At 63.8% G+C, this 115,343-nt stretch carries 93 protein-coding genes and 2 pseudogenes (2 of these 95 only partly in view); 69 read left to right on the forward strand and 26 right to left on the reverse strand.

Features of this window, described 5'->3' with window-relative positions; all coding sequences use genetic code 11:
• From aspS to KTR60_RS14150, 3 genes and pseudogenes are all read left to right on the forward strand, one after another.
• Positions 1–1,022: the 3' portion of an aspartate--tRNA ligase gene (aspS, locus tag KTR60_RS14140; RefSeq protein WP_058226758.1), read on the forward strand. Its footprint begins 787 nt before the window's first position; only the last 1,022 of its 1,809 coding nucleotides appear in the window; its start codon lies beyond the left edge, outside the window; the stop codon is at positions 1,020–1,022.
• Between the two features lie 18 nt (positions 1,023–1,040).
• Positions 1,041–2,007 (forward strand): annotated as a pseudogene (locus tag KTR60_RS14145) (DUF389 domain-containing protein).
• A gap of 191 nt (positions 2,008–2,198) precedes the next feature.
• The gene (locus tag KTR60_RS14150; protein WP_042448767.1) at positions 2,199–3,380 is read left to right on the forward strand and encodes a kinase; all 1,182 of its coding nucleotides are present in this window, start codon (positions 2,199–2,201) and stop codon (positions 3,378–3,380) included.
• 71 nt (positions 3,381–3,451) lie between these two features.
• On the opposite strand, the gene KTR60_RS14155 is transcribed toward KTR60_RS14150, so the two are convergent.
• Positions 3,452–3,832: a nuclear transport factor 2 family protein gene (locus KTR60_RS14155; RefSeq protein WP_228402244.1), complete on the reverse strand. Its 381-nt coding sequence runs from the start codon at positions 3,830–3,832 to the stop codon at positions 3,452–3,454.
• Between the two features lie 189 nt (positions 3,833–4,021).
• On the opposite strand from KTR60_RS14155, the gene KTR60_RS14160 reads away from it, so the two are divergent.
• From KTR60_RS14160 to aroQ, 11 genes are all read left to right on the forward strand, one after another.
• The gene (locus tag KTR60_RS14160; RefSeq protein WP_390890724.1) at positions 4,022–5,368 is read left to right on the forward strand and encodes a replication-associated recombination protein A; all 1,347 of its coding nucleotides are present in this window, start codon (positions 4,022–4,024) and stop codon (positions 5,366–5,368) included.
• A 77-nt stretch (positions 5,369–5,445) separates the two neighbouring features.
• The gene (gene alaS / locus KTR60_RS14165; protein ID WP_019748361.1) at positions 5,446–8,118 is read left to right on the forward strand and encodes an alanine--tRNA ligase; all 2,673 of its coding nucleotides are present in this window, start codon (positions 5,446–5,448) and stop codon (positions 8,116–8,118) included.
• 2 nt (positions 8,119–8,120) lie between these two features.
• Entirely contained in the window at positions 8,121–8,654 is a 534-nt protein-coding gene (gene ruvX / locus KTR60_RS14170; RefSeq protein ID WP_003944838.1) for a Holliday junction resolvase RuvX, read from the forward strand.
• Positions 8,651–9,961: an endolytic transglycosylase MltG gene (gene mltG / locus KTR60_RS14175; protein WP_003945033.1), complete on the forward strand. Its 1,311-nt coding sequence runs from the start codon at positions 8,651–8,653 to the stop codon at positions 9,959–9,961. Before ruvX ends, mltG begins: the two co-directional genes overlap by 4 nt.
• Positions 9,951–10,790: a shikimate dehydrogenase gene (locus KTR60_RS14180; protein WP_228402245.1), complete on the forward strand. Its 840-nt coding sequence runs from the start codon at positions 9,951–9,953 to the stop codon at positions 10,788–10,790. The genes mltG and KTR60_RS14180 overlap by 11 nt, the downstream gene beginning before the upstream one ends.
• An 80-nt stretch (positions 10,791–10,870) precedes the next feature.
• Entirely contained in the window at positions 10,871–11,494 is a 624-nt protein-coding gene (locus KTR60_RS14185) for a prepilin peptidase (RefSeq protein ID WP_081557840.1), read from the forward strand.
• Between the two features lie 225 nt (positions 11,495–11,719).
• A complete protein-coding gene (locus tag KTR60_RS14190; RefSeq protein WP_007728030.1) occupies positions 11,720–12,418 on the forward strand; it encodes a S1 family peptidase in 699 nt (232 codons plus the stop codon).
• 111 nt (positions 12,419–12,529) lie between these two features.
• Positions 12,530–13,717 carry a chorismate synthase gene (gene aroC / locus KTR60_RS14195; RefSeq protein ID WP_063316721.1) on the forward strand — a complete coding sequence of 396 codons (1,188 nt, stop codon included), beginning with the start codon at positions 12,530–12,532 and terminating at the stop codon, positions 13,715–13,717.
• Between the two features lie 13 nt (positions 13,718–13,730).
• Positions 13,731–14,240, forward strand: coding sequence for a shikimate kinase (locus tag KTR60_RS14200; RefSeq protein WP_030536425.1), 510 nt, complete (start codon positions 13,731–13,733; stop codon positions 14,238–14,240).
• Positions 14,241–14,265: 25 nt separating this feature from the next.
• Positions 14,266–15,375: a 3-dehydroquinate synthase gene (aroB, locus tag KTR60_RS14205; RefSeq protein ID WP_003944873.1), complete on the forward strand. Its 1,110-nt coding sequence runs from the start codon at positions 14,266–14,268 to the stop codon at positions 15,373–15,375.
• Positions 15,372–15,800: a type II 3-dehydroquinate dehydratase gene (gene aroQ, locus KTR60_RS14210; RefSeq protein ID WP_003944916.1), complete on the forward strand. Its 429-nt coding sequence runs from the start codon at positions 15,372–15,374 to the stop codon at positions 15,798–15,800. The genes aroB and aroQ overlap by 4 nt, the downstream gene beginning before the upstream one ends.
• 87 nt (positions 15,801–15,887) lie before the next feature.
• Here aroQ and KTR60_RS14215 read toward each other — a convergent pair whose 3' ends face one another.
• Positions 15,888–16,496 (reverse strand): B-4DMT family transporter, encoded by a 609-nt coding sequence (locus KTR60_RS14215; RefSeq protein ID WP_019748369.1) that lies wholly within the window; start codon positions 16,494–16,496, stop codon positions 15,888–15,890.
• Between the two features lie 111 nt (positions 16,497–16,607).
• Between KTR60_RS14215 and KTR60_RS14220 the strand changes: the two genes are divergently transcribed.
• The 19 genes from KTR60_RS14220 to KTR60_RS14310 all read left to right on the forward strand — a co-directional run bounded on the left by KTR60_RS14220 (position 16,608) and on the right by KTR60_RS14310 (position 37,485).
• Positions 16,608–17,702: a M24 family metallopeptidase gene (locus KTR60_RS14220; RefSeq protein ID WP_218749352.1), complete on the forward strand. Its 1,095-nt coding sequence runs from the start codon at positions 16,608–16,610 to the stop codon at positions 17,700–17,702.
• Between the two features lie 34 nt (positions 17,703–17,736).
• On the forward strand, positions 17,737–18,300 hold the full coding sequence (gene efp, locus KTR60_RS14225; protein WP_003944958.1) for an elongation factor P: 564 nt from the start codon (positions 17,737–17,739) through the stop codon (positions 18,298–18,300).
• Positions 18,301–18,798: a transcription antitermination factor NusB gene (nusB, locus tag KTR60_RS14230; RefSeq protein ID WP_007728014.1), complete on the forward strand. Its 498-nt coding sequence runs from the start codon at positions 18,301–18,303 to the stop codon at positions 18,796–18,798.
• A gap of 173 nt (positions 18,799–18,971) precedes the next feature.
• Complete coding sequence (gene pyrR, locus KTR60_RS14235; protein WP_003944977.1) at positions 18,972–19,613, forward strand: bifunctional pyr operon transcriptional regulator/uracil phosphoribosyltransferase PyrR; 642 nt, start codon at positions 18,972–18,974, stop codon at positions 19,611–19,613.
• Complete coding sequence (locus KTR60_RS14240; protein WP_003944883.1) at positions 19,610–20,554, forward strand: aspartate carbamoyltransferase catalytic subunit; 945 nt, start codon at positions 19,610–19,612, stop codon at positions 20,552–20,554. The genes pyrR and KTR60_RS14240 overlap by 4 nt, the downstream gene beginning before the upstream one ends.
• Before the next feature lie 26 nt (positions 20,555–20,580).
• Complete coding sequence (locus tag KTR60_RS14245) at positions 20,581–21,888, forward strand: dihydroorotase (protein WP_003944990.1); 1,308 nt, start codon at positions 20,581–20,583, stop codon at positions 21,886–21,888.
• 6 nt (positions 21,889–21,894) lie between these two features.
• Positions 21,895–22,461 carry a transporter gene (locus tag KTR60_RS14250; protein WP_003944773.1) on the forward strand — a complete coding sequence of 189 codons (567 nt, stop codon included), beginning with the start codon at positions 21,895–21,897 and terminating at the stop codon, positions 22,459–22,461.
• Positions 22,458–23,633 (forward strand): glutamine-hydrolyzing carbamoyl-phosphate synthase small subunit, encoded by a 1,176-nt coding sequence (carA, locus tag KTR60_RS14255; protein ID WP_007728009.1) that lies wholly within the window; start codon positions 22,458–22,460, stop codon positions 23,631–23,633. Before KTR60_RS14250 ends, carA begins: the two co-directional genes overlap by 4 nt.
• Positions 23,633–26,989, forward strand: coding sequence for a carbamoyl-phosphate synthase large subunit (gene carB, locus KTR60_RS14260; protein ID WP_003945010.1), 3,357 nt, complete (start codon positions 23,633–23,635; stop codon positions 26,987–26,989). Before carA ends, carB begins: the two co-directional genes overlap by 1 nt.
• Entirely contained in the window at positions 26,986–27,807 is an 822-nt protein-coding gene (pyrF, locus tag KTR60_RS14265) for an orotidine-5'-phosphate decarboxylase (RefSeq protein ID WP_054828348.1), read from the forward strand. Before carB ends, pyrF begins: the two co-directional genes overlap by 4 nt.
• 57 nt (positions 27,808–27,864) lie before the next feature.
• On the forward strand, positions 27,865–29,064 hold the full coding sequence (locus tag KTR60_RS14270) for a glycosyltransferase 87 family protein (protein ID WP_228402246.1): 1,200 nt from the start codon (positions 27,865–27,867) through the stop codon (positions 29,062–29,064).
• Between the two features lie 369 nt (positions 29,065–29,433).
• Positions 29,434–29,754 carry an integration host factor, actinobacterial type gene (gene mihF / locus KTR60_RS14275; protein ID WP_003944825.1) on the forward strand — a complete coding sequence of 107 codons (321 nt, stop codon included), beginning with the start codon at positions 29,434–29,436 and terminating at the stop codon, positions 29,752–29,754.
• Between the two features lie 36 nt (positions 29,755–29,790).
• Positions 29,791–30,390 (forward strand): guanylate kinase, encoded by a 600-nt coding sequence (gene gmk / locus KTR60_RS14280; protein WP_003944801.1) that lies wholly within the window; start codon positions 29,791–29,793, stop codon positions 30,388–30,390.
• Positions 30,391–30,488: 98 nt separating this feature from the next.
• Entirely contained in the window at positions 30,489–30,788 is a 300-nt protein-coding gene (gene rpoZ / locus KTR60_RS14285; protein ID WP_003944996.1) for a DNA-directed RNA polymerase subunit omega, read from the forward strand.
• Positions 30,785–32,083 (forward strand): bifunctional phosphopantothenoylcysteine decarboxylase/phosphopantothenate--cysteine ligase CoaBC, encoded by a 1,299-nt coding sequence (gene coaBC / locus KTR60_RS14290; protein WP_003944888.1) that lies wholly within the window; start codon positions 30,785–30,787, stop codon positions 32,081–32,083. Before rpoZ ends, coaBC begins: the two co-directional genes overlap by 4 nt.
• Positions 32,084–32,271: 188 nt before the next feature.
• On the forward strand, positions 32,272–33,486 hold the full coding sequence (gene metK / locus KTR60_RS14295; protein WP_003944827.1) for a methionine adenosyltransferase: 1,215 nt from the start codon (positions 32,272–32,274) through the stop codon (positions 33,484–33,486).
• 25 nt (positions 33,487–33,511) lie between these two features.
• Positions 33,512–35,530: a primosomal protein N' gene (locus KTR60_RS14300; RefSeq protein WP_080726519.1), complete on the forward strand. Its 2,019-nt coding sequence runs from the start codon at positions 33,512–33,514 to the stop codon at positions 35,528–35,530.
• A gap of 172 nt (positions 35,531–35,702) precedes the next feature.
• The gene (locus tag KTR60_RS14305; protein ID WP_416309276.1) at positions 35,703–36,371 is read left to right on the forward strand and encodes a PadR family transcriptional regulator; all 669 of its coding nucleotides are present in this window, start codon (positions 35,703–35,705) and stop codon (positions 36,369–36,371) included.
• A 94-nt stretch (positions 36,372–36,465) separates the two neighbouring features.
• Positions 36,466–37,485 (forward strand): esterase/lipase family protein, encoded by a 1,020-nt coding sequence (locus KTR60_RS14310; protein WP_030536419.1) that lies wholly within the window; start codon positions 36,466–36,468, stop codon positions 37,483–37,485.
• A gap of 57 nt (positions 37,486–37,542) precedes the next feature.
• On the opposite strand, the gene KTR60_RS14315 is transcribed toward KTR60_RS14310, so the two are convergent.
• On the reverse strand, positions 37,543–37,749 hold the full coding sequence (locus KTR60_RS14315) for a hypothetical protein (protein ID WP_003944900.1): 207 nt from the start codon (positions 37,747–37,749) through the stop codon (positions 37,543–37,545).
• 288 nt (positions 37,750–38,037) lie between these two features.
• Between KTR60_RS14315 and fmt the strand changes: the two genes are divergently transcribed.
• The 16 genes from fmt to tpiA all read left to right on the forward strand — a co-directional run bounded on the left by fmt (position 38,038) and on the right by tpiA (position 53,963).
• Positions 38,038–38,961, forward strand: a complete 924-nt coding sequence (gene fmt, locus KTR60_RS14320; protein ID WP_007727991.1) for a methionyl-tRNA formyltransferase — start codon at positions 38,038–38,040, stop codon at positions 38,959–38,961.
• On the forward strand, positions 38,958–40,406 hold the full coding sequence (locus KTR60_RS14325; RefSeq protein ID WP_228402247.1) for an RsmB/NOP family class I SAM-dependent RNA methyltransferase: 1,449 nt from the start codon (positions 38,958–38,960) through the stop codon (positions 40,404–40,406). The genes fmt and KTR60_RS14325 overlap by 4 nt, the downstream gene beginning before the upstream one ends.
• Before the next feature lie 40 nt (positions 40,407–40,446).
• Positions 40,447–40,794, forward strand: coding sequence for an MmcQ/YjbR family DNA-binding protein (locus tag KTR60_RS14330; protein WP_003944924.1), 348 nt, complete (start codon positions 40,447–40,449; stop codon positions 40,792–40,794).
• Positions 40,795–40,858: 64 nt separating this feature from the next.
• Positions 40,859–41,542 (forward strand): ribulose-phosphate 3-epimerase, encoded by a 684-nt coding sequence (rpe, locus tag KTR60_RS14335; RefSeq protein WP_030536417.1) that lies wholly within the window; start codon positions 40,859–40,861, stop codon positions 41,540–41,542.
• 8 nt (positions 41,543–41,550) lie between these two features.
• Positions 41,551–42,603, forward strand: a complete 1,053-nt coding sequence (ribD, locus tag KTR60_RS14340; protein WP_030536416.1) for a bifunctional diaminohydroxyphosphoribosylaminopyrimidine deaminase/5-amino-6-(5-phosphoribosylamino)uracil reductase RibD — start codon at positions 41,551–41,553, stop codon at positions 42,601–42,603.
• Positions 42,604–42,608: 5 nt separating this feature from the next.
• A complete protein-coding gene (locus tag KTR60_RS14345) occupies positions 42,609–43,217 on the forward strand; it encodes a riboflavin synthase (protein WP_003944892.1) in 609 nt (202 codons plus the stop codon).
• A gap of 110 nt (positions 43,218–43,327) precedes the next feature.
• Positions 43,328–44,602, forward strand: coding sequence for a bifunctional 3,4-dihydroxy-2-butanone-4-phosphate synthase/GTP cyclohydrolase II (locus KTR60_RS14350; RefSeq protein ID WP_003944833.1), 1,275 nt, complete (start codon positions 43,328–43,330; stop codon positions 44,600–44,602).
• On the forward strand, positions 44,599–45,096 hold the full coding sequence (gene ribH / locus KTR60_RS14355; RefSeq protein WP_003944999.1) for a 6,7-dimethyl-8-ribityllumazine synthase: 498 nt from the start codon (positions 44,599–44,601) through the stop codon (positions 45,094–45,096). The genes KTR60_RS14350 and ribH overlap by 4 nt, the downstream gene beginning before the upstream one ends.
• Positions 45,093–45,566, forward strand: a complete 474-nt coding sequence (locus tag KTR60_RS14360) for a PH domain-containing protein (RefSeq protein ID WP_003944987.1) — start codon at positions 45,093–45,095, stop codon at positions 45,564–45,566. The genes ribH and KTR60_RS14360 overlap by 4 nt, the downstream gene beginning before the upstream one ends.
• A 74-nt stretch (positions 45,567–45,640) precedes the next feature.
• Complete coding sequence (uvrC, locus tag KTR60_RS14365; RefSeq protein WP_003944805.1) at positions 45,641–47,833, forward strand: excinuclease ABC subunit UvrC; 2,193 nt, start codon at positions 45,641–45,643, stop codon at positions 47,831–47,833.
• Positions 47,830–48,729: an RNase adapter RapZ gene (gene rapZ / locus KTR60_RS14370; RefSeq protein WP_003944872.1), complete on the forward strand. Its 900-nt coding sequence runs from the start codon at positions 47,830–47,832 to the stop codon at positions 48,727–48,729. The genes uvrC and rapZ overlap by 4 nt, the downstream gene beginning before the upstream one ends.
• Complete coding sequence (locus KTR60_RS14375; protein ID WP_042445666.1) at positions 48,726–49,790, forward strand: gluconeogenesis factor YvcK family protein; 1,065 nt, start codon at positions 48,726–48,728, stop codon at positions 49,788–49,790. The genes rapZ and KTR60_RS14375 overlap by 4 nt, the downstream gene beginning before the upstream one ends.
• Positions 49,787–50,764: a DNA-binding protein WhiA gene (gene whiA / locus KTR60_RS14380; protein ID WP_021344225.1), complete on the forward strand. Its 978-nt coding sequence runs from the start codon at positions 49,787–49,789 to the stop codon at positions 50,762–50,764. The genes KTR60_RS14375 and whiA overlap by 4 nt, the downstream gene beginning before the upstream one ends.
• 158 nt (positions 50,765–50,922) lie before the next feature.
• On the forward strand, positions 50,923–51,942 hold the full coding sequence (gap, locus tag KTR60_RS14385; protein WP_003944851.1) for a type I glyceraldehyde-3-phosphate dehydrogenase: 1,020 nt from the start codon (positions 50,923–50,925) through the stop codon (positions 51,940–51,942).
• Between the two features lie 17 nt (positions 51,943–51,959).
• On the forward strand, positions 51,960–53,171 hold the full coding sequence (locus tag KTR60_RS14390; RefSeq protein WP_003944901.1) for a phosphoglycerate kinase: 1,212 nt from the start codon (positions 51,960–51,962) through the stop codon (positions 53,169–53,171).
• A gap of 6 nt (positions 53,172–53,177) precedes the next feature.
• Positions 53,178–53,963 (forward strand): triose-phosphate isomerase, encoded by a 786-nt coding sequence (gene tpiA, locus KTR60_RS14395; RefSeq protein ID WP_042445664.1) that lies wholly within the window; start codon positions 53,178–53,180, stop codon positions 53,961–53,963.
• Positions 53,964–54,052: 89 nt separating this feature from the next.
• Here tpiA and KTR60_RS14400 read toward each other — a convergent pair whose 3' ends face one another.
• Positions 54,053–54,823, reverse strand: coding sequence for a tyrosine-protein phosphatase (locus KTR60_RS14400; RefSeq protein ID WP_228402248.1), 771 nt, complete (start codon positions 54,821–54,823; stop codon positions 54,053–54,055).
• Between the two features lie 209 nt (positions 54,824–55,032).
• Here KTR60_RS14400 and secG point away from each other — a divergent pair, with 209 nt between their 5' ends.
• From secG to KTR60_RS14415, 3 genes are all read left to right on the forward strand, one after another.
• A complete protein-coding gene (gene secG / locus KTR60_RS14405) occupies positions 55,033–55,266 on the forward strand; it encodes a preprotein translocase subunit SecG (protein ID WP_003944946.1) in 234 nt (77 codons plus the stop codon).
• A gap of 103 nt (positions 55,267–55,369) precedes the next feature.
• A complete protein-coding gene (gene ppc / locus KTR60_RS14410; protein WP_228402249.1) occupies positions 55,370–58,144 on the forward strand; it encodes a phosphoenolpyruvate carboxylase in 2,775 nt (924 codons plus the stop codon).
• Between the two features lie 104 nt (positions 58,145–58,248).
• Positions 58,249–59,034 (forward strand): oxidoreductase, encoded by a 786-nt coding sequence (locus KTR60_RS14415; RefSeq protein ID WP_047270389.1) that lies wholly within the window; start codon positions 58,249–58,251, stop codon positions 59,032–59,034.
• Here KTR60_RS14415 and KTR60_RS14420 read toward each other — a convergent pair.
• From KTR60_RS14420 to tkt, 11 genes are all read right to left on the reverse strand, one after another.
• The gene (locus KTR60_RS14420) at positions 59,021–59,533 is read right to left on the reverse strand and encodes a hypothetical protein (protein ID WP_225320373.1); all 513 of its coding nucleotides are present in this window, start codon (positions 59,531–59,533) and stop codon (positions 59,021–59,023) included. The genes KTR60_RS14415 and KTR60_RS14420 overlap by 14 nt on opposite strands.
• Positions 59,534–59,705: 172 nt before the next feature.
• Positions 59,706–59,954, reverse strand: coding sequence for a hypothetical protein (locus KTR60_RS14425; RefSeq protein WP_207624530.1), 249 nt, complete (start codon positions 59,952–59,954; stop codon positions 59,706–59,708).
• A gap of 134 nt (positions 59,955–60,088) precedes the next feature.
• Positions 60,089–60,409 carry a TfoX/Sxy family protein gene (locus KTR60_RS14430; RefSeq protein WP_003944891.1) on the reverse strand — a complete coding sequence of 107 codons (321 nt, stop codon included), beginning with the start codon at positions 60,407–60,409 and terminating at the stop codon, positions 60,089–60,091.
• A 27-nt stretch (positions 60,410–60,436) separates the two neighbouring features.
• Positions 60,437–61,159 (reverse strand): AAA family ATPase, encoded by a 723-nt coding sequence (locus KTR60_RS14435; RefSeq protein ID WP_003944997.1) that lies wholly within the window; start codon positions 61,157–61,159, stop codon positions 60,437–60,439.
• Positions 61,160–61,191: 32 nt separating this feature from the next.
• Positions 61,192–61,536, reverse strand: coding sequence for an iron chaperone (locus KTR60_RS14440; protein WP_047270391.1), 345 nt, complete (start codon positions 61,534–61,536; stop codon positions 61,192–61,194).
• Positions 61,537–61,561: 25 nt separating this feature from the next.
• On the reverse strand, positions 61,562–62,482 hold the full coding sequence (locus KTR60_RS14445) for an SDR family oxidoreductase (RefSeq protein WP_047270392.1): 921 nt from the start codon (positions 62,480–62,482) through the stop codon (positions 61,562–61,564).
• Between the two features lie 325 nt (positions 62,483–62,807).
• Positions 62,808–63,548 (reverse strand): 6-phosphogluconolactonase, encoded by a 741-nt coding sequence (pgl, locus tag KTR60_RS14450; protein WP_003944853.1) that lies wholly within the window; start codon positions 63,546–63,548, stop codon positions 62,808–62,810.
• Positions 63,541–64,449, reverse strand: a complete 909-nt coding sequence (gene opcA, locus KTR60_RS14455; RefSeq protein WP_003944921.1) for a glucose-6-phosphate dehydrogenase assembly protein OpcA — start codon at positions 64,447–64,449, stop codon at positions 63,541–63,543. Before opcA ends, pgl begins: the two co-directional genes overlap by 8 nt.
• Complete coding sequence (gene zwf / locus KTR60_RS14460) at positions 64,449–65,993, reverse strand: glucose-6-phosphate dehydrogenase (protein WP_030536404.1); 1,545 nt, start codon at positions 65,991–65,993, stop codon at positions 64,449–64,451. Before zwf ends, opcA begins: the two co-directional genes overlap by 1 nt.
• Before the next feature lie 4 nt (positions 65,994–65,997).
• Entirely contained in the window at positions 65,998–67,122 is a 1,125-nt protein-coding gene (gene tal / locus KTR60_RS14465) for a transaldolase (protein WP_065352937.1), read from the reverse strand.
• Between the two features lie 5 nt (positions 67,123–67,127).
• Entirely contained in the window at positions 67,128–69,230 is a 2,103-nt protein-coding gene (gene tkt, locus KTR60_RS14470) for a transketolase (RefSeq protein ID WP_003944976.1), read from the reverse strand.
• 201 nt (positions 69,231–69,431) lie between these two features.
• On the opposite strand from tkt, the gene KTR60_RS14475 reads away from it, so the two are divergent.
• Positions 69,432–70,415 carry a heme o synthase gene (locus KTR60_RS14475; RefSeq protein WP_003944994.1) on the forward strand — a complete coding sequence of 328 codons (984 nt, stop codon included), beginning with the start codon at positions 69,432–69,434 and terminating at the stop codon, positions 70,413–70,415.
• A 56-nt stretch (positions 70,416–70,471) separates the two neighbouring features.
• Here KTR60_RS14475 and KTR60_RS14480 read toward each other — a convergent pair whose 3' ends face one another.
• A complete protein-coding gene (locus KTR60_RS14480) occupies positions 70,472–71,437 on the reverse strand; it encodes a quinone oxidoreductase family protein (protein WP_042445639.1) in 966 nt (321 codons plus the stop codon).
• A gap of 83 nt (positions 71,438–71,520) precedes the next feature.
• On the opposite strand from KTR60_RS14480, the gene KTR60_RS14485 reads away from it, so the two are divergent.
• On the forward strand, positions 71,521–71,883 hold the full coding sequence (locus tag KTR60_RS14485; protein ID WP_003945032.1) for a hypothetical protein: 363 nt from the start codon (positions 71,521–71,523) through the stop codon (positions 71,881–71,883).
• 63 nt (positions 71,884–71,946) lie between these two features.
• Here the strand turns inward: KTR60_RS14485 and KTR60_RS14490 are convergent, their stop codons facing one another.
• From KTR60_RS14490 to mptB, 5 genes are all read right to left on the reverse strand, one after another.
• Positions 71,947–72,921, reverse strand: coding sequence for a COX15/CtaA family protein (locus KTR60_RS14490; protein WP_021332987.1), 975 nt, complete (start codon positions 72,919–72,921; stop codon positions 71,947–71,949).
• Positions 72,922–73,102: 181 nt separating this feature from the next.
• On the reverse strand, positions 73,103–74,497 hold the full coding sequence (locus KTR60_RS14495) for a hypothetical protein (RefSeq protein ID WP_228402280.1): 1,395 nt from the start codon (positions 74,495–74,497) through the stop codon (positions 73,103–73,105).
• Positions 74,498–74,544: 47 nt separating this feature from the next.
• Entirely contained in the window at positions 74,545–75,381 is an 837-nt protein-coding gene (locus KTR60_RS14500) for an ABC transporter permease (RefSeq protein ID WP_370333988.1), read from the reverse strand.
• A 14-nt stretch (positions 75,382–75,395) separates the two neighbouring features.
• Positions 75,396–76,337 (reverse strand): ABC transporter ATP-binding protein, encoded by a 942-nt coding sequence (locus KTR60_RS14505; protein ID WP_007727917.1) that lies wholly within the window; start codon positions 76,335–76,337, stop codon positions 75,396–75,398.
• Positions 76,334–78,088, reverse strand: coding sequence for a polyprenol phosphomannose-dependent alpha 1,6 mannosyltransferase MptB (mptB, locus tag KTR60_RS14510; RefSeq protein ID WP_003944776.1), 1,755 nt, complete (start codon positions 78,086–78,088; stop codon positions 76,334–76,336). Before mptB ends, KTR60_RS14505 begins: the two co-directional genes overlap by 4 nt.
• 217 nt (positions 78,089–78,305) lie before the next feature.
• Here mptB and KTR60_RS14515 point away from each other — a divergent pair, with 217 nt between their 5' ends.
• The 7 genes and pseudogenes from KTR60_RS14515 to KTR60_RS14545 all read left to right on the forward strand — a co-directional run bounded on the left by KTR60_RS14515 (position 78,306) and on the right by KTR60_RS14545 (position 99,529).
• On the forward strand, positions 78,306–78,965 hold the full coding sequence (locus KTR60_RS14515; RefSeq protein ID WP_003944857.1) for a helix-turn-helix transcriptional regulator: 660 nt from the start codon (positions 78,306–78,308) through the stop codon (positions 78,963–78,965).
• Between the two features lie 155 nt (positions 78,966–79,120).
• Positions 79,121–80,581 (forward strand): Fe-S cluster assembly protein SufB, encoded by a 1,461-nt coding sequence (sufB, locus tag KTR60_RS14520; protein ID WP_003944799.1) that lies wholly within the window; start codon positions 79,121–79,123, stop codon positions 80,579–80,581.
• A complete protein-coding gene (gene sufD, locus KTR60_RS14525; RefSeq protein ID WP_003945011.1) occupies positions 80,581–81,801 on the forward strand; it encodes a Fe-S cluster assembly protein SufD in 1,221 nt (406 codons plus the stop codon). The genes sufB and sufD overlap by 1 nt, the downstream gene beginning before the upstream one ends.
• Positions 81,802–81,862: 61 nt before the next feature.
• Entirely contained in the window at positions 81,863–82,669 is an 807-nt protein-coding gene (gene sufC, locus KTR60_RS14530; RefSeq protein ID WP_003944795.1) for a Fe-S cluster assembly ATPase SufC, read from the forward strand.
• 5 nt (positions 82,670–82,674) lie between these two features.
• Positions 82,675–83,940 (forward strand): cysteine desulfurase, encoded by a 1,266-nt coding sequence (locus tag KTR60_RS14535; protein ID WP_003944865.1) that lies wholly within the window; start codon positions 82,675–82,677, stop codon positions 83,938–83,940.
• A gap of 3 nt (positions 83,941–83,943) precedes the next feature.
• Positions 83,944–84,321, forward strand: a pseudogene (gene sufU, locus KTR60_RS14540) (Fe-S cluster assembly sulfur transfer protein SufU); the annotation flags it as partial.
• A 922-nt stretch (positions 84,322–85,243) separates the two neighbouring features.
• Entirely contained in the window at positions 85,244–99,529 is a 14,286-nt protein-coding gene (locus KTR60_RS14545) for a non-ribosomal peptide synthetase (protein ID WP_228402250.1), read from the forward strand.
• Between the two features lies 1 nt (position 99,530).
• Here the strand turns inward: KTR60_RS14545 and KTR60_RS14550 are convergent, their stop codons facing one another.
• A complete protein-coding gene (locus KTR60_RS14550) occupies positions 99,531–100,379 on the reverse strand; it encodes a Ku protein (protein WP_228402251.1) in 849 nt (282 codons plus the stop codon).
• Between the two features lie 140 nt (positions 100,380–100,519).
• Here KTR60_RS14550 and KTR60_RS14555 point away from each other — a divergent pair, with 140 nt between their 5' ends.
• Entirely contained in the window at positions 100,520–101,491 is a 972-nt protein-coding gene (locus KTR60_RS14555; RefSeq protein ID WP_003944869.1) for an alpha/beta hydrolase, read from the forward strand.
• Positions 101,492–101,505: 14 nt separating this feature from the next.
• Here KTR60_RS14555 and KTR60_RS14560 read toward each other — a convergent pair whose 3' ends face one another.
• Positions 101,506–102,636 carry a lycopene cyclase family protein gene (locus KTR60_RS14560; protein WP_228402252.1) on the reverse strand — a complete coding sequence of 377 codons (1,131 nt, stop codon included), beginning with the start codon at positions 102,634–102,636 and terminating at the stop codon, positions 101,506–101,508.
• Positions 102,637–102,646: 10 nt separating this feature from the next.
• Positions 102,647–103,432, reverse strand: coding sequence for an SDR family oxidoreductase (locus KTR60_RS14565; protein WP_047270400.1), 786 nt, complete (start codon positions 103,430–103,432; stop codon positions 102,647–102,649).
• Positions 103,433–103,561: 129 nt separating this feature from the next.
• Between KTR60_RS14565 and KTR60_RS14570 the strand changes: the two genes are divergently transcribed.
• Positions 103,562–105,193: an ABC-F family ATP-binding cassette domain-containing protein gene (locus KTR60_RS14570; RefSeq protein WP_003944932.1), complete on the forward strand. Its 1,632-nt coding sequence runs from the start codon at positions 103,562–103,564 to the stop codon at positions 105,191–105,193.
• 60 nt (positions 105,194–105,253) lie between these two features.
• Here the strand turns inward: KTR60_RS14570 and KTR60_RS14575 are convergent, their stop codons facing one another.
• On the reverse strand, positions 105,254–105,820 hold the full coding sequence (locus KTR60_RS14575; RefSeq protein WP_003944970.1) for a TetR/AcrR family transcriptional regulator: 567 nt from the start codon (positions 105,818–105,820) through the stop codon (positions 105,254–105,256).
• A 180-nt stretch (positions 105,821–106,000) separates the two neighbouring features.
• Positions 106,001–108,802, reverse strand: coding sequence for an aconitate hydratase AcnA (acnA, locus tag KTR60_RS14580; RefSeq protein WP_007727883.1), 2,802 nt, complete (start codon positions 108,800–108,802; stop codon positions 106,001–106,003).
• Between the two features lie 456 nt (positions 108,803–109,258).
• Here acnA and KTR60_RS14585 point away from each other — a divergent pair, with 456 nt between their 5' ends.
• The 6 genes from KTR60_RS14585 to fabG1 all read left to right on the forward strand — a co-directional run.
• On the forward strand, positions 109,259–109,849 hold the full coding sequence (locus tag KTR60_RS14585) for a DUF6676 family protein (RefSeq protein WP_021332993.1): 591 nt from the start codon (positions 109,259–109,261) through the stop codon (positions 109,847–109,849).
• Positions 109,850–110,300: 451 nt separating this feature from the next.
• The gene (locus KTR60_RS14590) at positions 110,301–111,848 is read left to right on the forward strand and encodes an NlpC/P60 family protein (protein WP_003944866.1); all 1,548 of its coding nucleotides are present in this window, start codon (positions 110,301–110,303) and stop codon (positions 111,846–111,848) included.
• A 150-nt stretch (positions 111,849–111,998) separates the two neighbouring features.
• Positions 111,999–113,195: an AAA family ATPase gene (locus tag KTR60_RS14595; protein ID WP_003944917.1), complete on the forward strand. Its 1,197-nt coding sequence runs from the start codon at positions 111,999–112,001 to the stop codon at positions 113,193–113,195.
• Positions 113,192–114,184 carry a DUF58 domain-containing protein gene (locus tag KTR60_RS14600; protein ID WP_003944991.1) on the forward strand — a complete coding sequence of 331 codons (993 nt, stop codon included), beginning with the start codon at positions 113,192–113,194 and terminating at the stop codon, positions 114,182–114,184. The genes KTR60_RS14595 and KTR60_RS14600 overlap by 4 nt, the downstream gene beginning before the upstream one ends.
• Positions 114,181–115,161, forward strand: coding sequence for a VWA domain-containing protein (locus KTR60_RS14605; protein WP_003944878.1), 981 nt, complete (start codon positions 114,181–114,183; stop codon positions 115,159–115,161). Before KTR60_RS14600 ends, KTR60_RS14605 begins: the two co-directional genes overlap by 4 nt.
• A gap of 70 nt (positions 115,162–115,231) precedes the next feature.
• On the forward strand, positions 115,232–115,343 hold the 5' end (the start) of the coding sequence (fabG1, locus tag KTR60_RS14610) for a 3-oxoacyl-ACP reductase FabG1 (protein WP_007727875.1). Its footprint extends 638 nt past the window's final position; the window shows 112 of its 750 coding nt (coding positions 1–112); its start codon is at positions 115,232–115,234; its stop codon lies beyond the right edge, outside the window.

Consider the following 115,343-nt stretch of genomic DNA (forward strand, 5'->3'; position numbering starts at 1 on the left):
AGACGCCGATCGACCGCATGACCTACACCGAGGCAATGCGTCGTTACGGCAGCGACAAGCCGGACCTGCGTTTCGGTATCGAACTCGTTGAGTGCGCGGAGTTCTTCAAGGACACGACCTTCCGCGTCTTCCAAGCCGAATACGTTGGCGCCGTCGTGATGCCCGGTGGTGCAAGCCAGCCGCGCAAGCAGCTCGATGCCTGGCAGGAGTGGGCGAAGCAGCGCGGCTCCAAGGGCCTGGCGTACGTGTTGGTCGGTGAAGACGGCACTCTCGGTGGTCCCGTTGCCAAGAACCTGACCGACGCCGAGCGCGAGGGCCTGGCGGCTCACGTCGGAGCCCAGCCGGGTGACTGCATCTTCTTCGGAGCGGGCGCGACGAAGTCGACGCGCGCTCTCCTCGGCGCTGCCCGTGGTGAGATCGCCCGCAAGAAGGACCTCATCGATCCTGACGCGTGGGCGTTCGTGTGGATCGTCGACGCTCCGATGTTCGAGCCGACCGCCGACGCCACTGCGTCCGGTGACGTCGCTCTCGGCCACTCCGCGTGGACCGCCGTGCACCACGCGTTCACGTCGCCGAAGCCGGAGTTCTTCGACACGTTCGACACCGATCCGGATTCCGCTCTCGCCTACGCCTACGACATCGTCTGCAACGGCAACGAGATCGGCGGCGGCAGTATTCGTATCCACCGCAAGGACATTCAGGAACGAGTGTTCAAGGTGATGGGTATCTCCGAGGAAGAGGCGCAGGAGCAGTTCGGCTTCCTCCTCGACGCCTTCGCCTTCGGTGCGCCGCCGCACGGCGGAATCGCATTCGGCTGGGACCGCATCACCGCGCTCCTCGCCGGCATGGATTCCATCCGTGAGGTCATCGCGTTCCCGAAATCCGGCGGCGGCGTCGACCCGCTGACGGATGCTCCGGCACCGATCTCGGCTCAGCAGCGCAAGGAATCGGGTATCGACGCGAAGCCCGAGAAGAAGTCAGAGGACAAGAAGTCCGAAGGCGACACCGGCGAAGCCAAGTAGAGCCGACACCGGATCGCCATGCTGCATTTGCGGGTGATCTGCCCGACCGAGCGCACCGAGCAAGTTCTCGGTGCGCTCGCGTCGCAGCGGGGCGCGACACACATCGTCGTGATGCGCGATGTCGCGGTTCATCCTGCCGGCGACATGGTGGAGGCCGACGTCGCACGTGAGGCGGCAAACGACGTCGTCGATGCCTTGAACGAACTCGGCGTCGCCGAGGACGGCGGAATGACGCTCGTACCGGTCGAGACGGTGTTGTCGGCGGCGGCGCGCAAAGCCGAGCGTGACGTGCCTGGTGATCCCGCGGATTCCGTCGTGTGGGAGGAATTGCTGTCCCGCACTCGCGAAGAGTCGACTCTCAACGGATTGTTCGTCGCGTTCCTGACCATTGCGTGCCTGCTGGCCGCGATCGGCGTCGTCACCGACTCTCAGATCACGATCGTCGGCGCCATGGTCGTCGGTCCGGAGTTCGGTCCGCTGGCTGCTTTGGCAGTCGCACTCGTACGGCGAGATCGACGGTTGCGTCGACGTTCGATTCTCGCGCTTGCCGTCGGATTCCCCATCGCGATGGGCGTGACGCTTGCCGCAACATTCGTGGTGAAGTTCTTCGGATGGATGGACGTCGTCAGTCTCGAGTCACTCCACGAGGTCGATTTCGTATACAAGGTCGGGCCCATTTCGTTTGTCGTCGCGCTTCTTGCCGGTGCGGCTGGGATGCTGGCACTCGTCTCGTCGAAGTCCGCTGCCTTGGTCGGGGTGTTCATCTCTGTCACCACGGTTCCTGCCGCCGGTTTCGCGGTGGTTGCGGCAGCAAACGGAGAATGGCGGGATCGCCGGGTTGTCGTCTCTGCAACTGGCTGTCAACCTGCTTGGGATCGTCACTGCCTGCGTGCTTGTTCTCTGGCTCAGAACCCGGGCCGACGAGGAATTCGAAGCAGCGTTGAAAGGCATTTCTCGATTTGTCGACGAGGACAAGACTCCATGACGTCGCCGGTTCGGAGTTCTGCTCACCGACAGCAAAATTCTCGAGAGAACTGTGTGCCGGTGTGGCGATTGGGGACTTTTGTCATCACCGCAGGTAGTCGGCAATTTCTGTTGCTGTGAGGCCTTGAATTCTCCGCTGCGAGCGGACGAGCTGGGCATGATCGGAGTCACTAACGGGTAAGTTGGTCGGTGATGACCGCATTACTGGCAGACCCCGTTTCCGAAGTCGTCGCAGCTGCTGAGCAGTTGCTGACACGCCGCACAGGGGCACCCGTAACCCTGGTGGATCCCGTAGATCTCGGGGGGAGTGGCCGCACCGTCGTGCTGCGCGTTCGCGTCGCCGAGAACCCGTTCTCCCTGCCCCGAACTTTGGTGATCAAGCAGGTCCGCGACAACTTCCAGGGAGCTACCAAAACAGCGATTGCGCTCCCGGCCGCGTCCGAAGGTGACTTCGACGTCGAGACCGCATTCCTTCGTGAAGCGGTGTCGTATCAGTTCGCCAACGCGCTTGCCAAGGACGCACGCCCCGGCGCCGAACTGTTGGCGTCCGACCTCGATGCTCGCCTCCTGATCCTGAGTGATCTCGGCGACGCCACCGCAATCAGCGTCCGACTCGAAGACTCCGACCCGGACACCGTCACTTACACGTTGATGGCCATGGCTCAGGCAATGGGACGCATGCACGCCGCGACCGTCGGCCGGGAGGACGACTTCACCGCACTGCTGCGTCGAGCCGAGGTTGCCCATTGCTCCGATGAAGTTGCGGATCAGGTGGGACGTGCCGTGGCCGGTGTTCCCGCGATGCTGGTGGAAAGTCTCGGCATCGATGTGAGTTCGGACATTCTCGAGCAGGTTCAGCATGCGCAGACACTGTTCAGCGGTGGCCGGTTCCGTGCCTTCAGTCCGTCGGACCTGTGCCCCGACAACATCATTGTCAACGACGACGGCGTGCAGTTCCTCGACTACGAGTGGGGTGGCTACCGCGATGCCCTCCTCGACATCACCTACGCGTTGGTGTCTTTCCCCGGTTGCCTGTGCAACATCGACCTGACCGAAGAGCGGGCGTCGGCGATGGTCGATGCCTGGCGGGCCGAGGTAGTGGGGATGTGGCCCGCCCTGGCCGACGAGGCCGAATTGGGCCGCCGGATCGTCGAGGCCCAACTCATCTGGGTCTGGCTCAGTACCTATCTGTACCTGCCCGAGGATCATTCGCGTATCGCCGCCGTCCGCGAACATTATCTCTCGATTCCACGCGCCGACGCACTGGTCGGACGCTGGGCCAGGCTCGCACGCTCGGCTCAGCTCGCCGGCAACGACGCCGTCGAGGCACACGCCCGCGACGTCGTGGCGGCTCTGCGCACCGAGTTCAGTTGAGTTTCTGACTGACCATATGCAGAAGGGCGCCCGTGCACGAAGCACGAGCGCCCTTTCTCGGTCGAGTCCGCTCAGTTGTCGGAGACCAGATCGTTCTCGGACAGGTCCGTCGCCGCGAGCGCCGTCGCCAGATCGGGATGCCGGAACGTCGACGTCACCTGGTCGGCCACGACTCGGAAAGCAGAGGCCAGGGTCGCTGACTTGTCCGGTTCGGCCGCCCACGTTGCGGTCTGTTCGACGACGACCACGCCGCGGTGGACGTACATCTTTCCGGGGACGAGCGTGATGCCGGCGTTGGTGGCCCACTCGCGCAGGGCAGCGAGTCCCTGGCTCGCGCCCTTCGGGCCGCCTACCTCGATGTCGTCACTCGACAACTGCAGCAGAGTGTCGACGTCTTGGGAGTTGAGTGCATCGTGCCACGCGAGGACGGTGGCGATCTCGGAGGTGCTCATGGCGACAACGCTATCCAATGCGGATTCACGACTGGGTGAGGGCTGGCGGAACAGCGGATTGTGTCGGGCGTCGGTGGTCTCTAGTAGCGTCGATTCGTGAGCGATTGGCAAGCGGAAGACAGTGCGGGGGCGAAAGACGGCGTGGTGGCGGAAGACGGCCTGTTCGAGGCAACTCCGGAGGAATCCGCGATCGTCGACGAACCAGATGTCGTGTCTGTAGCCGAGCGCGCCCTGTCCTCGGTGCCGCCCGGAGCTCCTCTGGCTGTCCGCATGCGTCCGCTCACTCTTGGTGAAGTTGTCGGTCAACAGCACTTACTCGGGCCCGGCGCGCCACTCCGCAGAATGGTCGAGGGGTCCGGCGCCGCATCGGTACTTCTGTACGGACCTCCCGGCACCGGCAAGACCACGCTCGCATCGTTGATCTCGGGTGCTACCGGCCGCCGGTTCGAGGCTCTGTCGGCTCTGTCCGCCGGAGTCAAAGAAGTCCGCGGTGTCATCGAACTCGCGCGCCGCCGCCTGCTGAACGGCGAACAAACCGTCTTGTTCATCGACGAGGTTCATCGCTTCTCCAAGACCCAGCAGGATGCCTTGCTCGCCGCGGTCGAGAACCGCATCGTGCTCTTGGTCGGCGCGACCACCGAGAACCCGTCGTTCTCGGTCGTCTCCGCTCTGTTGTCGCGCTCGTTGGTCCTGCAACTGCAATCGCTCACCGCTGCGGATGTCCAGGAACTGCTCGAGCGCGCTGTCGCCGACGAACGCGGGTTCGGCGGAGCGATCACGATCGACGACGACGCGATGGAACACCTCGTTCGTCTGGCGGCCGGCGACGCCCGCCGAGCCCTGACGGCACTCGAGGCTGCCGCCGGGGCTGCACTGGACACCGCAGGTGACGCTCCGGGCCCGGTGGTGCTCGACCTCGCGACCGTCGAGGCCAGTGTCGACAAGGCCGCGGTTCGGTACGACCGTGCCGGAGATCAGCACTACGACGTCATCAGTGCATTCATCAAGAGCATTCGTGGATCAGACGTCGACGCCGCCCTGCACTACCTCGCACGGATGCTGACCGCGGGCGAGGACCCTCGCTTCATCGCACGGCGTCTGGTGGTTCACGCCAGCGAAGACATCGGCATGGCTGATCCGATGGCGCTGCAGACTGCCACTGCCGCGGCGCAGGCAGTGCAGCTGATCGGTATGCCGGAGGCTCGTCTGGCGCTGGCACAGGCCACCATTCATCTGGCGACGGCTCCCAAATCGGGTGCGGTCATCGCCGCACTCGGCGCGGCCATGGCCGACGTGGCCGCCGGAAAATCCGGACTGGTACCGCCGCACCTGCGTGACGGGCACTACAAGGGCGCCGAGCAATTGGGCAACGCAGTCGGATACAAGTACCCGCACGACACACGTGATGGTGTTCTGCGGCAACAGTATCCACCGGACGATCTGGTGGGTGTCGACTATTACCAGCCCACCGCGCACGGCAACGAGCGGGAGATCGCCGATCGGGTGAGCAAACTTCGCCGAATAGTTCGTGGCTGACGCCTGCCAGGTTCCACCGGCCGACGCGTTAGTCTGGACACCCATAGCTCGACGCTCTTGAAGGTAAGGACCGGTTAGTGCAAACCCACGAGATCCGCAGGCGATTCCTCGACCACTTCGTCAAGGCCGGCCACACCGAGGTGCCCAGCGCCTCGCTGATTCTCGACGACCCGAACCTTCTGTTCGTCAACGCGGGCATGGTTCCGTTCGTGCCGTTCTTCCTCGGGCAGCAGACGCCGTCCTACTCACGGGCGACGTCCGTGCAGAAGTGCGTCCGCACCCTGGACATCGAAGAGGTCGGCATCACCACCCGCCACAACACCTTCTTCCAGATGGCGGGCAACTTCTCCTTCGGTGACTACTTCAAGAAGGAAGCCATCTCCCACGCCTGGCAGTTGCTGACAGGTTCGGTCGAGGACGGCGGATACGGCATCGATCCCACGCGCCTGTGGGCCACCGTCTACCTCGACGACGACGAAGCGTTCTCGATCTGGCGCGACGAGGTAGGAGTGCCCGAAGAGCGCATCCAGCGCCGCGGCATGAAGGACAACTACTGGTCCATGGGCATTCCCGGGCCGTGCGGCCCCTGCTCGGAGATCTTCTACGACCGCGGCGCCGAATACGGCGTCGAGGGTGGCCCCGAAGCCGACGAGGATCGCTACATCGAGATCTGGAACCTCGTGTTCATGCAGAACGAGCGCGGCGAGGGCACCAACAAGGGCGACTACCCGATCCTCGGACCGTTGCCGAAGAAGAACATCGACACCGGCATGGGCGTCGAGCGCGTTGCGTTCCTCCTGCAGGGCGTCGAAAACGTCTACGAGACAGATCTTCTCCGCCCCGTCATCGACAAGGCCGCCGAACTGACCGGCAGTGTCTACGGGACCGACCACACTTCAGACGTCCGTTTCCGCGTCATCGCCGACCACGCACGCACCGCAGCGATGTTGATCGCCGACGGTGTAAATCCGGGCAACTACGGCCGCGGCTACGTCCTGCGCCGGTTGCTGCGTCGCATCGTGCGTTCGGCCAAACTGCTCGGCAGCGAGCAGCCCACCATGCGCGAGTTCATGATCGTCGTCCGCGACACGATGGCGCCGTCGTACCCGGTTCTGGAAACCGACTTCACGCGCATCGAGAACGTTGCCGTCGGCGAGGAGACCGCGTTCCTCAAGACGCTGGCTTCGGGTTCTGCTCTGTTCGAGAATGCTGCCGAGACGGTCAAGTCGTCCGGAAAGTCGGTCATCGCCGGCGATCAGGCGTTTGCACTGCACGACACCTACGGCTTCCCGATCGACCTCACGCTCGAGATGGCGTCCGAGGCCGGTCTCACCGTGGACGAGGACGGCTTCCGCACGCTCATGGCCGAGCAGCGCAAGCGCGCCAAGGACGACGCTCAGGCTCGTAAGCACGCCCACGCCGACCTCACGGTCTACAAGGAACTGCTCGACCGAGGCGCCACCGAGTTCACCGGTTTCGACGAGCTGGTCTCCGAGGCTCACGTCCTCGCACTGATCGTCGACGGCGTCCGTGTCCCGGTCGCGAAGGCCGGTCAGGACGTCGAGGTCATCCTCGACCGCAGCCCGCTCTACGCAGAGTCCGGTGGACAGATCGCCGACATCGGTTCGCTCACCGCGCCGGGCCTCGAAGCCAAGGTCAACGACGTACAGAAGATCGCCAAGAAGGTCTGGACGCACAAGGTGACGGTGCAGAAGGGCGAGATCACCGAGGGCGACGTCGTGCTCGCGCACGTCGACGCCGAGTGGCGCAAGGGTGCAACCCAGGGGCACTCCGGCACCCACATGGTGCACGCGGCGCTGCGTCAGGTGCTCGGCCCCAACGCGGTGCAGGCGGGCTCGCTCAACAAGCCGGGTTACCTCCGCTTCGACTTCTCGTGGCAGGGCGCGCTGTCCGACTCCCAGAAGCAGGACATCGAGGCACTCACCAACGAAGCCGTGGCGTCGAACTACGCGGTCAACACATTTGTCACGGATCTCGACAAGGCCAAGGCGATGGGTGCGATGGCACTCTTCGGTGAGAACTACGGCGACGAGGTTCGCGTCGTCGAAATCGGCGGCCCGTTCTCGATGGAACTGTGCGGTGGCACTCACGTCGGAAGCTCCGCACAGATCGGTCAGGTAACGCTGCTCGGTGAGCAGTCGGTCGGCTCCGGAATCCGACGCGTCGAGGCGTACGTCGGTTTGGACTCCTACCGCTACCTCGCCAAGGAACGCGCGCTCCTGGCCGGACTCTCCTCCTCGCTGAAGGTTCCTTCGGAAGAGGTGCCCGCCCGCGTCGAGGCGCTCGTCGAGCGACTCAAGGTGGCCGAGAAGGAACTCGAGCAGACAAAGGCCAAGGCTGTGCTGGCGTCGGCAGGCGAGTACGTCGCCAAGGCCAAGCGCATCGGCAGTGTCCTCGTCATCGCCGAGCCTGCTCCCGCCGGAGTCGGCGGAAACGACCTGCGCAGCCTCGTCACGGACATCAAGGGTCGCCTCGGCTCCGAACCTGCCGTCGTAGCTCTGCTCGGTGACGTCGACGGCAAGGTTCCGTTCGTGGTCGCCTCGAGCAAGGCAGCTCAAGGTCTCGGTGTGAAGGCCGGCGAGCTGGTCGCGTCGTTCGGTCCCAAGATCGGCGGCCGCGGCGGCGGAAAGCCCGACATGGCCCAGGGTTCGGGTTCGGACTCCGCAGGAATCCCGGCGGCGCTCGATGCGATCCGGGACAGAGTCGGAGAGCTGGCGGGCGGCAGCTGACGGTGGTGGCTACGCAACAGGGTCCCGATCGCCCCGGCATCGACGACCCTGGTCGCGGGCGGCGCATCGCCATCGACGTGGGCAGTGTTCGCATCGGCGTCGCGTCCAGCGACCCCGACGGCATCCTCGCGACACCGGTGGAAACGGTTCCACGCTCGAAGGAGCGTGGGCCCGACGCGCCGGATATCCGGCGCATTATCGCCATCGTGTCCGAATACGAGGCCGTTGAGGTTATCGTCGGACTGCCACAGACGCTGCGCGGTGAGCAAGGTAAAGCCGCCGGTATCGCGACTGCATTCGCCAAACGACTGCAGCGGGCCGTCGAACCGATCCCGGTGAGACTGTCCGACGAACGACTGACGACCGTCACGGCTGCGCGCAATCTCCGCGAAAGTGGAGTCAAGGCACGCGGCCAGCGACCGATGATCGATCAGGCTGCGGCGGTGGAAATCCTGCAAGGCTGGCTGGACGAGCGGAGTAGAGCTGTGAAACCAGGGGAGTCGTCGAAGGACGCTGCACTGGAGGGCGATCTGTGAACGCGCGGTGGGATGAGGGCGGCGGAAGCCGGCCCACCAGTTCGTTCGACTTCGACAACGACGAGACCATGGTCATGCGTGCACTGCCGCAGAACATCGATCCGCCGCACATGTCGCGAGCCGAGGCACGCAAGCAACGCGAAGCGCGCAACAAGCGCGCCAAGCGTGGCAAGAAGGTCGGCGTTCTCGCCCTGCTGGTGTTGGTGATCGCAGTCCTCGGTGTCGGTGCATACGGCGCTCTCTGGTACATGGATCGCAACAAGACCGCGGAGGATTTTGCCGGCCCCGGCGGCGCACCCGTGGTCATCCAGATCAACAGTGGAGAAACCGCATCGGAGATCGGTGCGACGCTCGAGGCGAAGAACGTCGTCGCGAGTTCCGCTGCTTTCTACAACGCGGCGATCGCCAATCCGTCTGAGATCCAGAAGGTGCAACCCGGCTTCTACCAGGTGCCGGTGCAGAGTAGCGCCGCGAGCGCACTCGACACCTTGGTTGCCCCGGACTCCCGAGTCGGCAGTGTTGTCATCGCCGAAGGGCGTCAGCTGCACGACAGTTCGGACGCGCAGACCGGCTCGCTCAAGAAGGGCATCTACAACCTCATTTCCGAGGCGAGTTGTGTCGGCCCGGTTTCCGCTCAGAAATGTGTCTCGACAGACGAATTGAACACTGCGGGAGCATCTTCCGATCTGGCTTCGCTCGGCGTGCCGGACTGGGCGATGTCGTCGGTCAAGAGCGTGCCGGACAAGGACCGTCAGCTCGAAGGCCTGATCGCCGCCAGCAGTTGGGATTTCGATCCCACTGCTACGCCCACCGAGATCCTGCGGTCGTTGGTCGAGGGTAGCGCCGCCAAGTACGAGGCCACGGGAATTCTGACAGCCGGCAGCGGGGTCGGAATGTCTCCGTACCAATTGTTGGTGGCAGCGTCGCTGGTCGAGCGTGAGGCGTTGCCCGCAGACATGGCCAAGGTCGCGCGGGTGATCGTCAACCGACTCGCAGTCGATCAGCCTCTGCAGTTCGACTCCACGGTCAACTACTCACTCGACACCACCGAGGTCGCAACCACGGATGCCGACCGTGAGCGCGTCACGCCGTGGAACACGTACGCAATGCCGGGTCTGCCTGCAACGCCCATCGCTTCGCCGAGCATCGACGCGCTGAAGGCCGTGGAATCGCCGGCGGCTGGTGACTGGTTGTACTTCGTCACGATCAACAAGGAAGGCCAGACGCTCTTCACCAAGAGCTACGAGGAGCATTTGGCCAACATCGAACTGGCACAGCAAAGTGGGATTCTCGACAGTGGACGGTAGTACCGCGACTTCGCTCGCGACGCCCCGTAAGGCGGCAGTTCTCGGAAGCCCGATCGCTCACTCGAAGTCCCCGTTGCTGCATCTTGCGGCGTACGCGGCTTTGGGGCTGAGCGATTGGACCTACGAGCGGATCGAATGCACCGGCGATCAGTTGCCTGCCCTCGTCGACTCACTCGGCCCCGAATGGATCGGCCTCTCGGTGACGATGCCGGGCAAGATCGCAGCACTCGAATATGCCACCGAACGCACACCGCGAGCGGTGACCATCGGCTCGGCCAACACCCTGGTTCGCATCGACGGCGGTTGGCGTGCCGACTGCACGGACGTCGACGGAGTCAGCGGTGCGTTGATCGCCGGCGGTGTCGGCGATCTCAGCGGCACTTCGGCGGTAGTTGTCGGCGCGGGCGGCACCGCGCGGCCGGCATTGGTCGCGTTGGCCGACATGGGAGTTCGGACGGTCACCGTGGTCGCGCGTGATCCGGGGCGCGCATCCGGTGCCATCGAATGCGGCGGCGCGGTCGGGTTGGACATTGATCTGGTCGCCTTCGACGACGCACGGCTAGGCGGGATCTGCGCCGAATCCTCGGTCTTGGTCAGTACCGTTCCCGCGGAAGCGGCAGCGCCCTTTGCCCAGCAATTGGGGAAGGCGCGATTTGTCCTCGACGCGATCTACAACCCCTGGCCGACGCCACTTGCTTCGGTTGTCGAGGCGGCCGATGGAACGGTGATCGGTGGCCTCGAGATGTTGCTCAATCAGGCCTTCGGGCAGGTAGAGCAGTTCACGGGCAAGCCCGCTCCGCGAGAGGCGATGGCAGCCGCTATCGCTTAGGTCTGTTCACAGTGTCGAGGTAGTCCACAAGACGATTCGTAGTCTGCCGCTGGCGAACGGCAGACGCCAAGCTCGAAACCATGTGGACGTTGATGGTCTTGGCAGGCTCGGGGGTAGTCGCTGGTTTCGGAGCTCGGGCGATCGTCGACAATTGGTTGCGGCGACACGGTTATCGACCAGTCGTGACTTTCTGTTGTGTGCCGCAGTGCGCCGTCGCAACAGGCTGGGTTGTCGTCGGTGCGCTGAATACCTCGGTGGTGCAGTTATTTTCCGGTCTCGCCGTGGTGTGGTGGTGCGTCGCGATCTCGACTGTCGACCTGGCTGTGCGTCGGCTGCCCAACAGTTTCACGCTGCCGGGCTACGCCGTCGTGATGGTCTACGCGACGGTGTCGGGAACGGTGTGGGTGGCGGTGGTGGGGTCGGCACTGCTCGCCGGAATCCACCTCCTGGCGCACGTGATGTCGCCTGGTTCCATGGGCGTCGGCGATGTGAAGCTCTCGCTTCCTCTGGGCGCCGTGACCGGATTGGTGGGAGCGGACGCCTGGCTGTGGTCGTTGGTGTCTGCCTCGGTGCTCACCGCAACGCTGGGCACCGCGCTGGAACTGCGAAGACGAGGGCTGGTAGCCCACAATTCGCCCATTGCGCACGGACCCTCGATGTGCCTGGCAGCCTGCGGTTCGATTGCGTTTGCCTGGCTGACGTGACGAGTGCAACATCCGCGAGAAGTCTGGCGTTATTGACCGTTCAACGACGGACGGTGAACTGCAGGAAAGACGTAACCGTCGGTTTCATAAATGCGGGTATTGCCAGCGCGCGGTCCCAGTATGCGGCGAGTCGGACTTGCCGAATGTCCACACCCTGACGTTCACTGAGGTTTCGGAAATGGGACAAAACGAATCTCGTTTCGCACTCGATTATCGGGGGAACCTATGCGCACAAGGCTTTTCGTCGCTGCGGCAGCCTGTTTGGCGGCTGTGGCTGCAGGAGCGGGCGTCGCCGGCGCCGCGCCTGCACCTTCATCGGTGGCACTGGGCGGGGGCTCAGGAATCCTGCTGCCGGACGTGGATCACTCCGATCCTGACCGAGTTGCAGCATGCACGTTGACCGCGGTCGGCTACGACAACGCCGGTTCTCTCGTGGCACTCACCGCCGGACACTGCGGAGTTGTCGGGGACCGGGTGTTCGCCGAGTACCTGCCCGAGGCCGGACCCATCGGTCGGTTCTCTTACTCGAGTCCGGTCTCGGACATCGCCGTGATCGATCTCGACGACGCCAAGGTAGCTCCGCTGCGTACCGTCGGCGGCACGACGATCAACGGAATCGGCGCCCCGCCGGCCCCGGGCACGATCGTGTGCAAGGAAGGCCGTTCGACCGGCAACACGTGCGGTATCACCTGGGGTTACGACTCCGTCTACGGTGAGATCGTCGAGCACACGTGCTCGATTCCCGGTGATTCCGGTGGACCGCTCGTCGTCGGTGACCGCCTGGTGGGCTTGATCAGCAACGGCTACCCGCCGTACTGCTTCGAGCCGCTTCCGCCGCCGTTCCACGCTCCCGACAACTCGGCGGACATCAACATCGGTTTGGCTGACATCAACGCAAACGGTGGAGGATTCCGCCTGTTCTAGACCCACAGGTACCTCTGAGATGGCCCACACGCCTCGTGCGTGTGGGCCATCTGTGTTCACCGGGAGGACCACTGTGACAACTGAGGTCTGCGACGTGGAAAGATGGTCGGCGTGCTGCGTTGGATAACTGCCGGAGAATCCCATGGTCCCGCCCTCGTCGCGATGCTCGAGGGCATGGTCGCGGGGGTCGAAGTGACCTCTGAGGCCATCTCGTCCGAACTTGCCCGTCGTCGACTCGGTTACGGCCGTGGCGCACGGATGAAGTTCGAGGCCGACAAGGTCACCATCATCGGCGGTGTCCGCCACGGATTTACGCTCGGTGGCCCCGTGGCCATCGAGATCGGCAACACCGAGTGGCCCAAGTGGGAAACCATCATGTCCGCCGACCCGGTCGACCCGGACCTGCTCGCCGATCAGGCTCGCAATGCCCCGTTGACGCGCCCGCGTCCCGGACACGCCGATTACAGCGGCATGCTCAAGTACGGCTTCAACGACGCGCGTCCCGTCCTCGAGCGCGCCAGCGCTCGCGAGACCGCAGCCCGCGTGGCCGCTGGAACCGTCGCACGGTCCTTCCTGCGTCAGGTATTCGGTGCCGAGGTCGTTTCACACGTTATTTCCATCGGTGCTTCCGAGCCGTACGTCGGACCCGTGCCGGCGGGCAAGGATCTCGACGCGATCGACGCGAGCCCGGTCCGCGCATTCGACAAGGCTGCAGAAGAGTCGATGATCGCCGAAATCGAATCGGCGAAGAAGGACGGCGACACCCTCGGTGGCGTGGTGGAGGTCGTCATCCACGGCCTGCCGGTCGGACTCGGCACTTTCGTCAGCGGCGCCGAGCGTCTCGATTCACGACTTGCTGCTGCTCTCATGGGAATTCAGGCCATCAAGGGCGTTGAGGTCGGTGACGGCTTCGAGACCGCGCGACGTCGTGGCAGCGAAGCTCACGACGAAATCCGCCCGGGCCCGGACGGCATCGTGCGCTCCACGAACCGCGCAGGCGGAATCGAAGGTGGCATGACCAATGGTGAGGCTCTTCGAGTTCGCGCCGCGATGAAGCCGATCTCGACGGTTCCGCGCGCTCTGGCGACGGTCGACATGGAGAGCGGCGAGGAAGCGGTTGCCATCCACCAGCGCAGCGACGTGTGCGCGGTTCCGGCCGCCGGCGTCGTCGCCGAGTCGATGGTCGCGCTTGTCGTGGCTCAGGCTGCACTCGAAAAGTTCGGTGGTGATTCCATTGCTGAAACCACTGCCAACTACCGTCGTTACGCCGAGGGCATCGCAGCCCGACCGCCTCGATAGGACTCACGTATCGATGAAGCCGAAGGCTGTACTCATCGGTCCGCCCGGTGCCGGCAAATCGACCATCGGTCGACGTCTCGCGCAGGCACTCGAACTCGAATTGGTCGATACCGACGCCGAGATCGAACGGACCACGGGTAGGACGATCCCGGAGATCTTCACCCATGACGGAGAGCCTCGGTTTCGTGAGATCGAGGAATCGGTGGTTCGCGAAGCGTTGCAGGCCACCGACGGAATCGTCTCGCTCGGCGGTGGTGCGATCCTCTCCGATCGCACGCGCGAACTGCTCCAGGGGCACACGGTCATCTACCTCGAGATCAGTGTCGCCGAAGGGCTTCGCCGCACTGGGGCGAACAATCATCGCCCGCTGCTGGCCGGCGGAGATCCCAAGGTCAAGTACCAGGAGTTGATGAGGCGTCGTCGTCCGCTGTACCGGCGTTCGGCCACGATTCGGATTCGGACCGACGGCCGAAGTCCGGCGCGTGTCGTCGGGCAACTGGTGTCGAAACTTCAAGACAAATGAACAACCGGAGCGGAGTAGTGGAGCAGTGACCGAACCCGTACGTGTAGAGGTGAAGACCGCAAGTCCTTACCCGGTCGTGATCGGCCGCGGCCTGCTCGGTGATCTCGTTGCCGAGTTCGACGGCGCGCGCACTGTCGCGATCTTCCATCAGCCGCCGCTGGCAGAGACCGCGGAGGCCGTACGGGCTGCGTTGGCGGAGAAGGGAATCGACGCCCACCGTATCGAGATCCCCGATGCCGAGGACGGCAAGGATCTTGCTGTCGCGGGCTTCTGCTGGGACGTGCTCGGCCGGATCGGCCTGACTCGCAGCGACGCGATCATGAGTTTGGGCGGGGGAGCGGCGACCGACCTCACCGGCTTCGTCGCGGCTACGTGGATGCGCGGTGTCAAGGTAGTTCACGTCCCCACCACCTTGCTCGCGATGGTCGACGCAGCAGTGGGCGGCAAGACCGGTATCAACACCGAAGCGGGCAAGAACCTCGTCGGTTCGTTCCACGAACCGGGAGCGGTGTTCATCGATCTCGCGACGCTCGAGACTGTGCCGCACAACGAGATCGTTGCAGGCATGGCCGAGGTCATCAAGACCGGATTCATCGCCGACCCGGTGATCCTGGATCTCATCGAAGCCGATCCCAAGGCAGCTCTCGATCCGTCGGGAACTGTTCTGCCCGAGTTGATTCGGCGCTCCGTAGAGGTCAAGGCCAAGGTCGTGGCCGCGGATCTGCGCGAGTCGGATCTGCGCGAAATCCTCAACTACGGCCACACCCTCGGCCACGCGATCGAACGTCGTGAGCGCTACAAGTGGCGCCACGGTGCCGCTGTCTCCGTCGGCCTGGTCTTCGCTGCCGAACTCGGACGGCTCGCGGGCCGACTCGACGACGCCACCGCGGATCGTCACAAGTCGATCCTCGATCTCGTCGGGCTGCCGACGTCGTACGACGGTGATGCGTTCGGCGATCTGATGAAGGGAATGCAGACCGACAAGAAGAACCGTGCCGGGCTGCTGCGTTTCGTGGTCCTCGACGGACTGGCCAAGCCGGGTCGCCTCGAGGGGCCGGATCCGAGTCTGCTGGTTGCGGCGTACTCCGCGATTGCCCGCGATGCGCGGCCGGCCGGCGGAACGGTCCTGTTGTGAGGATCAACGTCGTCAACGGACCCAATCTGGGGCGTCTGGGTAAGCGTCAGCCCGAGGTCTACGGCGCGACCACACACGACGATCTGATCGAATTGTGCGTCGCGGCAGGCAAGGAGCTCGGCGTCGAGGTGATCGTCCGTCAGAGCGATCACGAAGGCGATCTGCTCGGTTGGATCCACGACGCGGCGGACGCGGGGGAACCGGTGATCCTCAATGCCGGTGGCTTGACGCACACGTCGGTGGTCCTGCGAGATGCATGCGCCGAACTGACCGCAGGTCTCGTCGAGGTACACATCTCGAACGTTCATGCGCGAGAAGAGTTTCGGCACCACTCCTACCTGAGTCCGATTGCGACCGGAGTGATCGTCGGACTCGGCGTCGCCGCGTATCCGCTTGCGATCAGGTTCCTCGCCGAGCGAGGCTGAACGAGGGAAGTCGAAAAAACAGCCACACGAATGCGGCCCCGAGGAAAATATCCTCGGGGCCGCATTCGGTTGTGTGGACGGTGGGCGTTACTGCTCGCGCTTGCCCAGATCGATCGCCGGGAAGACCGCGGTATCGGCGTCGGATTCCTCGACGGACATCGCGGCTCCGCTGTATGCGTGCTGCTCGGTGGGGGAGTCGTAGCCCTCGCTGACGGGCACCGGTTCGTGGTGACGCTCGTGGGACGGGGTCTGCGGAGCTGTTCCGTTCTTGCGCTGTTCACGGCTGACGAAGAAGCGTCCGACGGTGATGGCGATCATGGCGGGGACGAAGATGAGAAGGATCGTGAACGCCGCACCGGAGGTCACCTCGAAGAACAAGCCCTGCTGGGTGAGTTCGAGGGAGGGGACCAGGCTGAGTGCCCAGCTGGCAGCGCCGGCGACGAACCCGCCGACCAATGCGGCCTTGAGCCACAGCATGGTCAGATCGGCGCCGTCCTCGGGTTCGGGGAAATTCCGGCGGTCACGAATGCCGTCGATACCACCCCAGATCGCGGCGAAGACGATGACGATCAACAGGGACAGCCAGCGCAGGGTGGACCCCTGAAGTGGCCACTGTGCGATCGCTGCACCGAGCAACGCACGAAACACAACATGTATCAGGGCCATGCCGAGGCCACGTACCAACCACGCATTCATGGGTACAGCCTAACTAGAACCCATTACACCTTGTGGCCTAACCCACACTTATTGCTGTAACCGCGAGTTTCGAGTTGATCGGCAGGTCTGCGCGGGCGGTAGGTTCGAGGGATGCCGGTCGACTTCAGAACACGCCGTGAATCCCTCAGACGCCTCCTCTCGGAGCGCAAACTCGACGCGATTCTCGTCACAGATCTCCTCAACATCAGATACCTCACCGGTTTCACCGGTTCCAATGCGGCGCTCGTCGTCAGTGCATCCGATTCAGCGTCCGACGAGCGTGAGACGGTGATCTGCACCGACGGCCGCTACGTGACGCAGGTGTCAGAGCAGGTGCCGGACCTTCGGGCCGAAATCGCCCGTTCGAGTGCTGCGCACTTGATCGAGAAGTCCACGGCGCCCGTTCTCGCGTTCGAGTCACATGTGGCGACGTTCGCCGAACATCGGGCTTGGACCGAAGCAGCGCCGAAGATCCGGTTCGAACCGGTGAGTGGACTCGTCGAACAATTGCGCATGGTCAAGGACGAGTACGAGGTGGAGTTGTTGCGAGCCGCGTGCACCGCAGCCGATGTCGCGTTGGCGCAGTTGATCGCTCGCGGCGGTCTGCGACCTGGCCGAACGGAACGAGAGGTCGGCCGCGAGCTGGAAAATCTGATGCTCGACAACGGGGCGGACGGTATTTCCTTCGAGACGATCGTGGCGGCCGGCGCCAACTCGGCGATTCCGCATCACCGACCGACCGATGCGATCCTGGCGTCGGGTGACTTCGTCAAACTCGACTTCGGCGCCCAGGTCGGTGGGTACCACTCGGACATGACACGGACCTACGTGCTCGAGTCCGTTTCCGATTGGCAACGGGAGATTTACGAGCTCGTCGCGCGTTCGCAAGCTGCCGGTTGCGACGCGCTTGCGCCGGGTGTCGAATGTGCGGCAGTCGACGCCGTCGCCCGTGCGGTGATCGACGATGCAGGCTACGGCGAGTTGTTCCTGCACGGCCTCGGCCACGGTGTGGGGCTCGAAATCCACGAAGCACCGGGGATCGGCAAGCTCGGCACCGGTACACTTCTTTCCGGCGCGGCGGTGACCGTCGAGCCGGGCGTGTACTTCTCCGGGCGCGGAGGTGTACGGATCGAGGACACGCTCGTTGTTCGTGAGCAGGGGCCAGAGCTGCTCACACTGACCGCAAAAGACCTTACCGTCGTCTGAGACGGTTTCCCGACCCCTAGGAGACGCGAAGCAAGTGGCTTCCACCAGTGATTTCAAGAATGGTCTGGTTCTGCAGATCGAAGGCCAGCTGTGGACGATCATCGAGTTCCAGCACGTCAAGCCCGGCAAGGGCCCTGCCTTCGTGCGCACCAAGCTCAAGAACGTGCTCTCGGGCAAGGTAGTGGACAAGACGTTCAACGCCGGTGTGAAGGTCGAGACCGCCACGGTCGACCGTCGTGACATGACGTACCTGTACCACGACGGCAGCGACTACATCTTCATGGACGGCGACACCTACGACCAGGTGTCGATCAGCGAGTCCACCGTCGGCGACCAGTCGCGTTTCCTGCTCGAGAACATGGCAGTCCAGGTCGCGACCCACGAAGACGTTCCCCTCTTCGTCGAGCTTCCGGTCACCGTCGAGCTCGTCGTCAAGCACACCGATCCGGGCCTGCAGGGCGACCGCTCCACCGGCGGCACCAAGCCTGCCACCCTCGAGACCGGTGCCGAGATCAACGTCCCGCTCTTCATCAACACCGGTGACAAGCTCAAGGTCGATTCCCGTGACGGCAACTACCTCGGGCGTGTGAATTCCTGAGTGTCCGGCACACATAAGAAACTCGGTGCACGCCACAAGGCGCGCAAGCGTGCCGTCGACTTCCTCTTCGAAGCCGAGGCACGTGACCTCGATCCGGTCGCACTGGCGTCGGAGCGTTCTGATCTGTCCGTCAAGGACGACGCGGTAGCACCCGTCGCGGCCTACACCGTCACGTTGGTGTCCGGCGTTGCGGAGAATCTGGACCGGATCGATCAGGTCATCTCCTCGCATCTGCAGGACTGGACGCTCGAGCGTCTGCCCGCCGTCGACCGTGCGATTCTGCGTATCGCCGTGTGGGAGCTCTTCCACGCGACGGACGTTCCGCCGGTTGTCGCCGTGGACGAGGCCGTCGAACTCGCGAAGCAGCTCTCGACGGACGACTCTCCGGGATTCGTCAACGGAATCCTCGGCCAGGTCGTTCTCGTTGCGCCGCAGGTTCGATCGGCTGCGGCCGCGACCTCCCAGCGCGCGCAGGAATCGGATTCGGGTACCGAGTAGCAAGTTTTGTTCCACCACCGCCGTGCGAGTGTCACCGTGCGCGTTGTGTGTCTGCACACAACCGGTCGGAGTCGCTGCTCGCACGGCGGGATCAGGTCTGTCGGCTGATAGGGTGGGGACCGTCAGACATCCTTTAACGATCCGTCCAGTGAGGCGGAGAAGGAGGTCGCTGCATGAGCGTGCCCGAAGGGTCTCGCCCATCCGATCTTGCAGGTCCAGGTAACTCGAAGGCGCCGGTCGGTGCCGAGGCAGGTAGCGAAACCCGCGAATTGTTGTCCGCCCAGGATGTGGGCCGGACCATCGCGCGGATCGCTCACGAGATCATCGAGAAGACCGCACTCGACGGACCCGAGGGAACTGCCCCTCGTGTGGTCCTGATCGGGATCCCGACGCGTGGAACCACCCTCGCCACGCGACTGCGCGCCAAGATCGAAGAATTCTCCGGTGTGCGACTTCCCATCGGATCTCTCGACATCACCCTCTACCGCGACGATCTCCGGAACAAGCCGCACCGCCCGCTCGAGCGCACGTCCGTCCCCGAAGGTGGCGTCGACAATGCGCTGGTCGTTCTCGTGGACGACGTCCTCTTCTCCGGTCGCACCGTGCGCTCGGCACTTGACGCGTTGCGCGATCTGGGCCGCCCCCGCGCGGTCCAACTCGCAGTGCTCGTGGATCGTGGTCACCGCGAACTCCCGCTGCGCGCCGACTACGTCGGCAAGAACGTCCCGACCGCGAGGTCCGAGGACGTCAAGGTTCTCCTCCAGGAGCACGACGGCAGGGAAGCGGTAGTCATCTCCGGGGGTAAGAGCGCGTGAAGCACCTACTTTCCATCGCGGACCTCGATCGTGAGTCCGCGGTAGAACTTCTCGACGAGGCAGAACGGTTCGAGCAGGCACTTCTGGGACGAGAGGTACGCAAGCTCCCGACGCTGCGCGGACGCACGGTCATGACGGTGTTCTTCGAGAACTCGACGCGCACCCGGGTGTCTTTCGAGGTGGCAGGCAAATGGATGAGTGCCGACGTCATCAATGTCAGCGCATCCAGTTCCTCGGTGTCCAAAGGTGAATCCCTGCGCGATACCGCGATGACCCTGCGCGCGGCCGGTGCCGACGCACTCATCGTGCGCCACCCGGCTTCGGGCGCCGCCCACCAGATCGCAAAGTGGACCGGAGCGGCCGACGACGGTGGCCCGGCAGTCATCAACGCAGGTGACGGCACGCACGAGCACCCCACTCAGGCGCTTCTCGACGCTTTGACCCTTCGCCAGCGTCTCGGCGACATCGAGGGCAAGCGGATCGCCATCGTCGGCGACATCCTGCACAGCCGTGTCGCCCGCTCCAACGCACTGCTGCTCTCGATGCTCGGTGCCGAGGTTGTTCTTGTTGCGCCGCCGACACTGCTGCCGGTCGGTGCGCACACGTGGCCGGTCACGGTCTCGCATTCGCTCGACGCGGAACTGCCCGGACTCGACGCGGTGCTGATGCTGCGTGTTCAGGCCGAACGCATGAACGGTGGCTTCTTCCCGTCGCAGCGCGAGTACTCGATCAACTACGGCCTGTCCGAGAAGCGGCTGGCGATGCTGGCCGATCACGCGGTGGTCCTGCACCCCGGCCCGATGCTGCGCGGCATGGAGATTGCATCCGCCGTTGCCGATTCCTCCAAAACTGCTGTACTGCAACAGGTTACCAACGGCGTACACATGCGCATGGCTGTCTTGTTCCGACTGCTGGTCGGGTCGGAGGACGGTGCGCTGTGACCAGAAACGAGAATGGAGAATCACCCGTGAGTGTCCTGCTCCGCGGAGTCCTGATCTACGGAGAAGGTGAGCCCACCGACGTACTCGTCGGCGACGGCACGATCCTCGAGATCGGCGTGGACCTCGATCCGGCCACGGCATCCGAGGTGATCGATGCCGGCGGGCAGATCCTGCTTCCCGGCTTCGTGGACCTGCACACACATCTGCGTGAGCCCGGCCGCGAAGACACCGAGACCATCGAAACCGGAAGCTCGGCAGCGGCTCTGGGTGGATACACCGCGGTCTTCGCGATGGCCAACACGAGTCCCGTCGCCGATTCGGTGGTCATCACCGATCACGTCTGGCGACGCGGGCAGGAAGTCGGCCTCGTCGACGTCCACCCCGTCGGCGCAGTCACAGCGGGCCTGGAAGGCAAGCAACTCGCCGAGATGGCGACCATGGCCGCAGGCGTCGGCAAGGTCAAGATGTTCTCCGACGACGGCCACTGCGTCTACGACCCACTGATCATGCGTCGCGCGCTCGAATACTCCAGTTCACTGGGCGTCCTGATCGCCCAGCACGCGGAAGAGCCGCGCTTGACCGTCGGTGCGGTCGCCCACGAGGGCCCCACGGCCGCGCGTCTCGGCCTGGCCGGATGGCCGCGCGCAGCCGAAGAATCGATCGTGGCCCGCGACGCACTGCTCGCGCGTGACGCCGGCGCCCGCGTTCACATCTGCCACGCCTCCACCGCCGGAACCGTCGAACTCGTGAAGTGGGCTCGCAGCCAAGGGATTTCGATCACCGCCGAGGTCACCCCGCATCACCTGCTCCTCGACGATTCACGGCTCGAGACGTACGACGCGATCAACAAGGTCAACCCGCCCTTGCGTGAGGCCAGTGATGTTGCCGCGCTGCGCAAGGGTCTGGCCGAGGGAATCATCGACTGCGTCGCGACCGACCATGCTCCGCACGCCGAGCAGGACAAGTGCTGCGAGTTCGCAGCCGCTCGCCCTGGAATGCTCGGCCTCGAGACCGCACTCTCGATCATCGTGCAGACGATGGTCCAGCCCGGCTTGTTGGACTGGCGCGGTGTTGCCCGGGTCATGAGCGAGCGCCCCGCGGCAATCGTCGGCCTCGACGATCAGGGCCGTCCCATCGAGGTGGGGGAGCCCGCGAACCTGACATTGGTCGATCCGTCGGCCGAGTGGACGGTCCACGGTCCCGACCTGGCGAGTGTCGCGCATAACACTCCGTACGAGTCGATGACATTGCCCGCTCGGGTCACGACCACACTGTTACGTGGCCGCATCACCGCACACGACGGGAATGTGCGGCTGCGGAGTAGCGAGGAGTAGCGCGTCATGGACAGAGCACTGTGGATCATCGGTCTGGCGATCTTCTGGGTCGCGATGATCGGCCTGATGTACGTCGGCTGGCGTGGACGCGCTCGACGCCAGAAAGACAAGATCGGCGAACTGCCGACGGTACCGGCAACCCTGGGTGAACTGCTCGTCCTGCCGACCACCGGCCTGTACGTCGGCAGCACCATCGCACCCAGTTGGCAGGACCGAATCGCCGTCGGCGACCTCGGTTTCCGCGCCACCTGCGAGATCAGCCGCTACAGCGGCGGAATTCTGGTCGAGCGTGACGGCGCGTCGGCCATCTGGATTCCGGAGAAGTCGATCCGCGCGATCCGCACGGAGAACGGTCTTGCCGGCAAGGTCATGAGCAAGGACGGCGTCCTGGTGATTCGCTGGGAATTGCCGAGCGGAACCGAGATCGACACGGGCGTGCGCGGTGACGACAAGACGGTTTATCCGGACTGGGTCAAGCCGGTGACTGCTTCGAACAAGACCGCTTCGAACAAGACGAATGACAACGAAGACGCAAGCTCTGGCGACATCGAGCAGAACGGAAAGAACGCATGAGCGGCTTTGACAACAGCCCCGCAGTACTGGTCCTCGAAGACGGACGGGTGTTCCGCGGAACCACCTTCGGTGCGGTTGGACAGACCCTGGGCGAAGCGGTGTTCAGCACCGGAATGACCGGCTACCAGGAAACGCTCACCGATCCCAGCTACCACCGCCAGATCGTCGTCTCCACCGCACCGCAGATCGGCAACACCGGCTGGAACGACGAAGACGACGAGTCGGTCGGACCGACCGGCGAGCGTGCCGGCGCCAAGATCTGGGTTGCCGGGTACGTCGTTCGTGACCCCTCGCGCGTCACCTCGAGCTGGCGTGCAACCGGTTCGCTCCAGGCCAAGCTCGAAGAGCAGGGCATCGTCGGAATCGCCGGGATCGACACCCGCGCCCTGGTTCGCCACCTGCGTACTCGCGGTTCGATGAAGGCCGGAATTTTTTCCGGTGAAGCCATCGCCGCCGATGACGAACTGGTCCGACGGGTTCAGGATCAGCCGACCATGCTCGGCGCCGATCTTGCCGGTGAGGTCAGCACCACCAGCGGCTACGTCGTCGAGCCGAAGGGCGGGGAGGCGCTGTACACGGTTGCCGCCATCGACCTCGGTATCAAGACCAACACCCCGCGCATGTTCGCCGAGCGCGGTATTCGCGTCCACGTGTTGCCGTCCAACGCGAGTCTCGAACAGATCCTCGACCTGAAGGCCGACGGAGTGTTCCTCTCCAACGGTCCCGGTGACCCAGCCACCGCCGACGGCGCAGTCCACCTCACGAAAGAGGTCATCGGACAGGGCTTGCCGCTGTTCGGTATCTGCTTCGGCAACCAGATCCTGGGCCGCGCCCTGGGCCTGAGCACCTACAAGATGAAGTTCGGCCACCGCGGAATCAACATCCCGGTGATCGAGCATCAGACCGGTCGCATCGCGATCACCGCTCAGAACCACGGCTTCGCGCTCGAAGGCGAAGCCGGTCAGGAATTCGACACCCCGTTCGGCCGCGCGGTGGTCAGCCACACCTGCGCCAACGACGGAGCCGTCGAAGGTGTTCGCCTGCTGGACGATTCGGCCTTCTCGGTGCAGTACCACCCCGAGGCGGCAGCCGGCCCGCACGACGCCGCGTACCTCTTCGACCGCTTCACCAGCCTGCTCTCCGCACGGAAAGAAACCGGAGTCAAGAACTAATGCCACGCCGTACAGATCTCAAGCACATCCTGGTAATCGGCTCCGGTCCGATCGTCATCGGTCAGGCCTGCGAGTTCGACTACTCGGGCACCCAGGCCTGCCGCGTCCTCCAGGAGGAGGGCCTGCGCGTCAGCCTGGTCAACTCCAACCCGGCCACCATCATGACGGACCCCGAGTTCGCCGACGCCACGTACGTCGAGCCGATCACGGCCGAGTTCCTCGAGAAGGTCATCGCCAAGGAAGCCTTGCAGGGCAACAAGATCGACGCCGTCCTCGCGACGCTCGGCGGTCAGACTGCGCTCAACGCCGCAGTGGCGCTGCACGAGCAGGGCATCCTCGAGAAGTACGACGTCGAACTGATCGGCGCCGACTTCGACGCCATCCAGCGCGGCGAGGATCGCCAGAAGTTCAAGGACATCGTCGCCAAGGTCGGTGGCGAATCCGCGAAGTCCGCAGTTTGCTACACGATGGACGAAGTACACGCCACGGTCGCCGAACTCGGTTACCCGGTTGTCGTGCGTCCGTCCTTCACCATGGGCGGCCTCGGTTCCGGCATGGCGTACGACGTCGACGATCTCAACCGCATCGCCGGTGGCGGTCTGGCCGCGTCGCCGACGGCGAACGTCCTGATCGAGGAATCCATCCTCGGTTGGAAGGAATACGAACTCGAGCTCATGCGTGACAGTCGCGACAACGTCGTGATCGTCTGCTCCATCGAGAACGTCGACCCGGTCGGTGTCCACACCGGAGACTCGGTCACCGTCGCCCCGGCGATGACGCTGACCGACCGCGAGTACCAGGCGATGCGCGACCTTTCCATCGACATTCTGCGTGAGGTGGGCGTCGACACCGGCGGCTGCAACATCCAGTTCGCGATGGACCCGAAGGACGGCCGCCTGGTCGTCATCGAGATGAACCCGCGTGTCTCCCGCTCGTCGGCTCTGGCGTCGAAGGCGACCGGTTACCCGATCGCGAAGATGGCGGCCAAGCTTGCCATCGGCTACACGCTCGACGAGATCGTCAACGACATCACCAAGGAAACCCCGGCTTGCTTCGAGCCGACGCTCGACTACGTCGTCGTCAAGGCTCCGCGGTTCGCTTTCGAGAAGTTCCCCGGTGCCGACGGAACTCTGACCACCACGATGAAGTCGGTGGGCGAGGCCATGAGCATCGGCCGCAACTTCACCGAGGCTTTCGGCAAGGTCATGCGTTCGCTCGAGACCAAGCGTGCGGGTTACTGGACCGGCGCCGACATCGAGACGGAGAGCCTGGATGCACTGCTCGCCGATCTGAGCGTTCCGCAGGACGGCCGCATGTACGGCATCGAGAAGGCATTCGCGCTCGGCGCAACTGTCGAGCAGCTCTTCGACGCCACCAAGATCGATCCGTGGTTCCTCGACCAGTTCCAGCAGATTCACGAGCTCGGTGAAAAGCTGCGCGCTGCAGAGTCTTTCGACGAGGCTTCCCTGCGTCAGGCCAAGTACCACGGCATCTCGGACCGCCAGATCGCGGCTCTGCGCCCCGAACTCGGTGGTGACACGCACGCAGGTGAGGACGCCGTTCGCGCTCTGCGTGATCAGCTGGGCGTGCGCCCTGTCTACAAGACCGTCGACACCTGCGCCGCAGAGTTCGAGGCCAAGACGCCGTACCACTACTCGACCTACGAGCTCGATCCCGAGGCCGAGTCCGAAGTTGCTCCGCAGACCGAGCGACCCAAGGTTCTGATCCTCGGATCCGGCCCCAACCGCATCGGTCAGGGCATCGAGTTCGACTACTCGTGTGTCCACGCGGCGCAGACGCTGTCCGAGGCCGGGTACGAGACCGTCATGGTCAACTGCAACCCCGAGACCGTCTCCACGGACTACGACACCGCTGATCGCCTGTACTTCGAGCCGCTGACGTTCGAGGACGTCTTCGAGGTCTACCGCGCGGAGGCGCAGTCGGGCACCGTTGCCGGCGTCATCGTCCAGCTCGGCGGCCAGACCCCGCTCGGACTGGCGAAGCGTCTCGAAGCTGCCGGCGTCCCCATCGTGGGAACCAGCCCCGCAGCCATCGACCTGGCGGAGGACCGCGGCGAATTCGGTCGCGTGCTCACCGAAGCCGGTCTGCCTGCACCGAAGTTCGGTACCGCCACCACGTTCGACGGCGCCCGCGAGATCGCGGCAGGTATCGGCTACCCGGTGCTGGTGCGTCCGTCGTACGTGCTCGGTGGTCGCGGCATGGAGATCGTCTACGACGAGGCTTCCCTCGCCGACTACATCTCGCGCGCCACGGAGATCTCCGACGATCGTCCGGTCCTGGTCGACCGCTTCCTCGAAGACGCGGTCGAGATCGACGTCGACGCTCTGTGCGACGGCACCGAGGTGTACCTCGGCGGCGTCATGGAGCACATCGAGGAAGCCGGCATTCACTCCGGTGACTCGGCGTGTGCGCTCCCGCCCATCACTCTGGGCCGGGCGGATCTCGAGAACGTCCGCCGCTCCACCGAGGCTCTCGCGAAGGGCATCGGCGTCAAGGGCCTGCTCAACGTCCAGTACGCCCTCAAGGACGACATCCTCTACGTGCTGGAAGCAAATCCCCGCGCCAGCCGCACGGTTCCGTTCGTGTCCAAGGCGACGGCCGTCCAGTTGGCCAAGGCATGCGCCCGCGTCATGCTCGGCGAATCCATCGCGGAACTGCGTGCGAGCGGCATTCTGCCGGCGAAGGGCGACGGCGGAAACACCCCGGCCGGTGCACCGATCGCGGTCAAGGAAGCTGTGTTGCCGTTCAACCGCTTCCGCCGCGCCGACGGTACCGGCGTGGATACCTTGCTCAGCCCGGAAATGAAGTCCACCGGTGAAGTCATGGGAATCGACTTCGACTTCGGTACGGCTTTTGCCAAGTCGCAGACTGCCGCCTACGGTTCGTTGCCCACCACGGGCGCGGTGTTCGTCTCGGTCGCCAACAAGGACAAGCGTTCGCTGATCTTCCCGGTCAAGCGCCTGGCAGACCTCGGATTCACCATTCTTGCCACCGAAGGAACCGCAGATGTTTTGCGGCGCAACGGTATCGAGTGCAAGCAGGTGTACAAGCAGTCGGGTGAAGATGTTCCGGCCGGTGCCGAGACCATCGTCGACCAGATCCGCAGCGGCGAGGTCGCCATGGTCATCAACACGCCGTACGGCAACAACGGCCCGCGTGTCGACGGCTACGAGATCCGAAGCGCAGCGGTTGCGTCGAACATCCCGTGCATCACGACGGTGCAGGGCGCCTCGGCTGCCGTGCAGGGCATCGAAGCAGCCATTCGCGGCGACATCGGAGTTCACTCCCTGCAGGAATTGCACGCAGGTCTTCGTCAGCCGGCACAGCAGTCGTGAGTCACAGTTGGGGGCAGCGTCTCCGGTCCGCGATCGCGGACCGGGGGCGGCTGTGCGTCGGTATCGACCCGCATCCCGCGCTTCTCGACGCGTGGGGACTGCCGCGTACGGCCGAAGGTCTCGAGACTTTCGCCGAGATCTGCGTCGAGGCCTTCACCGGTGAGGTCGGACTGGTCAAACCGCAGGTTGCGTTCTTCGAGGCTTACGGCAGCGCCGGCTTCGCCGTGTTGGAGCGGACCATCTCGGTTCTTCGCGATGCGGGAACGCTGGTCGTCGCGGATGCCAAGCGCGGTGACATCGGTTCGACGATGGACGCGTACGCGCAAGCCTGGTTGGGTGATTCGCCGTTGGCCTCCGACTCGGTCACCGTTTCGCCGTACCTGGGATTCGGGGCGCTGACTCCGACACTCGAACTGGCACGGCAGAACGCACGCGGGATCTTCGTCCTGGCACGAACCTCCAATCCGGAAGGCGGCGTACTTCAACAGTCGTCGGCTGACGGTGTGAGCGTGGCTCAGTCGATCGTCGACGCTGCGGTCGATGCGAACGTCGACGGCCGTGACACCGTCGGACTGGTGGTCGGTGCAACTCGGGACCACGGTCTGGACCTGTCGCAGTTCAACGGCCCGATTCTCGCTCCGGGACTCGGCGCGCAGGGTGCGACGGCAGCGGATCTCGCAGACATCTTCGCGGGATCGACCGAGCTCCTGCTGCCGAACACTTCCCGCGGGGTGCTCAAGCATGGTCCTTCGGTATCGGCACTTCGGGAGGCAGCAATGCGTGACCGAGACGAGATCGAAGCCGCATTGGCGAACTGATCCGTGAGTGACCTCGAGGCTCGTTCGAGCGGTGGAACCCGGTGGTACCGTCCGTCGGTGAATCGTTGGTGGCAGATCGGACTTCTCGTCGCGGCGTGCGCGCTGCTGGCCACCGGGTTCCAATCCGTCACCGGCGTACACGGCGACGATCTTGCCGTGTACCGGACAGCGGGTCAGGCCGTCCTCGACGGCTCGAACCTGTACGACGAGTCGTTCAACGCGAGATTGCCGTTCACGTATCCGCCCTTCGCTGCGCTCGTCGCCGTTCCCGTCGCATTGGGTTCCTGGGGTGCGGTCCAGTGGGGATGGAGTTTCGTCAGCCTCCTGATGCTGGCCGCGATCATCGTGCTCAGCTATCGCGAAGTCCCGTTCACACGTAAGCGGCCAGTCGTCGTCTACGTGGGTTTACTGGTCCTGTGGACGGCGGCATCGCCGATCTCCGATCACCTCGGGTACGGCCAGGTCGGGTTGTTTCTGACTCTCCTGTGCTTGATCGACGTGCTGGCTCGACCACGGTGGATTCCCGAGGGCGTGCTGGTGGGGATCGCCGGCGCGGTCAAACTGGTGCCACTCGTCTACATCGGTTACTACGTGATCACCGGGCGCTGGAAAGCAGTTGCGGGCGGCCTCGCCGGCTTCCTCGGCGCCACGGCTCTGGGCTTTGCGGTTCTCCCACGCCAGACGATCGACTACTTCGGCGACATCGCCTCACTCTCGGGGCGCGTCGCCGTCGGTGACCCGTCCGTGTTCGGTAACCAGTCCGTGCGTGGAATGGCCTTGCGGCTACTTCCCGAGGGCCTGGTGGGTCCGGCATGGCTCGTCGCCTGTGCGGTGTTGGGTGTCCTCGGAATTGTCGCGACGCGGCGCGCTCAGCGCCTGCGGGGCGATCTCGCCGGTTTCACGGTGGTGGCTCTGCTGGCGGCAATCGTGACTCCCATTGCCTGGACGCACCACTTCGTGTGGTTGGTGCCGGCGGTGGGTGTACTCCTCGTTCCGATCAAGTCGGGCGTGGGGGAGGGCACTCGATCGGTCCCTGTGTGGTCCTGGATCGCGATCGGTCTCACCGCTGTCGTAGTGCTGTTTCGGCTTCCTCGAGTCGGCGCGGATATGGATATCCCGGTAGTCGGCTTCGTGCTGGAGAATTCATTGCTCTGGGCGAGCCTCGCGGTAGTGCTCGCTCTGGCCGCCCCCGGCGTGAGTCGCATCGAACCCGAGACGGTCGACGCCGGCGATCCGAAATCGTCGCTGCAGACCTGAAAACGGGCCGCGACACGCGCATAGGCGCCGAAAATGCTCGAAAATTTTGGATGTGTCGGCGACCACGTTCATTCCCGCAGGTAACGATTTCGCACACTCGCACGGGGGTGTCGCACGCTATGGGTCGAAATACATTGTGTTACAGTCTATTTCGGTACTGTACGCACGTTCGTGTGGCGTCGAATTCGTCTCGATCCAGCCGAAAACGGTGACGATCCGTGACATCGATTCGACGCGCATAACCCACCGCGATCTGCATCGGACCGCGGGGGGTGGGTTAGCAATTCGCGCCAGGCGTGAGTACGGTCGCTATCGCTGCTGGTTATCAGCGGAATAGACAAAATTTGCACACGACGAGACGGAGGAACCGTGGCCCTTCCCCAGTTGACTGATGAGCAGCGCGCTGCTGCTTTGGAGAAGGCAGCTGCTGCCCGCAAGGCCAGGGCTGAGCTCAAGGAGCGCCTGAAGCGTGGCGGCACCGACCTCAAGCAGGTCCTCAAGGACGCCGAAGACAACGAAATCTTGGGCAAGATGAAGGTTTCGGCACTGCTCGAGGCGCTGCCCAAGGTGGGCAAGGTCAAGGCTCAGGAGATCATGACCGAGCTGGAGATTGCACCGACCCGTCGCCTTCGTGGCCTCGGTGATCGGCAGCGCAAGGCTCTGCTCACCAAGTTCGACTTCGAGGCCTGAGCCGACAAGTGATGATTGCTGACGCGGCAGTGTCTGATGATTGCTGACGCAACAGTGTCAGAGAGCAAGACCGCAGTGCGGAGGGGTCGGCTGGTTGTACTGGCCGGCCCTTCGGCTGTCGGTAAGTCCAGCGTCGTTCGCGAGCTGAGAACTCGGTTGCCTGAACTCGTTTTCAGTGTTTCGGCGACCACTCGCGATCCCCGTCCAGGTGAAGTGGACGGCAAGGACTACCGATTCACCTCCCGTGAAGAATTTCAACGGATGATCGACTCCGGTGAACTTCTCGAATGGGCGGAAATCCACGGCGGCCTGCAGCGCTCCGGCACCCCCGCAGCTCCGGTCGAAGAAGCGCTCGAAGCTGGAAAGCCCGTTCTCGTCGAGGTCGATCTCGCCGGAGCACGAGCTGTCCGCAAGGCGATGCCCGAGGCTCTGTTGGTGTTCATGGCTCCACCGAGCTGGGACGTTCTGGTGCAACGGCTGACCGGACGTGGAACCGAAACGGAAGACGTCGTGGCGCGCCGACTCGAGACGGCCCGAGTGGAATTGGCCGCACAGGACGAGTTCGACACGGTCATCGTGAACGAGGATGTAAGCCGTGCTTGCGATGAGTTGGTATCCTTGTTGGTTGGGAACTGATTCCGCACCCTTCGGGAACCGATTTCCACCCCGTTTCTCAGATATCCGGATCGATAAAACTAGTTCTTCAATGAAGATCTAATTCAGGAGACACAAGAGTGAGCAGCACTTCAGCCGCGTCCGCAGCAGGTCAGGGCGCTCTGCCTGCCTACGACACCCCGCTCGGCATCACCAACCCGCCGATCGACGAGTTGCTCGAACGCACCTCTTCCAAGTACGCCCTGGTCATCTACTCGGCCAAGCGCGCGCGCCAGATCAACGACTACTACAACCAGCTCGGTGACGGCATCCTCGAATACGTCGGACCTCTGGTCGAGCCCGGTCTGCAGGAAAAGCCGCTGTCCATCGCGTTGCGTGAAATCCACGCTGATCTCCTCGAGCACACCGAAGGCGAGTGAGCACCACATCTGCCGCACCCGAACCTCGTTCGGGTGTCGGGGGAGTGTCCGACGCGCCCACATCGATACGTAAGCGCATTGTCGTCGGTGTCGGTGGGGGTATCGCCGCCTACAAGGCGTGCTCGATCATCCGCAGCTTCACCGAGAGCGGTCATCACGTCCGCGTGATTCCGACTGAATCCGCTCTGGAGTTCGTCGGGCGCGCGACGTTCGAAGCACTCTCCGGCAACCCGGTTCACACCGGCGTCTTCAACGACGTCCCGCAGGTTCCGCATGTCCGTCTCGGACAGGAAGCCGATCTGGTCGTCATCGCGCCGGCAACCGCTGATCTGATGGCGCGAGCGGTCATGGGTCGCGCAGACGACCTGTTGACGGCCACTTTGTTGACCGCGCGCTGTCCGGTCGTCTTCGCCCCAGCAATGCACACCGAGATGTGGGAGCACCCCGCAACGGTCTCGAACGTGGCGACACTGCGTTCGCGCGGCGTCCACGTGATCGAACCTGCCTCCGGGCGTTTGACAGGGAAAGACACCGGAGCCGGTCGACTTCCCGAACCCGACGAGATCGTCGGGTTGGCATCGTTGCTCCTCGAGCGCTCGGACGCGTTGCCGCGCGACCTGGAGGGTCGCCGCATTCTGGTCACCGCCGGCGGTACTCGCGAGCCGCTCGATCCCGTGCGCTTTCTCGGTAATCGCAGCTCGGGCAAACAGGGCTACGCGCTCGCCCGTCTTGCCGCGCAACGCGGCGCGCACGTGACACTGATCGCCGGGTACACGGCTGATCTCGCCGACCCCGCCGCTGTCGACGTCGTGCACATCAAGACGGCCGAAGATCTCCGGTTGGCAGTGGAAAAGCACGCACCGGGACACGACGGAGTCGTCATGGCTGCGGCTGTCGCGGACTTCCGCCCCACCACCGTCGAAGGCAGCAAGATCAAGAAGGGCGCAAACGAACCCGACTCGATCAGCCTCACCAGAAATGCCGACATCCTCGCCGGTCTCGTCGAAGCGCGTCGTGACGGCGACTTGGATGCTCGAACGGTGATCGTCGGATTCGCCGCTGAGACCGGTGACGCCCATGGTGACGTTCTCACCTATGCCCGCTCCAAGCTTGCCCGCAAAGGTTGCGATCTCCTCGTGGTCAATGCGGTCGGCGAGGGCAAGGCGTTCGAGGTCGATCACAACGACGGTTGGTTGCTCGGTTCCGACGGCTCGGAGTCCGCTCTCGAACACGGATCCAAGGCTTTGATGGCCAGTCGAGTACTCGACGCCCTGGTCAAGCTCTTTCCCGAGTAGCGACACGCGCCCGGTGGTGAGAGTTACCCCACGATAATCGGGTGAGTACAAGGGTGTTGCGCAGGCGGTCCAACCGTTATCGTCGGCTCAGCCCCCAGCTAACAAAGCATGACAAAACGGTCACCGAACGGTGATTCGGATACTTCAATAAGCTGTAGTCAAGAACTCAGTCGTCGAGAGGGAGATCTGTGAGCAAGTCCGGCAGTCGGCTATTCACCAGCGAGTCCGTCACCGAGGGGCACCCGGACAAGATCTGTGACGCGATCAGCGACTCGATCCTCGACGCGCTGCTCACCCAGGACCCGCGCGCCCGCGTGGCCGTCGAGACACTGGTCACCACCGGCCAGGTTCACGTAGCCGGTGAGGTCACGACCACTGCGTACGCGGACATTCCGAAGATCGTGCGCGACACGGTCCTCGAAATCGGCTACGACAGCTCCGCAAAGGGCTTCGACGGAAATTCGTGCGGCGTCAACGTCGCGATCGGCGCCCAGTCGCCCGAGATCGCGCAGGGTGTCGATCACTCGCACGAGGCTCGCGTCGACGGAATCAGCGACGACGAGATCGACCGTCAGGGTGCGGGCGACCAGGGCCTGATGTTCGGCTACGCCACCACCGACACGCCGGAACTGATGCCGCTGCCCATCGCGCTGGCTCATCGTCTCTCTCGCCGGTTGACCGAGGTCCGTAAGTCCGGCGTGCTGCCGTACCTGCGCCCGGACGGCAAGACCCAGGTCACCATCGAGTACGACGGTGACAAGGCTGTCCGTCTCGACACCGTGGTCATCTCCACCCAGCATGCCGCTGACATCGACCTCGACAACCTGTTGACGCCCGATCTTCGCGAGAAGGTGCTTCACTCGGTGCTGACCGACGTCAACCTCACCGATCTCGATACCTCCGATGTTCGTCTGTTGGTGAACCCGACGGGCAAGTTCGTCCTCGGTGGCCCGATGGGTGACGCCGGTTTGACCGGCCGCAAGATCATCGTCGACACCTACGGCGGAATGGCTCGCCACGGTGGCGGCGCGTTCTCCGGCAAGGACCCGTCAAAGGTCGACCGCAGCGCTGCCTACGCCATGCGCTGGGTGGCCAAGAACGCTGTTGCCGCAGGTCTGGCCGACCGCATCGAGGTTCAGGTCGCCTACGCCATCGGCAAGGCAGCTCCGGTCGGACTCTTCGTCGAAACCTTCGGCACCGAGAAGACCGATCCGGCACGGATCCAGAAGGCGATCACCGAGATCTTCGACCTGCGTCCGGGAGCGATCATCCGCGACCTCGACCTGCTGCGCCCGATCTACGCGCAGACGGCGGCATACGGTCACTTCGGTCGCACCGATATCGACCTCCCGTGGGAGAGCACCGATCGCGCCGACAAGCTGCGTAGCGCAGCTGGTCTCTGATCACTGACGTACAGACGGGGCGCGGGTGGGCGCGGAAAGAGTAGCGGCAGAAGTCGATCCGGTCGCCCGGGTTCTGCCGATGCTCCCGCTCGCTCACCTCGACCGTGAATTCGACTACCTCGTTCCTCGTGAACTCGAAGCGGATGCGCAGCCCGGAGTCCGGGTGCGCATCCGCTTCGCTGGTCGTCTGGTGGACGGTTTCATCGTCTCGCGCGAGGCGACCAGTGACCATCAGGGGAAGTTCGGCTGGCTCGAACGCGTCATCTCGTCCGAGCGGGTCTTGACGGCCGAAATCGCGCAAGTCGTCGATCGTGTGGCGGAGCGTTATGCCGGAACCCGCGCCGATGTTCTCCGTTTGGCGGTACCGCCGCGGCACGCGAAGGTCGAGGCGGAACCGTGGGAGCCCGCCGAGTCACCGTCCGCTCCTGAACCGATCGAAAATGGTTGGCATCTCTACAGATTCGGTGACGCCTTCCTGTCCGCCATTCGCGAGTCGAAAAGCCCGCGTGCGGTCTGGCAGGCGTTGCCTGGTGAAAACTGGCCACTGCGCCTGGCCGAACTGGCCGGGGCCGTAGCGGCAAGTGGTAAATCCGCGATCCTGGTTGTGCCCGATCAACGCGACCTGGACCGCGTCGTCGCCGCTTGTACCGAACTCTCCGGAGCGGATGCGGTGGTAGGTCTGTCCGCGGGCCTGGGGCCGGCCATGCGATATCGGAGGTGGCTCGCTGCACTGCGCGGGACCGCCCGGATCGTCGTCGGCACACGGAGTGCTGTTTTTGCGCCGACGCCCGAGACCGGTCTTGTCGTCGTCTGGGACGACGGCGACGACAACTTGTCCGAGCCGCGGTCGCCGTATCCACATGCCCGCGAAGTTGCCGTCCTGCGTGGCTACGTCGCCGGGTGCGCCGTCGTGATCGGTGGGTTCTCCCGTACGGCGGAAGCGCAGGTACTCGTCGACTCGGGATGGGCGCACGATCTGGTCGCTACGCGGGACGTCGTTCGTGCCCACGCACCCAAGATCACCGCGCTTGCCGACAGCGATCAAGCCTTGGCCCGCGATCCGGGAGCCAGAGCGGCTCGTTTGCCCGCTATTGCATTCGCGGCCGCCCGGCGCGCTCTGGGTGAGGGCAACGGAGTCCTGGTACAGGTGCCTCGGCGGGGGTACGTACCGACCCTGGCCTGCGGAAAGTGCCGTGCCCCGGCACGGTGCCGTCGGTGCAACGGCCCACTGGCTCTTCCCGCTGCGGCAGGTCCCGACGGCGCCGGGACACCGGCGTGCCGCTGGTGCGGGGTTGCCGATGCCGCCTACCGATGTCACGCGTGCGGGGCGAAAGCGTTGCGCGCGGTGGTGGTCGGTGCCGGCCGGACCGCCGAAGAACTCGGGCGGGCGTTTCCCGGTGTGAAAGTTGTTCTGTCCGGGGGCAGTGATGTGGTCAAGGAACTGCCACACGGGCCCGCGTTGGTGGTCTCGACAGTGGGTGCGGAGCCGGTGATGACCGGCGGTTACGGCGCCGCGCTCTTGCTCGACGGTTGGGCACTGCTCGGCCGGCCCGATCTTCGCGCCGCCGAGGAAACACTCAGACGCTGGATGTCGGCTGCTGCCATGGTGATTCCGCTGTCCGAAGGCGGTGAAGTTGTGGTTGTCGCAGACTCGGGTATCCCGACGGTGCAGGCGTTGGTCCGATGGGATCCAGTGGGGCACGCACAGTCTCAATTCGAGGAACGGGACGAGGTCGGCTTTCCTCCGGCCGTTCACATGGCTGCGATCGACGGTGGATCCGCGGCAATTGCGGAGTTGGTGGATTCAGCTGATCTGCCGGCAAGTGCTGTACTGCTCGGACCAGTGGAATTGCCTGCGGGGGAGAGGCTTCCGTATTCCGGTGAGGACGAGAGCGGTGTCGCGCCGGAGCGAATGCTGGTCCGCGTTCCACGCAAGGACGGTCGCGGCCTTGCGGACGCTCTGGCACATGCGAGGGCCGCGCGCAGTGCGCGGAAGTCTTCGGGTCCGGTCCGCATTCAGATCGACCCACGCCGCATCGGCTGAGTTTCGAGTTGTCGGAGAAATCCTTGCGCTACCCGATATGACGATATATCGTCGAACTATCAACGATAGTGATGGAGGTTCGACGATGGATGCAAGTTTCCCGAACGAGGGGATGTTCGGCCGGCGCGGTTTCTTCGGCGGTTTCGGCCGTGAGCAACGGCCACCATTTGTGATGTGGGTGCCGACGGACGACGGCGCGTCGGGCGATGGTCCCGGCGATCGAGACGGTGGACGACGCGGTCGACCGCACGAGCGGCCGGGCTTCGGTGACATGCCACGCAGAGGCCATCGGCGGGGGCGTTTCGGTCCAGACGGCGGACCCGGCCCCGGCTTCGGTCCGGGCGCTCAGTTCGGTCGCGGGCGAGGACGTGGCGGACGAGGTCGTCGAGGAGATGTGCGCGCTGCGATTCTGCTGTTGATCGCGGAAGAGCCGATGCACGGCTACGAATTGATTCAGCAGATCGTCGAGCGCAGCGGCGGCGTCTGGAAGCCGAGTCCGGGCTCCATTTATCCCGCGCTGTCCCAACTCGAGGACGAAGGACTGGTGATCATCGAAAAGGTTGCCGGCCGCAAGACCGCCAAGCTGACAGAAGAAGGCGTCGCGTACGTCGAGGAACATCGCGCCGATCTCGGGGCGCCGTGGGATGACGTTCGTCTCAGCATAGGGGAGCCGGAGCAGGACCTTCGAGAACTGATCGGCCAGCTGATGGGCGCGGCCGGTCAAGTGGCTGCTGTAGGCACACCAGCGCAGGTCAAGGCCGCAGCCGACGTGCTTGTCGAGGCGCGCAAATCGCTCTACCGAGTGCTTGCCGGTGATGACGCCGATGAAGGCGGCAATTGAGACGTCGGATACCTACTGTTCGGTAGGGTATGCGCCTCGAAGTTTCTGGTGTTACGGTCAGCTCCCTCGTAGGATCAGAGCAGGAGCAGGAACAATGTCTGGCGTCAAACGGTCTGTGGGACTGACATTTTCGGTAGCAGTGGCGCTGCTGATCGGAGCACCGCCGGCTATATCGGGTGCCGCACCGACGCTTCCGTCTGCGAGTGCCGACGCGATGGATGTTCCTCTCGACGTCGGTCCGGGTCAGGCGACCCGTTCCGTTGCTACGGCATATGCGCATGCTCATCCAGCATCCGCACCTGCCGGATCGAACGATTTCGGCTGTGAGCCTTCCGCCACGCATCCCCGACCGGTTGTACTCGCCCACGGAACCGACACCGAGGCGTACGCGGATTGGGCGGCCCTGTCGCCGGCACTGGCAGCTGACGGCTACTGCGTCTTCGCCCTCAATTACGGCGGTGCGATCAAAGAAGTAGACGGGGACGTCGCACACGAGACCTACGGCGTCGGCGACATAGTCGGTAGTGCCACCGCGTTCGGTTCTTTCGTCGATCAGGTGCTGACCGCGACCGGAGCGGACAAGGTCGACGTGATCGGCTACTCTCAAGGCGCGACGGTGACGCGGTACTACGTCAACAAGATGGGCGGCGACGCCTACGTCGATCATTGGGTCGGTTTGGCTTCGCCGACCTACGGTGGGGTGATGTTCGGGTTGGTTCCCATTGTCCGTGCGATCCCCGGCGGAGAAGACTTTGTCGAAGACGTCTTTTCGCGAGCTGTCCGCGAGCAGATGCAAGGGTCGGATATGTTGAACGCCCTCAACGCCGGAGGCGACACCGTTCCCGGAGTGCGCTACACGACCATCGGGTCCACTGTCGACGAGATGATCCAGCCGTCCTCGAACATCGCGCTCCGCGATGCCGGTGCAGAAAACATCGTCCTCCAGGATCTGTGCCCGTCGAACCTGACCGGCCATTTCCGCATGCCGTACGACCCATACGTGATCGACGTCATCCGGACGGTCCTCGACCCCGATGCCGAGCGGCACGCTTCGTGCAGCGTGGTGCCGCTCGGCACGGATATTCCGCAAGTGGTCATCGACGCAAATTCGTGAGCTGCAACTTCGTGAGCTGCTAACTCGTGAGCACCGAGATCACGTGGGTCGGGATGTTTACTCGGCGAGCTTGGCAGTGGCCTGCGCCCACAGGAAGAACTTGTTCGTTCCGAGGTCGCGGACGGTCTTGATGTTGAACGCTGCCTTCAAATGTTCTGCGTCCGAATCGCTTACGCCGTTGAGTGCCGCGACCGGGGCGTCCGCCAATTCTTCGACGGACTTTCCTGCGTAGGCCTTGTCGAACTTACTGTCGATGCCTGCCATCTAAGTTCCTCCGTGTGATCGGTGTATCCCGTATCAGCCTCCGCCGAGTGGCGACGACAGAAACAGTCAATACCGAGGACCGGTGAATGTGCAGGGTTCTGATCAAAGAAATTGCTGAGAAAGTGGTTCGGTGCGGCGCGAGGTAGGTCGTAGCTCTCGCAGTCCTTAGACTGACAGTTCCACCCACCGACACATCCGGGAGCATTTTCGTGAGTTGCAGTCCACCGCGTTCGACAGGCCGATCGGCTGATCAGAGTCCGAAGAGCCCAACGAAACGGGAGAGCTGACATGCGCGTCGTGTTCGCCGGAACACCCGAACCCGCGGTTCCTTCACTGCGTCGGCTCATCGAATCCGCCAACCACGAAGTGGTAGCCGTCGTCACGCGTCCGGACGCTGTGGCGGGCCGCGGTCGAAAAGTCACCCGATCGCCGATCGGTCTGCTTGCCGACGAGCACGGCATCCCGGTGCTGACGCCGGCCAAGGCGTCCGATCCCGACTTCGCGGCCGAACTCGCCCGCCTCGAACCGGACTGTGCACCCGTCGTCGCCTACGGAAACCTGTTGCCACAGAACGTCCTCGACATTCCGAAATACGGTTGGGTCAATCTGCATTTCTCGTTGCTTCCCGCGTGGCGCGGCGCCGCGCCGGTGCAGGCCGCGATCAGTGCCGGTGACGAGGTGACGGGTGCGAGCGCGTTCCGTTTGGAAGCCGGGATGGATACCGGCCCCGTGTACGGAGTGATGACCGAGCGGATTCGCGACACCGATACGGCGGGCGACCTGCTCGGACGTCTCGCGGAAAACGGCGCTGCCCTCCTCGAATCGGTACTCGACGGACTCGAGGCCGGCGAGATCAACGCGGTTCCGCAGTCTGCCGACGGCGTCTCGTATGCCCCCAAGGTGACGGTGGACGCGGCCCGCGTGCGGTGGGAACTGCCCGCTCGCACAGTGGACCGGCATATCCGAGCCGTCACACCCGCACCCGGGGCATGGACGATGATCGGTGATCTTCGAGTCAAGGTCGGCCCGATCACCGTCACGGACGAGACCCTGGCAGTCGGTGAGATCTCGGTACGCAAGGATGGTCTGTACATCGGTACCGCGACCACCGCGGTGCGACTCGGGCAGATTCAGCCCCCGGGCAAGAAATTGATGTCGGCAGGGGACTGGGCACGCGGTGCCCGACTCGACGCGGAGGTACGAGCACAGTGACCGAATCACGACGGCCGGCACGGCGGACACAGGGTCCCGGAGCCAAGAACGGCGGCGGCGGCAAGAACACCAAGCCGAAGCAGGCCAAGCGGCCTGATCCGGCAACCGCCGGGCTCGATCAACCGCGTCTGGCGGCGCGTGACGTCCTGCGCGCGGTCCGTGAGCGTGACGCGTACGCGAACCTGGTTCTGCCAGGGCTCCTGCGTGACCGCAAACTCGACGCACGCGATGCGGCGCTGGCAACCGAACTGGCGTACGGTGCGGCACGTGCTCAGGGACTGCTGGATGCGGTGATCGCCCATGCAGCGGGTCGGCCGATCGAAGAGATCGACGGAACTCTGCTCGATGTTCTCCGACTCGGCTCGTACCAATTGCTGCGCACTCGTGTCGCACCGCACGCTGCCGTCGCAACCTCGGTCGATCTGGTTCGCGCCGAAAACGGCCAGGGCCGAGCAGGATTCGTCAATGCGGTCCTGCGCCGTGTTTCCGAACGCACCCAGGAGGAGTGGGTCGAGCTGCTGGCCCCGAAAGACCCGGTCGGCCGGCTCGCCTTCGAGCACGCTCACCCCCTGTGGATCGCGCAGGTATTTGCCGACTCGCTCGGCGCTGCTGCCGGTGAACTCGAAGACGTCCTGATCGCCGACGACGCCCGCCCTGCAGTACACCTCGTCGCCCGCCCCGGCGAGATCTCCGCCGAGGAGCTTGCACTGGTGACCGGCGGCGAGATCGGGCCGTACTCGCCGTACGCCGTGCATCTCGACGGCGGTGACCCCGGACAGCTCGAGGCGGTCCGCCAAGGCTTGGCGGGCGTGCAGGACGAGGGCAGTCAGCTGGTGGCCCGCGCCCTCAGCATTGCTCCTCTCGAAGGTGAAGACTCCGGACGCTGGCTCGATCTCTGCGCAGGTCCGGGCGGTAAGGCAGCGCTTCTCGGCGCTCTCGCCGGTATCGAAGGCGGGCGACTCGACGCCGTCGAGCCCGTCGAACATCGCGCCGAATTGATCCGCAAGACCACTCGCGAGCTTCCCGTGGACGTACACGTGGCGGACGGCCGCGAATCCGGGCTCGAACCCGGATACGACCGCATCCTCGTCGACGCTCCCTGCACCGGGTTGGGTGCGCTGCGTCGGCGCCCGGAGGCACGTTGGCGTCGGCAGCCGTCCGATGTGGCCCCGCTCGTGAAGTTGCAGCGTGAATTGCTTGCTGCCGCAATCGAACTGGTTCGCCCCGGCGGAGTGGTGCTGTACTCCACGTGCTCGCCGCACTTGTCGGAAACGCTGGCTGTGGTCGCCGATGCGGTGCGGCGTCATGGCGTCGTGGAACTCGACACCAAGGAATTGGTGCCAGGTGTCCCGGACGTCGGAGACGGATCGTCGGTTCAGTTGTGGCCGCATCGACACGGCACGGACGCTATGTTCATGGCCGCTTTGCGCAAGCCGCTGGCCTGATCGGATGACTTCTGGGCATCGGTAGTCGTATGGTGCCTACATGGTTACGTGGGAACAGGTTGTAGTACTGGGTTCGGCTCTTCCCTCCGTGGAAGAGTCGACCTCGTACAACACCCCGGCACTCAAGGTGGCAGGTAAAACTTTTGCGCGGCTCCGCACCGAAGCGGAGGGTGCTTTGGTCGTGATGTGCGGTCTGGACGAGAAGGAGGCGCTACTCGCCAGTGGCGAGGCGGCTTTCTTCACCACCGATCACTATCACGGGCACGGCTCGATCCTCGTGCACCTCGAACTGATCGACGAGGTGCAGTTGGGTGAGATGCTCGAAGACGCGTGGCGGATCAAGGCACCGGCCAAGGTGCGAAAGCTCCACACCGTCGTCAAGAACTGATCTGATTGCACCGGCTCCGATGTGCATGCACGGTCGGCAATGAGACACAGCTAAACTCGGCGTCGTGGCTTCCCCGATGATTGCACCGTCCATTCTGTCCGCAGATTTTGCTCGACTCGCTGATGAAGCGACTGCCGTTTCCGGCTCCGACTGGCTTCACGTCGACGTGATGGACGCGCATTTCGTTCCCAATCTCACGCTGGGTCTGCCGGTGGTCGAGAGTCTGCTGAAGGCGACGGATATTCCGCTCGACTGCCATCTCATGATCGAGAATCCGGAGCGCTGGGCGCCGCCGTACGCCGAGGCCGGTGCGTACAACGTCACGTTTCACGCCGAGGCCACCGACGATCCGCGTTCGGTTGCCCGCGATATTCGTGCAGCTGGTGCCAAGGCGGGGCTGAGCATCAAGCCTGGAACCCCGATCGACGACTACCTGGAAATCCTCGAGGACTTCGACACCCTCTTGATCATGAGCGTCGAACCTGGATTCGGTGGTCAGTCCTTCATGCCTCAGGTGCTCGACAAGGCACGCGCAGTTCGAAAGCTCGTCGACTCGGGTGAGCTGACGCTCCTTGTCGAAATCGACGGCGGCATCAACGCTTCCACGATCGAGCAGGCCGCTGAAGCAGGGATCGACTGCTTCGTCGCCGGTTCGGCGGTGTACGGAGCGAGTGATCCCGGTGAGGCGGTGCGCAAGCTGCGCGCGCAGGCCGCCTCGGCGTCGCCGCACCTGACGCTGTCGGTCTGAGCCGCTCGATGGCAAAGGGTGGACAGGCGTCGACGGCTGATCTCGACGCCGCGATGCAGATCGCGCTGGCCGCAGCTGATTCCGCGCGCGGATTCACCAGCCCCAACCCACCGGTCGGCGCGGTCATCCTCGCTGCCGACGGAACCATCGCGGGCGTCGGTATGACGCAACCGCCCGGTGGACCGCACGCGGAGGTCGTGGCTCTCGACGAGGCCGGCGATGCGGCACGTGGCGGTACGGCAGTGGTGACACTGGAACCGTGCAATCACCAGGGACGAACCGGCCCTTGCTCGCAGGCATTGATCGACGCCGGAGTCTCGGCGGTTGTCTACGCCGTCGGTGATCCCAATCCGGAGGCTTCCGGCGGCGCAGCGACCCTCATGCGCGCTGGAATCAGCGTCACGGCCGGACTGCGAGCACCCGAGGTGGAAGCTGGTCCACTGCGGGCCTGGCTGCACAAACAGCGCACCGGTCGCCCGCACATCACGTGGAAGTACGCGGCCAGTCTGGACGGACGCAGCGCCGCTGAGGACGGAACGAGTCAGTGGATCACCGGTCCGCAGGCGAGGGCGCGCGTGCATGCGCAGCGAGCGCAGATCGATGCGATCGTGGTCGGTACCGGCACCGTGTTCGCCGACGATCCGTGGCTGACCGCACGTCAGCCCACCGGTGAGCTCGCGGCGCACCAGCCCGTACGCGTCGTCGTCGGAAAGCGTGAAATACCCTCGACGGCAAGCATTCTCGACGACACCGCACCGACTCTGGTGCTCAACACCGACAACATCGACGAAGTAGTCGAGGCGTTGGGGGAGTACACGGACGTACTTCTCGAGGGTGGGCCCCGTCTGGCCGGAGCATTCCTTGCCGCCGGATATGTCGACGTCATAGAGGCATACATCGCTCCGATCCTGCTCGGCGCGGGCGCCTCCGCGCTCGTCGATGCCGGAGTGCACACCATCACCGACGCCCACCGATTCCGTTTGGAGTCCGCGGTAACGATCGGCCCCGATATTTTGTTGAGTCTGGTTCCGGAGAGTTCTGCTCCGGGGAACGAGGAGTAGGGCGCGTGTTCACAGGAATTGTGGAAGAACTCGGCGAAATTGTCGCCAAGGAAGAACTGGTCGATGCTGCACGTTTCACGGTGCGCGGGCCACTGGTCACCTCCGACGCCGGCCACGGTGATTCAATCGCGGTCAACGGAGTGTGCCTGACGGTGGTCGACGTGCTTGCCGACGGTTCGTTCACCGCAGATGTCATGCAGGAAACCCTGAACCGCTCGAGCCTGGCGAAATTGGATGTCGGCTCTCGCGTCAACCTCGAGCGTGCCGCGGCGCTGAACAGCCGACTCGGCGGCCACCTGGTTCAAGGGCATGTCGATGGAACAGGCCACGTCATTTCCCGCTCGCCGTCCGAGAACTGGGAGGTAGTGCGGATCGCACTGCCCGACTCCATTTCCCGTTACGTCGTGGAGAAGGGTTCGATCACCGTCGACGGAGTCTCGCTGACGGTCTCCGCGCTGGGCGGAGACCGCGGGTTCGAGTACTTCGAGATCTCGCTGATCCCGACAACGCTCGAGTTGACGACGCTCGGAACCGCTGTGGTCGGTACGCCGGTCAACCTCGAGGTGGACGTGATCGCGAAGTACGTCGAGCGGCTTCACTCTGCCGGTCGGTAGGACCAGGCTGATCGGACCCGTCCGATTGGTCGTAGGGTTGTCAGTGCATCCGTCGGATGCACTTGTTGTATTCGATGATGTGAAAAGTCAAGACTTTGGAGTGCGAGCACGTGACCAGGTTCGACAGTATCGAGCGCGCAGTAGCAGATATCGCTGCAGGTAAAGCTGTTGTCGTCGTGGACGACGAGGATCGCGAGAACGAGGGCGACCTCATCTTCGCCGCCGAGAAAGCCACCCCGGAACTGGTGGCGTTCATGGTCCGGTACACATCCGGCTACCTGTGCGTGCCGCTCGACGGTGACGATTGCGATCGGCTGGGCCTGCCCCCGATGTACGCCACCAACCAGGACAAGCACGGCACGGCGTACACCGTCACCGTCGACGCCCGTGAGGGAATCGGTACCGGCATCTCGGCGTCGGACCGCGCTGCGACGATGCGTCTGCTCGCCAACCCCGAATCCGGTGCCAACGATTTCACTCGCCCCGGTCACGTCGTTCCGCTCCGCGCGAAGGAAGGCGGAGTACTGCGTCGTCCTGGCCACACGGAAGCTGCAGTCGACCTCGCCCGCATGGCGGACCTGCGTCCTGCCGGCGTCATCTGCGAAATCGTCAGCCAGAAGGACGAAGGCGCGATGGCTCAGACCGACGAGTTGCGAGTCTTCGCCGACGAACACAACCTTGCTCTGATCTCGATCGCCGACCTCATCGCGTGGCGTCGCAAGCACGAGAAGCACGTGCTGCGTATCGCCGAGGCCCGCATCCCCACCCGCCACGGTGAGTTCACCGCTGTCGGCTACACGAGCATCTACGACGAGGTCGAGCACGTTGCGCTGGTGCGCGGCGACATCGCAGGCCCCGACGGCGACGGTAGCGACGTACTCGTCCGCGTTCACTCCGAGTGCCTCACCGGCGACGTCTTCGGTTCGCTGCGGTGCGATTGCGGCCCGCAGCTCGACGCCGCACTGGACATGGTCGCCCAGGAGGGCCGCGGCGTTGTTCTGTACATGCGCGGGCACGAGGGTCGTGGCATCGGTCTCATGCACAAGCTGCAGGCCTACCAGCTCCAGGACGCCGGTTCCGACACCGTCGACGCCAATCTCGAACTCGGCCTACCGGCGGACGCCCGTGACTACGGCATCGGTGCCCAGATCCTCGTCGATCTGGGGATCTCGTCGATGCGTCTGCTGACCAACAACCCGGCCAAGCGTGTGGGTCTGGACGGCTACGGCCTGCAGATCACCGATCGTGTTCCGATGCCGTTGCGCGCGAATGCGGAGAACCTCACCTACCTGCGCACCAAGCGCGATCGGATGGGGCACGATCTGATCGGACTGGACGAGTACGAGGCGAACCAGAACACCGCACAGCCGGGAACCGCATTGTGAGCGGGGAAGGTCAGCCGCAGCTCGCGATCGCCGAGGCCAAGGATCTGAAGCTGGCGATCGTTGCCGGGCAGTGGCACGCGACGATCTCCGAGGCTCTGATCGCCGGCGCGCAGCGCGTCGCGCAGGAGGCACAGATCAAGGACGTGACACTGGTCCGTGTCGCCGGCGCGATCGAACTGCCGGTCGTTGCGCAGGCATTGGCGCGCACGCACGACGCCGTCGTCGCTCTCGGTGTTGTCATCCGCGGCGGCACGCCGCACTTCGAGTACGTGTGCGACGCGGTCACCGCGGGCCTCACACGCGTCTCGCTCGACGAAAGCACCCCCGTGGGGAACGGTGTCCTGACCACCGACACCGAGCAGCAGGCTCTTGACCGTTCGGGTCTGCCGGGTAGCGTCGAGGACAAGGGCGCACAGGCCTGCGCCGCCGCACTGGACACCGCAGTGACCCTGCGCCATCTCCGAGCACCATGGACCGAGGATTCGTTTCGATGAGTACACCCGGCGACAACGAGAACTGGGAACTGATTGCGTCACCGCGTAAGTCGACGCGATACGCGATCGGAGTTGCCGTCCTCCTGGTGATCGTTCACGTCACACTGGCACTCCTGCTTCGCCAGGGGTCCACCGGCGTGTACTTCCGTGCCGCGGACCAGATCGCGATGGCAGGCATCGGCACCATTCTGGCTCTCGGTGTGCTGATGTTGACGCGGCCCCGGGTCAAGGTGGGCAAGCAGGGTATTGCCGTACGAAACATCCTGGGCGAGAAGATCGTCGACTGGGATCTGTTCGAGGGACTCTCGTTCCCCGACGGTGCCGCCTGGGCACGCATCGAATTGCCCGACGACGAGTACATGGCAGTGATGGCGATCCAGTCCAACGACCGCGAGTACGCCGTCGACACGGTCGGTAAGTTCCGCGAACTGGCCGACCGCTACGCACCGGTCGCTCACAAGAGCAACTGACGTCTTCCGACCGGTTCGGTGCCCGCATCCTGCGCGTTTCCGAGTCGGTCGGTGGCGGCGACTAACCTGAAACCGTGCCGGATCCCTCGACTTACCGCCCCGCTACCGGAACCATTCCGGCTGCGCCGGGCGTCTACAAATTTCGCGATCCGCATGGTCGGGTCATTTACGTCGGAAAGGCGAAAAGCCTCCGTTCACGTTTGAACTCCTACTTCGCGGACGTCACGACACTGCATCCCCGTACTCGGCAGATGGTGACCACCGCCGGCAGCGTCGAGTGGACCGTCGTCAGTACCGAAGTCGAAGCGCTTCAGCTCGAGTACAACTGGATCAAGGAATTCGATCCGCGGTTCAACGTTCGGTACCGCGACGACAAGACGTATCCGGTTCTCGCGGTGACGCTCAACGAAGAGTTCCCGCGCTTGTTCGTCTACCGCGGTCCGCGGCGCAAGGGTGTCCGGTACTTCGGTCCCTACTCCCATGCCTGGGCCATCCGCGAAACACTCGATCTGCTGCTACGAGTCTTTCCCGCACGAACGTGCTCGTCCGGAGTCTTCAAACGACACAACCAGATCGGCCGGCCGTGTCTGCTCGGCTACATCGACAAGTGCTCGGCGCCCTGCGTCGGGCGAGTCAGCGCCGAGGAGCATCGTCAGATCGTCGAAGATTTCTGCGACTTCCTCGCCGGCCGCACGGACAAGTTGGTCAAAGATCTCGAAAAGCGCATGCAGCAGGCTTCCGAGGACCTCGACTTCGAGACCGCAGCCCGTCTGCGTGACGATATCGGGGCTTTGCGCAAGGCGCTCGAGAAGCAGGCCGTCGTACTCGGTGACGGCACCGACGCCGATCTCGTCGCCTTTGCCACCGATGATCTCGAAGCCGCCGTTCAGGTGTTCCACGTGCGGGGCGGACGCGTGCGGGGTCAGCGTGGATGGGTCGTGGAGAAGGCAGGCGACGCCATCGACTGGGCCGCACTCGACGCCGAGTCCGACCTGCCGATCCTGGTCGAGCAGTTCCTCACCCAGTTCTACGGGGAGCAGGCGGCCCTCGACCCGGGAGCGGGTTCCGAGGCCGGGATCAGCGCAGTTCCCAAGGAAGTTCTGGTGCCGGTTCTGCCGGCAAACGCGACCGAGATCCAGGCGTGGCTGAGCAAGCTTCGGGGATCGCAAGTGCAACTGCGGGTTCCGCAACGTGGCGACAAGAAAGACCTCGCCGAAACAGTTCAGCGAAACGCGAAAGAGGCTCTGGCGCAGCACAAGCTCAAGCGTGCCGGCGATTTCACTTCGCGTTCTGCGGCGCTGCAGGGCATCCAGGAAGCACTGGACCTGGACTCGGCTCCGCTACGAATCGAATGCATCGACATCAGTCACGTCCAGGGAACCGACGTCGTGGCGTCACTGGTCGTGTTCGAGGACGGGCTCCCGCGTAAGTCGGACTACCGGCACTACGCGATCAAGGAAGCCGCCGGCGACGGTCATTCCGACGACGTCGCGAGTATCGCCGAGATCACGCGTCGGCGGTTCCTGCGCCACAACCGCGACCTGGGCGTCCTCGCGGCGTCGGCGTCGACCATGGACTCGGACGGTGGGGACCTGGCTCCCGAAGCGGCGATCGACCCGGCGACGGGCCGGCCTCGGCGGTTCGCCTATCCGCCCAATCTGTTCGTCGTGGACGGCGGCGCCCCTCAGGTCACGGCGGCAGCGGCGGTCCTCGACGAGCTGGGGGTCACTGACGTCGCGGTAGTCGGGTTGGCCAAAAGACTCGAAGAGGTATGGGTACCGGGGGAAGAAGATCCGGTCATCCTCCCTCGGACGAGCGAGTCGTTGTACCTACTGCAGCGCATCCGAGACGAAGCCCACCGCTTCGCGATCACGTTCCATCGCAGCAAACGCTCGAGGCGGATGACGGCTTCGGCTCTGGATTCGGTCAAGGGGCTCGGTGAAACTCGTCGAACCGCTCTGGTGGCTCACTTCGGTTCCGTGGCGAAGCTGAAAACGGCAACGGTCGAGGAGATCATGCAGGTCCCCGGTATCGGTGAGACCACCGCCACAGCAGTTCTGGCCGCACTCGGCACGGATTCGGCTGCAGCCGACGCGGGCGCTGAAGCTCGAGCGCTGCCAGCCGCGGTAGGGGATGATGAGCTGGACACGGAATCCGAATCGTCTGTTACGTCTGCTGACGCGCCCAGCGCCGAATCCGGTAGCGGTGACGAGGGCTCCGAGTCGCGAGAATTGTCCATGCCGACGACGGGGCCGAGTGCACAGTGACTACCGACAGCGCCAAAGACAGTCGAACGATGGATTTCCTGCTGGTGACGGGATTGTCCGGAGCAGGTTTGAGTACCGCTGCCAAGGTGCTCGAAGACCTCGGCTGGTATGTCGCGGACAATTTGCCACCTGAGCTCATTTCCCGAATGGTCGGTCTGAGCTTGACCTCCGATCCGCCGGTCGATCGTCTGGCCGTCGTGATCGACGTGCGGAGTCGACTCTTCACCGGCGATCTCGGGTGGGTGCTCACCGAGCTCGAGGCGGAACCGATCCACACTCGGGTGCTGTACCTCGAAGCGTCGGACGACGTGTTGATCCGACGGTTCGAACAGGTGCGCCGCAGTCATCCGTTGCAGAACGACGGCATCGACGGCACGTTGTCCGAAGGGATCGCAGCCGAGCGTCGGCAGTTGGCCGTGGTGAAGGCGGCCGCCGATCTGGTCATCGACACGTCGGCACTGAAGGCGCATCAGCTGCGTCAGAAGATCGAAACGGCGTTCGGAAACGATGCCAACCGAACGATGAAGGTGACGGTCCAGTCGTTCGGATTCAAGTACGGCCTGCCCATGGACGCCGATCTCGTCTGTGACGTTCGTTTCCTGCCCAATCCCCACTGGATCCCTGAACTTCGCCCGCACACCGGTCAGGACGCCGACGTTCGCGACTACGTGTTGTCGCGCGAGGGCGCGGAAGACTATCTCGACACCTACCGACATCTGGTGGATTTGACGATCGCCGGATATCGACGAGAAGGAAAGCGCTACATGACAATTGCGGTCGGATGCACCGGCGGTAAGCACCGAAGCGTAGCCATGTCCGAAGCTCTCGCGAGGCGTTTGGGTTCCGAGGACGACATCTCGGTCAGCATCGTGCACCGGGATCTGGGGCGCGAATGAGTGAACCGACACATCGCTCGCGGGAGACACCCGAGGGGCCGGCCATCGTCGCGCTCGGCGGCGGGCACGGATTGTTCGCCACGCTCCAGGCCGTCAGACGCTTGACGTTCGACGTCACCGCCGTGGTCACGGTCGCCGACGACGGTGGTTCGTCGGGCCGGCTGCGCGCCGAACTCGGCGTCATCCCGCCTGGAGACCTCCGGATGGCGCTGGCAGCTCTCGCGTCGGACGAACCCGAGATAGTCGACTGGACTCGGACCATTCAGCATCGCTTCGGCGGTGTCGGCGCACTTGCCGGGCACTCGGTGGGCAATCTCATCCTGGCCGGACTGACCGAGGTGCTCGGCGATCCGGTCGTCGCGCTCGACGAGATGGCGCGACTGCTGCGAATCCGTGGCCGTGTGCTGCCGATGTCGCCGATCGCGCTCGAGATCGAAGCCGACGTTCAGGGACTCGAAGAGGACCCCCGCGTCAGCCGCTGCATTCGTGGACAGGTTGCCGTCGCGACCACCCCGGGCAAGGTTCGGCGTGTGAGACTGCTCCCGTCCAATCCGCCCGCGTGCCCCGATGCCGTGACTGCGATCGATCGTGCCGATCTCGTGGTTCTCGGCCCGGGATCGTGGTTCTCGAGCGTGATCCCACACGTCCTGGTACCCGAACTCGTCGAATCACTGTCGTCGACGAAGGCTCGAAAGGTACTGGTGCTCAATCTCGCACCCGAGCCGGGGGAGACCGCCGGATTCTCCGCGGAGCGTCACCTGCACGTACTCTCCCAACACGTGCCCGATTTCCGGGTCGACTACGTGGTGGTCGACTCGGCGTCGGTACCGGCCGGGCGTGAACGTGAACATCTGCAGCGTGCGGCGGATCAATTTTCAGCCGAAGTCAGGTACGCGGATGTCGCGGACACCTCACCGGGCGCAGCGCATGTACACGATCCGGCAAAACTGGCCGATGTACTGGCTGAACTGTCGAGCAGTGCGGCAGTAGGGGATTCGACACAGTCTTCCCTGCAAGAACAGCAATCCGAAGAACAGAGGGAGAACGCTTCGTGGCAATGACAGCGGAGGTCAAGGACGAACTGAGCCGGTTAGTGGTGACTCAGGTCAGCTGCCGCAAGGCAGAGGTCTCCGCGTTGCTGCGCTTTGCCGGTGGGCTCCACATCGTCGGCGGCCGGGTGGTCGTCGAAGCAGAGGTGGATCTGGGCTCCACGGCGCGACGTCTGCGCCGGGAGATATTCGACCTGTTCACCTACAGTGCCGACGTGCACGTACTCAGTGCGGGCGGGCTTCGAAAGTCCGCTCGTTACATCGTGCGTGTGGCGAAGGAGGGTGAGGCCCTCGCGCGCCAGACGGGACTGCTCGATCTTCGCGGGCGCCCGGTTCGCGGCTTGCCTGCGCAGGTCGTCGGCGGAAGTGTCGGCGACGCCGAAGCAGCGTGGCGCGGTGCGTTCCTCGCGCACGGTTCCCTGACCGAACCCGGCCGTTCGTCGGCGCTCGAAGTGAGCTGCCCCGGCCCGGAAGCTGCACTTGCTCTGGTTGGAGCTGCGCGGCGTCTGGGGATCTCGGCGAAGGCACGTGAGGTTCGCGGAACGGATCGTGTGGTGATCCGCGACGGTGAGGCCATCGGCGATCTCCTGACCCGAATGGGAGCCCAGGACACACGCCTGGTGTGGGAGGAGAGGCGGATGCGACGCGAGGTCCGCGCCACCGCCAATCGTCTCGCCAATTTCGACGACGCAAACCTGCGACGCTCTGCTCGCGCTGCCGTTGCGGCTGCTGCGCGCGTCGAGCGTGCGTTGGAGATCCTCGGTGAGGACGTGCCCGATCACCTCGCGGCGGCGGGTGCACTGCGCGTCGAGCATCGGCAGGCGTCCCTCGAAGAACTCGGCCAGTTGGCCGACCCGCCGATGACCAAGGACGCCGTTGCCGGACGTATCCGTCGCCTGCTGTCCATGGCTGATCGCAAGGCCAAGGAAACGGGCATACCCGACACCGAATCCGCAGTGAATGTGGAGCTACTCGAAGAGGGGTGACCTGCCCTCCGTCAGGGTGGGCTGCGCACGTTCGGGCCACGCGCATTAGGGTATGAGTCACATCGACCGATGAACCCCACGTCCGCGTCGTGCACACACGGATTCGGAGTATGCGTGGGTCAAGTTGCACACCAGAATCATGGTCAAAGGAGCGAATTGTGACTGTCCGGGTTGGCGTAAACGGTTTCGGCCGTATCGGACGTAACTTCTTCAGGGCGGTGGATGCGCAGAAGGCGCTCGGAACCACCGATATCGAGATCGTGGCAGTCAACGACCTGACTGACAACGCGACGCTCGCTCACCTGCTGAAGTACGACTCCATCCTCGGCCGTTTGCCGTACGACGTGTCGCTCGACGGTGACGACACGATCGTCGTCGGCGATCAGCGCATCAAGGCCCTCGCACACCGTGGCCCGTTGAACGAACTTCCCTGGGGCGAGCTGGGCGTCGACGTCGTCGTCGAGTCCACCGGCATCTTCACCGACGCCGCAAAGGCCAAGGGACACCTCGAAGCCGGCGCCAAGAAGGTCATCATCTCGGCTCCGGCCAAGGGTGAAGACATCACCATCGTGATGGGCGTCAACGACGACAAGTACGACGGCAGCCAGAACATCATCTCCAACGCGTCGTGCACCACCAACTGCCTCGGCCCCATCGCCAAGGTTCTCGACGACGAGTTCGGCATCGTCAAGGGTCTGATGACCACGATCCACGCGTACACCCAGGATCAGAACCTGCAGGACGCTCCGCACGCAGACCTCCGTCGCGCCCGCGCAGCTGCCCTCAACATCGTTCCCACCGGTACCGGTGCAGCCAAGGCAATCGGCCTGGTTCTCCCGCAGCTGCTCGGCAAGCTCGACGGCTACGCACTGCGCGTGCCGATCCCCACGGGCTCGGTCACCGACCTCACCGCGAACCTGAAGAAGTCGGCCACCGCCGACGAGATCAACGCTGCGATGAAGGCTGCTGCCGAAGGACCCCTCAAGGGCATCCTGAAGTACACCGACGCACCGATCGTCTCCTCGGACATCGTCACCGACCCGCACTCGTCGATCTTCGACTCGGGTCTGACGAAGGTCATCGACGACCAGGTCAAGATCGTCTCCTGGTACGACAACGAGTGGGGCTACTCCAACCGCCTCGCCGACCTCATCGGCCTCGTCGCCAAGTCTCTCTGAGCGGAGTTTCGATAACAGTGGCAGTTCAGACGCTGAAGGATCTGCTGGACGCTGGGGTCGAAGGGCGCACCGTACTGGTGCGTTCCGATCTCAACGTCCCGTTGGATGGCGGAGAAATCACGGACCCGGGTCGCATCGTCGCGTCCGCTCCCACCCTGCGGGCACTTGCCGAGGGTGGAGCGAAGGTCATCGTGACCGCGCACCTCGGGCGCCCCGACGGTCAGCCCGATCCCAAGTTCTCCCTCGCACCGGTTGCCGCGAAGTTGGCCGAAATCCTCGGTCGCAACGTGCAACTCGCCGGTGACGTCGTGGGACAGGACGCGCTGGCTCGTTCCGAAGGACTCACCGATGGTGACGTCCTGATGCTCGAGAACATCCGTTTCGACCCTCGCGAGACCAGCAAGGACGAAGCCGAGCGGGTCAAGCTCGCCAAGGCTCTCGTCGAGCTGGTCGGTGACGACGGCGCATTCGTCTCCGACGGATTCGGTGTTGTTCACCGTAAGCAGGCGTCGGTCTTCGACGTCGCGAAGCTGCTCCCGCATTACGCCGGATACCTGGTCGGCGCCGAGGTCGAGGTGCTCGCCAAGCTCACGCAGGACGCAGCGCGTCCGTACGCGGTGGTGCTCGGTGGCTCCAAGGTCTCGGACAAGCTGGCCGTCATCGAGGCACTGGCGCCGAAGGTCGACACTCTGGTGATCGGCGGCGGAATGTTCTACACGTTCCTCGCGGCTCAGGGTGTGTCCGTGGGCAATTCGCTGTGTGAAGAGTCCATGATCGAGACCTGCAAGGATCTCCTCGACCGGTACGCCGACGTCATCCACATCCCTCAGGATGTTGTCGTCGCGGACTCCTTCTCGGCCGATGCCGAGTCGAAGATCGTTCCGTTCGACAAGATTCCCGACGGCTGGATGGGTCTGGACATCGGGCCGGAGTCGGTCAAGCGCTTTGCCGCGATCCTGACCGGCGCCAAGACGGTGTTCTGGAACGGCCCGATGGGCGTGTTCGAGTTCCCGAAGTTCGAGGCAGGCACCCGCGGTGTCGCCGAGGCAATCGTGGAGGCAACCGAGAAGGGCGCCTTCAGCGTCGTCGGCGGCGGCGACTCCGCAGCAGCCGTTCGTCAGCTCGGTATCCCGGACGAGGGCTTCTCGCACATTTCCACCGGTGGTGGCGCTTCCCTCGAGTACCTCGAGGGCAAAGAGCTGCCTGGCATCGCAGTACTGGAAGGCTGATCCGACATGGCACGTAAGCCGTTGATCGCCGGCAACTGGAAGATGAATCTGAACCACCTCGAGGCTATCGCCCTGGTGCAGAAGATCGCTTTCTCCTTGCCTGCGAAGTACTTCGACAAAGTGGACGTCACGGTCATCCCGCCGTTCACCGACATCCGAAGCGTCCAGACGCTGATCGAGGGCGACAAGCTCCTCCTCACGTACGGCGCGCAAGATGTCTCGGCTCATGACTCGGGTGCGTTCACGGGCGAGATCAGCGGCTCCATGCTGGCCAAGCTCGGTTGCACCTTCGTCGTGGTCGGTCACTCCGAGCGTCGCACCCTTCACGGTGAGACCAACGAGACCGTCCTCGCGAAGACGAAGGCTGCTCTCAAGAACGGCCTCACGCCGATCGTGTGCATCGGCGAAGGCCTCGAGATCCGCGAAGCGGGCGAGCATGTCGCCTACAACGTCGACCAGCTCAAGGGTTCGTTGGCGGGCCTGAGTGCGGAGGAGATCTCCAAGATCGTCATCGCGTACGAACCTGTCTGGGCCATCGGCACCGGCCGTGTCGCTTCTGCCGCCGATGCACAGGAAGTGTGTGCTGCGGTACGAGCAACAGTGGCCGAACTTGCCGACGCCGAGGTCGCGGCCGGCGTTCGCGTTCTGTACGGCGGTAGCGTCAGCTCCAAGAACGTCGGAGAGATCGTCGGCCAGACCGACGTCGACGGCGCTCTTGTCGGCGGCGCGTCACTCAAGGCTGACGAGTTCGCGACACTGTCTGCGATCGCTGCAGGCGGTCCACTCCCGTGATGATCGGGTAGTGAGCTGAAACTGCTCGAGACTAAGACTGCGGGTGTGTGACCGAGTAGGTCACACGCCCGCAGTTTTTTGTTCGCGAGTCAGCTCAGGAGTTTGGTTTTCAGAGCGCCGACGAGTTCGGGAGCAAGCTCCAACCCGGAGGTCAGATAGTTCTCGACGGTCCCGTAGTGGTGCTCGACCTGCTCGAAGGCAGCGCCCAGGTAACTCGCGTCGACGGAAAGCAGCAACCGGATCACCTCGCCCTTGTCTGCATCTGTGGCAGCGGCGATCTTCGCGACTGTTGCATCGATGTACTCGGCCGAGTACGTGTTCGTGAGCAGGTAGTCCGCCGTGATCGTTTCGCGCGGTACACCAGCGAGTGTCTGCAGTAGTGCTGCCGCCCAACCTGTTCGGTCCTTGCCCGCCGTGCAGTGGAAGAGTTGCGGCCCCTCAGTGGTCGCCAGGGCGGCGAACAACTGCGAAAATCCGTTCCGAGTGACGGGGTCTGCGACAAAGCTGCGATTGATGTTCTGCATGAAAGCTGTTGCAGCGTCCGCTGTTCGGAGAGCCATCGCTTCGGCGTGGATGTTTCCGGACAGGATGGGAATGTGGGCGTACATCGCCGGCGCCGGCACGATGTCGGGAGTTTCGTTCGCCTCGGTTTCGGAGCGCACGTCATAGACGGCGGTCAGCCCCAGCGATTCCACGATTGCAAGATCCTCGGGCGAGGGCGTCAGTACGTTTGCACGGTAGAAGACTCCGCGGCTCATCGCCTGTCCGCTGGTCGTGACGTACCCGGGGCCGGCCACGTCGCGGAAGTTGTGAATCGAAGCCAGACGTGGTGTGTCGGGCAGGGCAGTGTCGGAAAGCATGGAGCCGGCCTTTCGGAGGTAGAGTCGCGTCAACTGAAAAACTACTGAATCGGTATCTCGACAGTGTGATCGATGCCACTGACCAAGAGTCGTGCCTGGCCGGGTGCAAAGTTATGTGCGAGGCGGGTATGTGGTCAGGCTATCTGCGCGCGCCTGTATGGTGTTATCGGTTGTAGTTGTCCCTATTGGATTGGTGGACGTAGACAGACATGAAACTGTTCCTGGATATCCTGCTGGTCATCACCAGCTTGCTCCTCATCGCCTTGGTGCTCCTGCATCGCGGTAAGGGCGGCGGTTTGTCGAGTCTGTTCGGTGGCGGTGTCCAGTCCAGCCTGTCCGGATCGACTGTTGTCGAGAAGAACCTCGACCGGTTGACGGTCTTCACCGCGTTGATCTGGCTCATTTCGATCGTCGGCATCGGCCTGGAGATCAAGTTCGCCTGATTCTCGGCTCATGACTTACAGCCGGTAGTTTTTCACACACGAATTTCAGACACGGAACCCCGCCTATCGAGCGGGGTTCTTTGTTTCGGTCGATAATTGTGTGATGACTGAAACCGCGTCGCATCGAGAAACACCGCGAGAGGCCACCGAGCCGCTGCGCGAAGACATCCGGCTTCTCGGCGGAATACTCGGACAAATAGTGCGAGAGCAAGCCGGCGACAATGTGTTCGATCTGGTCGAGCGAGCCCGTGTCGAGTCGTTCCGAGTCCGTCGTTCGGAGATCGATCGCGCCGAACTGGTGTCGCTGTTCGCCGAAATCAGTACGGACGACGCCATTCCCGTCATCCGGGCGTTCAGTCACTTCGCACTGCTCGCCAACCTGGCCGAGGACATCCATCGCGAGCGTCGACGGGCCATCCACGTCAATGCGGGGGAACCGCCCCGCGACAGCACTCTCGCGGCCACGTACACCAAACTTGATGCAGCCGATATCGATTCGGCCACCGTCGAAGAAGCGCTGCGGGGCGCCCTGGTCTCACCCGTCATCACCGCTCACCCGACGGAGACTCGACGCCGTACGGTGTTCGAGACGCAGAGTCGGATCACCGAGTTGATGCGATACCGCGAGCGCACGGCGCTGAGCGTCGCAGAAACCGCTGATGTCGATCTGCAATTGCGCCGTCAGATCCTGACCCTGTGGCAGACGGCTCTGATCCGGCTCAGCCGCCTCCGCATCCAGGATGAAATCGAGGTAGGCCTGCGCTACTACGACGCAGCGTTGTTCGAGGTGATTCCGAAGATCAACGCCGAGGTTCGCAAAGCTCTGCGCACTCGTTGGCCGGACGCCGGGCTCCTGCCGGAACCGATCCTGAGGCCGGGTTCGTGGATCGGCGGTGACCGAGACGGCAATCCGTACGTGACCGGCGAAATCGTCCAGCGCGCCACGTCGCGCGCTGCGGCGACTGCTCTCGAGCATCACCTCGAGGAACTCGAACATCTCGAGCGTGAACTGTCGATGTCGGCGCGGCTGGTTTCCGTCACGCCCGAACTCGATCTGCTGGCGTCTACCTCCGGCGACGACTCTGCCTTCAGGGCCGACGAGCCGTACCGTCGCGCGATTCGCGGTATCCGCGGGCGCTTGAGCGCCACAGCACTGACGGTACTGGGGGAGTTGCCCGCCCACGGGTCCGACGACGGACTCGAGGCGTACACCGACCCGGCACAGTTGCAGCGGGATCTCGGAATCATCGACACCTCGTTGCGTCGTTTCGGTGACGAGACCATCGCCGACGATCGACTCGATCGGCTCCGAGAAGCGGTGGAGGTGTTCGGCTTTCACCTGTCCGGTCTGGACATGCGGCAGAACTCCGAGGTACACGAAAGCGTCGTCGCAGAACTTCTGGCGTGGGCCGGAGTTCACCCGGACTACGCGTCCTTGCCGGAAGCCGATCGAGTCGAATTGCTGTCGGCCGAGTTGATGACGCGGCGACCACTGACTTCGCCGGACGCCGAGTTCAGCGAATTGACCACCAAGGAACTGGCCATCATGGCGGCCGGTGCCAAGGCAGTGCGGGTTCTCGGAGCGGGTGCGGTACCCAACTACATCATCAGCATGTGTACCTCGGTCAGTGACATGCTCGAGGCTGCAGTGCTGCTCAAAGAGGTCGGGGTGCTCGATCCGGGCGTCGGTAGCGAGCCCTCGTGCCCGATCGGCATCGTGCCGTTGTTCGAGACGATCGAGGATCTGCAGGGCGGCGCCGACACATTGCTGGCGACGCTCGACATCCCGATCTATCGTGCGATCGTCCGTTCCCGTGGTGACAGTCAAGAAGTGATGCTCGGGTACTCCGACTCGAACAAGGACGGCGGGTACCTGGCAGCCAACTGGGCGCTGTACCGTGCCGAACTCGACCTCGTCGATGCCGCGCGTAAGAGCGGAATCAGGTTGAGGCTCTTCCACGGCCGCGGCGGAACCGTCGGACGTGGCGGCGGACCGAGTTACGAAGCGATTCTGGCTCAGCCTCCCGGTGCAGTCGCTGGTTCTCTGCGAATCACCGAGCAGGGTGAGGTGATTGCGGCCAAGTACGCCGAACCGCGTCTGGCACATCGCAACCTCGAAACACTCATCGCCGCGACTATCGAGTCGACGTTGCTCGACGTCGAAGGACTCGGCAGCGATGCCGACGCTGCCTACGCGGTACTGGACGAGCTCGCGGCCCTCGCCCGCACCGCGTACAGCGAATTAGTGCACGACACACCAGGATTCGTGCAGTACTTCGAAGCGTCGACACCGGTCGCCGAGATCGGGGCACTCAACATCGGCTCTCGTCCGGCCTCGCGCAAGCAGACCAAGGCGATCTCCGACCTGCGAGCGATTCCCTGGGTGCTCTCGTGGAGTCAGTCTCGCGTGATGCTTCCGGGTTGGTACGGAACCGGCGCCGCGTTCGAACGATGGATCGACGGAGACGACACTCGGCTTGCCACGTTGACGGCCCTGTACGAGAAGTGGCCGTTCTTCCGAACCGTGCTCTCGAACATGGCCATGGTGATGTCGAAGTCGGATCTCGGTTTGGCGGCCCGGTACGCGGACCTCGTGCCCGACGCCGAACTGCGCGATCGAGTCTTCGGAATGATCACCGACGAGCACGAACGCACAATTCGCATGTACAAGGCAATCACGGGCAACGAGAACCTCTTCGCCGACAACTCGGGCCTCGAGCGTTCGGTCCACAACCGGTTCCCGTACCTCGAACCTCTCAACCATCTACAGGTCGAGCTGATCCGTCGGTACCGTTCCGGCGACGAGAGCGATCAGGTGCGTCGGGGTATCCAGCTGACGATGAACGGCCTGGCCACTGCGCTTCGTAACAGTGGCTAGGTAACAGCGGCTGGTTCTGCAGGTTTACCAGGGTGTGCGTGCGGCGACTCTAGAGCTGTCGCACGCACACCCAACGCTGCGCACCGGACCGAACGGGGACCGCAGTGGATCTGCAATTGGACGGACGAACTGCCGTCGTTACCGGCGCGGGAAAAGGTATCGGGTTGGCGATCACTCGGGCCTTGGTGGCCGAGGGAGTCCACGTCGTCGCGGGCTCGCGGACGCTCTCGCCGGAACTCGAATCGCTGCAGTCCGGCGGCGCCGTCACCTTTGTCGGCGTCGACCTCGCGAGTGTCGAAGGATCAACCCGACTGCTCGAGGTTGCAGCAGTGAGGGGCGGCGTCGACATCCTGGTCAACAACGTCGGGGCCGTCACCCCGAGAACGAGCGGTTTCGCGGCCATCACAGACCAAGAGTGGGCGGCGTCGTTCAATCTGACGTTCTTGTCGGCTGTACGCACTGTTCGCGCTGCGCTGCCGGAGTTGATCCGCCGAGGTGGCGGGAGCATCGTGACGATCAGTTCGGTCAACGCATTCTTACCTGACCCCACGGTGATCGACTACAGCGCCGCCAAAGCGGCGTTGACCAACTTCTCGAAGTCGTTGTCGAAAGAACTGGGCGGGCAGGGGATCCGCGTCAATACCGTCAGCCCTGGCCCGGTGCAAACGGAGTTGTGGCTCGGCAAGCACGGAGTGGCCTCGACGCTGGCGAAGGCGAGTGGATCAGCCGCCGGCGACATCGTCGAAAGCGCCGCGGCCGGAGCCGAGACTGGGCGGTTCACCTTCCCCGAAGAGGTTGCCGACCTGGTGTTGTTCCTCGCCAGCGATCGTGCGGGGAACGTGACAGGCGCGGATTTCGTGATCGACGGCGGTCTGATCAAGACCTTGTGATCATTGCTGCCTGAAACCTGATCATGTGCGCGACGGTCGACGACGTGATGCACAGGATCACTGCGGCCGCGATGACCACCCACAGTCCCCACCCGATGGACGGTCCGGCAGTGTGCCCTGCGAACTCGGTACTACGTCGCACGATGGACGCGGCGTTTCCGACGGCAACGATCAAGACCGCGATTCCGACCAAAGGGCCGGTGCAGTGATTCTTGATCTCGGGCGTGACGTCTCGAACCATGAGGGTGATCAGCGCGGTCACCGCGCAGAGAGCGAGGACGAGAGTGATCACTCCGCATTCGTCGATACCACTGTGGTCCAGTGCGGAGGATGACGTCCACGGGCCGAGGCTTCCGGCGACGATCCCGGCGCACGCCCAGAGCGATCCGATGAGGCTAGGTCCGAAACGGTCGGGCATGAGGGAGGGAATTGCGCGGGTCGACGGCGTCTGAAACCCGAAGGCGCGTTGGTGATCCGGCTGATTGGGTGTGAACGTCACGCGACGGACCACCTTTCCTCCGCGGCGTCGAGCCGCCCAATCCAATGCTTTTCCGGAGTCTAAGGGCCGCCCAGTTCACTTTTGCCGAATCGAGCGAAATTGATCGAACCGGCGCTAGGGCTCGAGCAACTCGGCGTGAGAATATTCGTTGCGGCCCGCACCGACGAGGCGCTTACTGATCAAACGGCGTCGTGAACGACACTGGTTTGCCGGCGGCGCGCGCGTACGCGATCTCTCGGCGCGTGGACTCACCGATGTATCCGCGAGGGTTGACGACCAGAACCCGATCGGCGAGGTCGATCTTGCGCAGATGGAGCGCGTCGAGCAGGTTCTTCTGCTCGACAGAGACCGCCTCGTCTGCTTCAACCGGCGCGACGACGATCACGCCCGCGAACGTCAGGTCGCGGTTCGCCTCCCGCATCTCTTCAGCGAATCGCGCAGAGCCGCAGATACAGACAATCTCAGGTCGATCGGGCACGGTTCAGTCTCTCATCGACGCGAGAGCCCGCGGCCACACCAGTCTCGTCAGATATCTTCGGCAACGCACCCCAGCTGTCAGTGAACGAAGTCCAGAGCTTCCTTGATCCACGCGTTGAATTCGACGTTCGAACTCGTCCCGGTTCGGTCGACGACGATCCATCCCTTGCTCATCGGCTTACCCCGCATCTCGGGCCAGCTTGCACCCTTGTGCGTCAGAAGCTCGTCGACTCGATCGGGGTCACACCGAACCATGATGTTGCCGTGTGAGTTCGCACTGGCGGCCAGCTTCCCGTTCACCATGAAGCTCAGCCCACCGAACATCTTTACTTCCTCGACGTCGTCCTCGCCCGAGAGCGCATCGCGGATACGCTCAGCCAGCGCTTTGTCGTATGCCATGGAGGCCTCCTGGGGTGGAGTTCCAGGTTAGATCAGATGGCGCAGGTACGTGTGCGGGTCGTGAAGGAACCGCTGCCAGTTCGAGACCAGATCGAGGTCCTCCCAGCTCGAGGCTCGGATTCCCCATTCGCCGATCTCGAGCAGGTTGGCGTTCGGCAGCGCCGCGATGATCGGCGAGTGCGTCGCGATCACCGCCTGCGCGCCGGATTCCACCAGCTCGCCGAGCAGCGCGGCCAGTGTCAGGGTCCCCTGGAAGGAGAGTGCGGCATCGGGTTCGTCGATGAGATAGAAGCCGCCGTCGGAGGTCCTCGACGACAGGATCTCGAGCAGCGCCTCACCGTGGGAGAGGTGATGGTAAAGCGGTTCAGGTCGCTTGGGATTGGGGTTGTCCTCCAAGTACGTGTACAAACCGTGCAGGGTTTCGTCTCGGAGGTAGTACGCCCACTTCGATGCTCCGGGACTCCGTTCGAGCACAAGGTCGAGGCCGCCCGGTTCACTCGATCGAGTCTGATGCCGCGTATTGGTCGACCCGCCTTCGGCGTTGAGACCGAGAACGGCGGCAATAATTTCGATGACGGTCGACTTTCCCGCTCCGTTTTCGCCGACCAGAATGGTGACACCCGGTGGTAGCTCGAGACCGTGCTGAACGATCTGCGCGACTGCAGGCACCGTCATCGGCCAGCTGCCTACGTCGGCGCCCGACGATGGCCCGGCCTTGATGCGGCGGATGGGTTGTCTCTGCACGGCCATACGTTCTCACAAGGCTCCGACGAGAACGGACGTTAGTGGCGCTGCGCGAGCAATTCGACGATCTGAGCCACGAGATCGAGAGGGATCGGTTTGTTCAGCGGGAACTTCACCGTTGATTTCGCAGCCCGGTAAGGGTCGACGGACTTCTCGAACTCGGCGTCACCCGCCGGGAGCGGGTACATCGAGATGTGGTTCTTCCAGCCTGCGAAGTGAATCAGGTTCTTTCCGTGCACCGTCATGGTCGGCATCTGATAGCTGATGGTCTCATCGAGGCCTGGAACCGTGTTGTGAATCGTCTCGCGAATACTCTCGAGGGCTGGTTGCACGTCGGTGGGAAACGAAGCGATGTATTCGTCGATCGTCGCGAATTCGGCCATGCGCGGATCATAATCGCAGCCGGATTCATTTGGTCCGCCAGAAATCGGGGCGGCTGCCGTCCGCGTCGGTGAACCCGTATTCCGTTCCGAGTTCGCCTGAACTGACCGATCGCTGATTCCATCGCTGTCGATTCGGATCGGCAGCGATGGCCGCGATCGCACGTCCGATGAATCTTGGTGACTCGGAGCGTGCGAAATCCGCGGGCGCAGTCGGACCATCCCGCTCCGACAACAGAGCGTCACGCCAATTCGATTCGCCGACACCGAAATTGTCGAGCATCATCTCCGATCGCAGGAACCCGGGAGTGATGGCGACGGCAGTACATCCGAACGGGGCAAGTTCGTGGCCTTGCGAAAATGCGAGCCTGTTCACGGACACCTTGGCCAAGTCGTAGAACACCGAGATGCGATAGTTCGATGCGTTGTATTCGGTAGTGCCATCGGTTATTTCGGCGACCAGTCCGCCCGGCCGATCAGTCATGAGCGGCAGGAGGTGGTGCGACGTGGTGATGTGGGTGTCGATTGCCAGACGCAAGATGTGAAACCCCTTGTCCAGATCGTGTTCCCATACCGGCGTGTTCCACTCCGCGGGCCCACCCTTGAGTAATTCCGCGCCCCAGATGTCGTTGACCAAGATGTCGATATGGTGATAGTCGATTCGCAAGCGTTCGGCGAGATCAGCCACTTGTTTGCTCTTGAGATGATCGACGGCAATCGGCACGCCGACGCCACCCAGCTCCGTGACCAGCTCTGCCGTCTCTTCGATGGTCTCTCCGCGCGGATAGTCCGACTGAAGAATTCCGGCAGATGTGCTCCGGCCAGTGCAGATGACGGTTGCACCGGCCTCGCCCAAGGCCGCGGCGATTCCGCGTCCGGCGCCCCTCGTCGCCCCGGCAACTACAGCCACTCGCCCGCGAAGTGCGTCCGGATTCGGTGTCCACGACATTGTTCGATTGTTCTCGCCTGGATTGCTTCGTTCAAGAGTGAACGCGATCTGCGGAACCGAACCTTACTTCGCGGCGTCCAAGGTAGTAATCATTCGGATGAAGGAGGCAGGGGGAGAGATGAATCGTTGTGTGGGGCGCAGTGCTGGTTGGAGAAACGGAATCTCGGGATTGAGTTCCGTTCCGTCAAAAGGAAATTCGCATCGGATCCGGACTCGGCGGGTAGTCGAAAGTCGCCACGGTGAGAAAGTCGTCGACGTACCACCAAGCCGGGAATCGCCGGAAGACGATTCCCGACCGGTGTGAAATCAGATCTGTGAAATCAGATCAGGGAAGCTGCGAGGCAGCGTCCGTATCGAGGAACCAACGTGTCGCAACCAAACCGGTGGCGCCGGCGGACGGCCAGTCGTCGGCCGAAGCACCTCCGACGGCTTTGGCAACGGCCTCGGCCTTTGCAGCACCCGAGACGAGCAGCCAGACCTCTTTGGCTCGCCGAACAGCAGGCAACGTGAGGGTGATCCGCACCGGTGGTGGCTTGGGGGAGTCCGTCACCGCGACTACGAAACGCGCTTCTTCGCGAACGGCGTCGGTGTGCGGGAACAACGAGTTGACGTGTCCTTCGCCGCCCATACCGAGCAGGTGCACGTCGAACGTCGGAACCTGATTCCCGTGTGCCTGAGCGCCCAGCAGTTGTTCGTACGCCGTCGCCGCCCCGTGTGGATCACCGTCGTAGATACCGTCGGATGCGGCCATCGCATGTACCCTGTCGGGATCGACCGGCACATGATCGAGAAGCGCCTCACGTGCTTGCACTTCGTTCCGCTCGGGATCGCCGGACGGCAGGAACCGTTCGTCGCCCCAGTACAGATCGATCTGCGACCAGTCGATGTCGCCGGGAGCTTCACGCAACTTCTCGAGAAGTGCGATGCCGGTTCCACCGCCAGTCAGCACGATGGACGCAAACCCGCGAGCCTTCTGGGCATCGACGATGGTCGTGACCAGGCGTGCGGCGGCAGCGTCGACAAGTTGGCCGGCGTCGGAAAACTTCTCCACGACAACATCACTCATAGGTCACCTTCTCCAATCCGGCCAGAGCTTCTTCGTAGATCTCGTCCGGATCGAGCCGACGCAATTCCTCGGCGAGGCAATCGCGTGTCTCTCGACGACCCAGAGAAACCAGCGCGTCAGGCTGACCGGTGCGGATCAACGTAGCGGTCGTGCCCTCCTGCGGACGACTGATGGAGATACTGCGGGTCTCGAGCTTCAACTCGACCGTCAGCTCACCCGTACGCCGAATGACCGGACCGTCGATCTTGGCCGCCAACCAACCGGCGAGAATATCCAGTGCCGGTTCGGTTTTGAGACCGGAGACCACCGCTGAGGTGATCTTCTCGTGCGGCGGCTGATCGAGAGCCGATGCGAGGAGCGCGCGCCAGTAGGTGACGCGACTCCAGGCGAGATCGGTATCGCCGGCTGTGTACGACGCGAGTCGCCCCTTGATGGTGGCGGTCGGATCGGGGGCGCCGGTGGCATCGGTGATGCGCCGTATCGCGAGCTTCCCGACGGGATCCTTGGCCGGAATCTCGGGTGCCTCGAGGGGCCACCACGCGACTACCGGTGTATCGGGGAGCAGGAACGGGATGACGACGCTGCTCTCGTGATCCGCAAGCGGACCGTAGAGACGCAGCACGACAACCTCCGAGGCGCCGGCGTCCCCGCCGACACGGATCTGAGCATCGAGCCTGGGCTCACTCTGCTCGTCGCCACGCAGGAGCACGATGACGCGGCAAGGGTGCTCGCGGCTGGCTTCGTTGGCGGCCTCGATGGCTTCCTCGGCATTCCCGGTGTCCCTGGTGCAGACGACGAGCGTCAGCACTCGCCCCAAGGTGACAGCGCCGCCGGTCTTACGCACCTCGACCAGTTTCTTGCTGACCTGGACCGTGGTGGTGGAGGGCAAATCGAGAATCACTAGGGTCGCCTCCATTCGCGTCCGGTGCGTTGCATCATTTCGTCCGCAGACGGTGGTCCCCACGTTCCAGCCTCGTAGGGTTCCGGCTTGCCGCCGGCTGCCCAGTGTTCGAGGACGGGATCGAGGATTTCCCAAGACAATTCGACTTCGGCGTTGACCGGGAAGAGGGACGGCTCACCGAGCAACACGTCGAGAATGAGTCGCTCGTACGCCTCCGGTGACGACTCGGTGAAAGCCTGGCCGTACGAGAAGTCCATGTTGACGTCACGGACTTCCATGCTCGATCCGGGAACCTTCGAACCGAACCGCATGGTGACACCCTCGTCGGGCTGCACGCGGATGACCAGAGCGTTCTGGCCGAGGTCTTCGGTCATCGTCTTGTCGAACGGTAGGTGCGGTGCACGTTTGAACACCACCGCGATCTCGGTGACACGGCGTCCGAGTCGTTTGCCCGTGCGCAGGTAGAACGGCACACCCGCCCAGCGGCGGGTGTCGACCTCGAGGGTGATGGCGGCAAAGGTCTCCGTGATGGAGTCCGCTGCGAAGCCGTCTTCTTCGAGGAGCCCGACCACCGGCAGCCCACCCTGCCAGCCGCCCGCGTACTGGCCGCGTGCGGTGGTCTCGTCGAGGGGCTCGGCAAGGCGAGTGGCCGAGAGGACCTTGATCTTCTCCGCCTGCAGATTGAGCGGCTCGAAGCTGATGGGTTCTTCCATCGCCGTGAACGCGAGCAACTGCAGCAGGTGGTTCTGGATCACGTCACGGGCCGCGCCGATGCCGTCGTAGTACCCGGCGCGTCCACCGAGGCCGATGTCCTCGGCCATCGTGATCTGAACGTGGTCGACGTAGTGCGCGTTCCAGATCGGATCGAACAACTGGTTCGCGAAGCGCAGAGCCAGAATGTTCTGGACGGTTTCCTTACCGAGGTAGTGGTCGATACGGAAGACCGTGTCCTCGGGGAACACCTTGTTGACGACGGCGTTCAGTTCGCGAGCGCTCTCGAGGTCGTGGCCGAACGGCTTCTCGATGACGACTCGTCGCCACTGACCGTCCTCGGCCTGCGCGAGGCCCGACGCCGACAGTTGCTCGAGCACCTGAGGAAACGCGTTGGGCGGAATCGCAAGGTAGAAACCGTGATTGCCGCCGATACCACGTTCGTTGTCGAGCGTGGCCAACGTGTCGGACAGGTTCTGGAAGGCCTCGGCCTCGTCGAAACTGCCCTCCACGAACCGGATACCTTCGGCGAGCCTCTCCCAGACGTCCTGACGGAACTTGGTGCGAGCGCCGTCCTTGACTGCTTCGAGGACGACGTTCGTGAAGTCCTCGTCCGTCCAGTCACGCCGGGCGAACCCGACCAGAGCGAATCCGGGCGGCAACAGTCCACGGTTGGCGAGGTCGTAGATGGCGGGCATGAGCTTGCGCCTGGCAAGGTCGCCGGTAACACCGAAAATCACCAGGGCGCAGGGCCCCGCAATGTGCGGAAGCCGTTTGTCGGTGCTGTCCCGAAGGGGATTCACCCAATCTGATGCCGCCGCGGAATCGCTCACAGGCTCAGCTCTTCTGGGTTGCTGCGCGGAGCTGCTCGGCGGTTGCGTCGAGCAACTCGTTCCAGGACACCTCGAACTTGTCGACGCCCTCTGTCTCGAGGACCTTGAACACGTCCGCAAGATCGATGCCGACTGCAGCGAGCTGATCGAAGACCGCCTGCGACTCCTGAGCGGTGCCCGAGATCGTGTCGCCGGTGATCTCGCCATGGTCGGCGAGGGCGTCGAGCGTCTTCTCCGGCATAGTGTTGACCGTGTTCGGCGCGATCAACTCGGTGACGTAGAGAGTGTCGGGGTAATCCGGGTTCTTCACGCCGGTCGACGCCCACAGCGGACGCTGAGCCTTGGCGCCGTCGGCCAGAAGAGCCTGGAAGCGCGGCTGCACCTCGAAGATCTGCTGGTACGCGTTGTACGCCAGACGCGCGTTTGCGAGTGCAGCCTTGCCACGAAGCTCGAGGGCTTCCGGCGTGCCGATTGCCGTGAGGCGGTTGTCGATCTCGGAATCCACGCGGGAGACGAAGAACGAGGCGACCGACTCGATGGACGAGATGTCGCGGCCGGCAGCCTTGGCGGTGTCCAGACCTTCCAGGTATGCGCCCATGACTGCCTCGTAGCGCTCGACCGAGAAGATCAAGGTGACGTTGACGCTGATGCCCTCACCGATCACCTTGGCGATGGCGGGAATGCCTGCCAGCGTCGCGGGGATCTTGATCAGGACGTTCGGGCGATCGACGATCTTGTGCAGCTCGATCGCCTGCGCGACGGTGGCGTCGGTGTCGTGTGCCAGGCGAGGGTCGACTTCGATGGACACGCGGCCGTCGACGCCGTTCGACGCCTCGAACTGCGGAGCCAGGATGTCGCACGCTGCACGCACGTCGTCGGTGGTCACCGCGGTGATGGTGGCGTCGACATCGGCGCCGCCCTGTGCGAGCTCACGGACCTGAGCGTCGTACGCCGATCCCTTGGACAGTGCCGCCTGGAAGATCGACGGGTTGGTCGTGACACCCACGATCGACTTCGTGTCGATGAGGTTCTGCAGGTTGCCGGACTGGATGCGATCCCGCGAGAGGTCGTCGAGCCAGATGGAAACGCCTGCAGCGGAGAGCTTTTCGGTATTCACGTTCTGTGTCATCGAGATCATCCCTTCACAGCTGCGAGGGAGCGCTGCGCGGCTTCGACAGTCGCGTCGGCAGTGATGCCGAACTCCCGGAACAAGGTCTTGTAATCGGCGGAAGCGCCGTAGTGCTCGAGCGAGACGGCCTGACCGGCGTCGCCGAGGATGCGCCACCACGGCATCGCGATGCCGGCTTCGACGGACACACGCGCGCGCACGGCGGGCGGAATGACCTCGTCGCGGTACGCCTGATCCTGCTCGAGGAACCAATCGAGGCACGGCACGGAAACGACGCGGGTTGCGACGCCCTGAGCTTCGAGGGTTTCGCGAGCCTCGGTGGCCAGATGCAGTTCGGAACCGGTCGCCAGCAAGATGACCTCGGGCGAACCGTTGGCTGCGTCGACGAGGACGTAAGCGCCGCGCTTGACACCCTCGGCAGCCTTCTCCTTGGTGCCTTCGAGAACCGGGATGTCCTGGCGCGTGAGTGCCAGAGCCGTCGGGCCCGTCTTGTTCTCGAGTGCTGCCTGCCATGCGAAAGAGGTCTCGTTGGCGTCACCCGGGCGGACGACGGCGAGGTTCGGGATCGCACGAAGAGCAGCGAGGTGCTCGACCGGCTGGTGGGTCGGGCCGTCTTCGCCGAGACCGATGGAGTCGTGGGTCCAGACGTAGGTGACGGCAGTCTTCATCAGTGCGGCCAGGCGAACCGCCGGACGCATGTAGTCGGAGAAGACCATGAAGGTTCCGCCGTACGGGCGGGTGGGTCCGTGAAGCGCGATGCCGTTGAGGATCGAGCCCATCGCGTGCTCGCGGATGCCGAAGTGGAGCGTGCGGCCGTAAGGCTGCGCATTCCAGTCGTTTGTGGAGATGGAGAACGGGCCGAACGAATCTGCGCCCTTGATGGTGGTGTTGTTGCTGCCGGCGAGGTCGGCGGAGCCGCCCCACAGCTCGGGCAGGATCGGTCCGAGCGCGTTGAGCGCCGAACCGGAGGCCTTGCGAGTCGCAACGCCCTTGGCGTCGGCCTCGTAGGTCGGGAGAGCGTCGGCCCAGCCGGCAGGGAACTCACCGGCGAACAGGCGGTCGAAGAGTTCCTTGCGCTCGGTCTCACGTGCAGCCCACGCGTCGAACTCGACCTGCCATGCCTTGCGTGCGTCGGCGCCGCGGGAGACGACCTCACGGGCGTGAGCCAGGGCGTCGGCGTCGACGTCGAAGGACTTGGCCGGATCGAAGCCGAGGGCTTCCTTGACCGCTGCAACTTCGTCGGCACCGAGAGCGGAGCCGTGGACGTCGCCGGTGTTCATCTTCTTCGGAGCCGGGAAACCGATGATGGTGCGGAGCAAGATGATGGAGGGACGATCGACGACGGCCTTGGCCGCGGCAACCGCGTCGAGGATGCCGGAGACGTTCTCGCCACCTTCGACGTGCTGAACGTGCCAGCCGTATGCCTCGTATCGCTTTCCGACGTCTTCGCCGAGAGCGATGGTGGTGTCGTGCTCGATGGAGATCTTGTTGTCGTCGTAGAAGACGATGAGGTTGCCCAGTTCCTGGACACCGGCGAGAGACGAGGCCTCGGACGTAACGCCTTCTTCGATGTCACCGTCGGACGCGATCACGTAGATGTGATGGTCGAAGGGGGAGGAGCCGACCGGGGTCTCCGGATCGAACAACCCACGCTCACGACGCGCAGCCATCGCCATACCGACTGCGGACGCAAGGCCCTGGCCCAGCGGACCGGTGGTCATCTCGACGCCGACGGTGTGGCCGACCTCGGGGTGGCCGGGGGTCAGTGCGCCCCACGTGCGGAGAGCTTCGAGGTCAGCGAGCTCGAGACCGTAGCCCGACAGGTAGAGCTGGGTGTACAGCGTCAAGGATGAATGGCCACAGGAGAGAACGAAGCGGTCACGGCCGACCCATTCTGCATCCGAAGGATCGTGGCGCATGACGCGCTGGAAGAGGGTGTATGCCAACGGCGCCAAGCTCATTGCAGTTCCGGGATGGCCGTTGCCGACCTTCTGAACCGCGTCGGCGGCGAGCACGCGGGCGGTATCGACAGCCTTGGTGTCCAGGTCGGTCCAGTCCGAGGGGTGGACGGGTTGCGTGAGGACGTGGATCTCGTCTGTGATCGACACTGGCAGATGTCTCCTGACATGGTGTACGTGGATTGCGAGGGTGGGGTGTCCCTCCACTGCGTAACCCAGCCTAATGGTCCTGGCTGTCCGGGTCGATTCGGTTCCTCAATGGCTGCGGTCTACCATCGTTCGTAGTAGAGAACAGTGTCAGCAGTGTGTCGTGAAGAGTTAGTGCGGTAACGCGTGGTGCAAGGAGAGAACGTGCGGACAGGGCAACAGCCGAGCGGACATGGCTTCGGCAGCCCAGGTGCCGCCCCGCGGGCGACCAATACCGATACGGTGTGGGGTCGCGCAACGGGCAAGGTTCTGGCTTATATCGCGCTCACGAAGCCGCGAGTGATCGAATTGCTGTTGGTGGCAACCATTCCGGCAATGCTGTTGGCCGATCGCGGAACAGTCGACATCGTTCTGATCCTCAGCACCCTCTTCGGTGGCTGGATGGGCGCGGCGAGTGCGAACTCGCTCAACTGCGTCGTCGACGCCGACATCGACAAGGTCATGAAGCGCACGGCGAAGCGTCCGCTGGCCCGCGAGGCGGTGCCGACGCGCAACGCGCTCGTCTTCGGGCTCCTTCTCGGACTCGCGTCGTTCCTGTGGCTGTGGTGGCGAGCCAACCTCTTGGCCGGCATCCTCGTCGTGATCACGATCGCGTTCTACGTCCTCATCTACACGATGGTTCTCAAGCGTCGTACCTGGCAGAACGTCATCTGGGGTGGCGCAGCCGGATGTATGCCCGTCCTCGTGGGCTGGGCCGCTGTCACCGGGTCGCTGAGCTGGCAGCCCGTCGTGCTGTTCCTGATCATCTTCTTCTGGACGCCGCCGCACACCTGGGCGCTGGCGATGCGATACAAAGAGGACTACAAAGCTGCCGGTGTTCCCATGCTTCCGGTGATCGCCACCGAAGAGCACGTCACCAAGCAGATTCTGTTCTACAGCTGGGCAATGGTCGTCACGACGCTTGTCCTCGTCCCCGCGTCGGGCGTCATCTACGCCGCAATCACCATCGTCGCCGGTGCGTGGTTCCTGCTCATGGCACATCAGCTGTACCGCAGCGTTCGCGGTGGTGCTCAGGTCAAACCGCTCCGCCTGTTCCTGCAGTCCAACAACTATCTTGCGATCGTGTTCGTCGGCCTCGCTGTCGACTCGGTTCTCGGACTGCAGACGATCAGCGACATGCTCAGCTGATTCTGCTGTGCGCCTTTATTAACCGCGGGCGGTTAATAAAGGCGCACAGCACTTCGCTAGGGGATCAGAACGATCGACCCGGTCGTTGCTCTACCTTCCAGATCCCGATGGGCTGTTGCCGCGTCGGCGAGGGGATACTCGGCGCCGACGCGAATATCGAGTTTCCCGGCCGCAATGGCGTCGAAGACATCGCCGGCACGCCAGGTCAGTTCCTCTCGAGTGCGAATGTGATGCGCGAGCGTCGGACGCGTCAGGAACAGCGAACCCGACGAATTGAGCCGCTGCGGATCGACAGGCGGAACCGGTCCACTGGCCGCACCGAACAAAGCGACCGTGCCGCGGATGCGCACGGAAGCCAAGCTCGAATCAAAAGTTGTCGCACCGACGCCGTCGTATGCCGCCGCTACTCCTTCGCCGCCGGTCAACTCCCGGACTCGCGCTGCGATGTCCTCGTCGTACCGCAGGACCTCCGCGGCGCCCGCGCCACGCGAGAGTTCTTCCTTTGCATCCGATGACACAGTCGTGATGACCTTCGCCCCGAGGCTGACGGCCATCTGCGTCAGGATCAACCCGACGCCGCCCGCGCCTGCGTGCACGAGCACGGTGTCGCCGCTCTGGATCGGATACGTCGACTTCGCGAGGTAGTGCGCCGTCATCCCCTGCAGGAGCGCCGACGCTGCGGCCGATGCCGGGACACCGTCAGGCACTTTCACTGCGACTGCGGCGGGAACAGCCACCTTCTCGGCATAGCTGCCAGTGGCAGCGGCCCACGCGACCCGGTCGCCCACGGAGAATTCGGAGACGTCGGAGCCGACAGCTTCGACGACACCGCTGCCCTCGTCGCCGGGAATGTAGGGGAGCGGACGCTTGTACTGGCCCATTCGGAAGTACGTGTCGATGAAATTGATGCCGATCGCTTCGGTCTTGACGAGTAGATCGCCTGGGCCGGGTGTCGGTTCGGGTTGTTCGGTCAGAGTCAGAACGTCTGGTCCGCCGGTCTCGGTCACGTAGATGGCTCGCATGGTTTCTGTTCTACACCCGAGGCGGCCGACGCTCAGTCCATGCCTGGTGTCGCTTCCGGGCTACCGACCAGTATTGTCGAGTCATGAGCACCGATACCGAGAAGTCGGACGCCACCCCGTCCGCGCCGGAACTGCCGAAGTCCACGGTGAACGCCATCACCAAGTTCGTCGCCGAGCACGGCGGCTCCGCCAGCGCCGTCATCCAGCCGGTCGGCCTGGCCGGCGTTCGCATCACCCTCGTAGGTGCCGACGGCATCCTCGGTGATCAGGTCGTCGAGGACCTCGCCACGGCAAACGCGGTCGTCGCGTCCTTCGACAACGTCACCGTCGCCGAGTGGGAGCGCGAACTGACGAGCATCGTCACCCCGCAGGAAGGCCATTTCAAGAAGATGGCCGGTTGGGTCGCCAACCAGACTCGGTTCCCGAAAGCTCGCAACGAATCCTGAAATGACGTGTGGGGCGTAGGAACACCTTTTGGTGTTCCTACGCCCCACACGTGTCTTGAAGCGTCAGACAGCTGGTATCGGCGAATTGGTCGGCGTGTACTGGCGGGTCTTACCCGCAGCCCAAACTGCTGCGGTCGCAGCCGTGCACAGTCCTGCACCGGCGACGTGCATGATCACCAGAACTTCCGGCACATCGGTGAAGTACTGCACGACACCGATGAGCGACTGCGCGAGGATCAGTCCCAGCAGGACCTTCAGACGGATCTTCACGGCTGCGGATGTCCCGACCGCATACAGGCCGAAGGTCAGACCCACGACCAGCGCGAGATATCCGACCAGAAGCTGTGAGTGCAGATGGACGAGCGTCACGATCTCGATCTCCAGGCGAGGCACCGTCCGGTCCAGTCCCTTGTCGCCGGCGTGCGGGCCTGCGCCCGTTACGAGAGTTCCAGCGACCAAAACGCCAGCGAGCGCGACACCTGACAGCGCGGTAAGCCAGCGCAACGGCTTCGGCATCACGACCAGAGTTGTTGCTTCGTCGGGTTCCGCGATCTTCGCGTACATCACCGTGGCAACCCAGACCATCAGCATCGACGCAACCAGGTGAATGGCGACCGTCCACCACAGCAAGCCTGTGAGGACGGTGATACCGCCGATCACTGCCTGAACGACAGTGCCGAGCGGCATCATCCAGGCGTAGACAAGCACCTCTTTGCGTCGGCGAGCGCGAGTCACCGCAAGCACGATCGCAGCGGCGACGATGACGACAAGGAAGGTCAACAGGCGGTTGCCGAACTCGACGGCTTGGTGAATCACCGCGACCTGTCCGTGGCCGACCGGGACGAAGCTACCGGGGAAGCACTGCGGCCACGTCGGGCAACCGAGTCCCGAGTCCGTCACGCGCACCACCGCGCCGGTGACAGCGATGCCGCCCTGCGTCAGGATCACGATGAACGCGATGATTTTCTGCGTTTTCAGCGAGGGGAGAGGTAGTCGATCCACCAAGCGTAAAAATCCGGCATACACACGATTCACCACGCCAACGATCGTAGTTCCCCATCAACTACACAGTGTCGTTGGGGCCAGCTCGCTCCGCGCCTGCCCCGCGTAGTTGGGGCCAGCTCGCTCCGCGCCTGCCCCGCGTCGTTGGGGCCAGCTCGCTCCGCGCCTGCCCCGACTCGACGAGACCAGAACTGCGCAGCCGTGGGGCCAGCTCGCGTCAGTTCGCGCGAACTCGCACGATTCCCGAGATCGTTCCCTGGAAGTACTCGCCCGACTCGGTGATGAGTGCCGACATCTGAAGGGTGTCGTTGAGGATGGTCGACGGCAGGGGAGTCGAACCGATCTGCGACCCGTCCTTCGAGTCGATCACCGCGAAGGAGTAACCGTCCAGCGGAGAGGTGTTCGGAGCACCGTCTCGTGTCACGGTGTAGATCGAGCCGTCAGCCGTCGAGAGGTGGGGTACCGCGGAGCTACGAATCGTGTTGTCCCACACGACATGGCAACCGACCGGATCGATGTCGACGCGGGTCATTCCGCCTTTGAAGGGTGCCGTGGCGGGGACCGCTGGACCGGCACCTTCAGGAGTCGTGGGGTACGGGTATCCGTAAGTGCCGGCGACGTAGACGGAATGACCGATGCCGACGGGGGAGTTCTCGCTGCCGCTCGGTGAGCCGTCCTGGCTGGCAGCGGACAACACCGGCTGCGTGCACACCTCGGCGCCCGTGTCAGCGCGATAGACATGCAAGCTCACTGTCGGGTGGGCGTTGTCGACGATGGTCAAGAAATCGCTGCCCGTCGACGGGCCGAAGTATGTCGGCGTCGATCCGGTTCCCCAGCTGAGCTGACCCGGATTACGGGCCGGCCCGCGGTCGTACGGCTGACGCCAGTCAATGACGACCTCGTCGCCATTTCGCTTCAGTTGGTAGAGCGCGTGGGTAGTTGCGACGGCAGTGCCCGTCGGGGAGGTGGAGATGCTGTTCTGCACCTGTTCACCTTCGGGGAGCGCAATGCTGTGCGCGATTCGATCCGCGCCGACATACCCGACGGTGCCGTGCCCGGTGGCGAACCAGACATTGCCGTCCCAGTCCGGAGCGAGGCCGGTGACGTTGTCGTCGGCGGCAACCGCACCACTGAGATCGATGACCTCCGCGAGTTCCAGCCGCCAACTGCCGTCCGGATTCTGCGCATGGGAAATGCGGACCAGTTGACGGTTTCCGTCGACGGCTACGAGACGGTTCTCGTTGTCGAGGTAGGCGTAGACGCCGCCGAGCAGGCTGCCCTTCGCGAGCGGCAGTTGCGCGACCGACCGTCCCAAGGGTGTGGCGTCGGCCTTCGGATCGATCAAATGGATGGTCGGGATCTGGCCGATCATCGTCGTGCAGAGCGAGACGATCATGCCGTCGGAACCCTGGAGGACCGTCGGGCAGGCGGCCATCATCGGGAAAGCTGTCACCTCGTGTGGGCCGGTTCCTGGACCAGGCAGCGGCGTGACGTCGGACGAGCCCGCGTCACCGTGCATGGTGGAAGTACCGACGGGACCGAGGTGCGGATTTGCAGGTGCGAGTGGACCGGACACCGAAGGGGTCGCCGTTGCGGGTCCGGCACACAACATCACTGTTGCGGCCACACAGCCGACGATCTGAGCTGTCCGTCGTGTACTCACGTGAACTTGAACCACCTTGCTGCGCAGACTCCGGCCACTGCGGCCCAGACGAGAAGTACGAGAATCGAGAACCAGTCCATCGAGGTGTCGAGGGCCGCTTCGAGTGCGTGTGCCAGGGCGCCGGACGGAACAATGCGCACCAGCGTGTGAACAGCGGTCGGGAGTTCACCGCTGGCGAAGACCACACTGCCGATGCCCACCATGATGAACCACAGGACGTTGGCGAGCGCGAGAACGATTTCTGCTCGCAATGTACCGCCGAGCAGCAGGCCAAGCGCTGCAAATGTGACAGTACCGATGGCAATGACCACTGCGCCGAGTACAAGTTCGACGAACGACGGACGCCACCCCAACGCCAAACCGATAGCGCCGAGCAACAGCGACTGCAGCGCCACGACGATGATGACGGCAGCGCTCTTGCCTGCGATGATTCCCCACCGCGGTAGAGGCGTTGCACCGAGTCGTTTGAGCGCGCCGTATCGGCGATCGAATCCGACGGCGATGGCCTGTCCGGTGAACGCCGTCGACATCACGGCAACCATCATGACACCAGGGAGCACGGTATCCACCCGAGAATCGCCCAAATCGCCGATCGGAAGCAGACACAGTCCGATGAGCAGGGTGATCGGGATGAACATGGTGAGCAGCAATTGCTCACCGTTGCGGAGCAGAAGAGTCAGCTCCAGTTTGGTCTGCGCCGCCAGCATCTTGGCCGCCGAATTGGGGCGGGGATCCGGCGAGAAGGTGCCTGGCTCGAAGCGGTTCTCGGCGAGCCGTCGGTCTCTGGCAACGCTGATGGGACTGCTCTGGCCGTTCGACGCTGTTTCGTTCATGACCTTGATCTCCGTCATCCCCTCAGTTCCCGGCCCGTCAATTCGAGGAAGACGTCTTCCAGACTCCGTTGATCGACGCGAATGTCGTTGATCAGCACGTCCTGATCGGCACACCACGTCGCAACTGTTGCCACGGTTGCCGGATCGATTGCACCTTCGACGACGTAGGTGCCGGGGTTGGATTCCTCGATGCGGAACCCGGCGAGTGAACCGGCCAGCGAATCGAGGCTCAAACCGGGAACCGTCGTCAGACGGAGTTGTCCTTCGGCGCCCTTGCTGGTGACCTCCGCCGGCGTTCCCGACGCGACGATCTTGCCGTGGTCGATGATGACCAGTTCGTCGGCGAGCGCTTCGGCCTCGTCCATGAGGTGTGTGGTGAGCAGGACGCTCACGCCGTCGCGTCGCAGAGCGTCGATGAGTTCCCACACGAGCAGGCGCGCCTGAGCGTCGAGGCCGGCGGTGGGTTCGTCCAGAAATACCAACTCGGGACGCCCGACCAGCGCGCACGCCAGGGACAGTCGTTGCTGCTGGCCTCCGGAGAGGCGGCGGTACGGGGTCTTGCGCGCATCGGTGAGGCCGAGTTTGGAAAGGAGCCAGGCGGGATCGAGCGGGTCGGCCGAGTATGCGGCCACGAGGTCGAGCATTTCCCCGGCCTTGGACCCGGGGTACGCGCCGCCGCCCTGCAGCATGACGCCGATTCGCGAGCGGACTTCACCGGAGTCGGCGATGGGGTCGAGACCGAGCACTCGAACCGTGCCGGCATCGGGGGTGACAAACCCTTCGCACATCTCGACGGTGGTTGTCTTGCCGGCTCCGTTGGGGCCGAGCAGGGCAACGACCTGGGCCGTCTCGACAGTGAGATCGATACCGTCGACGGCTCGAACACCGTCGAAGGACTTGACGACACCCTGGATCTGTACCGCCGGCGTCGACGATCTGGAGGCTCTCGAGGTCACGGGGAATCAGCGTAAGCCCCCGCCGAGTTGTCTTCGTCTACCGGTCCGCCTTTCGTGATCTCCGCTACTGGCTTGTCGCTACGCCAGGGGAGTGAATTGCGGGTGAAGACGATGAGCGTTCCGGCGGTGAGGATGGTCGCGATGACGGCCTGCACGATCATGAACGGAAGGTATTCGGCGCCGTTGGACATCAACATGACGCTGACGATCGAGGTGAAGACGACGGCAGGGATGCGGAAAATCGGCGCGGTGGCCCACGCCGCCAACGGAAGGATCGCCCATAGCAGGTACCACGGCTGAACGACGGGGAACAGGAGAACGATCGCGCCGAGCGCGATGCCGAGTCCGCCGACCGGATGGATGCGGCCCATGTAGACCGAGATCATCATCCGTGCGGTGACGAGCATGGCGACGAGAGTAGCGATGGGCCGCGTGATCGTGAGGATCGCCGTCGTGTGATCGCCGAGTCCGAGCAGTACGCCTGCCAATCCCGTGCCGACGCCCAGGAGCGTCGGGATGGACATCCAACTCCGGACTGCCGTGGCGGTGTCGAGGGTGTTGATCCAACCCATACCGAGCCCACTGGCCACGCTGATGACAAACGTGACGACAGCGGCAACGATGCCCAGGAGAATCGCGGCTCCCGCCAGGGCTTTCCAGGTTCCACCCCAACGCCGAGCCAAGGCCATGCCGACAAATCCCAGCGCAAGCAAGGACGGAATTTTGACGGTCGACGACAACGCGATCAAACCTGATCCCGCAACGAGATAGAACAGCGCTCGCCCACGGATGGGCCCGGACCCTTCGACTGCGCGGAGGGCGATCTCGATTCCGGCGAGCATCAACCCGAGCATGAGCGCTTCGTTGTGGATGCCGGCCACCAAGTGGAAGAGCAACAGCGGGTTCGCGGCACCGAGCCAGAGCGAACTGACGGCAGAGACACCGCATCGCTTGGCCAGTCGCGGTATCGCCCACACGATGAGCGCGACGCCGGCCAATGCGAGCAAGCGGTGCAAGAAGATTCCGGCCACGATGTTGTCGCCGGTCAGTGAGCTGATCCCGCGTCCCAGCCACAGGAAGAACGGACCGTACGGAGCCGGGGTGTCGCGCCAGATCGTCGGAACCGTGCGGGTGAGAACGTGGTCGACGCCCAGTGCCGCCTTGGGGCCGATGGCGTACGGATCGAGTCCACGGGCCGCGATTTCGCTTTGAGCCAGATACGAGTAGACGTCGCGGCTGAACATCGGCGGTGCGACCGAGAGCGGCAGGATCCACAGCAGGAGTGTGCGGTCCAACTGGGAACGGGTCATGCGCCGCGGTGCGCCGGAACGGCTGCGTATGTCCCCGACTGCAAATCGGCCCATCATCAGCCAGGCCAGAACGACGAGCACGGTTCCGGTCATCGTCATGGTGAGTGAGACCGTCGGCATACGTCCGGGAAGGCTGAGGACTCGAAGTCCTGCGGTCGGATTCTGCAGGACGGGTTGTGCGCCGGCGCCGAGCGCTCCGACTGCCATCAAGACCGCGCCAGTTGCGCCGAATCGGCGAATCCCTCGCAGTTGTGCGGTTTCCTTCGCGTTCAGGCCCGGGCGCTCGTCCTCGTCGCCGTGCAGCACGGCGGCCATACTCTGCCGGGGAGCGGAACCGAAAGGCCGAACGCCGATCGTGGAAAGCGCGAGTGCCTTGGGTTTTTCCAGCAGGATCGCGCGCGCCGATCGCGCGGTCGTCGTCTTCTCGGGGGTCTGCGGCACACCAGGCAGCGTAGCGGCTCGATCCAGCCGGACAGACAAGCACAAACAACGTGCGTTGTCCGGATATTCCCGAATGTAATGCAGGTTGCCCTTAGTAGACCTGTGAAAAGAATTCCGTCACACTTGTGTTGTGAAAAGAAATGCGTCAGACCCTCGAAGCAAGGAAGTTGCAGGTCAGCCCACTGTAGCGACCTCGCCTAGTGCTGCCGCAAATCCGGTGACGGTGAGCGTCGAAGGCCAGACCCGGGCCGCAGTGGTCAAGCTGCTACTCGAAGAAGGCCCCATTACCGCCTCCGAAATCGGCACGCGCCTCGGTTTGAGTGCCGCAGGTGTCCGACGTCACTTGGACGCTTTGATCGAGTCCGGGGAAGCCCGAACCGCTTCGGCGGCGTCGCTGCGTCAGCGTGGACGAGGTCGTCCCGCCAAGCAGTTCCAGATCACCGCGACCGGCCGAGGCCGCCTCGGCCACACCTACGACGATCTGGCGGGAGCCGCGATGCGGCAACTCCGTGAAATCGGCGGAGACGCGGCAATCGAGGAGTTCGCCAAGCGTCGGGTTCAGGCGATCGTCGGAGACGTCGAACCGGCTGATCCGACAGATGTCGACAACGTCGAGGCGACAGCGGACGCAATCGCCGAAGCCTTCAACGCGGTGGGGTTCGCGGCGTCGACCCGGCCGGTCGGCAACGGCGTGCAGATCTGCCAACACCATTGCCCGGTTTCCCATGTGGCAGAAGAGTTTCCGGAACTGTGCGAGGCAGAGCAGCAAGCATTCCGGCAATTGCTCGGGACTCATGTTCAGCGTCTGGCGACCATCGCCAACGGTGACTGCGCCTGCACGACGCACGTGCCCCTCGTGTCCACCGGGAGTAGATGACCGGACCAGAGTGTTCTACAGAGCGTTGCCACCGTGCAGCGTTCGAATAGAGATTTTTCAGCTAGTTCTTCAAAGTCAGAACTGCTCGACCACAGCGACCAGCCCTCGCTGAGCCCGAGCAGCCGTCAAGAAACAAGACTCCGGAAGGAGCTCGCATGACCGTCACATCAGACCAGGCGACTACCACTGCGGCAGCAGGCACCGAGCCGCTCACGCAGGAAGAGACCATCGCGTCCCTCGGTCATTACGGCTACGGCTGGTCCGATTCCGACGAAGCCGGAGCCAGCGCGCAGCGCGGGTTGTCCGAGGCTGTCGTGCGGGACATCTCCGCCAAGAAGAGCGAGCCCGAGTGGATGCTCGACATCCGCCTCAAGGCGCTGCGCACCTTCGACAAGAAGCCGATGCCGAACTGGGGCAGCGACCTCGAAGGTATTCACTTCGACAACATCAAGTACTTCGTCCGGTCCAGCGAGAAGCAGGCCGAGTCGTGGGAAGACCTGCCCGAGGACATCAAGAACACGTACGACAAGCTCGGCATCCCCGAGGCGGAGAAGCAGCGCCTCGTTGCCGGCGTCGCAGCTCAGTACGAGTCCGAGGTCGTCTACCACTCGATCCGTGAGGACCTCGAGGAGCAGGGCGTCATCTTCCTCGACACGGACACCGGTCTCAAGCAGCACCCGGAGCTGTTCAAGGAGTACTTCGGATCGGTCATCCCGGCCGGCGACAACAAGTTCTCCGCGCTGAACACCGCCGTGTGGTCCGGTGGCTCGTTCATCTACGTTCCGCCGGGAGTCCACGTGGACATCCCGTTGCAGGCGTACTTCCGCATCAACACCGAGAACATGGGTCAGTTCGAGCGCACCCTGATCATCGTCGACGAAGATGCCTCCGTGCACTATGTCGAGGGTTGCACCGCGCCGATCTACAAGTCCGATTCACTGCACTCGGCCGTCGTCGAGATCATCGTGAAGAAGGGCGGCCACTGCCGCTACACGACCATCCAGAACTGGTCCAACAACGTCTACAACCTGGTGACCAAGCGCACCAAGGTCGAGGCCGGCGGATCCATGGAGTGGGTCGACGGCAACATCGGCTCCAAGGTCACCATGAAGTACCCGGCCGTGTGGCTGATGGGCGAGTACGCCCGCGGTGAGGTTCTCTCCGTTGCGTTCTCCGGCGAGGGCCAGCACCAGGACACCGGCGCCAAGATGCTCCACCTCGCGCCGCACACGTCCTCGACCATCATCAGCAAGTCTGTCGCCCGTGGTGGTGGACGTGCGTCGTACCGCGGTCTGGTGCAGGTCAACAAGGGTGCCCACGGCTCCAAGTCGACCGTCAAGTGTGACGCTCTGCTGGTCGACCAGATCAGCCGAAGCGACACCTACCCGTACGTCGACATCCGCGAGGACGACGTCACCATGGGTCACGAGGCCACCGTTTCGAAGGTCAGTGACGATCAGCTCTTCTACCTGATGAGCCGCGGACTGACCGAGGACGAGGCGATGGCCACCATCGTGCGTGGATTCGTCGAGCCCATCGCGAAGGAACTCCCGATGGAGTACGCGCTCGAGCTCAACCGCCTTATCGAACTTCAGATGGAAGGGGCTGTGGGTTAGTGACCACGCCAGAGACCGGAGTCATCGGAGCTGTTGCCGGGGAGAACCCGACCGCTCCTGTAAAGGGTGCAGCCACAGGCTCACCCATCACGAACAAGGGTGAGCAGTTCTCCTCGTTCGACGTCAATGCTTTCGAGGTTCCCGGCGGACGTGACGAGATCTGGCGGTTCACCCCGCTGCGTCGCCTCCGGGGATTGCACGACGGCAGCGCCGTCGCCAACGGACAGGTCACCGTCGAGGTCGACGGCGGAAGCGACATCACCGTCGAGACCGTCGGCCGTGACGACGCACGTCTGGGCAAAGCCGGCGTTCCCGCTGATCGCATTGCAGCGCAGGCGTATTCGAGCTTCGAGACGGCAACGGTCATCTCGGTTGGTGCCGAGGTCGAGGTCGAGAAGCCCGTTGTGGTCACCATGACCGGCCCCGGAGTCGACAACGTCGCCTACGGACACACCCAGATTCGTCTGGCGCAGTTCGCCAAGGCGACGTTCGTGATCGACCAGCGCGGCAGCGGAACCTTCGCGGAGAACATCGAATTCGTTCTCGGTGACAGTTCGCAGCTGACCGTGGTGGCCATCCAGGACTGGGCGGACGACGCAGTTCACGTGACGTCACACCACGCTCGCCTGAACCGCGACGCAGTGCTTCGATACACCTCGATCAGCCTGGGCGGCGACCTGGTTCGCCTGTCCGCCACCGTCAAGTACGACGGACCGGGCGGCGACGCCGAACTGCTCGGCCTGTACTTCGCCGACGCCGGCCAGCATCTGGAACAGCGTCTGCTGGTGGATCATTCGCAGCCCAACTGCAAGTCCAACGTGGTCTACAAGGGTGCGCTTCAGGGCGATCCCGGATCCGGCAAGCCCGACGCGCACACCGTGTGGATCGGCGACGTTCTCATCCGCGCCGCAGCGGAGGGCACCGACACGTTCGAGCTCAACCGCAACCTGGTGCTGACCGACGGCGCCCGCGCCGACTCGGTTCCGAACCTCGAAATCGAAACCGGTGAGATCGTCGGGGCCGGCCACGCAAGTGCAACGGGACGTTTCGACGACGAGCAGCTGTTCTACCTGCGTGCTCGTGGTATCCCGGAGGATCAGGCTCGTCGTCTGGTCGTACGTGGGTTCTTCCACGAAATCATCAACAAGATCGCTGTTCCCGAGGTGCGCGATCGCCTCGAAGCCGCAGTCGAAGCCGAACTCGCAGCCGTCGGCTCCTGACCGCCCCGCCGGCGACACCACCCCGTCGCTACGCTCGCCCGCCTCATCTTGAAGGAATTTCATGTCTACCAGTGACAACACCACCACTTCGGTCCTCGAGGTTCGTGACCTGCACGTCGAGGTCGCCAACTCCGATGCCAACGCCGAGCCCATCCAGATCCTCAAGGGCGTCGACCTGACGGTCCGCTCGGGGGAGACCCACGCGATCATGGGCCCCAACGGCTCCGGCAAGTCGACTCTGTCGTACGCCATCGCCGGTCACCCCAAGTACCAGGTCACGTCCGGCTCCATCACCCTCAACGGTGAAGACGTCCTCGCAATGAGCGTCGACGAGCGTGCGCGTGCCGGGCTCTTCCTGGCCATGCAGTACCCCGTCGAGGTTCCCGGCGTTTCCATGTCCAACTTCCTGCGCACCGCCGCTACGGCCGTGCGAGGCGAGGCTCCCAAGCTGCGCCACTGGGTCAAGGAAGTCAAGGAAGCCCTCAGCGAGCTCGAGATCGATCCCTCGTTCATCGAGCGCTCGGTCAACGAAGGTTTCTCCGGTGGCGAGAAGAAGCGCCACGAGATCCTGCAGTTGGGCATGCTCAAGCCGAAGATCGCGATCCTCGACGAGACCGACTCCGGCCTCGACGTCGACGCTCTGCGCACCGTCTCCGAAGGCGTCAACCGCTACAAGGAGCGCGAGAACGGCGGCGTTCTGCTGATCACGCACTACACGCGCATTCTGCGCTACATCAACCCCGACTTCGTTCACGTGTTCGTCGGTGGCCGCATCGTCGAGTCCGGTGGACCGGAGCTGGCCGACGAGCTCGAGACCAACGGCTACGTTCGTTTCACCGCGGACACCGCAGCTACCCAGGGAGCGTAATCACGATGACCACCTCGGTGCGCGAGCTCGACGTCACAGCGGTTCGGGCCGACTTCCCGATCCTGGCGCGAACCGTGCGCGACGGAAAACCTTTGGTGTACTTGGATTCCGGCGCTACCTCGCAGCGTCCGGTCCAGGTTCTCGATGCCGAACGGGACTTCCTGACCACGTGTAACGCGGCAGTACACCGGGGTGCTCATCAGCTCGCAGAAGAGGCGACGGACGCGTACGAGAATGCTCGCGCCACCATCGCTTCTTTCGTGGGCGCGGATTCGGACGAGTTGGTGTTCACCAAGAACGCCACCGAGGCTCTCAATCTGGTGACCTACGTTCTCGGTGACGATCGCTTCGACCGCCATGTCGGTCCTGGCGACGAAATCGTCATCACCGAACTCGAACACCACGCCAACCTCGTTCCCTGGCAGGAACTTGCGCGCCGAACCGGTGCGACGCTCAAGTGGTACGGAGTCACCGACGACGGCCGGATCGATCTCGATTCGCTGGAGCTGACAGACGCGGTGAAGGTCGTTTCGTTCACCCACCAGTCCAACGTGACCGGCGCGATCGCGCCCGTCGAGGAATTGGTGCGACGAGCACGCGCCGTCGGTGCACTCGTCGTGCTCGACGCGTGCCAGTCGGTGCCTCACATGGCCGTCGACTTCCACGAACTGGGAGTGGACTACGCGGCGTTCTCGGGCCACAAGATGCTCGGCCCTTCGGGGGTCGGAGTTCTCTACGGCCGTCGTGAACTGCTGGCAGCGATGCCTCCGTTCATCACCGGCGGGTCGATGATCGAGACGGTCACCATGGAGGTCAGCACCTACGCGCCGCCGCCTCAGCGTTTCGAAGCCGGCGTACCGATGACCTCACAGGTGGTCGGACTGGGCGCTGCCGTGGATTACCTGAACACCTTCGGGATGGACGCCGTCGCTGCGCACGAGCACGTGTTGGTGGAGGCTGCTCTCGAAAAGTTGTCGGCGATCGAAGGTCTGCGCATCATCGGACCACAGACGTCCGAGAACCGCGGCGGAGCGATTTCCTTTGTCGTGGACGGTATTCACGCCCACGACCTCGGACAGATCCTCGACGACGAGGGCGTCGCGATTCGCGTCGGACACCATTGTGCGTGGCCGCTGCATCGTAAGTTCGGTGTCGCTGCGACGGCCCGTGCGTCGTTTGCGCTCTACAACACCACCGCGGAAATCGATGTTCTCGTTGCAGCGATCAAGCGTGCGCAGGAATTTTTCGGTGTCGCAGGGGAGTTGAACTGAATCATGCGCATGGAGCAGATGTATCAGGAAGTGATCCTCGATCACTACAAACATCCGCACGGCCGCGGACTCCGTGAGCCGTTCGGCGCCGAGGTGCACCACGTCAACCCGACGTGTGGCGACGAGGTGACGTTGCGCGTCCAGATATCCGAGGACGGAACGGTCTCCGACGTCTCGTACGACGGTCAGGGTTGTTCGATCAGCCAGGCGTCGACGTCGGTGCTCAACGACCTCGTCATCGGGATGCAGGTCACCGACGCACTGAAGACGGTGACGGCGTTCAACGAGATGGTGAGCAGTCGGGGCACCGTCGAGGGGGACGAGGACGTTCTCGGCGACGGTATCGCGTTCGTCGGAGTCTCGAAGTATCCGGCACGCGTTCATTTCTTCTCAATCCATTCATTATTCAACCTTCATATACTACTCATTATCTTCTATATATCTTTTACCCCCCTCTCTAATCCAATTACCCCTCCTCATCTTTCCTTTAACATCTCTTCCCCCCTATCCTTCTTCTTTACTTTACCCTTATTCCACCCCTCCACTCCAACCCATCCCTGCCAATTTTATTTCCCTTTTATTCATATATATCTTCCACTCCTCCATCTCTCTCATTCTCTAGTCCCCTAACCTCACATTTTCCACCATACGTCCCCTCACCACTTCATTTTCTCCTTCACCAAATCCTACCGACGTTTTATACCCGAACTCACCTTCCTATATCTTCTTCCCCTGGGTATCCTAATCCCTCCTTGAACCCTCTTACCTGTCCACGCCTGCTACTTTGATCCTTCTCTAATTATTCCCGACAATACTACTACAACTGTGTTTTTGTTGCTGTTTTTACCTGACCAAGCATCCTCAGTACTTCACGCTAGCAACTGGCTCACTCTTTTCCGTTATAAAACAACACACACCCCCGTCCTAAACAACTGTGAATACTCCCAACAACCCCCTTCTTACCCCCCCTTATCCCTAACCCTTTACTTCCTCCTAATCTTACTTTTTTAACTTTCTTTATCTCCCATAACAACTTCCCATCTACCCCCCCATTAATAAGATCATCAACTATATATTCCTCATCATAACCCCCCCTTACCCAATCCCCTTTAAATACCCCCTCTTATCACTCCGTCTTGCCCCCTAATTGCCCATTTCCCCTTAACCCCCCCCCCCCCCACAGACATATTATACACCCCCCAAATTACTCACCAGATCCCCGCTCCCCCCCCAGTTCTGAATTTACCCCCAGGTACGATACTACCTGTTTGCATCATGATCAAGTTGTAAGAGGGAGATTCGTGTGGATGGCAGTCCCGACCGAGGAATCGTTTCCGCAGCTCGTCCGGACGACGAACTCACCTTCCCTCTTTCTGCCGCGCAACTTTCCCTGCTTGTCGCACAACAGCTTCGACCCGAGATTCCCGTCAGCATCGCTCAGTACGTGGACGTGGACGGCCCACTCGACATCGAGCTGCTGACCGCTGCCAGCAAACAGACCGGTCGTGAGATCGGCTCCGGATATCTGCGCCTGGTCGAGGTGGACGGGGTTGCGCGTCAGTGGCTCGATCTCGACATGGACGACTCCCTCGACGTGGTCGATCTTCGCGCCGAATCGGATCCGGAATCTGCAGCGCAGGAATGGATGCGCAGAGAGCACACCACCGCCATCGATCCGTTCACCGATCGTCTGGTCAGGCTGGCAGTCCTGGTGCTTCGCGACGACCATTACTACTGGTACAGCCGTATTCATCATGTGGCGCTCGACGGTTTCGGCGCGATGTCGATGATGAACCGCACAGCCGAGATCTACACCGCCGCGGTGCGGGATCTGCCAGTTCCCCCAGCGGTAACTGCCCCCCTCCAATCGTTGGTGAAGGCAGAGGCCGACTATCTGGGCTCAACCCGGTGGGAACGCGATCGCGACTACTGGAACACCAAGATGGCCGACAAGCCGGGCGGAACCTCGCTCGCGTCCTCGACTGCTCCGTCGCAGGCATGGTCACGCCTACGGTCGGCCACGGTACCTACGGAACTGCGGAGCTCCCTCGAACGGCTGGCCGCCGCCCACGACGTGACGACGTCGTCAGTGGTGATCGGTGCACTGGCGGCTTACCTCGCCCGGGCCACCGGGACCCGCGACGTGGTCCTCAGCCTGCCGGTCTCGGGGCGGACGACAAAAGCTGCTCGCAGGTCCGGCGGAATGATGTCGAACGTCGTCCCGATACGTGCGAGCGTCGATCCGCATTTCGCGGTCGGGGACCTGCTGCACGAGGTGAAGATCGAACTCACCGGCGCACTGCGTCATCAGAAGTACCGCCACGAGGACCTACGACGCGACCTCAACGCCGGTGATCACAGCATCGCCGACGGACGAGGCTTCCACGGGCCGTTGATCAACCTCATGCTGTTCCATTCCGGAATCACTCTCGGGGACGCGCACGGCGAACTGAACGTGATCTCGACCGGGCCGATCGAAGACCTCTCCGTCAACGTCTATCAGACTTCCGCAGCCGAAGAGATCCAGATCGACTTCGCCGCGAACCCAGACCTGTACACCAACGAGGACATCTCGCGTCACCACCGGCGTTTCCTCGAATTCCTCGAATTATTCTGCGCCGCAGAATCGGGAACTCGATTGATGGACATCGACCCCGACGCCGCGGGGAAATGGATCGCCGAAGTCCAACACGCCCGCAACGTCGAGTACTGGTCTGCGACCTTGTCGAACCCCGCCGAGGAACTGGGTTTGCCGGTCGTCGCCGGAACCGGTCGAACGTCCACGCCCCTCGAGATCGAGGCAGGCCTCTGCCGGAGCCTCGAGACGATGGCGACGACGATGAACACGAGTCTGTTCGTGCTGTTCCAGTCTGCGATGGCCGGACTGCTGCGCCGCGTCGGTTCGGCCGATGAGGTGTCGATCGGCGTCTCGGTCCGAGGGTACGGCGCCTCCAATCCGGACGATTTCGTCTCGATGTTCGCCAACCAGTTGGTGCTTCGCTCGACGGTGTCGAACACCATGACGCTCACCGACCTGGTCGGTGCGGTGGACACCGTCGCAATCGAAGCTCTCGAACACGCAGACATTCTTCTGTCTTCGGTGACCGCCGCACTCGGTGACGGCCGCTGGGTCGAGACGGGCCCGTTGTTCCGGGCGATGGTCTGTTTCGAGGAGCCGCTGGATGCTCACCCGAGATTTCCGGGGCTCATGGTCGGTGCGCCTATCGGATCGGATCTGGCCACCGTGCCGGAACTGTTTGTCTCCCTGGCGATTCCGACTGGTGAGCATGCCGATTTCGATCAGCCGATCTCCGGTGTTCTGGATTGGCTCGGCACGAAAGAGCAAGCCGAGGACCTCGCCGACCGTTATCTACGAATCTTGACCGCGATGGTCGGTACTCCGCACTCGGCGCTCGGCTCAGTGGATCTACTGCGCCCGGAGGCGCGCCAGGCGCTGGTGCCGCCCGTTCTGCCGATTACCCCGGTCCGAACGCTCTCCGAGATCCTTTCCGACCGCATTCGGGCGACCCCGGAAGCGATCGCCGTGGTCGCGGGCAGCGAGCGCGTGTCGTACCGCGAACTCGATCGACGATCGAATCAGTTGGCGCGCAAGCTCGTCGATCATGGCGTGCAATCCGAGTCGTTGGTCGGAATCATGCTGCCGAAATCCGTGGACATGATCGTTGCCGCTGTCGCGGTAGTGAAGGCCGGCGGCGGATACCTCCCACTCGATCGTGCACACCCCGCCGAGCGTTTGGCATACGTGGTCGAGGATGCGCAACCGGTGTGCGTCATCTCCGATTCCACTTTCCCGAACTCCGCCTTCCCGAACTCTGACGTGGTGGTCGTCGGCGTCGAATCCGACGAATACTCCGGTGAGAGTCTGGAAACCGATGAGCGCCCGCGCGGACACGGAGCCGACAATCTGGCGTACGTGATCTACACCTCGGGGTCGACGGGCCGACCCAAAGGTGTCTCCGTCACCCACGCCACCGTGGTGCGATTGTTCGAGAACACGCACGTCGAATTCGGATTCGACGGCAACGACGTGTGGACGATGTTCCACTCGTTCGCCTTCGACTTCTCGGTCTGGGAACTGTGGGGCGCGCTGCTCCACGGCGGAACGCTGGTCCTGGTCGATCACGAGGTATCACGCGACCCTGACGCCTTCCGGGCGCTGGTCGCCGCAGAAGGCGTCACCGTGCTCAATCAGACGCCCTCGGCCTTCTACCAGTACATCGAAGCCGACCTTCGGGCCGATTCGGAGACCCGGCTCCGGTACGTGATCTTCGGTGGCGAAGCCTTGGACCTGCGTCGACTCGGGCGCTGGTACGACAATCACCCGGGGTACGAAAGTCACACGGAATCCGCGCCTGCACTCGTCAACATGTACGGCATCACCGAGACGACGGTGCACGTCACCCATCTCGAACTCGACCGGGCGAGCGCGAGTGCGCTGACCGGCAGCCGGATCGGTGACGCGATCGACGGACTTCGTGTGTACCTGCTCGACGAGCATCTCTCCCCGGTCCCGGTGGGGATCGCGGGGGAGATCTATGTCGCGGGCGGTCAACTCGCCCGTGGCTATCTGGGCCGTCCAGACCTCACCGCGGGCCGGTTCGTCGCCGATCCGTTCAATGCCGGCGGACGACGGTTGTACCGGTCCGGCGACCGCGCACGATGGATTGCGCCCGGACAACTCGAGTACCTCGGACGCGGCGACGCGCAGGTCAAGATCCGCGGATTCCGGATCGAACTCGGCGAAATCGACTCCGTCATCCTCAGCGCGCCGGGAATCGACGATGCCGTGACCGTCGTGGCTCCGACGCCGGCGGGCGGCGCTCTCGTGACCTATGTGACCGCTTCCGACGTCGTGGACGCCGAAGCCCTCCGAGCTCACGCCGCCGAAGCCCTCCCGACCTACATGGTTCCCGATGCCTTCATGGTCCTCGATTCGATTCCGTTGACCACCAACGGAAAACTGGACCGGCGTGCGCTGCCTTCGCCTATCCTGGCCTCCACCAAGGTCTTCCGACCCCCGACGACCCCGACCGAGGGCAAGGTTGCGGCGGTTCTGGCTGACATCCTGAGTAGTGGACCGCTCGGACTCGACGATAATTTCTTCCATCTGGGCGGAAACTCGCTGGTAGCGACGACGGCGGTAGCGCGCTTGACCGAAGCCACCGGGGTTAAAATGCCGCTGCGTGCACTCTTCGACCATCCCACGGTGTCCGGGATCGCGGCGACGATCGAGCGTGCGGCACAGACCCCGGACGCCGACGGTATTCAGGTCGTGGCCCGGCCGGCGGTACTGCCTCTCGCTCCCGCGCAGCAGCGACTGTGGTTCCTGAACCGCGTGGCACCGGAATCAGGTGCGTACAACATTCCACTGGCGGTGTCGTTGCGCGGCGCCGTCGATCCCGACGCACTCAGTGCCGCGATCGTGGACGTCGTGACACGTCACGAGTCACTACGCACCGTGTTTCCTCAGATCGGGGACAACGCGACGCAGAAGGTTCTGGGCCTGGGCGAGGGGATCGCAGGGCTCGAGTCGATCGACGTGGAACGCGGAAGCCTCGAGAGAGTGATCTTCGAATTCTCTTCGGCCGGTTTCGATCTGGTCCGCGAACGTCCGGTGCGCTACCTGCTGATCACTGTCGCCGCCGAGAAGGAAGGCGATGACGAGGAAGCTGTCCTCGTAGTGGTTCTGCACCACATGGTGGCCGACGGTTGGTCGCTCGCGCCGTTGGCTGCTGATCTCACCGGCGCCTACGCCGCCCGCGTCGGCGGCAACAGCCCGCAGTGGGCACCCCTTCCGGTGCAGTACGCCGACTACACGCTCTGGCACCGAGAACACCTCGGCGACGCGTCATCCACCGATTCACTTGCCCACTCACAGATCGCGTTCTGGAAGCAGCAGCTGGCGGGAGCGCCCGAGCAGCTCCACCTGCCGACGGACCGTCCGCGCGCACTCGACCCGACCATGCGCGGAGCCGGAGTCGACATCAGAATCGGCGCTTCCACGCATCAGAAGCTCGTTGTACTTGCCGCCGATCACGACGCCACGCCGTTCATCGCCCTGCACGCGTGCTTCGCCCTGCTTCTGGCCAGGTACAGCGGCACGGACGACATCGTCATCGGAACACCGGTGGCCGGACGAGGGGACAGATCTCTCGATCTGCTCGTCGGCATGTTCGTCAACACTCTTGCCCTGCGGACCTTCGTCGATCGGGACGCAACGTTCGCCGCACACCTGTCGCAGGTCAGGGCCGTCGACGTGGATGCCTTCGACAATGCGGACGTGCCTTTCGACGTCGTCGTGGACGCGCTCGAACTGGACCGCTCGCCTGCGCACCATCCGGTCTTTCAAGCTGCCATCACCTCGCGGATAACCACCGCTCACACAGCCGAACTGGCCGGGGTGTCGATGACGGCGCGGGCAGTCGAGACGGGGCTGACCAAGTTCGACCTCGAGCTCACCGTTACCGAACGTCACGAGTCCGGGGCCGCAGCAGGAATCGATGCCACGTTCACCTATTCCACCGACCTGTTCGACAACGCGACCGTCGAAGCCTTGGCGCGAAACTTCGTAACCCTCGTGGAATCGGCAGTGTCGGAACCGACTGCACCGGTTGGTGACCTTCGTGTACTCGGATCGCGGGAGAGTGCCGCGATATTGCCGCGACGCGGTGTGGCTTCGGTGGGCGAATCGACGCTGGCGCAGATCCTCGGGGACACCGCGAGGACGTATCCCGACGCGATCGCCCTCGAAGACTCCGAGCGCTCACTCTCGTACGGGGAGCTGGAGCGTCGATCGAATCGGATCGCTCGATACCTCATGGACCTGGGAGTCGGCCCCGAGACACCGGTCGCACTGGCCGTCGCCCGATCGGTCGACTCCGTGCTCGCAGTCTGGTCGGTCACCAAAGCCGGTGGCGTTTTCGTCCCGGTCGATCCCCGTTATCCCGCAGATCGAGTTGCGCACATGCTCGAGGATTCGGGTGTGCGGATCGGAATTCGGTCCGCCGAGGTTGCGGCTGGTCCGGCAGCCGGTGGGAACGTCGCAGTCTGGATCGACCTCGGCGACGCGGACACGGTTGCAGAATGTGCCGCCTACTCCGACGCTGCCATCGACGACGCTGACAGAACAGCGTCGATCACTGCGGCGTCGGCTGCGTACGTCATCTACACGTCCGGCTCGACCGGAGTGCCGAAGGGCACCGTCGTCACCCACGCGGGTTTGGCCAATCTTGCTCGCGAACAACAGGATCGGTACCGGATCACCGCCGGGTCGCGAACTCTGCATTTTGCGTCACCGAGCTTCGACGGCGCCGTACTCGAGCTACTGCTCGCCGGTTCGACCGGCGCGACGATGGTGATCGCCCCTCCCGACATCTACGGAGGGGAGGCGTTGAGCGAGTTCCTCCGAAGCCGCGAGGTCACTCATGCCTTCATCACTCCGGCTGCGCTGGCGACCGTCGATCCGGCGGGCGTGACGTCACTGGAATGCGTAGTCGTCGGCGGCGACGTGTGCACGCCGGAATTGGTCTCGAGCTGGGGCAACGGGCGCAGACTGCACAACGGATACGGTCCGACCGAAACCACTGTCATGGTTGCCATCAGTGACCCACTCTCACCGGGGGAGCCGATCACCATCGGCGGTCCCATCCGCGGAATCGACGCCGTGGTGCTCGACTCTCGGCTGCAACCGGTCCCGATCGGCGGCGTCGGCGAGCTGTACATCGGTGGGCCGGGCCTTGCACGTGGTTACCACCTTCGTCCCGCGCTGACGTCGGATCGGTTTGTCGCGCATCCGTACTCGACGCCCGGTGCCCGGATGTACCGAACCGGTGACCTGGTCCGCTGGACCAAGGACCTGACCCTTCGCTACGTGGGCCGCAGCGATCATCAGCTCAAGATCCGCGGGTTCCGCATCGAACTCGGCGAGATCGACGCTGCTCTGATGGATTCCCCTCTCGTCCAGTTCGCCACGACGATTCCCGTCGAATCCGCCGCGGGTACCACTCTGGCGTCGTACGTGTTGCTCAGCGGCGACGCTGATATCGAGTCGCTGTTCGTGGGACTCGCCGACACGCTGCCGCGGTACATGATTCCGTCGTCGATCACCCCGATCGACGCCATTCCGTTGACTCCGGTCGGCAAACTCGATCGCAGAGCGTTGCCGACGCCGATACCGCGCGAAATCCTCGGAACGGGCCGTGAACCCGAGGCCGGACTCGAACGAACCGTTGCCGACGTGTTCGCTTCACTGCTCGACGTGCCCGAGGTCCGGGCCGGAGACAGCTTCTTCGATCTCGGGGGCAACTCGCTCGTCGCGACGCAGGTGTCCGCGCGGTTGAGCGCAGCGACGGGACTCACGGTGGACGTTCGCTCGATCTTCGAAGCGCCGACCGTCGAAGCGCTCGCTGCACGTCTGGCGGCGAGCGCCGAAGAATCAGACGATCGACCTGCCCTGAGCGCCGGTGCTCGCCCGGACCGCCTACCGCTCTCCGCTGCGCAACAGCGGCTGTGGTTCGTCAATCGCTTCGACCCGCAGTCCGCGGTCTACAACATTCCGTTCGCGATCCGCATCACCGGAGACATCCACGGCGATGCACTCGAGGAGGCGCTTGCGGACGTCATTGCACGCCATGAGGTGCTTCGAACGATCTACGTCGACAGCGCCGACGGCCCGAGTCAGGTCATCCGAGCAATTTCCGACGTGCAGTTCTCCGTCGAGCGCTACCGCGGATCCGAAGGTATCGAATCCGCGACGACGGAGTTCGCGGCGCGTGGGTTCGATCTCGGTTCGGATCTGCCGATTCGGGCCATGCTGGTGCGCGAGGACACTTTCGCTCACGTACTGGTCGTCGTCATCCATCACATCGCCTTCGACGGCTGGTCCCTGACTCCCTTTGCGGCAGATTTCGTCGCGGCGTACTCCGCACGCGTCGTCGGAGACGCCCCGGTTTTCACACCGCTCGACGTGCAGTACGCCGACTACGCGGTGTGGCAGCAAGACTCGCTCGGACAGGTCGGCGACCAGGAGTCTCTGGTTGCCCGCGAACTGACCTTCTGGACCACTGCCATGGCTGGTGCCCCGGACGAGGTACTGCTACCGGTCGATCGCCCACGCGGATCTGTCTCCACGACCGCCGTCGGATCGGTGCCGATCGTCATCGACGCGGCGACCGGGGAGCGTCTCGCCGCCTTGGCGAGGCGCAGTGGCTCGACGCAGTTCATGGTCGTACACGCGATCCTGGCGGTTGTTCTCGCGCGTCTCGGTGCAACCGACGACGTGGTGGTCGGCACCCCGGTGGCAGGCCGCGGGCGACCCGAGCTGGATTCCCTGATCGGGATGTTCGTCAATTCGGTACCGCTTCGCACGCCGGTCGATCACCGAGCGCCGTTCACCTCCCTGCTCGAGGTCGTCCGTGAACGCGACCTTGCCGCCTTCGCGCACCCCGAGCTGCCCTTCGAGGTGCTGGTCGACGCCCTCGATCTCGACCGGTCCACTACGCGACACCCCCTGTTTCAGGTCATGCTGTCGTACCACCAGAATGTGGTCTCGCCGCAGGTCACGGTCCACGACGCGCATCTCGAAGCGCAAGCACTCGAACCGTCCGTCGCGAAGTTCGACCTCGAGTTCACCCTGCTGGCAGGCGATTCCGAGAAGACCGAGATCACCGGGTCGCTCAGGTTCGCCGAGGCGCTCTTCGACATTGCCACCGCGGAAACGATCGCCGCGCGTGTGCAGTCGGTGGCCCGCGCCGTCGCCGCAGATCCGGACGCCGCGATCGACGACCTAGATTTCCTCAGCACCCTCGAGCGGGCGTCGCTGATGCCGGTACGAGGTCCGGCGTGGACCAGTTCGCGCACCTTGGCCGAAATATTGACGCGGACCGCCACCCGTTCAGGCGATTCGGTGGCCCTTCGATCCGGTGACACCACCGTGCTCTACCGAGATCTCTTCGCCCGTGCATCGGCGCTTGCCCGCCGTCTGACCACGGAAGGGATCGGTGCCGAAGACATTGTGGCGATCGCGATTCCGCGCTCGATCGACTCGATCGTCGCCTTGTGGGGCGTTTCCTTGACCGGCGCCGCGTTTGTTCCGGTCGATCCGCGATACCCCGCCGATCGCATTCTGCACATGCTCACCGACTCCGGAGCCACTCGCGGAGTGACGACGGAAGCGGTAATCGAATCACTGCCCCGCCCGGTTCCGTGGATGACAATGGACGACATCCACGGCGACGGTGTCGGGCAGCCGGTTCCGGCCGCGCCGATCCGAATCGACAACCTCGCCTACATCATCTACACCTCCGGATCGACGGGAAAGCCCAAGGGCGTCAGCGTCACTCATCGTGGCCTGAGCGCGTTGGCGGCCGAGCAGACGGCGCGTTACGGCATCTCGGCGCAGTCGCGGACGCTGCACTTCTCCTCACCGAGCTTCGACGCATCCATCCTCGAACTGCTGCTCGCAGTCGGTGAAGGCGCGACGATGGTGATCGCCTCTCCCGACGTCTACGGCGGCCAGGACCTAGCCGAATTGGTCACCGATCACCAGGTGACCCACGCGTTCATCACACCGGCAGCGCTGGCCTCGGTCGATCCCACCGGGCTGGACGTCTTGCAGTCGATCGTTGTCGGTGGCGAGGCATGCCCACCCGAACTGGTCCGTAAGTGGGCACCGGGTCGCCGATTGTTCAACGGCTACGGGCCGACGGAAACCACCGTCATGGTCTGCATCAGTGATGCCTTGAGCGTGGGGGAGACCGTGACCATCGGCGGGCCCGTCCGCGGCGTGTCCGCGGTAATTCTCGACGGCTCGGCTCAGCCGGTACCCGTCGGGGTCACCGGTGAGCTCTACATCGCCGGCCTGGGACTTGCCCGCGGCTACCTCGACCAACCCGCCTTGACGGCGACGCGATTCGTGGCAGCGCCGTTCGGCCCGGCCGGCACCCGCATGTACCGGACCGGTGACTTGGTTCGGTGGACGCCGCTCGAGACGATCGAATACGTCGGACGCTCCGATCACCAGGTGAAAGTGCGCGGATTCCGCATCGAACTGGGCGAGATCGACTCCGTCCTCAGCACTTACCCCGGCGTCGAGTTCGCGGTCACCGTGGGCGTCGACGCAGCTTCCGGTGAGACGATGTTGGCGTCGTACGTAGTGCTCGGTGCCGATGCGGTCGAGATGGACGAGTTGCTGAGCCATGCGCGCCGCTCACTGCCCGCCTTCATGGTGCCGTCGGCGATCACCCCGATCGATCACGTACCGCTGACCCCCGTCGGGAAGCTCGACCGATCGGCATTGCCGGCGCCGACACTGCGTTCGTCCGAGCGAAGTGTCGAGCCGCTGACGACCGCGACCGAACTCCAGGTTGCCGGCGTCGTGGCGGAACTGCTGGGTATCGAACAGATCAGTGCGTCGGACAGTTTCTTCGAACTCGGTGGCAACTCACTGCTCGCCACCAGACTGGCCCAGCGACTCGGCGAGTCGTTGGGCAGGCAGGTGCCTGTCCGAATGCTGTTCGAGCACCCCGAAATTCGGGAACTTGCCACTGCGCTCGACACATCCGCCGGGGCGAAGGCGCTTCCACCGATCACCGCCGTAGACCGCCCCGAGCGAATTCCGCTGTCCTACGCGCAAGCACGCATCTGGTTCCTCAACCAGATGGATCCCGGCTCACCCGCGTACAACGTCCCTGCTGCGATCTCCCTCGACGGTGCACTCGACGTGCCGGCCCTCGAAGCTGCGGTCCTCGACGTGATCGAAAGGCACGAAATCCTGCGCACGGTGTTCCCCGACTCCGACTCCGGTCCACACCAGGTGATCCAGGATGCATTCACCTCGCTCGAGTACGGAAATGCGGACACCCGTGAACCGGCAGAGCTCGCCAGAGAATTCGCGTCGCGTGGATTCGACATCACGACCCAAGCTCCCGTTCGCGCGCTCCTGCTCGAATCGACGCCGCAGCACCACACACTTGTCATCGTGATCCACCACATCGCGGCGGACGGATGGTCGATCGCGCCGTTGATGAAGGACGTGCTCACCGCCTACGTCGCGAGAAGTTCGGGACACGCTCCCGAGTTCACCCCGCTCGAAGTGCACTACGCGGACTTCGCCATCTGGCAGCGGGAAGCGCTGGGCTCGGTGAACGAATCCGAGAGCGTGCTCGGGGCACAGGCGTCGTACTGGCGGGAGACGTTGCGGGGCGCACCTGAATTGATCGACCTTCCGAGCGATCGAGCGCGTCCGCTCACCCAGTCGTTGAGCGGTGCCCACACCGCGGTCTCGCTTCCGGCGCACACCCGGATCGCGGTCGAGGCGGTTGCCGGAGCCAATGCGGCGACGCCGTTCATGGTGCTGCACGCTGCCTATGCCGTCCTGCTGTCCAGGCTGAGTCGAAGCACCGACATCGTGATCGGATCTCCGGTCGCCGGGCGAGGACACCGAGTTCTCGACGACCTCGTGGGAATGTTCGTGGGCACGGTGGGACTGCGCACGACGGTCGACCCCGGGTCGACGTTCGTCGACGTTCTGCGTACTGTCCGCTCCGTCGATCTCGACGCCTTCGCCCACGCGGACATTCCGTTCGAGCAGGTCGTGGACGTGGTGGCGCCGACCCGGAGCACCGACCGTCATCCGGTGTTCCAGACGATGATCTCGTTCCACGGCGCCCACCCGACGACGTGGGACCTGCCTGGACTTGCCGTTCGTGCCCACGAGATCACACCGGACATCGCCAAGTACGACCTGCAGTTCACCGTTGTCGAACAGACCACGGAGGAAGGCGGCGGCTACGAGGCCTCCCTCACCTACGCGAAGGATCTCTTCGACACCGATACAGCGGAGTCGTTTGCAGTGATGCTGGAAACGATCGTCGAGACACTGACTGCCCAGCCCTCCGCCGTCGTCGGTGACGTGGATCTTGCGGGACGTCGCCTGCGTGCGTTGCCCGGACGTCCGGCCGGCGATGCTTTGACCTTGCCGGAGTTGCTGCTTCGCGGCGCTGCCGATCCGCACGCTCCGGCAATCGTCGACGTCGCCACATCCGTCACGCTCACGTACGGCGAACTCGACCGACGCTCCGACGCTATGGCGTTTGCGTTGATCGCTCGCGGAATAGCGCCGGAAATGATTGTGGCACTGGCGCTTCCGAGGTCGGCCGACTATGTGATCGCGCTCTGGGCCGTAGCGAAAGCCGGCGGAGTGTTTCTTCCCGTGGATCCGGCGTACCCCGCCGAGCGGATCGAGCACATGCTCACCGACAGTGGAGCGGTACTCGGTATCACCAGGGGCGAGTATGCGGCCGACCTTCCGGGCGTCACATCGTGGATCGAGTTGGATGCGATCGAATTCACCACCGAAATCGAGGCAGTCCATTCCGAGACACTGCCGGACGCGCCACTCGAGTTCGACAACCCGGCCTACTTGATCTACACCTCGGGCTCGACAGGAAAACCCAAGGGCGTGTTGGTCACTCACGCGGGACTGGCAGCGTTTGCCGACGAACAGCGGGAGCGTTTCGGCGTCACCGCGCACTCTCGCGCTCTGAGCTTCGCCTCGACGAGCTTCGACGCGTCGGTTCTCGAGCTCCTTCTGGCTTTCGGCGCCGGCGCAACGATGGTGATAGCGCCGCCGACAGTTCTCGGCGGTGTCGAATTGCACGAACTGCTCGACGAGCAGACGATCACCCATGCTTTCGTGACTCCAGCCGCCTTGGCGACTGTCGATCCCGCCGGGCTCGACCATCTCGAAGCCGTCGTCGTCGGCGGCGACGCCTGTTCCGCCGACCTCGTATCTCGGTGGGCACCGGGGCGCCGAATGTTCAACGCGTACGGCCCGACCGAGGCCACCGTCGCCGTCACCATCAGTGATTCGCTGGTCGCGGGGGAGCCCGTGACGATCGGCGGCCCGATCCGCGGCGTGGACGCGATGATTCTCGATTCCCGACTGCACTCGGTTCCCGGCCAGGTCGTCGGTGAGCTCTACGTCAGCGGCGACGGTCTCGCCCGCGGGTACCTCGGCAACCCCGCACTCACAGCCGCGCGCTTCGTCGCCGACCCGCATGGACCCGAAGGCGCTCGGATGTACCGCACCGGGGATCTTGTGCGCGAAGATCGCTCAGGGGCACTGATCTACCTCGGACGCGCAGACCACCAGGTCAAGATCCGAGGGTTCCGAATCGAACTCGGAGAAATCGACGCGGTGCTGGCAGCGGAAGCGTCCGTGCATTCGGCTGTCAGCGTCGTCGTCGGGGAGGGCGTCGACGCTCGGATCGTCGCGTACGTCGTCCCGGCACATGCGGAATTCGACGCCGCCGCGCTGCGCCGTCACGCAGGTATATCGCTGCCTGCGCACATGATCCCGTCCGCTGTTGTCGTGATCGGCGCAGTCCCGACCACACCGGCGGGCAAGCTCGATCGCAGCGCTCTGCCTGCTCCCAACTGGGAGTCGCCGAGTGGACGCAGTCCGGAAGGCAGCGACGAGATCGCGATCTGCGCTGCTTTCGCAGAGGTACTCGATCTGGCCGACGTAGACACGTACGCCGATTCGAGTTTCTTCGAACTCGGCGGCAACTCACTCATGGCAACGCGTTTGGTCGCTGCCATCAAAGAACGCACCAGCATGACCGTCCCCATCGCGTGGATATTCTCCGACCCGACTCCGGAGGCATTGGCGCGCAGACTCTTCGAACTCGAGGCAACAGTTGTGACAAGTGACGCGGATACCTCCGCACTTGCGGTAGTCCTGCCACTACGTCCGGAAGGCCGCGCCGAGCCACTGTTCTGCATCCATCCGGCCATCGGATTGGCCTGGTGCTACGGAGCGCTCGATCGCTACGTCGACTCCAGCCGGCCGCTCTACGGCCTGCAGTCGCCGGTCCTGACGGACTCCGAATTTCGGGCGGAGCTGATCGAGGACTTCGCGGCGCGGTACGTCGAGGAAATTCGCGGAGTTCAGCCGCACGGTCCGTATCACCTGCTGGGGTGGTCCATCGGCGGATTGATCGCTCACGCGGCGGCGGTGCAGTTGCAAGCCGCGGGTGAGAGCGTCGCCGACCTGATTCTGCTCGACAGCTTCGTTCTCGAAGACCCGACGATGGCGGGCGCGCAGCCTTCTCTCGCCGAACTGATCGGCGGGTTGGGGATCTCGGTCCCGGACACCGGCGAGCGTGATCTGACATCCGAGGACGCCGAAGCACTCTTGCGTGAAACCATCGGCGATCACCCTTTGGTCTCGCGCGATCGGATCGAGCGACTGTTCGAGGAATACTCCGCCGGCGCCGAACTGGCTCACCGATACCGCCCGGGCAAGTTCGTGGGCGATCTGCTGTTCTTCTCGGCACACGCCGACACCTTCGACCCGCTGCGAACCGCGTCGGCGTGGCGACCGTTCGTCTCCGGGGTGATCATCGACCGTCCGGTGCCCACGTCACACGCCGAAATGTTCACCGAGGCAGGTCTGGAGGCGATCGGACCCGTGATCAACCTTGCGGTCGGAACGGGTCGTCACGCGGCCCCGGACGTCGACGCTGAGTTGGACGCTCTGATCGAGATCCAAGACGTGCGCGGCTGACTCAGGCTCGTTTCTTCCTCGGTGTGGTCGACTTCGACGAGCCGGCCTTGGCGGCGTTCGACTTCGCTTCGTCCACACTGCGCTGCAGTGCGGCAACCAGGTCGACCACCTCTGCGTCGGTGCCCTCCTGGTCGACCTCGGCGGCCGGGATGACCTTCTTGCCGCCGTTCTCGATCATCTCGTCGAGCAACTGCCTCAGTTGGAGCTGGTAGTCGTCGGTGAACTCGGTCGGATCGAAGTCGCCCGCCATGCTCTCGACCAGCGTCTGCGCCATCTTCAGTTCCTTCGCCTTCGGCTTCTCCACGTCGTCGAGGGAAGGGAACTCTGCTGCACGAACTTCGTCGGGCCACAGCAAGGTCTGGATCACCAGAACACCATCGCGAGCGCGCATCGCGGCCAGGCGCGTCTTCTGTCGCAGCGTGAAATGCACCAGTGCCGTTCGATCACTCTCGGTGAGCACAGTCGAAAGCAGGACGTACGCCTTCGGCGACGCCGAATCGGGTTCGAGGAAGTAACTCTTCTCGAACAAGATCGGATCGATCTGATCGTTCGCCACGAATTCCAGCACCGGAATCTCGTGCTTCTCCGCAGCCGGGAGTTTGTTGAAGTCCTCGTCGCTCAAGATGACGCGCGATCCGTCTTCCGAGTCGTACGCCTTGTCGATGTCCGCGAACTGAACCGTGTTTCCGCACTCGGAACACACACGGTTGTACTTGATGCGGCCACCGTCTTTTGCATGGACCTGGTGAAATCGGATGTCGTGGTCCTCGGTCGCCGAGTACACCTTGACCGGGACGTTGACCAGACCGAAGGCTATCGAGCCTTTCCAAATCGAGCGCATGCCTCCCATGATGGTCGCCGCCGGCCGTTTGCGCGAGGCAAACGATCACGGTTGATCCCGAACCGTTGCGTGTGGATGGGTCGGTTCGGGGCGTATCGAGCGGGTATCCGCTTCGAGAACCCGACTCGCACACCTGGGGAGACGCTCCGATGAGAATCCGAACCTACCGTCGACGCGTCACCGCGGCGCTGGCGATTTCACTGGTTCCACTGCTGTTTGCGCCTTGGCCCGCGAACGCAGATCCGGCACGCACCGTAACCATCAGCGTCCACTCCGATGCGATGGGCCGCGACATTCCACTCGAGGTGATCCTCCCCGCCGACACGAGCGCCCCACGGCCCACGTTGTATCTGCTCAACGGCGCCGGTGGTGGCGAGGACAGTGCAACGTGGGAAGGACGGACCGATGTCCTGGACTTCTTCGCCGACAAGAACGTCAACGTCGTGACGCCGCTGGAAGGTGCGTTCAGCTACTACACCGACTGGCAGAAAGACGATCCCGTACTCGGGCGCAACAAGTGGCAGACGTTCCTCACTCGCGAACTGCCGCCCGTCATCGATGCGCAGTTCGGTACCAACGGGGTCAACTCCATCGCGGCGATTTCGATGACGGCGACGTCGGTACTCAATCTCGCGATCTCGGCACCAGGGCTTTATCGGAGTGTCGGGGCCTACAGCGGGTGCGCGGAGACTTCCACCCAGCCGGGTCAGGACTATGTGCGGTTGGTGGTCGGCGCGCGGGGTGGCGCTGATCCGACAAACATGTGGGGACCGTTCGACGGTCCGGGGTGGCGCGAGAACGATCCGGTCGTGAACGCGGAGAAGTTGCGGGGGACCGCACTGTACGTTTCCACCGGATCCGGGCTGCCAGGTCCGCACGACAACCTTCAGGCACCCGATGTGAACGGAAATCCCGGAGCCCTCCTTAATCAGATCGTCGTCGGCGGCATCATCGAATCCGCAGTCAACGGGTGCACGCACGGCTTGGCGGACCGACTGAACGCACTGGGCATCCCCGCGACCTTCGACTTCAAGCCGACTGGAACCCACTCGTGGGGCTACTGGCAGGACGACCTACACAATTCCTGGCCGATGATCGCCGGCTCGATGGGAGCGCAGTAGTCGGTCCGGAGTGCTCACCTCAGAAACGGCGCGCGCATCAACGTCTTTCGGACGTGCCACGGTGACGATCGGAACAGGGTTGCCATCACCTTCGCCGTCGCGGACGCGTCCCGCCGATCGGACAGGTAGGACCGCTGAGCCTCGACCGGTAGATCGAAGAACGTGTCGAAGAATGTCGCGACCTCTCCCGAGCCGAGGGTGAGAAGTGCGTTCAGGCCAACGCGGCGAAGGGCAGACACCGCCTTGGCCGACCGCGGCCAGAGCGCCGCGTTGGGATCTCCACCGTCGGCGATTGCTTTGGCGACAGCGTCTGCCTCGGCGAGTGACGAGGCAACGCTGTATCCGGTTCCCGGATGCATCAGACCGCCTCGCCCGCCGAACCGGAGGACACCGTCGGCGAACGACTCCTTCGGGCCTTCGACTGCAAAACGGACTCGCTCGACCGGTGCGTCGTCGGGGACTTCGCAGCCCCGATTGTGAAGTCGGGTGCGCAGACGCGCTTCGAGTTCGCGGAGTCCCAACGCCGGCCGGCCGACGAGGCAGGTCTCCTCGAGGAGAACTCGCTCGTCATCGAGTGGGACCGCATAGAGAAACGACGGAGTGTCGGCGTCGGAGGCGCCGTTGTCTGGTCGCCAGTCCATGAACCAGGCTTCGCCACTACCCAGAATCGGATCGGCCAGAGCGCGGTCGACGATCACTCCGAAGGCGGTCTGCTGCGCTGTTGTCACCGTCAGTTCGGTACCTCGGGCGTCGATGACGACTGATCCCCTCAGCTGCGATCCGTCCACGCACAGGACGGCGGTGGGTGACAGTGTTTGAGCACGCAAGGCTCTGAACTGTACGGATGTGCCCGAGAGAAATGATTGCAGTAAAGATGTATTCAATACGCAATATGTGCGATCAAGCGTTTTCTGTCTGCGGGTCCACACGCTCGGGCGTTCGATCCGGCTTGCGATCACATCGACCGGCAGCCACGACGGCAGCTCGTCAGCCCACGCCGAATAGGTCGGCGTCCACACCCGATGGGGATGCGGATCGACAACGACGACGGTGAGTTGCCGGGCGATACAGCGGGTGGCGAGTGCCCGCCCGGCCGGGCCGCCACCGACGATCACCACGTCGGCGGAAGAGTTGTCTGTGCTCACGACCGGCGCACTACATCGATCCCGTTGCGAGCAGACCGCCGTCGACCCGGACCGTCTCGCCCGTGATCCACGCCGCCGCGTCGGAGACGAGGAAGCCGACCAGACCGGCAACGTCCTCGGGGGTGCCGAGCCGCTTCATCGGGTAGCCCGCCGACGCCTTGTCCTCGCCGGCAGCGACCAGGGCTGCCGCGAACTGCGTCTTGACGATCCCGGGAGCTACGGCGTTGACACGAATCTTCGGTCCCAGTTGCCAGGCCAGTTCTTCCGTCAGGCGGATGAGCGCAGCCTTCGACGCGCCGTACGCCGCGATGACGCCCGTCGACCGGATCCCGGCCACACTTGCCAGGTTCACGACGGCTCCACCGTGTTCGCCCATCCATGCCCGATGTGCTTGCTGGACGTAACCGAGGGCGGCAACCACATTCACGTCGAAGATCTTGCGCACGGCGTCGAGGTCCGCTTCCATGAGCGAACCGAAGACGGGGTTGATTCCGGTGTTGTTGACCAGAATGTCGAGTGAACCGAATTCGGACACGGCGCGGTCGACGGCACCGGAGCGGGCTTCGGCATCGGCTGCGTTGCCCGCGAATGCGACGACCTTTCCGCCGTGCCCCAGAGCGGACAGCTCGGATGCGGCGGCCTCGAGGGGCTCCGGCTTGCGGGCTGTGATCAAGACGTCGGCACCGCGAGCGAGGAGTTCGGCGGCGACAGCTTTGCCGATTCCGCGACTTGCGCCGGTGACGATGGCGGCACGGCCTTCGAGGTCGCGAGGACGAGTGCTGTTTTCGCTAGTCATGTCCCGAACGTTAGCGGACTCACACGCTGCTGGTCGGAACGACCGTCAGGTCACGGTAAAATCGATAGTTCTTGTGTCTGTAGTCAGGCATTGTTTACCCGTATTCGTCGTTTTTCCTGAGGAGTTTGCTTGATTACCGCCACTGACCTCGAAGTTCGTGCCGGTGTCCGCACCCTTCTCACGGCTCCCGGGCCTTCGTTGCGCATCCAGCCGGGCGACCGGATCGGACTCGTCGGACGTAACGGAGCCGGAAAGACGACCACACTGCGCATCCTCGCCGGCGAAGGTGAGGCATATGCCGGAAGCGTCGTACGTACCGGTGAACTCGGATACCTCCCGCAGGACCCCAAAGAGGGCGACCTGAGCGTCCTCGCCAAGGACCGGGTTCTCTCCGCACGTGGCCTCGACACGATGCTCCGCGAGATGGAGAAGCAGCAGATTCTGATGGGCGAGGTGCTCGATCAGGAATCGCAGGACCGCGCGGTCAAGAAGTACGGTCAGCTCGAGGATCGGTTCTCGGCCCTCGGCGGATACGAAGCCGAGAGTGAAGCTGCACGCATCACCAGCAGCCTCGGACTCGAAGACCGCATTCTCGGGCAGCCGCTCAGCACGCTGTCCGGCGGTCAGCGTCGTCGCGTCGAATTGGCGCGCATCCTCTTCGCCGCCTCCGACGGCAGCGGTGCCCGCTCGGACACGACTCTGCTGCTCGACGAGCCCACCAACCACCTCGACGCCGACTCCATCACCTGGCTGCGTGGCTTCCTCCAGAACCACGAGGGTGGACTGGTGGTCATCAGCCACGACGTCGACCTGCTCAACGACGTCGTCAACCGCGTGTGGTTCCTCGATGCCGTCCGCGGTGAGGCCGACGTCTACAACATGAACTGGAAGAAGTACCTCGACGCTCGTGCCACGGACGAGCAGCGTCGTCGCCGTGAGCGCGCCAACGCCGAGAAGAAGGCCGGTGCGCTGCGGATTCAGGCCGCCAAGATGGGCGCAAAGGCAACCAAGGCCGTCGCGGCTCAGAACATGGCCAAGCGAGCCGACAAATTGATGGCGAACCTCGATGCCGAACGTGTCTCGGACAAGGTTGCGCGGATTCGTTTCCCCGAACCCGCCGCTTGTGGCAAGACTCCGCTGATGGGCAAGAACCTCACCAAGGTGTACGGCTCGCTCGAGATCTTCACCGGTGTCGATCTCGCGATCGATCGTGGGTCTCGTGTGGTTATCCTCGGACTCAACGGTGCAGGTAAGACCACACTGCTCCGCATCCTCGCGGGCGCGGAGAAAGCGGACGCTGGTGAGCTGATCGCCGGTCACGGACTCAAGGTCGGCTACTTCGCTCAGGAGCACGACACCCTCGACGACGACGCGTCCGTGTGGGAGAACATCCGCCACGCCGCGCCGGACACAGGGGAGCAGGAACTGCGTTCTCTGCTCGGTGCCTTCATGTTCACCGGCCCACAGCTCGAACAGCCGGCCGGAACGCTCTCGGGTGGTGAAAAGACGCGTCTGGCTCTGGCCGGACTGGTGTCGTCCGCTGCCAACGTTCTGCTTCTCGACGAGCCCACCAACAACCTGGACCCGATCTCACGCGAGCAGGTGCTCGACGCGCTCCGCAGCTACACCGGTGCCGTCGTCCTGGTCACCCACGATCCGGGCGCTGCCGAGGCCCTCAACCCCGAGCGAGTCATCCTCCTGCCCGACGGCAACGAGGACCACTGGTCGCAGGAGTACCTCGAGCTGATCCAGCTCGCCTAAACCCCTGTGCGCCTTTTTGGTAGTGGGAACTACCAAAAAGGCGCACAGGGGCGAAGCCCCTCAATCTCTCCGCCGCACCGATTCCTCGACCAGATCGAGAACCGCTGACAGGTTGTCGACGCCGTGGCCGGAGGCGATTCTCGCGACCAGGCCGTCCATCACCAGATCCAGGTATCCGATCAGAATTTCGGTGGGGACGTCGTCACGGAGTCTGCCTGCCGATTTCTGTCTGGCGAGACGCGCACTGGTCGCTTCCGTCAGTTCTACGGAGCGCTGTGACCACTTCTCGCGGAAATCGGCGTCGTTGCGCAGTCGACGCGCTATCTCCAGTCGCGTTCCCAGCCAATCGAATTGGTCGGGCTGCGCGAGCATGTCCCGCATGACCTGGACGAGGCCCTCTTCGGCGACGACATCTGCCATCCGGCTCGCATCCTCGCTTGCGAGAGCGAGGAACAGGCCGTCCTTGTCCTTGAAGTGATGGAAGATCGCTCCGCGGGACAAACCGGTGACTTCTTCGAGACGGCGAACTGTGGCGCCGTCGTAGCCGTATTCCGCAAAGCAGCGGCGGGCGCCGTCAAGGATCTGACTGCGCCGTGCCGCGAGATGGTCTTCACTGACCTTGGGCACGGGCATCCCTCCTTTGTCGGGTTGCCTGTGAGCACTTTCGGCCGTAGGCGCTGAATGTCGACTCAGTGCACAAAGCGCTCACGACCACCGATGAAACCTGGTTCGCCTTCCGGCGAAAGTGGTCGTGAGCGCTTCGTGACCCGTCAGGGGCCGAAAGTGCTCACAGGCACGTAGTGCCTACTAGCCCCGGATCATGTTGCGAAGCACGTACTGCAGGATGCCACCGTTGCGGTAGTAATCCGCTTCGCCGGGGGTATCGATGCGTACGACTGCGTCGAACACGACCTTCTCGCCGTTCTCGCGCGTCGCCGTGACCTTCATGGTCTTCGGGGTGACGCCCTCGTTGAGCTTCTCGACACCTTCGATGTCGAAGGTCTCGGTGCCGTCGAGCTTGAGCGAACCTGCGGACTCGCCGACCGGGAACTGCAGCGGGACAACGCCCATGCCGATCAGGTTGGAGCGGTGGATGCGCTCGAACGACTCGGTGATGACGGCCTTGACGCCGAGCAGGCTCGTGCCCTTGGCTGCCCAGTCACGCGAGGATCCGGAGCCGTACTCCTTGCCGCCCAGGACGACCAGCGGGATGCCGGCTGCCTGGTAGTTCTGCGACGCGTCGTAGATGAATGCCTGCGGTGCGCCTTCCTGCGTGAAGTCGCGGGTGTAACCACCCGAGACGTCGTCGAGGAGCTGGTTGCGCAGACGGATGTTCGCGAACGTTCCGCGAATCATGACCTCGTGGTTACCGCGACGCGAGCCGAGCGAGTTGTAATCCGCACGCTCGACGCCATGGGAGTCGAGGTACTGCGCAGCGGGGGTGCCGACCTTGATCGGACCTGCCGGGCTGATGTGGTCGGTGGTGACCGAGTCGCCGAGCAGTGCGAGGACGCGAGCGCCCTTGATGTCCTTGACCGGAGCCGGATCCATCGTCATGCCGTCGAAGTAAGGTGGCTTCCGCACGTAGGTGGAGTTCTCGTCCCACTCGAAGGTGTCACCCTTCGGGGTTTCGAGGTTCTGCCAGCGGCTGTCGCCCGCAAAGATGGTTGCGTACGACTTGCGGAACATGTCCTGGTCGATCGAGGACTTGATGGTCTCTTCGATTTCCTGCGTGGACGGCCAGATGTCCTTGAGGTAGACGGGGTTTCCGTCGGTGTCGTTACCGAGCGAATCGGTCTCGAAGTCGAAGTCCATGGTTCCGGCGAGGCCGTAGGCAATCACGAGCGGCGGGGAAGCCAGGTAGTTCATCTTGACGTCGGGGGAGATACGTCCCTCGAAGTTACGGTTACCCGAGAGCACCGCGGTGACCGAGAGGTCGTTGTCGTTGATCGCCTTCGAGACTGCCTCGGGCAGCGGTCCGGTGTTACCGATGCACGTGGTGCAGCCGTAACCACCGAGGTAGTAACCGAGCTTCTCGAGGTACGGCCACAGGCCGGCCTTCTCGTAGTAGTCGGTGACGACCTGCGAACCGGGAGCCATGTTGGTCTTGACCCACGGCTTGGTGGCGAGGCCCTTTTCGACGGCGTTGCGTGCGAGCAGTGCAGCGCCGAGCATGACCGACGGGTTGGACGTGTTGGTGCAGGAGGTGATACCTGCAACGACGACGGCGCCGTGGTCGAGAACGAACTCACCGGCGTCGGACTTGACGACGACCGGCTTGCTCGGACGGCCTTCTGCACCGTTGGCAGCAGAGAGAACGTCGACCGCTCCGTCGTCGGCAAACGACAGAACCGCGGGATCGGAAGCCGGGAAGGACTCTTCGACGGCCTCGTCGAGCTGGGTGTGCTCGGTCGGGTGGTTCTCTTCCACGTAGTTGTGGATGTCCTTGCGGAACGCAGTCTTGGACTCCGACAACAGGATTCGGTCCTGCGGGCGCTTCGGGCCGGCGATCGAGGGAACAACGGTTCCCAGATCCAGCTCGATGTACTCCGAGAAGACGGGTTCCTTGTCGGGGTTGTGCCACAGGCCCTGTTCCTTGGCGTACGCCTCGACGAGAGCGAGCTGCTCGTCGCTGCGGCCGGTGAGGCGCAGGTATTCGATGGTCTCGGCGTCGATCGGGAAGATCGCTGCGGTGGAACCGAATTCGGGGCTCATGTTGCCCAGCGTCGCGCGGTTCGCGAGCGGAACCTCGGCAACACCGTTGCCGTAGAACTCGACGAACTTGCCGACGACGCCGTGCTTACGGAGCATCTCGGTGGCGGTGAGCACGACGTCGGTTGCGGTGACGCCGGGCTTGATCTCACCGGAGAGCTTGAAGCCGACGACGCGGGGGATCAGCATGGAGACGGGCTGGCCGAGCATTGCTGCCTCGGCCTCGATGCCGCCGACGCCCCAGCCGAGCACGCCGAGGCCGTTGACCATCGTGGTGTGCGAGTCGGTGCCGACACAGGTGTCGGGGTATGCCTGTCCGTTACGCGACATGACGGTGGGTGCCAGGTACTCGATGTTGACCTGGTGAACGATGCCCATTCCCGGGGGGACGACCTTGAAGTCGTCGAATGCGCCCTGGCCCCAACGGAGGAACTGGTAACGCTCGCCGTTGCGCTCGTATTCGAGGTCGACGTTGCGCTCGAGTGCGTCGGCCTGGCCGAAGACGTCGAGGATGACCGAGTGGTCGATGACCATGTCGGCGGGGGAGAGCGGGTTGACCTTGTTCGGGTCGCCGCCGAGGGTGGTGACGGCCTCACGCATGGTGGCGAGGTCGACGATGCAAGGAACGCCGGTGAAGTCCTGCATGATCACGCGGGCAGGCGTGAACTGGATTTCGATGCTCGGCTCGGCTGAGGGATCCCAGCTTGCGATTGCGCGGATGTGATCCGCGGTGATGTTGGCGCCGTCTTCGGTGCGGAGAAGGTTCTCGGCGAGAACCTTCAAGGAATAGGGCAATTTCTCGGTGCCGGGGACGGCCGAGAGGCGGAAGATCTCGTAAGAGTTCTCACCGACCTCGAGGGTTCCCTTGGCTCCGAATGAATCGATACTGGTGCTCACGTCTGCTCCACTCGTCTATGAGGGTCGCTACCGACGGGGCTGTGTCGGCAGCTGAAGCGAGGTACTTCGGCCGGGAAGATCCTCCGTAGCTCACGCCAATCGCACAGTTCGCGTGAGAACTGTCCGAACATCGGAGCTGCAGTAGAACCTGTCCTGACCGGTGGTACCTCTTGGTCCAAGTCTAACAGTACGCTTGTCCTGTGAGAATTCAGGGCAAGTTGACCGAAACAATCTTCATGCAGACTGCGGGCCTGCGCAACGCAGGCTTGGCTGGGTGACCGCACCCACAGCTACCGCTCGGGCGGCACGCGCGGCGGTTGTGTGTGACGCCTGGTGGCAGTCGACCTGAAGTAGGGTGCATGCAGGCCCGTCGCGGGTCGGCCGCCGAAAAACGACCTCGGAAGAACTCCCCGCATCTCAGCGGTGGACGGAATCCGAACAGCACCCGGATGAGAGATGTCTGCTCCTACAAATCACGCTTTTGCGCCTGTGCACGTGAAGTCCCCGTTGCACGTCGCTGTTCCGTCGGACGTCGATCTCGACGACGTGCTCGCGGACATTTCGACGGACGGCGTCTCCGCCCCCGCGGATGATGTTGCGGGGCTGACCGCGGTGGTGACCGACGCTCGTGAACGTGGTGTCGACTTGAGCGTCGTAGTAGTCGACGCAAATCCGGGCCGGCCGTCCGATCTTCGAGACCTGGCCACGACGGTCGGCAAAACAGAAGGCGGAACGGTTCTCGTTCTGAGCCCTGACTGGATGGGTAGCTACAGCGATTCGATCAGTCGAGTGCAGCTCGAAACTGCACAGGACCGATCTTTCGGCGAAAGCGCAAGCGTGACCGCGGACCGCTTCTCGCACGAGATCGTGGCGCCAGGTCCGCCGTGGACGCTTTACACGGTCCTTGTCATCGCAGTGGTGGCGGTTATTGCCGGAATTACCTTTGCCGTCAAGTGGCGGCGAGAGCCAGAAAACGCGCAAACCAGACATATCGCCTCAACTTCGGAAACACCAGCACCATCCGACCACCGGGCCGATTCCGTCTGACCTTGGTCCTTTTGCGAGATTTTCAGTAACTCGTCGAAAACAGGTACTCACTGCTGTTTGCGGTGAGTACCTGCCCTTTTTGGTGCCTGCATGCCATTCGACCAGCTCAAATACCGTTTGTGTTATTTGTGGCTAAAGTTTCCAAAGAACGCTTGAGTGTCGTACGGTACAACTGGCACTTTTTGGGGAAGAAGTGTCGCAGACAGGCTGATGTTGTTCGACGCGTACTTGTCGGTTGCCTCGTTCTCGAGGTGTCGACGGTGGCGTTCGTACGGCACGTCCAGGTCGACGAGCAGCTCTCGGGCTGTGGGCGACCGGTGCTTGGTCTGCGCATTCCCTCCCCGCACGGATCGGCGACCCAGCGGGCCGTGGCGTTACACGCGAGGGAGAGTTATTTGTGAGGCAAGTAACACGTGGCGGCGAGTCCCGTCGTGGTCCTTCCCGTAAATCGATGCGCCTGGCGCAACTGGTCATCGGATTCGGCGTCGTCGGATCCCTGATCGTCGGGACGCCGGCCATGTCCTCGGCCGTACCGCCACCGCCGCCGAATCCGAGTGACTCGGATATCGCCGCGGCAGATTCGCAGGTCTCGTCGAGCGTCGGCACCGTCAGCGCGCTCATCAATCAAGTCGCATCGGCAAACGAACAGTTGTCAGCACTCGACAACGAAGTTGCGATCAAGCGTGAAGACGTCAACAAGACTCTCGTGGATCTGCAGAACGCTCGCGGCGCCGCAGACTCCGCAGCGCAGGCCGTCGGAGTCACGAAACAAGCTCTGAAGGACGCGTCGGCGCAGATCGAGGTCGCTCAGACGGACTTCGACAAGTACGCACGCTCGAGCTACGTCAAGGGCACCAATACTGCGTCGATCTCGTCGTTCCTCGACGCCAAGGGTCCTGGCGACGTTCTCGACCGCGCCCAGGTCCTCAAGCTTCTCGCCAATACGCAGAGTGCAGTGCTCGACGGTCTCCAGCGAGCACGTACCGAGCAGGCGAACAAGGATTCCGCGACCCGCCAGGCCAAGCAGCAGGCCGATGCCGCCGCCGAGGTCGCCGCGCAGCTGAAGGATCTGGCGGAGCAGGCGATTCAGATCGCGCGCAACGCTCTCGATCAGCAGGTAGCCAAGAAGGCCGCGATCGAAGCCGAGCGCAACTCTGCCCAGGCTCAGCTCGACGCCGCCCGCAACGCCGTCGCCGGCTTGCAGGGTCAACGCCAGGCATACGCGACCTGGGACGAACAGCGCCGCGCCGAGGAAGCTCATCAGAAGGCTCTCGAAGCCGCTGCCAAGGAAGCGGCCGCTCAGGCCGCCGCCCGTGCCGCTGCCGACCAGGCAGCCAAGGATCGAGCTGCCGCATTGGCAGCAGCCCAGCGTCCGCACACCGCGGTCGAAGACCCGACTCCGACCGTCATCCCGGACGACGACGACACCTGGACTGACGAAGAAACAGGGACCGACGAGGAAACAGGCACGGACGAAGAGACCGGCACCGACGAGGAAACGGTCACGACGCCCAAGCCCACCACCCCGAAGCCGACGACGCCGAAACCCACCACTCCGAAGCCTTCCGTCACCGGAAGCGCTGCAATCGAATCCGTCATCGACCGCGGAATGTCTCAGCTAGGCGTGCAGTATGCATGGGGCGGCGGCGACGAGAACGGTCCGACGCGAGGCATCCGTGACGGCGGCGTCGCTGACAGTTACGGCGACTTCAACAAGGTCGGGTTCGACTGCTCCGGCTTGATGATTTATGCCTTTGCCGGCATCGGGATCTCGCTGCCGCACTACACCGGCTATCAGTACACCGCAGGCACTCAGGTTCCGTCTTCGGAGATGAAGCGCGGCGACATGATCTTCTACGGCCCCAACGCCAGCCAACACGTGGCGCTCTACCTCGGTAACGGTCAGATGCTCGAGGCACCACAATCCGGTTCGAGTGTCATGGTCTCACCGGTTCGGTGGGGCGGAATGACGCCGTACGCCGTCCGACTGGTGTCCTGACCGTCAGAGGAAATGCCGCTGACACCCGCATTGTCAGGGAAGTATCAAGTTCCCGACGTGGTGTTACGGCATCGAGCGCAACTACCTGGAATAGTTGACGGGGAACACGTTACTGTCGGTACTTTTCTAGGTGAAAGCGATGGATTCTTGGTGACCTCACGTGAAGATTCGGTCGGAACGGTCGACGTAAGCAAGGCGAGTGGAAGTGCGGACGGAGCAGCACCTTCCCTGGCAGCCGACGTTCAGACCTTGGAACGAGCGATTTACGAGGTCAAGCGAGTCATCGTCGGGCAGGACCGGCTTGTCGAGCGCATTCTCGTCGGACTTCTCGCCAAGGGGCACGTCCTCCTCGAAGGCGTACCCGGTGTCGCCAAGACGCTGGCTGTCGAGACTTTCGCGAAGGTCGTCGGCGGTTCGTTCTCCCGCGTCCAGTTCACCCCGGACTTGGTGCCCACCGACCTGATCGGCACGCGCATCTACCGTCAGGGCCGCGAGGAGTTCGACACCGAACTCGGCCCCGTCGTCGCCAACTTCGTGTTGGCCGACGAGATCAACCGTGCCCCGGCCAAGGTGCAGTCCGCGCTCCTCGAGGTGATGGCAGAACGCCACGTCTCGATCGGTGGCAAGCGGTACCACATGCCCGATCCGTTCCTGGTGATGGCGACGCAGAACCCCATCGAGAACGAGGGCGTCTACCCGCTCCCCGAAGCGCAGCGCGACCGCTTCCTGTTCAAGATCCTCGTCGATTACCCGACAGTGGAGGAAGAACGCGAAATCGTCTACCGGATGGGCGTCGCGGCCCCGGAGCCGCACCAGATCCTCGGTCCGGAGGAGTTGGTCAGGCTCCAACGTGTCGCCAGCAACGTCTTCGTTCACCACGCGCTCGTCGATTACGTTGTCCGGGTCATCGCCGCTACGCGTACGCCGCGTGAGGTCGGACTCGAGGACGTCGCGGGCTGGATCGCGTACGGTGCCTCACCCCGTGCGACGCTCGGCATCATCGCCGCGTCGCGAGCTCTCGCTCTCGTCCGCGGGCGCGACTACGTAGTGCCGCAGGACGTCATCGAGGTGATCCCGGACGTGCTGCGCCACCGCCTCGTTCTTTCCTACGACGCCATGGCCGACGAGGTGACTCCCGACGCCGTCATCGCCCGGGTGCTGCAGACCGTCGGACTGCCGCAGATCGCCGCGCGGCCGGTTCCTACCGTTCCCGGACCGCCCCAGCAGGGCGCACCGCAAGCACCGCAGTTCAACGCACCGGGCACAGCTAATCCGCAGGGCACAGCTAATCCGCAGGGCAACGGCGCGCCGATCGCGACCGCTGAGACGATGAGTCGCCCGCAGTGACCGAAGGCCGCGACGGTGGCCAGGCGACACCCGCCGGATCCACCGGTTCTCCGCCGTCGTTCCGATCCGGCGAGCTCAGCGACCCCAAACTCACCGCTGCGCTGCGCACCCTCGAGCTGACGGTTCGCCGCCGCCTCGACGGTGTGCTGCACGGCGATCATCTCGGCCTGATTCCCGGTCCGGGTTCGGAGCCGGGAGATGCCCGCGAGTATCAGCCGGGCGACGACGTGCGGCAGATGGACTGGTCCGTCACCGCACGGACGACGCACCCACACGTGCGTCAGTCGGTCGCAGATCGTGAGCTCGAGACGTGGCTCGTCATCGACTTGTCCGCAAGTCTCGACTTCGGGACCGCCGGATGCGAGAAGCGCGACCTGGTCGTCGCCGCAGCCGCGGCGATCACTCACCTGACCAGTTCGGGCGGTAACCGCGTCGGCGCCATCATCTCGACCGGCGCACAGACAACTCGAATTCCGGCCCGCGGTGGGCGAATTCACGCACAGGCGATGCTCCGCAAGATCGCGACGACTCCGCACGCGCCGGACGGGGTACGCGGTGATCTGGTCGGCGCGATCGAAGCGCTCAGACGCCCACAGCGTCGGCGCGGACTGGCGGTGGTCATCAGTGACTTCCTCGGACCGATCGACTGGGAACGCTCGCTGCGCGCCATTTCAGGACGGCACGACGTGCTCGGTGTCGAAGTGGTCGATCCGCGAGACCTCGAACTGCCCGACGTGGGCGACGTGGTGCTCCACGATCCCGAGTCCGGCCGGACCAGAGAATTCACCACGACGCCGCAATTGCGCGCCGACTTCGCCAGAGTCGCCGCCGAGCACCGCGTCGAGGTCAGGCAAGCTCTACGTCGTTGCGGCGCACCGCTCATGTCCCTGCACACCGATCGGGACTGGATCGCCGACGTCGTGAGATTCATCTCGGCACGCCGACACAGTTATGGTGCCGGCGCCGGAACTGGGGGCGTTCGTTCGTGAGTCTTTCTCAATTCACCGCACCGTGGTGGCTGCTGTTCCTCGCTGTCATCGCCGCGTTGGTGGTCGGTTACGTACTCGTGCAGAAGCAGCGAGCCAAGCACACACTTCGGTTCACGAACTTCGCACTGTTGGAGAAGGTCGCGCCTTCGCGGCCCGGGCGGTGGCGTCATATTCCGGCGATTCTGATGGTCATCGCATTGGTGTTCTTCACCGTCGCCCTTGCCGGTCCGACGGCAGACAAGAAGGTCCCGCGAAACCGCGCCACGGTGATCCTCGTGATCGACGTGTCGCTGTCGATGCAGGCCACCGACGTCGAGCCGACGCGATTGGCAGCAGCGCAGGAAGCTGCGAAGTCGTTCGCCGACGGTCTGACTCCCGGCATCAACCTCGGGTTGGTCGCATTTGCCGGAACGGCTTCGGTTCTGGTGTCGCCCACCACGAATCGTGACGCGACGAAGGTCGCCATCGACAACCTCAAGCTCAGTGAGCGAACGGCGACGGGCGAAGCGATCTTCACCTCGTTGCAGTCGATCGACACGCTGTCGGCTGTTCTCGGCGGCAGCGATCAGGCGCCACCGGCGCGCATCGTGTTGCTGTCCGACGGTAAGCAGACCGTTCCCGAAAACTCGGACGATCCGCGGGGCGGATTCACCGCTGCCCGTCAGGCCAAGGACAAGGGCGTTCCGATCTCGACCATTTCCTTCGGAACGACATACGGGCGAGTCGAGATCGAAGGAGACCGAATCCCCGTCCCGGTCGACGACGCGTCATTGAAGGAGATCGCCAACCTTTCCGGCGGAAGTTTCTTCACGGCATCGAGCCTCGAAGAACTGCGCCAGGTGTACGACACGCTCGAAGAGCAGATCGGTTTCGAGACGACACGAGGCGATGCGAGTCGACCGTGGTTGGTTCTCGGCGTCGTGTTCGCGACCGCTGGTCTGACGATTGCCCTGGTACGCAGGCAGCGTCTGCCCTGATCGAGAGCAGTTCCGAATTGTCCAAATACCGCTGGTACGCGGCCCGCAGAGAATTGATAGGTTGATCGCCATGTCTACCCCTCCCACGACAGTGGTTTCCGAACGGACCGTCACCACACCGCGCTCGGTGCTCGTCACCGGCGGTAACCGCGGAATCGGCTTGGCCGTCGCTCAGCGGCTCG

The organism is Rhodococcus sp. C1 (assembly GCF_020809065.1).
GTDB classification, from domain to species: domain Bacteria; phylum Actinomycetota; class Actinomycetes; order Mycobacteriales; family Mycobacteriaceae; genus Rhodococcus_F; species Rhodococcus_F qingshengii.

What these genes read in the sequence shown, in the direction of transcription:
- KTR60_RS14185 (WP_081557840.1), top strand. Translation starts at nt 10,871, where the DNA reads ATGTGGACGTTGATGGTCTTGGCAGGCTCGGGGGTAGTCGCTGGTTTC.
- KTR60_RS14500 (WP_370333988.1), bottom strand. Translation starts at nt 75,381, where the DNA reads ATGAACGAAACAGCGTCGAACGGCCAGAGCAGTCCCATCAGCGTTGCC.
- carB (WP_003945010.1), top strand. Translation starts at nt 23,633, where the DNA reads ATGCCACGCCGTACAGATCTCAAGCACATCCTGGTAATCGGCTCCGGT.
- tal (WP_065352937.1), bottom strand. Translation starts at nt 67,122, where the DNA reads ATGACACAGAACGTGAATACCGAAAAGCTCTCCGCTGCAGGCGTTTCC.
- KTR60_RS14440 (WP_047270391.1), bottom strand. Translation starts at nt 61,536, where the DNA reads ATGGCCGAATTCGCGACGATCGACGAATACATCGCTTCGTTTCCCACC.
- KTR60_RS14305 (WP_416309276.1), top strand. Translation starts at nt 35,703, where the DNA reads ATGTGGGTGCCGACGGACGACGGCGCGTCGGGCGATGGTCCCGGCGAT.
- gmk (WP_003944801.1), top strand. Translation starts at nt 29,791, where the DNA reads ATGATTGCTGACGCAACAGTGTCAGAGAGCAAGACCGCAGTGCGGAGG.
- tpiA (WP_042445664.1), top strand. Translation starts at nt 53,178, where the DNA reads ATGGCACGTAAGCCGTTGATCGCCGGCAACTGGAAGATGAATCTGAAC.
- pgl (WP_003944853.1), bottom strand. Translation starts at nt 63,548, where the DNA reads ATGAGTGATGTTGTCGTGGAGAAGTTTTCCGACGCCGGCCAACTTGTC.
- KTR60_RS14220 (WP_218749352.1), top strand. Translation starts at nt 16,608, where the DNA reads ATGCCGGTCGACTTCAGAACACGCCGTGAATCCCTCAGACGCCTCCTC.
- KTR60_RS14375 (WP_042445666.1), top strand. Translation starts at nt 48,726, where the DNA reads ATGAGTGAACCGACACATCGCTCGCGGGAGACACCCGAGGGGCCGGCC.
- KTR60_RS14590 (WP_003944866.1), top strand. Translation starts at nt 110,301, where the DNA reads ATGCGCCTGGCGCAACTGGTCATCGGATTCGGCGTCGTCGGATCCCTG.
- KTR60_RS14190 (WP_007728030.1), top strand. Translation starts at nt 11,720, where the DNA reads ATGCGCACAAGGCTTTTCGTCGCTGCGGCAGCCTGTTTGGCGGCTGTG.
- KTR60_RS14495 (WP_228402280.1), bottom strand. Translation starts at nt 74,497, where the DNA reads ATGTTGTGTGCCGGACCCGCAACGGCGACCCCTTCGGTGTCCGGTCCA.
- KTR60_RS14565 (WP_047270400.1), bottom strand. Translation starts at nt 103,432, where the DNA reads ATGACTAGCGAAAACAGCACTCGTCCTCGCGACCTCGAAGGCCGTGCC.
- KTR60_RS14400 (WP_228402248.1), bottom strand. Translation starts at nt 54,823, where the DNA reads ATGCTTTCCGACACTGCCCTGCCCGACACACCACGTCTGGCTTCGATT.
- pyrR (WP_003944977.1), top strand. Translation starts at nt 18,972, where the DNA reads ATGAGCGTGCCCGAAGGGTCTCGCCCATCCGATCTTGCAGGTCCAGGT.
- KTR60_RS14425 (WP_207624530.1), bottom strand. Translation starts at nt 59,954, where the DNA reads ATGCGGGAGGCGAACCGCGACCTGACGTTCGCGGGCGTGATCGTCGTC.
- KTR60_RS14200 (WP_030536425.1), top strand. Translation starts at nt 13,731, where the DNA reads ATGAAGCCGAAGGCTGTACTCATCGGTCCGCCCGGTGCCGGCAAATCG.
- KTR60_RS14315 (WP_003944900.1), bottom strand. Translation starts at nt 37,749, where the DNA reads ATGGCAGGCATCGACAGTAAGTTCGACAAGGCCTACGCAGGAAAGTCC.
- fmt (WP_007727991.1), top strand. Translation starts at nt 38,038, where the DNA reads ATGCGCGTCGTGTTCGCCGGAACACCCGAACCCGCGGTTCCTTCACTG.
- KTR60_RS14535 (WP_003944865.1), top strand. Translation starts at nt 82,675, where the DNA reads ATGACCACCTCGGTGCGCGAGCTCGACGTCACAGCGGTTCGGGCCGAC.
- whiA (WP_021344225.1), top strand. Translation starts at nt 49,787, where the DNA reads ATGACAGCGGAGGTCAAGGACGAACTGAGCCGGTTAGTGGTGACTCAG.
- KTR60_RS14550 (WP_228402251.1), bottom strand. Translation starts at nt 100,379, where the DNA reads ATGGGAGGCATGCGCTCGATTTGGAAAGGCTCGATAGCCTTCGGTCTG.
- KTR60_RS14360 (WP_003944987.1), top strand. Translation starts at nt 45,093, where the DNA reads ATGAGTACACCCGGCGACAACGAGAACTGGGAACTGATTGCGTCACCG.
- KTR60_RS14445 (WP_047270392.1), bottom strand. Translation starts at nt 62,482, where the DNA reads ATGTCGTGGACACCGAATCCGGACGCACTTCGCGGGCGAGTGGCTGTA.
- KTR60_RS14150 (WP_042448767.1), top strand. Translation starts at nt 2,199, where the DNA reads ATGACCGCATTACTGGCAGACCCCGTTTCCGAAGTCGTCGCAGCTGCT.
- carA (WP_007728009.1), top strand. Translation starts at nt 22,458, where the DNA reads ATGAGCGGCTTTGACAACAGCCCCGCAGTACTGGTCCTCGAAGACGGA.
- sufB (WP_003944799.1), top strand. Translation starts at nt 79,121, where the DNA reads ATGACCGTCACATCAGACCAGGCGACTACCACTGCGGCAGCAGGCACC.
- KTR60_RS14155 (WP_228402244.1), bottom strand. Translation starts at nt 3,832, where the DNA reads ATGAGCACCTCCGAGATCGCCACCGTCCTCGCGTGGCACGATGCACTC.
- KTR60_RS14485 (WP_003945032.1), top strand. Translation starts at nt 71,521, where the DNA reads ATGAGCACCGATACCGAGAAGTCGGACGCCACCCCGTCCGCGCCGGAA.
- ribD (WP_030536416.1), top strand. Translation starts at nt 41,551, where the DNA reads ATGGCAAAGGGTGGACAGGCGTCGACGGCTGATCTCGACGCCGCGATG.
- KTR60_RS14310 (WP_030536419.1), top strand. Translation starts at nt 36,466, where the DNA reads ATGTCTGGCGTCAAACGGTCTGTGGGACTGACATTTTCGGTAGCAGTG.
- KTR60_RS14250 (WP_003944773.1), top strand. Translation starts at nt 21,895, where the DNA reads ATGGACAGAGCACTGTGGATCATCGGTCTGGCGATCTTCTGGGTCGCG.
- KTR60_RS14480 (WP_042445639.1), bottom strand. Translation starts at nt 71,437, where the DNA reads ATGCGAGCCATCTACGTGACCGAGACCGGCGGACCAGACGTTCTGACT.
- KTR60_RS14555 (WP_003944869.1), top strand. Translation starts at nt 100,520, where the DNA reads ATGAGAATCCGAACCTACCGTCGACGCGTCACCGCGGCGCTGGCGATT.
- KTR60_RS14585 (WP_021332993.1), top strand. Translation starts at nt 109,259, where the DNA reads ATGTCTGCTCCTACAAATCACGCTTTTGCGCCTGTGCACGTGAAGTCC.
- KTR60_RS14330 (WP_003944924.1), top strand. Translation starts at nt 40,447, where the DNA reads ATGGTTACGTGGGAACAGGTTGTAGTACTGGGTTCGGCTCTTCCCTCC.
- KTR60_RS14430 (WP_003944891.1), bottom strand. Translation starts at nt 60,409, where the DNA reads ATGGCATACGACAAAGCGCTGGCTGAGCGTATCCGCGATGCGCTCTCG.
- sufC (WP_003944795.1), top strand. Translation starts at nt 81,863, where the DNA reads ATGTCTACCAGTGACAACACCACCACTTCGGTCCTCGAGGTTCGTGAC.
- KTR60_RS14435 (WP_003944997.1), bottom strand. Translation starts at nt 61,159, where the DNA reads ATGGCCGTGCAGAGACAACCCATCCGCCGCATCAAGGCCGGGCCATCG.
- KTR60_RS14215 (WP_019748369.1), bottom strand. Translation starts at nt 16,496, where the DNA reads ATGAATGCGTGGTTGGTACGTGGCCTCGGCATGGCCCTGATACATGTT.
- ppc (WP_228402249.1), top strand. Translation starts at nt 55,370, where the DNA reads ATGACTGAAACCGCGTCGCATCGAGAAACACCGCGAGAGGCCACCGAG.
- secG (WP_003944946.1), top strand. Translation starts at nt 55,033, where the DNA reads ATGAAACTGTTCCTGGATATCCTGCTGGTCATCACCAGCTTGCTCCTC.